General features: G+C 60.4%; 86 protein-coding genes, 1 tRNA gene and 1 rRNA gene (1 of these 88 running past the window's edge). 39 read left to right on the forward strand and 49 right to left on the reverse strand.

All coding sequences use genetic code 11. The features are described 5' to 3' along the window. Positions 1-150: 150 nt before the first annotated feature. Together rrf and IE123_RS00010 are read left to right on the forward strand one after the other, a co-directional pair. Positions 151-266, forward strand: a 5S ribosomal RNA gene (gene rrf / locus IE123_RS00005). A gap of 335 nt (positions 267-601) precedes the next feature. After that, a complete protein-coding gene (locus tag IE123_RS00010; RefSeq protein ID WP_189513768.1) occupies positions 602-853 on the forward strand; it encodes a hypothetical protein in 252 nt (83 codons plus the stop codon). A gap of 89 nt (positions 854-942) precedes the next feature. Here IE123_RS00010 and IE123_RS00015 read toward each other — a convergent pair whose 3' ends face one another. From IE123_RS00015 to IE123_RS00025, 3 genes are all read right to left on the reverse strand, one after another. Then, complete coding sequence (locus tag IE123_RS00015) at positions 943-1,155, reverse strand: YMGG-like glycine zipper-containing protein (RefSeq protein ID WP_229819474.1); 213 nt, start codon at positions 1,153-1,155, stop codon at positions 943-945. A gap of 192 nt (positions 1,156-1,347) precedes the next feature. Beyond that, positions 1,348-2,457, reverse strand: coding sequence for a ribonucleotide-diphosphate reductase subunit beta (locus tag IE123_RS00020; protein ID WP_189513771.1), 1,110 nt, complete (start codon positions 2,455-2,457; stop codon positions 1,348-1,350). 93 nt (positions 2,458-2,550) lie between these two features. Continuing rightward, the gene (locus IE123_RS00025) at positions 2,551-5,451 is read right to left on the reverse strand and encodes a ribonucleoside-diphosphate reductase subunit alpha (RefSeq protein WP_189513774.1); all 2,901 of its coding nucleotides are present in this window, start codon (positions 5,449-5,451) and stop codon (positions 2,551-2,553) included. Positions 5,452-6,020: 569 nt separating this feature from the next. Here IE123_RS00025 and IE123_RS00030 point away from each other — a divergent pair. Next, positions 6,021-6,734 carry a winged helix-turn-helix domain-containing protein gene (locus IE123_RS00030; protein ID WP_308430173.1) on the forward strand — a complete coding sequence of 238 codons (714 nt, stop codon included), beginning with the start codon at positions 6,021-6,023 and terminating at the stop codon, positions 6,732-6,734. A gap of 73 nt (positions 6,735-6,807) precedes the next feature. After that, the gene (locus tag IE123_RS00035) at positions 6,808-8,514 is read left to right on the forward strand and encodes an ATP-binding protein (RefSeq protein WP_189513777.1); all 1,707 of its coding nucleotides are present in this window, start codon (positions 6,808-6,810) and stop codon (positions 8,512-8,514) included. 5 nt (positions 8,515-8,519) lie between these two features. On the opposite strand, the gene IE123_RS00040 is transcribed toward IE123_RS00035, so the two are convergent. Both IE123_RS00040 and IE123_RS00045 read right to left on the reverse strand, forming a co-directional pair. Further along, positions 8,520-9,437: a LysR family transcriptional regulator gene (locus IE123_RS00040; protein WP_189513779.1), complete on the reverse strand. Its 918-nt coding sequence runs from the start codon at positions 9,435-9,437 to the stop codon at positions 8,520-8,522. Positions 9,438-9,501: 64 nt separating this feature from the next. Continuing rightward, complete coding sequence (locus IE123_RS00045) at positions 9,502-10,560, reverse strand: metal-dependent hydrolase (protein WP_189513782.1); 1,059 nt, start codon at positions 10,558-10,560, stop codon at positions 9,502-9,504. A gap of 128 nt (positions 10,561-10,688) precedes the next feature. Between IE123_RS00045 and IE123_RS00050 the strand changes: the two genes are divergently transcribed. Continuing rightward, a complete protein-coding gene (locus IE123_RS00050) occupies positions 10,689-11,381 on the forward strand; it encodes a uracil-DNA glycosylase family protein (RefSeq protein ID WP_189513785.1) in 693 nt (230 codons plus the stop codon). Between the two features lie 18 nt (positions 11,382-11,399). Here the strand turns inward: IE123_RS00050 and IE123_RS00055 are convergent, their stop codons facing one another. Further along, complete coding sequence (locus IE123_RS00055) at positions 11,400-11,801, reverse strand: DoxX family protein (protein ID WP_189513788.1); 402 nt, start codon at positions 11,799-11,801, stop codon at positions 11,400-11,402. A 164-nt stretch (positions 11,802-11,965) separates the two neighbouring features. Here IE123_RS00055 and gloA point away from each other — a divergent pair, with 164 nt between their 5' ends. Continuing rightward, the gene (gene gloA, locus IE123_RS00060; RefSeq protein ID WP_189513791.1) at positions 11,966-12,409 is read left to right on the forward strand and encodes a lactoylglutathione lyase; all 444 of its coding nucleotides are present in this window, start codon (positions 11,966-11,968) and stop codon (positions 12,407-12,409) included. An 80-nt stretch (positions 12,410-12,489) separates the two neighbouring features. Here the strand turns inward: gloA and IE123_RS00065 are convergent, their stop codons facing one another. The 3 genes from IE123_RS00065 to IE123_RS00075 form a co-directional block, all read right to left on the reverse strand. Further along, complete coding sequence (locus tag IE123_RS00065; RefSeq protein WP_189513794.1) at positions 12,490-13,197, reverse strand: phosphatase PAP2 family protein; 708 nt, start codon at positions 13,195-13,197, stop codon at positions 12,490-12,492. Between the two features lie 33 nt (positions 13,198-13,230). Further along, complete coding sequence (locus IE123_RS00070) at positions 13,231-13,959, reverse strand: phosphatase PAP2 family protein (protein WP_189513797.1); 729 nt, start codon at positions 13,957-13,959, stop codon at positions 13,231-13,233. Positions 13,960-14,138: 179 nt separating this feature from the next. Then, on the reverse strand, positions 14,139-16,982 hold the full coding sequence (locus IE123_RS00075; protein WP_189513807.1) for a valine--tRNA ligase: 2,844 nt from the start codon (positions 16,980-16,982) through the stop codon (positions 14,139-14,141). 245 nt (positions 16,983-17,227) lie between these two features. Between IE123_RS00075 and IE123_RS00080 the strand changes: the two genes are divergently transcribed. After that, on the forward strand, positions 17,228-18,886 hold the full coding sequence (locus tag IE123_RS00080) for a methyl-accepting chemotaxis protein (protein ID WP_229819476.1): 1,659 nt from the start codon (positions 17,228-17,230) through the stop codon (positions 18,884-18,886). Positions 18,887-18,982: 96 nt separating this feature from the next. Here the strand turns inward: IE123_RS00080 and IE123_RS00085 are convergent, their stop codons facing one another. The 4 genes from IE123_RS00085 to IE123_RS00100 all read right to left on the reverse strand — a co-directional run bounded on the left by IE123_RS00085 (position 18,983) and on the right by IE123_RS00100 (position 23,053). Beyond that, on the reverse strand, positions 18,983-19,414 hold the full coding sequence (locus IE123_RS00085) for a DNA polymerase III subunit chi (protein WP_189513809.1): 432 nt from the start codon (positions 19,412-19,414) through the stop codon (positions 18,983-18,985). A 2-nt stretch (positions 19,415-19,416) separates the two neighbouring features. Next, on the reverse strand, positions 19,417-20,163 hold the full coding sequence (locus IE123_RS00090; RefSeq protein ID WP_189513812.1) for a glucose 1-dehydrogenase: 747 nt from the start codon (positions 20,161-20,163) through the stop codon (positions 19,417-19,419). Between the two features lie 106 nt (positions 20,164-20,269). Continuing rightward, positions 20,270-21,370, reverse strand: a complete 1,101-nt coding sequence (locus tag IE123_RS00095; protein WP_189513815.1) for a branched-chain amino acid aminotransferase — start codon at positions 21,368-21,370, stop codon at positions 20,270-20,272. Positions 21,371-21,568: 198 nt separating this feature from the next. Continuing rightward, positions 21,569-23,053, reverse strand: a complete 1,485-nt coding sequence (locus tag IE123_RS00100; RefSeq protein WP_189513818.1) for a leucyl aminopeptidase — start codon at positions 23,051-23,053, stop codon at positions 21,569-21,571. Between the two features lie 221 nt (positions 23,054-23,274). Here IE123_RS00100 and lptF point away from each other — a divergent pair, with 221 nt between their 5' ends. The 5 genes from lptF to bfr all read left to right on the forward strand — a co-directional run bounded on the left by lptF (position 23,275) and on the right by bfr (position 28,194). Continuing rightward, positions 23,275-24,354, forward strand: coding sequence for an LPS export ABC transporter permease LptF (gene lptF, locus IE123_RS00105; RefSeq protein WP_189513821.1), 1,080 nt, complete (start codon positions 23,275-23,277; stop codon positions 24,352-24,354). Then, complete coding sequence (gene lptG, locus IE123_RS00110) at positions 24,351-25,409, forward strand: LPS export ABC transporter permease LptG (protein ID WP_229819609.1); 1,059 nt, start codon at positions 24,351-24,353, stop codon at positions 25,407-25,409. The genes lptF and lptG overlap by 4 nt, the downstream gene beginning before the upstream one ends. Positions 25,410-25,602: 193 nt before the next feature. Then, positions 25,603-27,123 (forward strand): acetaldehyde dehydrogenase ExaC, encoded by a 1,521-nt coding sequence (gene exaC / locus IE123_RS00115; protein WP_189513827.1) that lies wholly within the window; start codon positions 25,603-25,605, stop codon positions 27,121-27,123. 153 nt (positions 27,124-27,276) lie between these two features. Beyond that, the gene (locus IE123_RS00120; protein ID WP_189513830.1) at positions 27,277-27,504 is read left to right on the forward strand and encodes a (2Fe-2S)-binding protein; all 228 of its coding nucleotides are present in this window, start codon (positions 27,277-27,279) and stop codon (positions 27,502-27,504) included. A 186-nt stretch (positions 27,505-27,690) separates the two neighbouring features. Then, on the forward strand, positions 27,691-28,194 hold the full coding sequence (gene bfr, locus IE123_RS00125; RefSeq protein ID WP_189513833.1) for a bacterioferritin: 504 nt from the start codon (positions 27,691-27,693) through the stop codon (positions 28,192-28,194). A gap of 90 nt (positions 28,195-28,284) precedes the next feature. On the opposite strand, the gene IE123_RS00130 is transcribed toward bfr, so the two are convergent. From IE123_RS00130 to IE123_RS00140, 3 genes are read right to left on the reverse strand one after another with little or no spacing between them, the layout of a single operon-like run. Continuing rightward, positions 28,285-28,518, reverse strand: coding sequence for a DUF1653 domain-containing protein (locus IE123_RS00130; RefSeq protein ID WP_189513836.1), 234 nt, complete (start codon positions 28,516-28,518; stop codon positions 28,285-28,287). Continuing rightward, entirely contained in the window at positions 28,515-29,393 is an 879-nt protein-coding gene (gene tcdA, locus IE123_RS00135) for a tRNA cyclic N6-threonylcarbamoyladenosine(37) synthase TcdA (RefSeq protein WP_189513839.1), read from the reverse strand. Before tcdA ends, IE123_RS00130 begins: the two co-directional genes overlap by 4 nt. Continuing rightward, positions 29,390-30,172 carry a pseudouridine synthase gene (locus IE123_RS00140; RefSeq protein ID WP_189513841.1) on the reverse strand — a complete coding sequence of 261 codons (783 nt, stop codon included), beginning with the start codon at positions 30,170-30,172 and terminating at the stop codon, positions 29,390-29,392. The genes tcdA and IE123_RS00140 overlap by 4 nt, the downstream gene beginning before the upstream one ends. Before the next feature lie 193 nt (positions 30,173-30,365). Between IE123_RS00140 and IE123_RS00145 the strand changes: the two genes are divergently transcribed. The 4 genes from IE123_RS00145 to IE123_RS00160 all read left to right on the forward strand — a co-directional run bounded on the left by IE123_RS00145 (position 30,366) and on the right by IE123_RS00160 (position 33,170). Beyond that, positions 30,366-31,094 carry an SIR2 family NAD-dependent protein deacylase gene (locus IE123_RS00145; protein WP_189513844.1) on the forward strand — a complete coding sequence of 243 codons (729 nt, stop codon included), beginning with the start codon at positions 30,366-30,368 and terminating at the stop codon, positions 31,092-31,094. A 96-nt stretch (positions 31,095-31,190) separates the two neighbouring features. Next, positions 31,191-32,129 carry a bile acid:sodium symporter family protein gene (locus tag IE123_RS00150; protein WP_189513847.1) on the forward strand — a complete coding sequence of 313 codons (939 nt, stop codon included), beginning with the start codon at positions 31,191-31,193 and terminating at the stop codon, positions 32,127-32,129. Next, positions 32,126-32,839 carry a tRNA-uridine aminocarboxypropyltransferase gene (locus IE123_RS00155; protein ID WP_189513850.1) on the forward strand — a complete coding sequence of 238 codons (714 nt, stop codon included), beginning with the start codon at positions 32,126-32,128 and terminating at the stop codon, positions 32,837-32,839. Before IE123_RS00150 ends, IE123_RS00155 begins: the two co-directional genes overlap by 4 nt. Before the next feature lie 43 nt (positions 32,840-32,882). Further along, on the forward strand, positions 32,883-33,170 hold the full coding sequence (locus tag IE123_RS00160) for a putative quinol monooxygenase (RefSeq protein ID WP_189513852.1): 288 nt from the start codon (positions 32,883-32,885) through the stop codon (positions 33,168-33,170). A gap of 67 nt (positions 33,171-33,237) precedes the next feature. Here the strand turns inward: IE123_RS00160 and IE123_RS00165 are convergent, their stop codons facing one another. Next, the gene (locus tag IE123_RS00165) at positions 33,238-34,452 is read right to left on the reverse strand and encodes a TraB/GumN family protein (protein WP_189513856.1); all 1,215 of its coding nucleotides are present in this window, start codon (positions 34,450-34,452) and stop codon (positions 33,238-33,240) included. 162 nt (positions 34,453-34,614) lie between these two features. On the opposite strand from IE123_RS00165, the gene IE123_RS00170 reads away from it, so the two are divergent. Continuing rightward, positions 34,615-34,983 carry a DUF2784 domain-containing protein gene (locus IE123_RS00170; RefSeq protein WP_189513859.1) on the forward strand — a complete coding sequence of 123 codons (369 nt, stop codon included), beginning with the start codon at positions 34,615-34,617 and terminating at the stop codon, positions 34,981-34,983. A 34-nt stretch (positions 34,984-35,017) separates the two neighbouring features. On the opposite strand, the gene trkA is transcribed toward IE123_RS00170, so the two are convergent. The 6 genes from trkA to def all read right to left on the reverse strand — a co-directional run bounded on the left by trkA (position 35,018) and on the right by def (position 40,463). Continuing rightward, complete coding sequence (gene trkA / locus IE123_RS00175; RefSeq protein ID WP_189513862.1) at positions 35,018-36,391, reverse strand: Trk system potassium transporter TrkA; 1,374 nt, start codon at positions 36,389-36,391, stop codon at positions 35,018-35,020. Positions 36,392-36,529: 138 nt separating this feature from the next. Further along, positions 36,530-36,736, reverse strand: a complete 207-nt coding sequence (locus tag IE123_RS00180) for a dodecin (RefSeq protein ID WP_189513866.1) — start codon at positions 36,734-36,736, stop codon at positions 36,530-36,532. 33 nt (positions 36,737-36,769) lie between these two features. Continuing rightward, on the reverse strand, positions 36,770-37,435 hold the full coding sequence (locus tag IE123_RS00185; RefSeq protein ID WP_189513869.1) for a nicotinamidase: 666 nt from the start codon (positions 37,433-37,435) through the stop codon (positions 36,770-36,772). Between the two features lie 138 nt (positions 37,436-37,573). Next, the gene (rsmB, locus tag IE123_RS00190) at positions 37,574-38,911 is read right to left on the reverse strand and encodes a 16S rRNA (cytosine(967)-C(5))-methyltransferase RsmB (RefSeq protein ID WP_189513871.1); all 1,338 of its coding nucleotides are present in this window, start codon (positions 38,909-38,911) and stop codon (positions 37,574-37,576) included. Further along, on the reverse strand, positions 38,908-39,873 hold the full coding sequence (gene fmt / locus IE123_RS00195) for a methionyl-tRNA formyltransferase (protein WP_189513874.1): 966 nt from the start codon (positions 39,871-39,873) through the stop codon (positions 38,908-38,910). Before fmt ends, rsmB begins: the two co-directional genes overlap by 4 nt. Before the next feature lie 83 nt (positions 39,874-39,956). Beyond that, positions 39,957-40,463 carry a peptide deformylase gene (gene def / locus IE123_RS00200; RefSeq protein ID WP_189513877.1) on the reverse strand — a complete coding sequence of 169 codons (507 nt, stop codon included), beginning with the start codon at positions 40,461-40,463 and terminating at the stop codon, positions 39,957-39,959. Between the two features lie 162 nt (positions 40,464-40,625). Between def and IE123_RS00205 the strand changes: the two genes are divergently transcribed. From IE123_RS00205 to aroE, 5 genes are all read left to right on the forward strand, one after another. Then, complete coding sequence (locus IE123_RS00205) at positions 40,626-41,507, forward strand: hypothetical protein (RefSeq protein ID WP_189513881.1); 882 nt, start codon at positions 40,626-40,628, stop codon at positions 41,505-41,507. Further along, on the forward strand, positions 41,500-42,657 hold the full coding sequence (gene dprA / locus IE123_RS00210; protein ID WP_189513884.1) for a DNA-processing protein DprA: 1,158 nt from the start codon (positions 41,500-41,502) through the stop codon (positions 42,655-42,657). The genes IE123_RS00205 and dprA overlap by 8 nt, the downstream gene beginning before the upstream one ends. Positions 42,658-42,698: 41 nt before the next feature. Then, positions 42,699-43,277 (forward strand): L-threonylcarbamoyladenylate synthase type 1 TsaC, encoded by a 579-nt coding sequence (gene tsaC, locus IE123_RS00215; RefSeq protein WP_189513887.1) that lies wholly within the window; start codon positions 42,699-42,701, stop codon positions 43,275-43,277. A 67-nt stretch (positions 43,278-43,344) separates the two neighbouring features. After that, positions 43,345-44,271, forward strand: coding sequence for an oxygen-dependent coproporphyrinogen oxidase (gene hemF, locus IE123_RS00220; RefSeq protein ID WP_189513890.1), 927 nt, complete (start codon positions 43,345-43,347; stop codon positions 44,269-44,271). Continuing rightward, entirely contained in the window at positions 44,268-45,089 is an 822-nt protein-coding gene (aroE, locus tag IE123_RS00225; RefSeq protein WP_189513893.1) for a shikimate dehydrogenase, read from the forward strand. Before hemF ends, aroE begins: the two co-directional genes overlap by 4 nt. 15 nt (positions 45,090-45,104) lie before the next feature. Here aroE and IE123_RS00230 read toward each other — a convergent pair whose 3' ends face one another. Next, entirely contained in the window at positions 45,105-45,896 is a 792-nt protein-coding gene (locus IE123_RS00230; protein ID WP_189513896.1) for a M48 family metallopeptidase, read from the reverse strand. A 115-nt stretch (positions 45,897-46,011) separates the two neighbouring features. On the opposite strand from IE123_RS00230, the gene IE123_RS00235 reads away from it, so the two are divergent. Then, positions 46,012-46,863 carry an ATP-binding protein gene (locus IE123_RS00235; RefSeq protein WP_189513898.1) on the forward strand — a complete coding sequence of 284 codons (852 nt, stop codon included), beginning with the start codon at positions 46,012-46,014 and terminating at the stop codon, positions 46,861-46,863. A gap of 6 nt (positions 46,864-46,869) precedes the next feature. On the opposite strand, the gene IE123_RS00240 is transcribed toward IE123_RS00235, so the two are convergent. The 14 genes from IE123_RS00240 to IE123_RS00305 form a co-directional block, all read right to left on the reverse strand. Next, entirely contained in the window at positions 46,870-47,577 is a 708-nt protein-coding gene (locus IE123_RS00240; protein ID WP_189513900.1) for a hypothetical protein, read from the reverse strand. A 109-nt stretch (positions 47,578-47,686) separates the two neighbouring features. Beyond that, the gene (gene der, locus IE123_RS00245) at positions 47,687-49,090 is read right to left on the reverse strand and encodes a ribosome biogenesis GTPase Der (protein WP_189513903.1); all 1,404 of its coding nucleotides are present in this window, start codon (positions 49,088-49,090) and stop codon (positions 47,687-47,689) included. Between the two features lie 204 nt (positions 49,091-49,294). Next, positions 49,295-50,512, reverse strand: coding sequence for an outer membrane protein assembly factor BamB (bamB, locus tag IE123_RS00250; RefSeq protein ID WP_229819478.1), 1,218 nt, complete (start codon positions 50,510-50,512; stop codon positions 49,295-49,297). Next, positions 50,509-51,177 (reverse strand): YfgM family protein, encoded by a 669-nt coding sequence (locus IE123_RS00255; RefSeq protein WP_189513906.1) that lies wholly within the window; start codon positions 51,175-51,177, stop codon positions 50,509-50,511. Before IE123_RS00255 ends, bamB begins: the two co-directional genes overlap by 4 nt. A 59-nt stretch (positions 51,178-51,236) precedes the next feature. Then, positions 51,237-52,553 (reverse strand): histidine--tRNA ligase, encoded by a 1,317-nt coding sequence (gene hisS / locus IE123_RS00260; RefSeq protein WP_189513910.1) that lies wholly within the window; start codon positions 52,551-52,553, stop codon positions 51,237-51,239. 41 nt (positions 52,554-52,594) lie between these two features. Then, complete coding sequence (gene ispG / locus IE123_RS00265) at positions 52,595-53,707, reverse strand: flavodoxin-dependent (E)-4-hydroxy-3-methylbut-2-enyl-diphosphate synthase (RefSeq protein ID WP_189513913.1); 1,113 nt, start codon at positions 53,705-53,707, stop codon at positions 52,595-52,597. 6 nt (positions 53,708-53,713) lie between these two features. Continuing rightward, on the reverse strand, positions 53,714-54,688 hold the full coding sequence (locus tag IE123_RS00270) for a RodZ domain-containing protein (protein WP_189513916.1): 975 nt from the start codon (positions 54,686-54,688) through the stop codon (positions 53,714-53,716). Positions 54,689-54,754: 66 nt separating this feature from the next. After that, a complete protein-coding gene (gene pilW, locus IE123_RS00275) occupies positions 54,755-55,411 on the reverse strand; it encodes a type IV pilus biogenesis/stability protein PilW (RefSeq protein WP_189513918.1) in 657 nt (218 codons plus the stop codon). 157 nt (positions 55,412-55,568) lie between these two features. Continuing rightward, positions 55,569-56,702, reverse strand: coding sequence for a dual-specificity RNA methyltransferase RlmN (gene rlmN, locus IE123_RS00280; RefSeq protein WP_189513920.1), 1,134 nt, complete (start codon positions 56,700-56,702; stop codon positions 55,569-55,571). Between the two features lie 82 nt (positions 56,703-56,784). Further along, on the reverse strand, positions 56,785-57,213 hold the full coding sequence (ndk, locus tag IE123_RS00285) for a nucleoside-diphosphate kinase (RefSeq protein WP_189513922.1): 429 nt from the start codon (positions 57,211-57,213) through the stop codon (positions 56,785-56,787). Between the two features lie 156 nt (positions 57,214-57,369). Further along, a complete protein-coding gene (locus tag IE123_RS00290) occupies positions 57,370-57,696 on the reverse strand; it encodes a HesB/IscA family protein (protein WP_189513924.1) in 327 nt (108 codons plus the stop codon). 55 nt (positions 57,697-57,751) lie between these two features. Next, positions 57,752-58,909, reverse strand: coding sequence for an aminotransferase class V-fold PLP-dependent enzyme (locus tag IE123_RS00295; RefSeq protein ID WP_189513927.1), 1,158 nt, complete (start codon positions 58,907-58,909; stop codon positions 57,752-57,754). A gap of 51 nt (positions 58,910-58,960) precedes the next feature. After that, complete coding sequence (gene iscR, locus IE123_RS00300) at positions 58,961-59,437, reverse strand: Fe-S cluster assembly transcriptional regulator IscR (RefSeq protein ID WP_189513930.1); 477 nt, start codon at positions 59,435-59,437, stop codon at positions 58,961-58,963. A 99-nt stretch (positions 59,438-59,536) separates the two neighbouring features. After that, the gene (locus IE123_RS00305) at positions 59,537-60,334 is read right to left on the reverse strand and encodes an RNA methyltransferase (protein ID WP_189513932.1); all 798 of its coding nucleotides are present in this window, start codon (positions 60,332-60,334) and stop codon (positions 59,537-59,539) included. Positions 60,335-60,609: 275 nt separating this feature from the next. Between IE123_RS00305 and IE123_RS00310 the strand changes: the two genes are divergently transcribed. Beyond that, a complete protein-coding gene (locus IE123_RS00310) occupies positions 60,610-61,416 on the forward strand; it encodes an inositol monophosphatase family protein (RefSeq protein WP_189513935.1) in 807 nt (268 codons plus the stop codon). A gap of 99 nt (positions 61,417-61,515) precedes the next feature. Here IE123_RS00310 and secF read toward each other — a convergent pair whose 3' ends face one another. The 5 genes from secF to queA form a co-directional block, all read right to left on the reverse strand. Beyond that, the gene (gene secF / locus IE123_RS00315) at positions 61,516-62,424 is read right to left on the reverse strand and encodes a protein translocase subunit SecF (RefSeq protein ID WP_189513938.1); all 909 of its coding nucleotides are present in this window, start codon (positions 62,422-62,424) and stop codon (positions 61,516-61,518) included. A 12-nt stretch (positions 62,425-62,436) separates the two neighbouring features. Then, complete coding sequence (secD, locus tag IE123_RS00320; RefSeq protein ID WP_189513941.1) at positions 62,437-64,281, reverse strand: protein translocase subunit SecD; 1,845 nt, start codon at positions 64,279-64,281, stop codon at positions 62,437-62,439. A gap of 185 nt (positions 64,282-64,466) precedes the next feature. Next, positions 64,467-64,805: a preprotein translocase subunit YajC gene (yajC, locus tag IE123_RS00325; RefSeq protein ID WP_189513944.1), complete on the reverse strand. Its 339-nt coding sequence runs from the start codon at positions 64,803-64,805 to the stop codon at positions 64,467-64,469. Positions 64,806-64,856: 51 nt separating this feature from the next. Continuing rightward, entirely contained in the window at positions 64,857-65,975 is a 1,119-nt protein-coding gene (gene tgt / locus IE123_RS00330) for a tRNA guanosine(34) transglycosylase Tgt (protein WP_444542880.1), read from the reverse strand. Between the two features lie 75 nt (positions 65,976-66,050). Further along, on the reverse strand, positions 66,051-67,091 hold the full coding sequence (queA, locus tag IE123_RS00335) for a tRNA preQ1(34) S-adenosylmethionine ribosyltransferase-isomerase QueA (protein WP_189513951.1): 1,041 nt from the start codon (positions 67,089-67,091) through the stop codon (positions 66,051-66,053). Positions 67,092-67,200: 109 nt separating this feature from the next. Here queA and IE123_RS00340 point away from each other — a divergent pair. From IE123_RS00340 to IE123_RS16245, 4 genes are all read left to right on the forward strand, one after another. Beyond that, positions 67,201-67,288, forward strand: a tRNA-Leu gene (locus IE123_RS00340). A 143-nt stretch (positions 67,289-67,431) separates the two neighbouring features. Beyond that, positions 67,432-68,145, forward strand: coding sequence for a Crp/Fnr family transcriptional regulator (locus tag IE123_RS00345; RefSeq protein ID WP_189513953.1), 714 nt, complete (start codon positions 67,432-67,434; stop codon positions 68,143-68,145). Positions 68,146-68,489: 344 nt separating this feature from the next. Continuing rightward, positions 68,490-69,500, forward strand: coding sequence for an acyltransferase family protein (locus tag IE123_RS00350; protein ID WP_189513957.1), 1,011 nt, complete (start codon positions 68,490-68,492; stop codon positions 69,498-69,500). 192 nt (positions 69,501-69,692) lie between these two features. Next, positions 69,693-69,827, forward strand: a complete 135-nt coding sequence (locus IE123_RS16245) for a hypothetical protein (RefSeq protein ID WP_268246913.1) — start codon at positions 69,693-69,695, stop codon at positions 69,825-69,827. A 56-nt stretch (positions 69,828-69,883) separates the two neighbouring features. On the opposite strand, the gene IE123_RS00355 is transcribed toward IE123_RS16245, so the two are convergent. Continuing rightward, positions 69,884-70,297 (reverse strand): universal stress protein, encoded by a 414-nt coding sequence (locus IE123_RS00355; protein ID WP_189513959.1) that lies wholly within the window; start codon positions 70,295-70,297, stop codon positions 69,884-69,886. Between the two features lie 190 nt (positions 70,298-70,487). Beyond that, positions 70,488-70,832 carry an ElaB/YgaM/YqjD family protein gene (locus IE123_RS00360; RefSeq protein WP_189513962.1) on the reverse strand — a complete coding sequence of 115 codons (345 nt, stop codon included), beginning with the start codon at positions 70,830-70,832 and terminating at the stop codon, positions 70,488-70,490. A 648-nt stretch (positions 70,833-71,480) separates the two neighbouring features. On the opposite strand from IE123_RS00360, the gene IE123_RS00365 reads away from it, so the two are divergent. Then, positions 71,481-71,987, forward strand: coding sequence for an NUDIX hydrolase (locus IE123_RS00365; RefSeq protein ID WP_189513965.1), 507 nt, complete (start codon positions 71,481-71,483; stop codon positions 71,985-71,987). Positions 71,988-72,013: 26 nt separating this feature from the next. Here the strand turns inward: IE123_RS00365 and dgcA are convergent, their stop codons facing one another. The 3 genes from dgcA to IE123_RS00380 form a co-directional block, all read right to left on the reverse strand. Then, complete coding sequence (gene dgcA, locus IE123_RS00370; protein WP_189513967.1) at positions 72,014-72,991, reverse strand: N-acetyl-D-Glu racemase DgcA; 978 nt, start codon at positions 72,989-72,991, stop codon at positions 72,014-72,016. Then, complete coding sequence (dgcN, locus tag IE123_RS00375; RefSeq protein WP_229819480.1) at positions 72,991-74,025, reverse strand: N-acetyltransferase DgcN; 1,035 nt, start codon at positions 74,023-74,025, stop codon at positions 72,991-72,993. The genes dgcA and dgcN overlap by 1 nt, the downstream gene beginning before the upstream one ends. Before the next feature lie 151 nt (positions 74,026-74,176). Then, positions 74,177-75,061 (reverse strand): LysR family transcriptional regulator, encoded by an 885-nt coding sequence (locus IE123_RS00380; protein ID WP_189513970.1) that lies wholly within the window; start codon positions 75,059-75,061, stop codon positions 74,177-74,179. Positions 75,062-75,256: 195 nt separating this feature from the next. Between IE123_RS00380 and IE123_RS00385 the strand changes: the two genes are divergently transcribed. Beyond that, positions 75,257-77,716, forward strand: coding sequence for a mechanosensitive ion channel domain-containing protein (locus tag IE123_RS00385; protein WP_229819482.1), 2,460 nt, complete (start codon positions 75,257-75,259; stop codon positions 77,714-77,716). An 88-nt stretch (positions 77,717-77,804) separates the two neighbouring features. On the opposite strand, the gene IE123_RS00390 is transcribed toward IE123_RS00385, so the two are convergent. After that, on the reverse strand, positions 77,805-78,194 hold the full coding sequence (locus IE123_RS00390) for a DUF7079 family protein (RefSeq protein ID WP_189515790.1): 390 nt from the start codon (positions 78,192-78,194) through the stop codon (positions 77,805-77,807). 242 nt (positions 78,195-78,436) lie between these two features. Here IE123_RS00390 and fabV point away from each other — a divergent pair, with 242 nt between their 5' ends. The 9 genes from fabV to IE123_RS00435 all read left to right on the forward strand — a co-directional run. After that, on the forward strand, positions 78,437-79,636 hold the full coding sequence (gene fabV, locus IE123_RS00395) for an enoyl-ACP reductase FabV (protein WP_189515792.1): 1,200 nt from the start codon (positions 78,437-78,439) through the stop codon (positions 79,634-79,636). Between the two features lie 8 nt (positions 79,637-79,644). Beyond that, entirely contained in the window at positions 79,645-80,319 is a 675-nt protein-coding gene (locus tag IE123_RS00400; RefSeq protein WP_229819484.1) for a DUF2959 domain-containing protein, read from the forward strand. 274 nt (positions 80,320-80,593) lie between these two features. After that, on the forward strand, positions 80,594-106,198 hold the full coding sequence (locus IE123_RS00405) for an Ig-like domain-containing protein (RefSeq protein ID WP_189513973.1): 25,605 nt from the start codon (positions 80,594-80,596) through the stop codon (positions 106,196-106,198). A 167-nt stretch (positions 106,199-106,365) separates the two neighbouring features. Beyond that, entirely contained in the window at positions 106,366-108,579 is a 2,214-nt protein-coding gene (locus IE123_RS00410; RefSeq protein WP_229819486.1) for a type I secretion system permease/ATPase, read from the forward strand. Next, positions 108,563-109,966 (forward strand): HlyD family type I secretion periplasmic adaptor subunit, encoded by a 1,404-nt coding sequence (locus IE123_RS00415; protein ID WP_229819487.1) that lies wholly within the window; start codon positions 108,563-108,565, stop codon positions 109,964-109,966. Before IE123_RS00410 ends, IE123_RS00415 begins: the two co-directional genes overlap by 17 nt. A 40-nt stretch (positions 109,967-110,006) precedes the next feature. Beyond that, positions 110,007-111,359 (forward strand): TolC family outer membrane protein, encoded by a 1,353-nt coding sequence (locus tag IE123_RS00420; protein ID WP_189513976.1) that lies wholly within the window; start codon positions 110,007-110,009, stop codon positions 111,357-111,359. Beyond that, the gene (locus tag IE123_RS00425; RefSeq protein WP_189513978.1) at positions 111,356-113,281 is read left to right on the forward strand and encodes a bifunctional diguanylate cyclase/phosphodiesterase; all 1,926 of its coding nucleotides are present in this window, start codon (positions 111,356-111,358) and stop codon (positions 113,279-113,281) included. Before IE123_RS00420 ends, IE123_RS00425 begins: the two co-directional genes overlap by 4 nt. A 56-nt stretch (positions 113,282-113,337) precedes the next feature. Next, positions 113,338-114,000 (forward strand): transglutaminase-like cysteine peptidase, encoded by a 663-nt coding sequence (locus IE123_RS00430; RefSeq protein ID WP_229819491.1) that lies wholly within the window; start codon positions 113,338-113,340, stop codon positions 113,998-114,000. Between the two features lie 137 nt (positions 114,001-114,137). Next, positions 114,138-115,343, forward strand: partial view of an aspartate aminotransferase family protein gene (locus tag IE123_RS00435; protein ID WP_189513980.1) — the 5' portion only. 9 nt of this gene lie beyond the right edge of the window; the window shows 1,206 of its 1,215 coding nt (coding positions 1-1,206); the start codon lies at positions 114,138-114,140; the stop codon falls past the right edge of the window.

Genomic DNA, 115,343 nt, shown 5'->3' on the forward strand with positions numbered 1-115,343 from the left:
CATTGAGCTGACGCGTACTAATTGCCCGTGAGGCTTGACCATATAACACCCAAGTGGTTCGCGTCACACGACGCCGGATACGAGAGACGTATCGATCAGCATGATCCCGTTTTTGACCCGCTGCCCACGGGCAGCCGGTCTGCAGAATTGCCTGACGACCATAGCGTACCGGTCCCACCCGATCCCATCCCGAACTCGGCAGTGAAACGGTTCCGCGCCGATGGTAGTGTGGGGTCTCCCCATGCGAGAGTAGGTCATCGTCAGGCACCCCTTCCGAACCCCGGTCCCAAAAGGACCGGGGTTCCTTTATGTGCGCCATCGACAGCGGCGGCGCAGCCCGGCCCGCCCGGCGGTCACTGACGTGACCGCCGGGCAGGGGCCTCAGGCCCGACGCTCATCCCCCATTGCCTGCAGGGCGTCAACCAGCGCCATCATCTCCCGATCGATACCAATCAATTATATTGTGTGGGGAAATCAATCCCTTCCTGAGCAAAGAGATTTGGTATTACGTCTGTTTTTGCACCACAATGGATGGGTAAGCGCTCAAGGTTTTGGGCATATCGTTGATGTACTGAATACAGTAGGCAAGGGAGAGCTGACGATGAAAAAGACACTGGGTATTTTGCTGGCCGCAATGATGACGTTTGCTGTAGCCGGTTGTGACAATGATGATGGTCCTGCAGAAGAGACCGGTGCACAGATTGACAATGCAGCCGACAATGCTGGAGACACTACACGCGATACGGCTGATTCCGTAGGCGATGCTACCAGCGATGCAGCGCATTCTACTGGCGAAGCCATGGAAGACGCAGGTGACTCCATCAGCGACAGCGCTGACGAGCACAGCAACTGATCTATCCCGATAAAGTAGGGTAGGGAAGTGAAAAAGCCTCCTGACTATTGTCAGGAGGCTTTTTTGCTATGGCACTACCGTCCTAGCCGTTACTGGGCGCTGGCTGCGCCTACAGCTGCACCGGCAGCGCCGCCGATCAGGGCGCCTTTACCTGCGCTACCACCCGTAATGGCGCCAGCAGCTGCGCCCGTGGCACCGCCGATACCGGCACCCTGAGCTGCGCTACGCCCTGTAGGACTGCTGCAGGCGGTCAGAAACGCCAGGGCAGCTATGGCCGCCATTGTCATGATGCCCTTGTGCATGTGTGTCTCCTCTCAAGCCTTGAGTGAAAGATAGCGTAGTCGCCTTATTATCGGCCATTCCTGTTGATACTGGACCTTTAGTAAGGGCCGTTTTAAGGATGGACATAAAAAAGCCCTGCAAAGAGCAGGGCCGTTCAGCTTGCATATCGTTTTCGGCCCCTTTTGCAAGTCAGGGCCTGAATGGCTTTTGACTCAATCCCAGGTCAGCGCGCCGCCTGTCTGATACTCGGTGACACGTGTTTCGAAGAAATTCTTCTCCTTGGGCAGGTCGATCAGTTCCGACATCCAGGGGAAGGGGTTTTCCACATCATCAAACAGCAGACCCAGGCCAATCTGTTCACTACGACGATTGGCAATGAAGCGCATGTACTGCTCGGTTAGCTCGGCATTGAGACCCAGAATCCCGCGGGGCATGGTCTCACGGCCATAGGCGACTTCAAGCTCGTAGGCTTCCATCAGCATGCCGCGAACTTCCTGCTGGAATGCCTCGTCCCAGAGATGAGGATTTTCGATCTTGATCTGATTGATGCAGTCGATACCGAAATTCAGATGGATTGATTCGTCACGCAGGATGTACTGATACTGCTCGGCAATACCGACCATCTTGTTGCGACGACCCAGCGACAGGATCTGGGCAAAACCGGTATAGAACCACATGCCTTCAAAGACGACGTAGAAGGCGACCAGCGCACGCAGGAATGCCTTGTCACGCTCAATGGTGCCGGTAGTGAAGCTCGGGTCTTCAAGCGCCTGTGTGTACTTGAGCGCCCAGGCGTCCTTGTCCGTGATTGAGGGGATTTCACGGTACATGTTGAAAAGCTCACCCTCATCCAGCCCCAGTGACGTACAGATATACTGGAAGGTATGAGTATGAATGGCTTCTTCAAAGGCCTGACGCAACAGATACTGACGGCATTCCGGATTGGTGATGTTGCGATAGACCGCTAAAACGATGTTGTTGGCGACCAGCGACTCGGCGGTGGCAAAGAAGCCGAGGTTGCGCTTGAGCATCAGAACTTCGTCTTCGGTCAATCCTTCGGGGCTATTGACCGGAGCGCGCCATGTGGCGATATCACCCTGCATGGAGACTTCGGTCGGCATCCAGTGGTTGTTGCAGCCTGCCAGATACTTTTCCCACGCCCAGCTGTACTTCAGCGGCAGCAGCTGGTTGACATCGGATTGTGCATTAATCATCGCCTTCTGGCTGGCATCAATACGCTGAGCACCTACCTGAATCTCGCCCAGACCGGTGTTATCGACCTGATCTTCCTCATTGCCGGAAAACAGTGTTGTGTCTTGCATGTGTCTCTCCCTTGCCGTCCCTGTGCCTTCAAACGGCGAGGATGGCCTTGAAAATGGAACACCGGCGCCCGTCACGAGCGCCGGAAAAACGTTTTACTGGCAGGCTTCGCAGTCCGGATCGTCCAGTGAGCAGGCCAGCGGCGGTGCCGAACCCAGCGGCTGCTCAGGCGTCTGTGAGGCCTGCGGTGCCGGTGCCGCGCTCGGCTGTGGCGCCGGTGCGTTGGGCTTGACCCCGGTCAGCTTGCCATCGGTGCCCTTGAGTGTTGATTTCTCAAGGCGCGTGGATGCCTGGGCACGGAGGTAGTAGGTGGTCTTCAGACCCAGCTGCCATGCCATGCGATAGGTGGTATCCAGCTTGCGACCGGAAACACCGCTGATATAAAGGTTCAGCGACTGCGCCTGATCGATCCACTTCTGACGACGTGAAGCAGCTTCGACGATCCAGCGCGGTTCAATTTCAAATGCCGTGGCATAGCGCTGCTTGAGATCTTCCGGAATACGGTCGATTGGTTGCAGTGAGCCGTCGTAGTACTTGAGGTCATTGATCATCACCTCGTCCCAGAGCCCACGCTCCTTGAGCGCATGCACCATGTGCGAGTTGACCACGGTGAACTCGCCCGACAGGTTCGACTTCACATACAGGTTCTGGTACGTCGGCTCGATCGACTGCGTGACGCCACAGATATTGGAAATGGTGGCTGTCGGTGCAATCGCCATGACGTTGGAGTTACGCATGCCCTGGCTGCGGACCTTGTTGCGAATGCGGTCCCAGTCCTGCGTGGTGGAAGTATCCATCTGCAGGTACTGTTCGCCACGCTCACGCTGCAGGTCACGAATGGAGTCGATGGGCAGTACACCCTGGCTCCAGAGTGAACCCTCATAGGATTCATAGTGGCCGCGCTCCGCCGCCAGATCGCTGGAGGCTTCAATGGCGTGATAGCTGATCAGCTCCATGGAGTGATCGGCAAAGGTCACGGCCGCATCGGAAGCGTAGGCAATGCCATGCTTGTAAAGCGCGTCCTGAAAGCCCATCAGGCCCAGACCGACCGGACGATGACGGAAGTTCGAGCGTTTGGCCTGCGGTACGGCGTAGTAGTTGATGTCGATGACGTTATCGAGCATGCGTACGGCAGTCCTGACCGAACGCTTGAGCTTTTCATTGTCCAACTGGCCGTTGATCACGTGAGCAGCCAGGTTGATCGAGCCCAGATTGCACACGGCAATTTCGTCAACGCTGGTATTGAGTGTGATCTCGGTGCACAGGTTGGAGGAGTGCACGACACCGGCATGACGCTGTGGGCTGCGCAGGTTGCAAGGATCCTTGAAGGTGATCCAGGGGTGGCCTGTTTCAAACAGCATCGACAGCATCTTGCGCCACAGATCCTTGGCCTGTACACGCTTGAACAGCGTGATTTCACCGGTCTGCGTCATGGCTTCGTATTCTTCATAACGCTTCTCGAATGCCGCGCCATAAAGATCGTGCAGGTCAGGGCAGGTGGCCGGCGAGAAGAGTGTCCACTCCTTTTCTTCGCTGACACGCTTCATGAACAGATCCGGTACCCAGTTGGCCGTGTTCATGTCATGCGTACGGCGGCGGTCGTCACCGGTGTTCTTGCGAAGCTCGAGGAACTCCTCGACATCCATGTGCCAGGTTTCCAGGTACGAGCAGACAGCACCCTTGCGCTTGCCGCCCTGGTTGACCGCCACAGCCGTGTCGTTAACGACTTTCAAAAAGGGCACAACACCCTGCGACTTGCCGTTGGTCCCCTTGATATAGGAGCCCAGCGCGCGTACCGGTGTCCAGTCATTGCCCAGACCGCCGGCCCACTTGGAGAGCATGGCGTTGTCGCGGATGGCGCCATAGATGCCTTCCAGGTTATCCGGCACGGTGGTCAGATAGCAGGAGGACAGCTGGCTGCGGATGGTACCGGCATTGAACAGTGTCGGCGTCGATGTCATGTAATCGAAGCTCGACAGTAGTTCGTAGAATTCGATGGCGCGTGCCTCACGATCCTGCTCATTGAGCGACAGACCCATGGCCACGCGCATGAACATGACCTGCGGCAGTTCGTAGCGAACACCGTTGCGGTGCAGGAAGTAACGGTCGTAGAGCGTCTGCAGGCCCAGATAAGTGAACTGGTTGTCACGCTCATGGTTTAGGGCATCGCCCAGACGCTCTAGGTCAAAGTCGGCCAGGGTTGGATCAAGCTGTTCGAACTCGATGCCGCGGGCAATGTAGTTCTTGAACGCTGGCTTGTAGAGCGATGCCATGTCGCTGAAGGTCGCTTCCTCGGTCACCTCAAGGAAGGACAGGGCTTCACGACGCAGGTTGTCCTGCAAAAGGCGTGCAGTGACGAAGGTGTAGTTGGGTTCCTTCTCGACCAGCATGCGCGCGGTCATCATCAGTGCCGTAGCGACACCTTCAGGCGTTACCCCGTCATAGAGATTGCGCAGTGATTCATCAACGATGCGACGGGCCTCAACGTTTTCAAGGCCGGCACACGCCTCATTAACCAGTGTCTCGATGCGTGCCAGATCAAGCGGGCGTCGGCTGCCGTCGGGCTGGGTCACATTAATGGTGGGGTGGGGCTTTTCAATACCCTGGTGCTGAGCGGCGCGGGCACGTGCATGTTCTTCGCGGTACAGCACATAGGCGCGTGCCACCTTGTGCTCGCCCGAGCGCATCAGGGCCAGCTCTACCTGATCCTGAATATCTTCGATATGCAGGGTGCCACCTTCGGGCATGCGGCGGGTAAAGGTGTCCATGATGGACTGTGTCAGCTGTTCTACCTGCTCGCGAATGCGAGAAGAGCCAGCAGCATTGTCACCTTCCACGGCAAGAAAGGCCTTGCTCATGGCTACGGAGACCTTGCTTGCATCAAAGGTGGCGGTATCACCGGTACGCTTGATGACGCGCAGCTGCTGATCGGTCGAGCGTGTATGAGCATCATCAAATGCTGATGAAGTATCACGCTCGGTATGCGAGGTTTCCATAACGTTACCTTCCTGCCGTAAGGTCAAAACCATGCCGTGCCTGTCATTTACGAAAGTAAAAGCAGGCAGCAACAGGGCCAAAAAATTGGATCGAAGGGTATTGACAGTCACCAGGCGCTTTTGCTTCAAAACACTACATGGTGTGCCTTCTCAAAAAGTAGGCACAATATAGTGTGTCTGGGAAAACGTCTCAACACGAAAAGGTTGCCTATTCTGTGGACAAGTTGTGTTTATTTCTCTGAAGGCCCTGTAATGACTGGGGTATTTGTAGTTACATGAAAAAATCTGCGAAGCCCGTGGTATTTTGTCGCGAATATTTCAGTTCGAGGGAGGGTAGGCCAAATCAGATTCATGCCGATCAGATCCTGACGATGAGAATCGTATGCAAATACGTTCTGCTATATGGGCACGTTCGTGTAACAGTGGCACAATGGCCCCAAAGTTGAACGACCGTTACATTTGAAGGTCACATTCTTATTGCTGTCTGCCTGCCGCATGCCCGGGCGCTGCTCGCGCAGTCACCGGCAACGGCACGAAAGCTTCTTTATCAATGATCGGACGGACAAGCCTTGGATAACATTACAACCGCCAACGAACACATTCTTATCATCGAAGATGATGAACGACTGGCCGCGTTGACGCGTGAGTATCTTGAAGGCAACGGTTTCAGGGTCAGTGTTGAACATGATGGTGCCAACGGCGTTGAGCGTATCCTGTCCCTGCGCCCGGATCTGGTCATTCTTGACCTGATGCTGCCGGGAGAAGACGGCCTGTCAATCTGTCGCCGCGTACGCCACCAGTATCCCGGGCCCATTTTGATGCTGACAGCCCGTACTGATGACATGGATCAGGTACTGGGGCTTGAAATGGGTGCTGATGATTACGTGCCCAAGCCGGTACCACCGCGCGTACTGCTGGCGCGCATGCGTGCACTGCTGCGCCGCGCTGACGGTTCGGAAAACACCGAACAGGAAGAAACCCGCCTTGAATTCCGCGATCTGGTGGTGGATTCATCGACCAGGGAAGCATGGCTCAACGGTGAGCGTATTGATCTGACCAGTGCCGAGTTCGATCTGCTCTGGCTGCTGGCCTCACATGCCGGTCGAGTACTGACGCGTGAAGAGATATTCTCGGCGCTGCGCGGTATTCGTTACGATGGTCAGGACCGCTCGATCGATGTGCGTGTTTCACGCATCCGACCCAAGATCGGCGATGATCCGCATCAGCCGCAGCGTATCAAGACCGTACGCAGCAAGGGATATCTGTTCGTTCGAGAGGTCTGATTCAGCGGTAACTGACCTCGTTGCATGAAGGCGGCCTCGTCTATCGTGAAGAAACATGTATAAAGGATAGACGATGCCGTCAAGATTCCCTTCTCTGACCTCATGGCACACCCGCTCAAACGGAGCGGATGGCCTGTCCCCGCCGCCTCACCGCCCGCTGTCCGCTCACGGTGGTTTTCGCCGTCTTTATCTGACCCTGTTCTTCTCGCTTCTGGCCATTTTCTGGACGGGGCTTGTCGCGTCATGGCTGATCGATGACTGGCGTGAAGATCACTATCGTCAGCGTCTGGCCAGTGGACCGATGGCACTGCTGACCTCACTGGTCGCCAGCCAGCCGGAAGGCTCCCGCGATGCCTGGCTGAGTGCCTATGAGGACGAGCTGGGCATTCGCCTGGCGCTGTCGGATTCCGAAACGCTGATGCTCGGCTTCATGGACCGCCGTCGTCTGTCGCGGGGCGACGTGCTTGCTCGTCAGGCCCAGGGCGAAATCGGCTGGCAACTCTATCAGCGCCTGCCCGGAGAAGATGATTCCATTCTGGTGGCACACTTCACCGGACTTTCCGAACAGCAGCCCCTGCAGCTGGTTTCCCTGCTGCGCCAGTGGCTGGAGCTCTCACCGGATGAGGAGCGTGAGACACGCTTTCAGGAGCTGCGCAGCCGTATCTCACTGCCCATGGGCATGGGCAGTGGTACCCCCCCGGGGCTGTCCAATAGTCAGCTGACCCAGCTCAATGCCGGTCATGTCGTGATCAATGTGGTCGCCGAACGTTCAAGCCTTGGTTTCTACGCTCAGTTCTCGGGCGGCCGCTGGATCATGGTCGGTCCGCTGTCACCCTTCGAGTCGCTGCCCATCCTGACCATTGCCATGGTCATGGCCCTGATGCTGACCATGCTGGGCACGGCCATCTATTTCATCATGCGCAGCGTGGAGAAGCGCCTGACCCGGCTTGAGCAGACCACGGCAAGCTTTACGGCCGGTGACTACAACGCGCGTGTCACCATTCAGGAAGGAGAGTACCTCACGCAACTGGGACTGGCCTTCAACACCATGGCCGACCAGGTACAGGCGGTGCTCTCTTCACAGCAGGATCTGATGCGCGCGGTATCGCATGAGTTTCGAACGCCCGTGGCGCGAGTGCGCTTTGCACTGCAGATGGTCGATGACATGAGCGAATCGCCAGGTATCAGGCGATTGCTGAAAGGCGTGGATGACGACATCGAGTCCATTGATCGGCTTATTGACGAAATCCTGACCTACGCACGTCTGGACAGCGCCACCGATGGCCTTTTGCCGCTGGAGCCGGTCAGTCTTGAAGTTCGCGAGATTGCCGACCGCGTCGTCGAAACGCTGACGCCGTTGCACCCGCAGCTGACGCTCGAGGTTACCGGTGGTCAGGACCTTAACGTGCATGCCGATGCACGCTATCTGCAGCGTGCGCTGCAGAATCTGGTGTCCAACGCCTGTACCCATGCCAGTAGCCGGGTCCATGTTCGCCTGCTGGGTGATGAGCGGCTGGTGTATCTCAGTGTCGAGGATGATGGCGCAGGCGTTCCTCCCGAGGATCGTGAACGTATCTTCAAGCCCTTTGCCCGCCTCGACGACAGCCGTACCCGGCATCAGCCCGGTATAGGGGGTTACGGACTGGGGCTGGCGATCGTGGCACGTATCGTTCAGTGGCACCACGGACGCATTACGGTGGATACCGCCCCCGAGCTTGGCGGGGCCCAGTTCATTCTCTCCCTGCCGCGTCATTACGAAGTGGTTGAAGAGTACGTCTGAGCGCTTCAGCCGGCCGGGCGAATACCATTGAGTACGGAAAATGACGTCTCGCGTGCCGTACGCAAAAAATCGCTCATCCAGACCTGATTCATCTGATCCAGTCTGACGGCGGCATAGAGCGTTCCCCACACGCCTTCACTGCCCAGTGAACAGGCTCTTACATAGTCTCTTTCCAGATATTCGGTCAGCGCCCAGTTGGGCAGCGCGCACACCCCACGCTCACTCGCCACCAGCTGCATCATCATCATGGTCAGCTCGGCCGTGCGGGTCTCGCGTGGATGCACGCCGGCAGGTTCCAGAAACCGGCTAAAGATATCCAGCTTGGAATGTTCGACCGGATAGGTAATCAGGATCTGATCCACCAGATCATTCGGCGTCACATAACGCTTGTCGGCCAACGCGTGCTGTCGCGCCACGGCCAGCAGACTTTCGTAGCGAAAAAGCGGCTCATAGTGAATGCGCGGCAAGGGCTGCGGATCCGCCGTGATGACCAGATCCAGCTGTTCGCGCGCCAGCGCCGGCAGCGGGTCAAAATGCTGGCCGGCCGGGATATCCACTTCCACCTCGGGCCAGTGATCACGAAAGTGATCGATGGTGGGCATGAGCCACTGAAAGCAGCTGTGACATTCGATGGCCATGTGCAGGCGGCCCTGTTCACCGCCCGCCATGCGCGCGATATCGCGCTCGGCGTTGCGAATCTGCGGCAGTACCTGTTCGGCCAGTCCCAGAAGGCGCTGACCGGCGCGCGTGAACTGCACCGGCCGCGTCTTGCGCAAAAAAAGCGGGCAACCCAGGCGCTCTTCCAGATCCTTGAGCTGGTGGGACAGCGCCGACTGGGTCAGATGCACGCGCTCGGCGGCCTCGACCAGCGACCCGGTATCGCGCAGCGCCAACAGGGTGCGCAGGTGCCGGAACTCGATCATTAAAGCGTCTCTCTCATGGCTTGTCTGAATAATGAATCATCTAAGGATGGGGGCTGCAGGTTTGTCACCCCCGTGAACGACATTCGGATTCCGGCAGGAGCCGGTCGTGATCGCCAAAGTCCGAGGGACACAGTGCATCAGGTTGCGTAATGCGTTTAAACAATGCCGGCAACAGACTGGTATCAGGCCGGGCCGTGTCGGCTGCCCGAGGCGTCACGGGATGCCACTGGCCGTCATCATCGCGCTCACCGGTGACAAAGGCAAAGGAATAGACGCCGGGTTGCCCCATGCGCAGATCGGTCACCACCAGGGTGCCATCGCGCGTCTCACTGCGCCAGAAAGGCGCTGCAAACCAGCCCAGACGCTGGCCTGCCCAGCTATCGACAAGCATGTCATGGGCGTCCATGGGGCGACTGAAACTATCAAGGGCAAGCTTGTCGCGGTCATCGAACAGACTGACCAGCGCTTCCAGCTGACGGTTATCATCCATCACGGTGACACGCCAGACCAGTGTGTTCAGCGGCGTGGGCTGTACCATGACCGGACGATCATCGAGTCCGCGCTGGACAAGCACCGGATGGACCTGTGCCAGCACCATGGCCTTGGCGGCAACGGAAAAACCCAGATACACCGTCGAGATGGTCAGACCGATACCCGCGGCCCGTCCATGTGCCCCCCTGATCAGCGCTACGACAATGGCCAGCAGCATGGGGAGAGTATAGAGCGGGTCGATGATGAAGATGGTTTTCCAGGCCACCGGCGGTGAGGCGATGGGCCAGAGCAGCTGGGTGCCGTAGGCGGTGAAGGCGTCCAGAATCGGGTGCGTGACCAGACATAGCCACCAGAACCAGAACCATAAAGGGGTGGGTATCGCTCTGGTTGTTGGCAGACGTGTGCAGGCAAGGGTCAGTAGCCCCGCCAGCGCCGACAGGACAAACACCGAATGCGTCACACTGCGATGGTAGGTGTAGTCGGCCACCGCGTTGCCATAATCGATGAAACTGTCCAGATCCGGCAGCGTGGCAGCCGCGGCCCCCAGCAGAATCGACTTGCGGCCCAGTCGTCGGCCCAGTACGGCACCGCCCAGCACCCCGCCGAGACAGGCCTGTGTCAGTGAGTCCATCGCTGTCGTGTCACTCCTGTCTCTTGAGAGATATCGCATCGGGTCATGGCAGCTATGCTTGTTCAGAGCCGATACCGGTACGGCCGGCACGGGGCCGGATGATCAAAGAGTAACAAGGAGTCGTGAACATGTCCCTGACCCAGCGGCAGCAGGAAGCCTTCAGAGCGCTGGCGGCCGAGACCGACGGCATCGATGTCGAAGTCTACAAGCGTTTTGAGCGTGATCCGCTCGACCCCATTATTGGGCTGGGGCGGCGTAATCTACGGATTGGTTTTTTCGGCCGCGATCCCGGCCGTGATGAGGTCAGACACGGCGAACCCTTTATCGGTGCCGGCGGACAGCTGGTCAGAAAGGCGCTGCATGAGCATCTCTATGGCGAGAAGATGCCGGATTTCGAGGCCTCGCGTGCTGTGGGCGAGCATTTTTTCTGGATCAACACGGTGCCTTACAAGCCGGTAGGCAACAAGGCATGGTCGATGAAGGTCAAGCGCCACTTTCATGGCCTGATGAATGAGCTTTTGATCTCGCGCTGGGAGGGGCGCTCACTGATTACCCTGGGGCGTGAAGCCTTTTTATGGTTTGGCATTGATCGGCCAAAGGCAGAGCGTGATCGTCTCGAAGCGTTCTGGAAGCAGGAGGATCGTTTTGAAAGCAGCATTGATGTGACGCTGGAGGATGACCAGGGTCAGTCGCAGACGTTCACGCTCTATCCGCTGCCTCACCCATCGCCGCTGAATCAGACCTGGTATGGCCGATTCCCCGGGCTGCTGGCGCAGCGTCTTGAACAGCTTGATGTCCGCCCTGACAACCTGATGCTTTAACCATCAAGTGTCTGCGGGCTAGTCGGGGCGAATGGCCATGCGCCCGCTGCCACAAAATACCAGGGCCAGTGCAGCACCCAGCATCAGGATTTCGGTCTCGATGCGCCAGCCCCCGGTATCGCTCAGCGCCCAGACCGCCCCCAGGCGCATCAGGACAATGGCAAACAGCATGTTGATGGCGGCGAGCGCGCCACCGATGCGACAACGCCAGCCGGCAAGAATCATCAGCGGCGCGAGCAGCTCGCCGGCAAAGACACCAAAGGCCAGCGGCGAGGGCAGGCTCCAGCTGCTCAGACGTTCTGCAATGGCATCCAGCACGCCGGTTTCGCCAATCTTGGCAATGCCATGCAGCAGCAGGGGAACGCCCAGCGCCAGTCGAAGGATCAGCTTGCCCAGATGTTCATTGCTAAAAAACGACATGATGTTTCCCGTATGTCAGAGCTGACTTGAAAAACCCCTTGTTAGCCAGCATTACAGTGCCATTGTTTTTAAGTGTTCACCAGATTGCGCACGTTCGTCGGTTGTGCAGTCAATGTTTCATGCGCGCCCAACAGCGCACGCCATGCGATCCCAAGGAGTCTATCGTGCAATACTTACATACCATGGTCCGTATCACGGACATCGATCAGTCCCTGCATTTTTACTGTGATCTGCTGGGCATGAAGGAAGTGCGCCGCAAGGAAAGTGAAAAGGGACGTTTTACCCTGATCTTTCTGGCAGCCAATGACGATGAGACGTCCTCCAGCGAGCAGCAGGCGCCGGAGCTGGAACTGACCTGGAACTGGGATCCGGAAGAGCTGACCACCGGTGCCCGTAACTTCGGTCATCTGGCCTATCGTGTCGATGACATCTACGCCACCTGCCAGCACCTGATGGACAATGGTGTGACCATCAACCGCCCGCCGCGCGATGGGCACATGGCGTTCGTCAAGTCGCCCGACGGCATCTCCATCGAACTGCTGCAAAAGGGTGACCCGAAATCCGAACAGGAACCCTGGGCGTCGATGGAAAATACCGGCAGCTGGTAAGGATTGTCAGTATCCGGACATGACAGGGGGCACCCAATCGGGTGCCCCCTGTTGCGTTGGAACGCTGTGCTGGTCGTCGCTTAGCGCGTACTGCGAGCGCCGGGCAGATGAAAGCGCTCGGCCATGCGTTCCATGCCCTCCACACAGCGCGGTGCAATGGGTGTGCAGAGCACCCAGGGCAGCACCACCAGTGCAATGGCGAGTGACCCCATATAGACATCCTGCAGCCAATGCGCGCCGACCATGACACGTGGCGCGCTGAGCACTGCAATCATGATGGCACTTGCAATGGCCGGGCGACGGTCACCAAAGCGCAGCATGAAGGCCGTAAAGACCATCAGCATCAATCCGTGATCACCGGGAAAGCTGTTCTTGTCGGCATCCTTGGTATCAAATGACACCACATCGGTCAGAAAATTGACGTTGTCAAAGCTGAGCGTGGGGCTTGGATGGCCATAGGACATCTTGTTGGTCGCCAGAGCCAGCAGCCCGGCCACGACCAGCATCGTCAGACCCACGCCCAGCCAGCGCCAGAAGCGGCCCGGACGGTTATCCAGCGAGATGGCCCAGCCAAAGATGGCCAGCAGTACGAAAAAGGATGCCGCATCGAAATAGCGGGTGTTAACCACAGCCAGAAAATTGATCCATACAGGATGTTCGCTGGTAATGAACTGATTGAAAAACCAGAAGATATTGTCATCAAGCAGTGACCAGACGGAAAGCCACAGCCAGCTTCCGAACAGGGCAAGCCCCGCCAGATTGCAGTAGATGATACGTTTTAGATGCATGACACCCCTTCCTGAAATAACCCGACCCTCTGGTTAATCGTGATGAATTTCCCGGCGATGACGGCCCGGGCGTATGGCAAGCTTTTTTAAAAGACGCATGACGCCATGAACGGCACCCGAGACCAGTGGCGTACACAGCACCCAGGGCAGGGCGATCAGGGCAATGGACAATGCACCGACAGATACATCGCTGACCCAGTGGGCACCCACCATGATGCGAGGCGCACAGACGATCACCACCAGTGCCGTGGCAAGCCCTGCCATCAGACGATCGGCAAAGCGCCACATGAAGGCGGCAAAGATCATGGCCATCAGCCCGTGGTCACTGGGAAAACTGCTGGAGGCACTGTCCTTGGCCGGCAGCGTGGTCAGCGCGGACAGTCGATTGACGTCATCCAGCATCGCGGTCGGGCTGGCGTGCTTGTAGGTCATGACGTTATGGATGATGTCCTGAAGGATCAGGGCCGTGATGGTCATTACGACCCCGATAGCGCCCCACTTGAGCCAGCTGCCCTGGGGGTCGCGCTTCATGGCGATATAGAGCATGACCACCAGCAGCACGAACATTGCCTTGTCAAAGGCACGTGTATTCAACGCCGCCAGGATCTCGGTCCAGGTCGGATAGTCGGCCGTGATGAACTGGTTGAAAAACCAGAAGATGGCGTCATCCACGGACGACCAGACCAGAAACTGGGGCAGCCACCAGGTGGTGACCAGCGCCACGCCCAGCAGGTTATAAAAAAGAATTCGGTGAAGGTTCATGACAGGCACGGTCAGGTTATAAAACAGTGTTCATTGTAATTTAATGTTCTTTTAATAAAAAGCCGTGGGACGTAATCGCGTTGCAAGCTCGAGGCTATTGCTTCGAGGAGGGGCAGGCAGACACAAAAACAGCAGACCCGAAGGCCTGCTGTAAAAGAACAGCGTCTGTAAAAGTGGTGTTACAGGGTTTCGATGGTACGGCGCTGCGCCATGAGCGTATCGCGATTGGCGCGGGCCTCTTCGAGCTTGCCGCGCTCCTTGTCGACTACGGCTGCCGGCGCCTTGTCCATGAAGCTTTCATTGGCGAGCTTTTTCTCGACGCCATTGATCAGCTTGTCCTGCTTTTCGATATCGCGATCGATGCGGGCAAGCTCGGCATCGCGGTCGATATGACCAGCCATGGGAACGCGTACTTCCAGCGTGCCGACACGCTGAACGCTGGAGACCGGCACCTCGTCAGGGGTCACAAAACGTACGCTTTCCAGCCGTGCCAGCTTGCTCAAAAACAGGGCATTGTCTTCAAGGCGCTGGCGGTCGGCGTCCTCACCGTGGGTCAGCAGGACTTCCAGCGGCTTGCCCGGGGCGATGTTGAGCTCGGCGCGGATGTTGCGAATGGCGATGATTACGGCCTTGACCCACTCGATATCGGCAATGGCAGCCTCATCGATGCGCGTCTCATCCGCCTGCGGCCAGGGCTGGACCATGATGGAACTGCCCTGTTGCTCGATATCCACACCGGCCAGCAGTGACACCTTCTGCCAGATTTCCTCGGTGATGAACGGCATCATCGGATGGGCCAGCCGCAGAATCACTTCAAGCACGCGGACCAGCGTACGGCGTGTGCCACGGCGCGCTTCAGGCGTAGCCTCGCTGTCCCACAGTACCGGCTTGGACAGTTCCAGATACCAGTCGCAGTACTCGTTCCAGACAAAGTCATAAAGCGCCTGGGAGGCGTGGTCGAACCGGTATTCATCCAGTGCCCTGGTGACCTGGGTCTCGACCTGCTGAAGGCGCGAAACGATCCAGCGATCCGCCAGTGACAGTACGACCTGACCGTCAGGTCCACAGTCCTCGCCTTCGGTGTTCATCAGCACGTAACGCGCGGCGTTCCAGAGCTTGTTGCAGAAGTTGCGATAGCCTTCCAGACGTCCGGAATCGAACTTGACGTCCCGTCCGGTGCTGGCCAGCGACAGGAAGGTATAGCGCAGCGCGTCGGTGCCGTTGGACTCGATGCCCTCGGGAAATTCCGCCCGCGTGGCCTTGGCAATCGCCTTCGCCTTCTGCGGCTGCATCATGGCGCCGGTGCGCTTTTCCAGCAGCGTGTCCAAGTCGATGCCGTCGATCAGATCGATCGGGTCGAGCACGTTGCCCTTGGACTTGGACATCTTCTGGCCCTGGCTATCGCGCACCAGCCCGTGGACATAGACCGTCCTGAAGGGCACCTGACCGGTGAACTTCAGCGTCATCATGATCATCCGGGCGACCCAGAAGAAGATGATGTCGAAACCGGTGACCAGCGTATTGGTCGGGTGGAAGGTCTCGAGTTCCGGCGTCTTTTCGGGCCAGCCCAGCGTGCCGAAGGTCCAGAGCCCGGAGCTGAACCAGGTGTCCAGCACATCATCGTCCTGGGTCAGGATCGTATCGGGAGAAAGCGCGTACTTTTCACGCGCCTCTTCCTCGCTGCGCGCCACATAGAACTTTCCGTTCTCGTCATACCAGGCCGGAATGCGATGGCCCCACCAGAGCTGGCGGGAAATGCACCAGTCCTGCAGATCGCGCATCCACGAGAAGTACATGTTCTCGTAGCTTTTGGGCACGAAGCGGATATCGCCATTTTCCACTGCCTTGATGGCAGGCTTTGCCAGCGTTTCCACCGCCACGAACCACTGATCCGTCAACAGCGGCTCGATGACATCACCAGAGCGGTCGCCATAGGGCAGGGTGTTGGTGATGGTTTCGACCTTCTCCAGAAGTCCCTGCGCGTCCATATCGGCCACGATACGCTCGCGTGCTTCGAAGCGGGGCAGCCCCTGATAGGCCTTTGGCAGGGCAGTGTCGATATCATCGCGCGGGCTGCCGTCCATATTGAAGACTTCGGCCGCATCCCGAATGAAGGCTTGCTGGGTGAAAACGTTGATCAGGGCGCTGTCATGACGCCGGCCGACGCCATAGTCATTGAAGTCATGCGCCGGGGTGATCTTCACACAGCCCGAGCCCTTGTCCATATCGGCGTGCTCATCGGCAATCACCGGAATACGTCGGCCCACCAGCGGCAGCGTAATGTATTTGCCGATCAGAGAGGCATAGCGCTCATCAGCGGGGTTGACCGCCACGCAGGTGTCGCCCAGCAGTGTCTCGGGGCGCGTGGTGGCTACCACCAGGTGATCGAGACCTTCATCGGTGGTCACACCATCGGCCAGCGGATAGCGAAAATGCCAGAACTGCCCCTGTTGATCACGGTTTTCCACTTCCAGATCCGAGATCGCGGTGCCCAGCGTCGGATCCCAGTTGACCAGCCGCTTGCCACGATAGATCAGGCCCTCGTCATGCAGACGCACAAAGGCTTCGCGCACGGCATTGGAGAAACCGTCATCCATGGTGAAACGCTCTCGGCTCCAGTCAACGCTGGTGCCCATACGCCGCAGCTGGCGGGTGATGTGACCGCCGGACTCGTTTTTCCACTCCCACACCTTGTCGATGAACGCTTCGCGGCCCAGGTCGTGGCGCGACTGGCCGGTCTCGTGCTGCAGCTTGCGCTCGACCAGCATCTGGGTGGCAATGCCGGCGTGGTCGGTACCGATCTGCCACAGCGTGTTGTGACCCTGCATGCGCCGATAGCGGACCAGGGTATCCATCAGCGTGTCCTGGAAGGCGTGACCCATGTGAAGGCTGCCGGTCACATTGGGCGGTGGGATCATGATGGCGTAGGGCGTGCCCTGACCGGAGGGCGCAAAATAGCCTTTGGATTCCCAGTGCTGATACCAGGCGCGTTCAATCGATTCAGGCTGATAGGTTTTTTCCATGGACCGGCTCGGTTTGAAGCTATGAAGTACTCGCGCTGATCCAGCGTACGCGCGAGTCTGCGAAAAATGGCGCCAATTATAGCGCTGCCGGGGGGCTGCCGTCATGGCATGGCTCGGCTAAAGAATTGTGGGTCGACGCCGATAGAGTGCGACCGGTTAATACTAAAGTCTAAAAAGCATGGAATGCTGGATGGGACCGGTGAGATCGCTTCTTTTTTGGCAGGTATTCAAATGAGTATGCAGACATGCAGGTAACAGGAACGCCACGCTCAAACCTTTTCTCGGGATTTCGAAAACATGCCGGTGCTTCAGGGGCTGGTCACACGCTGACAGAAGAAACAGGCCAGCAGCAGGGTATGACCCTGCGCCGTCAGATGGTGGCCGGCATCGCCATCATGTGGCTGATTCTGGTAGGCATGCTCATGATCAATGCCTGGCAAAGCCGTGGCGTCATGTACGAAGAGCGTGAGGCGCGACTCACCAGTGCGGTGGACATGGCACAAAGCCTGGTACAGCACTACCAGAGTCGGGTCGAGCGCGGCGAGCTGACAGAAGGCGCGGCCCGGCAGCAGGCGTTCGACGAGATTCGTGACCTGCGCTTTGATGGGGGCGACAACTATGTCTACGTCGTCAACGGCAATCTGCAGATCATGGCCCATCCCAAAAGACCCTATGGACAGGACGTCTCTCAGGTCACCGACCCGGCAGGGCGGCTGCTGTTTCAGGATCTGATCAATGAGGGCCGGGCCCACGGGCAGGGCTTTACCGAATACCGGTCCAACTTTGCCCGCGGCTCGGAGGCGCAGCCTCGCGTCAAGGCATTTGTCTCCCAATACCAGCCCTGGGATATCTATCTGGCCAGCGGTGTGTTCATGGGCGACGTCAATGCCACTGTGCTGGAAAACCTGATGGAATCTGCCCTGGTGGTACTGGTCGCCGGTGCACTGCTCACTGCCATGTTCTGGTGGGGCATGCAGCGTGTCCTGCGTCGTCTGGGCGGTGAGCCTGCCTACGCCGCAGGTGTGGTCCGACAGATTGCCGACGGTGATCTGACCGCCCCCGTGGTACTGCGTGAGGGAGACCGCACCAGCCTGCTGGCGAACATTCGCAGCATGCGTGATGCGCTGGCAGATTCGGTTCGTGCCATTCAGACCACGACCCTGTCGGTGGATCAGGGCGCCGGTGAAATCGCCTCGGGCAATCAGGAGCTTTCCTCGCGCACCGAACAGCAGGCCGCCGCGCTTGAAGAAACCTCATCAAGCATGGAGCAGATGACGGCCAGCGTACGCCAGAGTGCCGAAAGCGCCGATCAGGCACGTCAGTTGGCCCAGCAGGCACGCGATACCTCGCGTGAAGGCCAGCAGGCCATCGATGAGGCCGTCCAGTCAATGGCCGCCATTACCGAAGGCTCGACGAAGATTGCCGATATCGTTTCGCTGATCGACAGCATCGCCTTTCAGACCAATCTGCTGGCGCTTAACGCTTCGGTTGAGGCCGCCCGCGCCGGTGAGGAAGGGCGCGGTTTTGCCGTGGTCGCCGGTGAAGTCCGCCAGCTGGCCAATCGCTCTGCCACGGCGGCGCAGGATATCAAGGCATTGATCGACAGATCCGGACAGCAGGTAGGCGAGGGCGCCCAGCGGGTGCAGTCGGCCAGTGAGCGCATGGGAGATGTGGATGCGCGTATTCAGCGCATGAATGATCTGCTGGGTGAAATCGCGGCCGGCGCTCGTGAGCAGAGCAGTGGTATCGAACAGATCAATCAGGCGGTGAGCCAGATGGATCAGTCCACCCAGCACAATGCTGCCCTGGTAGAGCAGACTGCCGCCGCGGCCGGTGAGCTTGAAGGGCGCGCGCAGGAGCTGCGTGAATTTACCCGCCGCTTCAAGGTGGAACAACAGCACTGAAGCACTGCCAGAAAAGGCATCTGGAAAAGGCAAATAAAAGGGGGCCGGCACCGGCATCTGCCAGCCCCCTTTTTCGTGCGGTGGCATGTCTCACGATCAGCTGTTGATGTGGTGTGCCTTGACCTCATAGCCGCGGCTTTTATAGGTCTGCCAGCATTCGCGCTTGGCGCTGAGCACCTCCTGATGCTGATTGATGATCTCGGCGACGCGTTCAAAGCGGGAAAACCAGGCTGGAATGGCAGCGTTAAGGTTCAAAAGCGCCTCGATGCCCGGTTCGGGCGGCGCTTCCCAGCCCAGCGTGACCGGCGCTGGCGGCAAGCGCTGATCATTCATCAGCACATGCGGCACGAAGGCGTCCTGGCGAAAGACCCATAGACGCTCGTCAAATTCGTGCGCCATGGCCTCATCTTCCAGATGCACATGCAGCCGGTAACCCTTGCGATAGATGGTCTCGGCCAGCCGGCAGGCGAAGTCGAACCGGGCCTCAAGGGTCGTGGCCGTGAGCACGTAGAAATCGATACGGGTCATGCTCAGACGCCGCCGTCGATGTCCAGGCGCGCCCCGGTGGTAAACGATGCCTCGTCACTGGCCAGCCACAGGATGCCGTTGGCAATCTCGTCAGCATTGCCGGCACGTCCCATGGGAATGCTCTTGCTGGATTTCTCCGGCTTGTCCGGGTTGCCGCCGCTGGCATGAATCTCGGTGTTGACCACGCCCGGGCGCACACCGTTGACCCGAATGCCTTCCCCGGCGAGCTCCTTGGCAAGACCTTCGGTAAAGGTATCAATTGCGCCCTTGGAGGCGGCATAGTCCACGTATTCACCCGAGCCGCCGCGATGGGCCGCCGCTGAGGAGATATTGATGATGGCGCCGCCCTTGCCGCCGTGACGGGTCGACATGCGCTTAATGGCCTCGCGCGCGCACATGAAGGGGCCGGTGACGTTGATGCGCATCATGCGATCCACACGCTCAAAGCTCATGTCCTCCACGCGCGAAATCTGATCGATCACACCGGCATTGTTGACCAGCACGTCCACCGGGCCCAGCTCGCGATCGACCGTTTCGAAAAGGGCGACGATATCGGCTTCCACGGCCATGTCGGCCTGCACGGCCAGTGCGCGGCCACCGCTGGCCGTAATGTCGTTGACGACCTGGTCGGCGGCCTCACGATTGCTGACGTAGTTGACGGCGACCTGATAGCCGCGGGCGGCGGCCAGGCGGGCCGTGGCGGCACCGATACCGCGGCTGCCGCCGGTTACGATCATGACGTTGCTCATCGAATCTCTCCTTTGCCCGTCGAAGGTCTGCTTCGAGAGCAGGTGGGTTCAAAAGTGGGTCGGACGTTAACATGACAACGCCGCCCGAGGGCGGCGTTCAGAGGGCTCAGGCCAGACGCGTCAGCCAGCCATGACGATCCTCGGCGCGACCGTACTGGATATCCAGCAGCTGCTTGCGAATCGACTTGCCGACTTCGCCGCCGCTGCCATCGCTGCAGGTCAGACGATCGCTGTCGCTGACCAGCTCGCCGATGGGGGTGATGACCGCGGCGGTGCCGCAGGCGAACACTTCGGTGATCTCGCCGGAGCGTACGCCTTCGCGCCATTCTTCAATGCTGATGGCACGCTCTTCGGGCTTGAGCCCGGCGTCGGCGGCCAGCTGCAGGACCGAATCACGTGTGACGCCCTCAAGAATCGTACCGGTCAGGGCCGGCGTGACGATGCGCCCGTCCTTGAACACGAAAAACAGGTTCATGCCGCCCAGCTCTTCGACCCACTTGTTCTCGACTGCGTCCAGAAAGGCCACCTGGTCACAACCGTGGGCCTCGGCTTCCTTTTGCGCGGCAAGCGATGCCGCGTAATTGCCGCCGCACTTGGCAAAGCCCGTGCCGCCGGGCGCCGCGCGGTTATAGTTCGAGGAGAGCCAGATCGATACCGGCTTGACGCCACCCTTGAAGTAGGCCGCCGCCGGGGAAGCGATCACGTAGTAGTCCACTTCCTTCGAGGGCCGCACGCCGAGAAACTTCTCGCTGGCGATCATGAACGGGCGAAGATAGAGGCTTGATTCCTCGGCCTCGCTGGCGGGCGTAGGCACCCAGTCAACGTCCTGGCTGACCAGCGCCTTGAGTGAGGCGATAAAGGTATCGGCGTCCAGCTCCGGCAGGGCCAGACGGCGGGCCGAGGCCTGAAAGCGCGCGGCATTTTTTTCCGGGCGGAAGGTCCAGACCGAGCCGTCCGCGTGACGGTAGGCCTTGACCCCTTCAAAGATCTCCTGGGCGTAATGCAGTACCGAGGCGGCCGGGTCCAGCGACAGCGGCCCGTAGGGGCGCACTTCACTGCCGCTCCAGCCGTCGGCATGGGTCCAGCGCACATGCGCCATGTGATCGGTGAAATAGCGGCCAAAACCCGGATTCTTGAGGATCTCGTCACGCTGACCGGCGTCGGTAGGCGTGGCAGTGGGGCGCAGCTCAAAGCCTTGAGAAGACACGATTCGGATTCTCCGTTCGTACGGTGGCCAGGCGAGAAGTACACATCGCTGTCGATCATCGGCAACGGCGTATCCGATAACGCTGGTCCGACAGTTGTTTAAGGGAAACGTCAGAAACAGGGGATCAAGAATGACACAGGCGCCCTGTGCCAATAAAGCCCGCCGCGCGGCGGCGGGCTCAGGACAACTCGAGCGTGATCAGTGAGATTCTTGGGAAAGCAGGTATTCACTGAGAAGGCCGACCGGTCGGCCGGTGCCGCCCTTCTTGCCGTCCCAGGCCGTCCCGGCGACATCCAGATGCGCCCAGGGATAGCTATCGGCAAAGCGCGAGAGAAAGCAGGCCGCCGTGATCGTGCCGGCCGGCCGACCACCGATGTTGGCCATGTCGGCATATTCGGAATCGAGCTGACTCTGATACTCGTCCCACAGCGGCAGCTGCCAGGCACGATCCCAGGCGGTGGTGCCCGCTTTCAGGAGCTGCTGTGCCAGGGCGTCATCATTGGCCAGCAGCGCCGAGGTCTGATGGCCCAGCGCGATAATGCAGGCACCGGTCAACGTCGCGATATCCACGACCGAGGCAGGCTTGTAGCGCTCGGCATAGGTCAGGGCATCGCACAGTACCAGTCGTCCTTCGGCGTCGGTGTTGAGAATCTCGACGGTCAGGCCCTTGAGCGTGGTGATGATATCGCCGGGCTTGAAGGCTTTGGCGTCCGGCATGTTTTCGGCCGAGGCAATGATGGCGACCACGTTGATCTTCGGCTTCAGTGCCACCATCGCCTTCATGGTGCCCATGACACTGGCGGCGCCGCCCATGTCAAACTTCATCTCGTCCATGCCGGCACCGCCCTTGATCGAGATGCCGCCGCTGTCAAAGGTGATGCCCTTGCCGACCAGCACATGGGGTGCTTCCTCGGGGTCCTCGGCCCCGTGATATTCCATGACGATCAGACGCGATGGCTCGGCGCTGCCCTGACCGACGGCCAGAATCGCGCCGGCGCCCATGGCTTCCAGGGCCTTCTCGTCATGAATGGTGACCTTGAGATCACCCTGGGCGCCCAGCTTTTCGGCTTCATCGGCCAGATAGCGCGGCGTACAGACATTGCCCGGCAGATTACCCAGCTCCCGGGCCAGATTGATACCGGCGCCAACGCCGGCACCGATACGGGCACCGGCCTCGGCGCTGGCGGCATCGCTGGTATCACTGACCATCAGCGACAGCCGGGCAAGAGTGATCGGCGGGCGCTTTTTCGATTTGAAGGTGTCAAAGCGATAGGTGGCGCGCAGAGTGGCCTCGGCAATCATGCGCGCCTTCCAGGTGACGTCATGCGGCCCGTTTTCCCTGTCCAGCATGGCAATGGCGGCATTTTCGACCGGCAGGGCCAGCAGGGCCGTCAGGGCAGCATCAAGCGCCCGGCGGAAGGCGGCTTCATTGAAGTCCTTCGTCTCACCGCAGCCCACCAGCAGCAGGCGGGCGGTATTGAGGCCGGGAGCAAAGGGCACCAGCTGTACACTGGCAGTGGTGGGGTCGAAGTCTCCCCGTTCCACGAGCTGCGTAATCAAACGCTCGCTGGCGTCATCCAGACGCTCGCTGGCCGGGGGCAAATCACCGTCCTTGAACACCGGCACGATAATACAGTCGGTTTCGGATCGGGCCGGGTTGGCGGTGAGCACGGGAAATTCCATGGTGTCTCCCCAAGACAATGCGGTGGGTATTGGCGATAATGCCTGTTTTGAACAAGACATGTTGTCGAGTACGGTAAACGGATATTCGGGGCGTTGAACAGGCGGGTCCGAACAGGCCTTCAGTGTACGCAAACCCCTGCGCCATTGCATGGTCAGGGGTCATCTCCCGATGTATGCATCGGAAACGATCGCTTGATATTGATGTATGAGGGAGTCTGCGCTTGATCGTTTTTCGCTATTTGATTCGTGAAATCCTGACCACGATGAGTGCCGTGACCGGCATCCTGTTGCTGGTCATCATGGGCAATCGCTTCATCCGCTACTTCAGCGATGTGGCTGAAGGCGACTTTCCGGCCAGCCTGCTGGGCAGCCTGATGCTGTTTCACATGCCCAGCTTTCTCCAGCTGATCCTGCCGCTTGCCTTCTTTCTGGGTATTTTGCTGGCCTACGGACAGCTCTATCTCAACAGCGAAATGACCGTGCTGGCGGCCTGTGGCGTCAGCCCTGCCCGCATTCTGGGCGCATCCTGCTGGCCGGCACTGCTGATGGCCTGCGTGGTCGGGGCCTGTAGCCTGTGGCTGACCCCGGCCGGGCTGACCAAAAACGAACAGATACTGACCGAGCAGCAGGAGCGGGCTGATTTCAGCGCGCTTACGCCCGGGCGCTTTCAAAAGCTGGGGGATCGCACCATCTATGCCGAGCGCGTCGAGCAGGGCAGCAGCCGGATGGAAAACGTCTTTATTGCCGAGCAGACCCGCAATGATCAGGGGCAGCGGGTCGATGTCCTGACCCAGGGCGCGAGCGGTTACCAGACCACTGACCCGGAAAGCGAAAGCCGCTTTCTGGTGCTGTCCGACGGCACCCGAGAGAGTGTCAGGCCCGGGAGTCGGGTTGCCGAGCGCCTGGAATTTGATACCTATGCTGCCCGGCTTGAAAACGGTACGGCCCAGATGGATGTAGACGATGTCGAGCTTCAGCCGACCTGGCGTCTTCTTGGGGATGAGAGCAACAAGGCGCGCGCTGCCCTTCAGTGGCGGATCTCGCTGGCATTGATGGTGCCGATACTGACGCTGATTGCCCTGCCGCTGTCGCGGGCCAATCCCCGCCAGGGGCGGTTTGCCAAGATGATGCCGGCCATCATCCTGTATGTGGCCTATATGAGTCTTTTGCTGGCCGCCCAGGACGCAGTGGGTAGCGGCGCTCTTCCGGCCGCAATCGGCCTCTGGCCCGTTCACGCTGTCTTTGCGCTGATCGGGGGCTGGCTGTTGTACCGAAGCAGTCAACATGGAGGCGCGCGCTGATGTTCAACCGGCTCGATCGCTACATTGCGCGCAATGTCCTCATGGGCATGCTCATCGTGCATCTCATTATTCTCGGTCTTGATTTCACCATCAGCTTCATCAATGACCTGGGCGATACCGAAGGCAATTACGGCACGCTCCAGGTGTTGATGTACGGCGTGATTCGCCTGCCATGGCGCTTTTATCAATACGCGCCGGTCAGCGTGCTGATCGGCTCGCTTGTCGGGTTGGGTGCCATGGCCTCCAGCAACGAGCTGACCGTCATGCGCTCGGCGGGGTTTTCCCTGTGGCGCATTCTGATCGGGGTCATGAAGCCGCTGCTGGTCGTGGTGCTGGTGGTCATGGCGATTGGTGAGTTCGCAGCGCCACGCACCGAGATGTTTGGTCAGGCATGGCGTACCGAGCTACAGGAAGGCAACGCCATTTCCCGTCGCGGCGGCTGGCAGCGCGAGGGCGACAGCTTCTACCGTTTTGGCTCCATTCGCTCGGACAATACACTTTTGGACGTCAATCGCTTTCGCTATGACGAGGGGCGGCTGGTGGAGGCCACCCACGCCACACGGGCAGTACTTGAAGATGATGAGTGGACGCTGGAAAACGTGGATCGCACCCTGATCAGCGAGGATGCCACGCAGTCGGAGCATCTTGACCGGCTTGCGTGGGATACGTCGCTTGATCCGGAGCTGTTGCGCCTGATCATCACTGATCGCAACAGTCAGTCGATCGAGGATCTCTGGCGCTACGGCAGCTATCTCAATGCGCAGGGGATCAGTGCCACCGATACCTGGCTCTATTTCTGGCAGAAGGTGCTGTTGCCGCTGACGTTGATCTCGCTGGTGATCATTGCGGCGTCGTTCATCTTTGGCCCCTTGAGAAGCGTCGCGGCCGGCACTCGGGTGTTCTACGGCACGGTGGTGGGGCTGATCTTCAAGTATGTGCAGGATCTGCTCGGGCCCGCGGCGACCATTTTCGGCTTTTCGCCCATCTGGGCCATTGTGGTGCCAATGAGTGTCTGTTTTGCCCTCGGTTTCTGGCTGTTGCGTCGCGCCGGCTGATCTATCCACGATACCTGCCATCGCCTGTACGCCCTGAAGTGAACGCTTCAGGGCGTCTTGCGTTTTACACCCTTTTTAGCCCCGAGCGTGTTGGACCAATATCCGTTTGTGGCGGCGTTGTGGCGATGCCAGAGTAGGCAGGGGCCGAGAGCTTCTCTCATCGATCGCTACCCTGATTCTCTGGAGGTGGACAATGCAGTACGCCAGACCCGGCAGTTCGGATGCACTCGTACGCTTTCGCGACCGCTACGACAACTTCATCGGCGGGGAGTGGTGCGCGCCACACGATGGCCGCTACATGGATAACATCACGCCGGTCACCGGTGAGGTGTTCTGTCAGGTGGCACGCTCCGGACGCGAGGATGTTGATCGCGCCGTGAAGGCCGCGCAACAGGCAGCGCCCGGCTGGGCGGCCACGGCGCCGGCCGAGCGCGCCGGCATCATGTTGAAAATTGCCGATCGCATCGAGGAGAACCTCGAGATGCTGGCCGTGGCCGAGACCTGGGACAACGGCAAGCCGATCCGGGAATGTCTGGCCGCCGATATTCCGCTGCTGGCCGATCACTTTCGCTACTTTGCCGGCTGTATCCGCGCGCAGGAGGGCGGCATCAGCGAAATCGACAGCCAGACGGTGGCCTATCACTACCATGAACCCTATGGCGTGGTCGGGCAGATCATCCCCTGGAACTTTCCGCTGCTGATGGCCGGCTGGAAGCTGGCGCCGGCGCTGGTGGCCGGTAACTGCAGCGTGCTCAAGCCTGCCGAACAGACCCCGGCGTCCATCTGCGTACTGCTGGAACTGATCCAGGATCTGTTGCCGCCGGGCGTGCTCAACGTGGTACAGGGCATTGGAGAAGAGGCCGGCGAGGCCCTGGCCACCCATCCGGGCATCCAGAAGATTGCCTTTACCGGCTCCACCCCGGTGGGCAGTCACATCATGTCCCGGGCGGCGGAGCGCATTATCCCGGCCACGCTGGAACTGGGCGGCAAGTCGCCCAACATCTATTTCGAGGACGTGCTGGATCACGGCGATGCCTACATCGACAAGTGCGTCGAAGGGCTGATGATGACTTTCCTCAATCAGGGTGAGGTCTGCACCTGTCCGTCACGTGCGCTGATTCATGAGTCAGTCTATGACACGCTGATATCGCGTGCCGTGGCACGGGCCAAGCGGCTTAAATCCGGCAATCCGCTGGATACCGACACCGAGATGGGCGCTCAGGTCTCGAAAGAACAGTTCGACAAGATCCTCTCCTATATGGAGATCGGCCGTGACGAGGGTGCCGAGCTGTTGCTGGGTGGCGAGCGGGCGCAGGTCGATCACGACCATGAAAACGGCTTCTATGTGCAGCCCACGATCTTCAAGGGCCGCAACGACATGCGCATCTTCCAGGAGGAAATCTTCGGGCCCACGCTGTCCGTGACGACCTTCAAAACCGAGGAGGAGGCGCTGGCGATCGCCAACGATACCGAGTTCGGCCTGGGGGCCGGAGTCTGGACGCGTGACATGAACCGCGCCTATCGCATGGGCCGGGCCATTCAGGCAGGTCGTGTCTGGACCAACTGCTATCACCAGTATCCGGCGCACGCCGCCTTCGGCGGTTACAAGAAATCCGGTATCGGCCGCGAAACCCATCTGGCCATGCTGGGCAACTACCAGCAGCTCAAGTGCCAGCTGATCTCCTACAGCGATAGCCCGGTCGGGCTCTACTAAATACGATCCCCGGGTATCAGAGAGCGACTTCGGTCGCTCTTTTTTGTGCCTTTCACGCTGCAGAGATTGACGCGAATGAAAATGTTTCGCATATTGCGCCAATGCAATCTCTTATGAGAATCATTTGTATTCTCTTTGCGGGTGGGGGTCACCATGTTTGTATGCATGTGCAAGAAGGTCACGGACGGGCAGTTAAAGCAGGCAGTGGCGCTGGGCGCCTCGAGCTGGGAAGACGTGTCCCGGATGACCCGGTGTGCCACCCAGTGCGGCAAGTGCACCTGTCTTGCGCAGGAGATCGTCGATGAAGCGCTTTTGAAACGCCACATGGCGCAGCATATCCCGACGCGGCATTATGAAGAGCTTGCCTACGCCGTGCGCTGAGCAGGGCGCTTGCGCAAAGGAATCGGTATTAACTGCTAACTGTTTGAATTATCTTCTGATAATGGCTCGCATCGAGCCTTTTTTTATGCCCGTGTGGTCGAAATCCCCGTGCGTTTGATGGATACTGCCTCCACAGGCGGACGCAGGTTTCGGCGACTGCCATGACCACTGATGGCGGAGAAACACATGAAAGGCGATCCTCAGGTTATCGAGCACCTCAACAAAATCCTTGGCAATGAGCTTATTGCCATCAATCAGTATTTCCTGCATGCCCGCATGTATCGCAACTGGGGCCTGCATGGTCTGGGCGACTGGGAATATCAGGAATCGATCGAAGAGATGCAGCATGCCGATATCCTGATCGAGCGCATTCTGTTTCTTGACGGTCTGCCCAACCTGCAGGATCTGGGCAAGCTGCACATCGGCGAACACGTCAAGGAAATGCTGGAGTGCGATCTGCGTATCGAGCACGACGGGCGTAACGATCTGATCGCGGCCATCCGCTACTGCGAATCCGTGGCCGACTACCCCAGCAGCGAAATGCTCAAGAAGATCCTGGCCCAGGAAGAAGAGCACATCGATATCATCGAAACCGAACTGCACCTGCTTGAACAGGTCGGGCTGGAAAACTACAAGCAGCGCCAGATGCGCGCTGCCAGCGAGCGTGAAGAAGGTGAAACCACGACCTGATCCGGTCACCTTCTCACGCATGTCAGCGGGCCGCCCCAGGGGGCGGCCCGCTGTCGTTCGGGGGGGCGGCAGTGTCGAAGTTCGGCCGGATTAGAAGTGCCGAATCAATGAAAAACGCGCCACCGGCTCACCATCGATCTCGACGTTTTCCCGGAACATGGCCAGCGGCCGGACCCAGAGGCCAAATTCGCCATAAAGAGCGCGATAGACCACCAGCGGTTCTTCCGTCTCGCTGTGATGCGCAACGCCCAGCACCTCATAGTCACTGCCCTTGTAATGCCGATAGATACCGGGCGTCACGGCGTGTTCATTTTCTCGTTTCATGCAGGCTCCATTGTGGCGGATTCGGCATCACTGTCCGTGTTGTCAGCGGCGATGCCGGTACGAATCAGGCGTTCGATAGCGTGGCCGACGGCGGCAAAGCCAAAGGCGCCGGTGACGAAAGTGGCAGAACCATAGCCAGCGCTGCAACCGAGTTTCAGGGTCTCGCCATCGCCTGGTCGTGTATTGCACACCTCACCGGCACCGTCGGGATAGCGGCGCTGTTCGGGCGAGTAGACGCAGGTGACCGAAAACCGGCGTTTTGGGTTGCGGCTGAAACCATGGTCGCGCCGCAGCCGGCTGCGCACCTTTGACAGTAGCGGGTCATGCTCGGTGCGTGTGAGATCCGCGGTCATGATGCGGGTCGGATCGGTCAGGCCACCGGCGCCACCGGTCACGGTCAACCCGATTTTATGACGCCTGCAATAATCGATGAGCGCACACTTGGCGCCCACGTGGTCGATGGCATCAATGACGTGGTCGGTATCGCTTGGCAGCATGCGGGCAATATTATCCGGGGTGATAAAGCCCGAGATGGCCTCGACCTGAATCCACGGGTTGATCAGACGGCAGCGCTCGGCCATGACCTCGACCTTCGGGCGGCCGATGGTGCCATCAAGGGCATGGAGCTGACGGTTGATGTTGGTGGTGCAGACATCATCAAGGTCGATCAGGCTGATGCGCTCAAACCCCGAACGCGCCAGTGCCTCGACGCTCCAGCTGCCCACGCCGCCGATCCCGATGACCACCACGTGGGCGCTGCGAAGACGCTCGACGCCCGTATGACCATAAAGACGGCGCATGCCGTCAAAACGCGCGGCGAAGTCGGCCTCGTGACGGGCCGTGTCCAGATGCTCGGCGCTGGAGAAATCGCTCATGATGTGGGTTCTCTCCTGTAAGAGCTGTCGGTGGTGTCATGCCACTGCACCTGATTGACCGGGCAGTGGCCGCCCCAGCCAAATCGAAGCATCAGCGCTGCCATGTCCTCTTCAACGGCGGCGCTCACCCTGAGTCTTTGCTCGCAGGCAGGGTGATAAAACTCAAGCGTCACGGCCGCCAGCAGCAGGCGACCGGCATCGAAGTGATCCCGAAAGAAGCGGTTGTGGATGCCCTTGCCATGTTTGGCATCACCAATGATCGGATAGCCCCCGCGGCTCAGGTGACGACGAATCTGATGACGCCGTCCGGTCATGGGGGTGACCGACATCAGGGAATAGCGGCTGGTCGGGTAACGATCGATGGCAAGTGGCAGCTCCACGCTATCGAGTCTTCTGACATGGGTCTCGGCATCCATGGCCGGCATCTCCGCCTTGGGACGCTTGCCATCCTCTTCGCGCAGGGGCCAATCGTAGGTCGCTGCTTCCGGGCCGGTGCCCCGCACAATGGCAAGATAGCGCTTTTGTACCTGCTGGTGCTGGAACTGCTGACCCAGCGCGGTGGCCATTTCGGGTGTCAGGGCAAAGAGCAGGGCGCCCGAGGTGGGGCGGTCCAGCCGGTGAGCCGGATAGACACGCATTCCCAGCTGATCGCGCAGGGCCTGCAGCATGATCACTGGGGCGTGCCGGTCCAGCGCGCTGCGGTGCACCAGGGCACCGGAAGGCTTGTGAACCACCACCAGGTGATCATCGCGGTAAATAACGGGTATGGGCGTGGTCATGGCAACATCATGGCTGGGCATCAGGGGCTATTGTCGGCAATTGCATGGTCGGATGTACAGGGTCAGGATGGCGTGATGATCGGACTCTGTTAAAATCCCTGCGCCATCGGTAGCCCCCTGCCTGCGATGTCATGTCATCGCCTGCTGTCGTGTCGATGGGTCGCCTGGATCACATCTTCATGAGGACACATGCATGGCTCACCTGGTTGTACTCACTGGTGCCGGCATCAGCGCTGAAAGCGGTATCAAAACCTTTCGTGATGGTGATGGCCTCTGGGAAAATCATCATGTCGAGGATGTGGCGACGCCCGAGGCCTGGACGCGTGATCCCCACACCGTGCTGCGCTTTTACAATGAGCGTCGTGCCCAGGTGCGGGCCGCCCGTCCCAATGCCGCCCATCTGGCGCTGGCCGAACTCGAAAGGCATTTCCGGGTCAGCATCATTACCCAGAACATTGACGACCTGCATGAGCGCGCCGGCTCGCGCGATGTTCTGCACCTGCACGGCGAGATCCTGAAGGCGCGCTCCAGTCGCGATGCCCGCCTGGTGTATCGACTCGGCGAAGACGAGACCATCGAGATGGGCGACTGCTGTGACGACGGCGCTCAGCTGCGCCCGCACGTGGTCTGGTTTGGTGAAAACGTGCCGCTTTATGCCACTGCCTGCGATATTGTCGCAGAAGCTGATCTGCTGCTGATCGTGGGCACCTCGCTGGCCGTTACCCCGGCCTCGATGCTGATGGACGAGGCACCCATAAACGCCCCGCGTGTACTGGTGGATCCCGGTGCACGCGAGCTTGCCATCCAGGGCGTTGTGCCGCTTGCCACGAGCGCCACCGAAGGGGTCAGCCGCCTGCGCGACTTCTGGTCACAACATGGCCGCCTGCTCAAGCCCGACCCTGACATACTGCTGGATAGCTGAGGCTCTGATCGAGCCCCGTGCCCCCGCGGTTTATCACGAGCGCCGCCCATTTGCGGGCAGCGCGCATCCTGTCATCGCTATCAGATAGATACCTTCATGTTTGAGCAGATCAATCGATTCTTTCCGCTGTGGGCGCTGGGCGCGGCACTGCTGGCGGCCCTTTTCCCCGAATCCCTTGTATCGTTGAAGGGCTGGGTGCCGGTACTGCTGGCGCTAATCATGTTCACGATGGGGCTGACGCTGTCGCGTCACGACTTTGCCCGTGTGGCCCGCTCACCGCGGGCCGTGGTGATCGGGATCGGCCTTCAATACCTGTTGATGCCCGCAGCCGCCTTTGCCATTTCGCATCTTTTGGGGCTCGCACCGGAGCTTGCCGTGGGCATGATGCTGGTCGGGGCCACCTCGGGCGGGACGGCCTCCAACGTTATCACCTGGCTTGCCGGCGGCAATGTGGCGCTGTCGATCAGCATGACGCTGGTGTCGACGCTGTTGTCGATTGTCATGACGCCGCTGCTGGTCTGGCTCTGGATGGGTGCCAGCATCGATGTTCCGGTAGGCGGCATGCTCTGGAGCATTGCAAAGCTTGTGATCGTGCCGATCGCGCTGGGCAGTCTGATCAATCACTTTCTGGCCAGCACCATTGCCCGTATCGAGCCGGCGCTGGCAACAATTGCCATGGCCGCCATCGTGATGATCATCGCCATTGTGGTAGCGCTTAACGCCGGGCGTCTGGCGAGTCTGGGCCCCGTGATTGCGCTGGCCGTCATACTGCATAATGCCTGCGGGCTGGTGGGCGGTTTCTGGCTGTCACGGCTGGCAGGGCTCAATGCCCGGGACTGCCGCGCCGTGGCCATCGAGGTCGGCATGCAGAACTCCGGGCTTGCCGTATCGCTTGCCACCAACTTCTTTCCGGCGGCTGCGGCGTTGCCCGGCGCGCTCTTTTCGGTATGGCACAACATCTCCGGCTCGCTGTTGGCCGGCTACTGGAAAAGACGGCCTGCCACGTTGTCAGACGAGAAGCAGGGCACACCATGAGCGAGGGTCATGATCCGCTGGCGCCGCGCAAGCCGTTCAATGCACGCGGCAGCCTGGTCAAGCGCTGTGAGCAGTGCCGAATGCCGGGGCTGCACTGCATCTGTGCCTATCGCCTGCAGGTGGCCACGCGTGCGCATTTCTGGCTGATCACCCATCGCATCGAGCACTACAAGCCGACCAACACCGGTCGGCTGATTGGTGACTGCATTGCCGATACCCGGGTTTTCGAGTGGTCGCGGACCGAGCCGGACCCGGCACTGCTGGCCGCACTCGAGGATTCGCGTTTTGCCCCCTGTCTGGTCTTTCCCGATGATCAGGAAGACTATCGCCACCGGGTGGTAAACGTGGAAAAGGCCTGTGATACGTCGCGCATTCCGGTCTTTATCCTGCTTGATGGTACCTGGCGTCAGGCGCGGCGGATGTTTCGCAAAAGTGACTATCTCGCCACGCTGCCCATCGTGGCCCTGCGCACCGACCGTCTCACCCGCTATCGGCTGAGAAAACCGGCCAGCCCCGAGCACCTGTGCACGGCGGAAGTCGCCGCCGAACTGCTGCGACTCGCCGGCGACGAGGAGGGCGCTCAGGTACTCGATGACTACTTCATGGTGTTCAACGAGCAGTACGCCGCCGCCAGGCGCGATGCCGGTACACCCCATGAATCCGACGCTGCGCAGCGTCTGCTGACCAGACGCTGCGCGCACAACGCCTGAGCCGGCTATCCTTTGAACGCATGTTCATGACAGGAGAAATGATATGACACTGGGTATTCTGGCGACCATCGATGCCAAATCGGGTGAGGAAGGACGCGTTGAGGCCGAGCTGACCAGGGTTGTGGCGCCGTCCAGAGCCGATGACGGGTGCCTGCTTTATACCCTGACGCGGGACAGCGAGCAGCCATCGCGCTTTATCATGGTGGAACAGTGGCGTGATCGCGCCGCACTCGATGCCCATATTGCCACCGAGCACTACAAGCAGATGGCGCAGACCCTTGAAAACGCCATTGAGCACATGGAAGTCCGCGAGTACGACGTATTGACCTGATCATGCGTCGCCGGGTAACAAAGCGCCGTGACATCGTCACGGCGTTTTTTTGCCTGGCCTTTCAAGTCTAGCCAAAGAGCTGCCCGGCAATGCGCAGCCCGGCAATCCAGGTGGCTGCCGCCGAGCCTAGGGTGGAGAGCAGAAAGACCAGCAGCGTGCGGGCCACCCGGTTGCGCCACCAGCCGCGCCAGTGGCTGACGTCACGTCGCAGGGTAGAAAAGTCACCCACCGTGGGTTTTCGCATGTAGAGCTCGACGCCGGCCGTGACAAAGCCCACGCCGATGGTCGGATTCAGCGATGTCAGCGGTGCTGCCACCAGCGCAGCCAGTATGGTCAGCGGGTGACCCAGCGCGATCAGCGCGCCCAGGGCGGAAAGCGTCGAGTTGATCAGGACCCATTCGCCGACCAGCGACCAGCCCAGCCCGGTGTCGCGGCTAAAGCCCAGCGCGAAGCCGGCCACCACCAGTGCCACCACCAGCCAGGGCAGCAGCTTCCATATACGACCCGAGGGGGCCAGGGCCTCAAGCGTCTGACGCTCTTCGGTCACGGCCGGCGCTTTGGGAGGCTCGGCGTCCAGCGTGCGCAGGTGCGCGCTCATGCCCTTGAGGTGGCCGGCGCCAATGACCACCAAAACGCGCCGCGTCTCGCCTTCGGGCAGTGCTTCGACCACCTTGAGCGCCATATAGCGGTCGCGCTCCTCGACCAGCGGCGTATAAAGATGGCTGGATTGCTGTGCGAATTCGGCAAAGGTGGCCTCCAGCACGTCACCTTCCTTGAGGCGTTCGATCTCCTGACTCGAGACCTTGTCACGTGACAGTACGCTGCCGATCAGGCCTGAAATGAGCGTCATGCGCCGATACCATGGCACGTTGCGATAGACCCGTTTAAGGGTCACGCCGATCTCGCGATCGATCAGATACAGTGGCAGGTCGGCGCGTTGTGTTTCCTCGACGGCGGCCTTCATGTCAGCACCCGGCTCGATGCCGGACTGTTCCGCCACGCGCTGCTGGAAGGCGCCCAGCGCCAGACTGGCGGCCACCATGCCGGCCTTGCCCTGGCGCAGTACCTGGAAAAGATCGAGCCGGGCGATGGCATCGGGGTCCACCAGGCTCTGATGACGCGAGGCGCACAGCTCGATGGCTACGGCGTCAAATTCACCGGAGCGAATCAGGTCGCGTACCTCTTCGGCACTTTCACGGGACACATGGGCGGTGCCCACAAGGGTCAGATGATGATGACCGACATCAAGGGTTTCGCGCGGACCCTGTCCTTGGTTGGGCATGGTGACTCACAGGCTGGCGTCAATGAAGCTCGGCGTCGGATAGCGCCGATGCGGGAGGCGACATTATCGCTGAAGCGTCCACAATGAACAAAAGCTGACGCTGAACGGCCGGCGTCATCGGGCCCGGCTTTCGTAGCGAAGGCTTCTCGAGGGAGGGATGTCATGGCGTATCGACTGGCCGCCGATGGCGTGCTGATCGTGCATCTGGCCTTTATCATCTGGGTCGTGCTCGGTGCGCTGGCCGTCCTGTGGCGTCCGCATCTGGCATGGCTGCATCTGCCGGCACTGGCCTGGGCCGTGGCGCTGGAGCTCAATGGCTGGCGTTGCCCGCTCACCCCGCTTGAAAACATGCTGCGCCTGCAGGCAGGTCAGGCGGGGCTCGAGGGCGGTTTCATCGAGCACTATCTATTGAGGGTGATTTATCCGGCCGGCCTGACGCCGACCATACAGCTCTGGCTGGGGCTTGGGGCGCTTTTGATCAACCTGCCGCCTTACGTCTGGCTGATACGCAGGCGGTGGCGGCAGCGATAAGACCGGGCAGTGCTGGCAAGGGTGCGTTTGCCTGCTAGAAAAAGCTCAGGCCCACCTGGAAGAGGCGTTCGACTTCCTTGAGCTTGCGCTTGTCGACCACAAAAAGAATGATGTGATCATCGGTCTGAATGGTGATGTCACGGTGAGCGATCATGACATCACGTCCGCGCACGATGGCGCCGATGCTGACTCCCTCGGGCAGCTTGACCTCACCGACGGTACGCCCGACCACCCGCGAAGAGCGCGAATCCCCATGGGCAATCGCCTCGATCGCCTCGGCGGCACCGCGGCGCAGGGAGTGCACGTTGACGATGTCCCCACGGCGCACGTGGGTCAAAAGCCCGCCGATGGTGGCCTGCTGGGGGGAAATGGCGATATCGATCTCGCCGCCCTGCACCAGATCCACATAGGCCGGGTTGTTGATCAGGGTCAGCACCTTCTTGGCGCCCAGGCGCTTGGCCAGCATCGAGGACATGACGTTGACCTCGTCATCATTGGTCAGCGCACAGAAGATGTCGCACTCCTCGATGTTTTCCTCCACCAGCAGCCGCTTGCTGGTGGCACTGCCGTGCAGTACCACGGTGCGCTTTAGATTCTCCGACAGATGATTACAGCGCTCCAGATTCTGCTCCAGGATCTTGACCTGATAATCCTGCTCCAGCGTCTCGGCCAGACGCTCACCGATGTTGCCGCCGCCGCCGATCATCACCCGGCGAAAGCCCCGATCCACCCGCCTGAGTTCTCCCATGACGGTGCGGATGTCCTTGCGCGCGGCAATGAAAAATACCTCGTCATCGGCCTCGATGACGGTATTGCCACGGGGCATGATCGGGCGGTTGCGGCGATAGATGGCCGCCACCCGGGTATCGACATTGGGCATGTGGCGGCGCAGAAAGCCCAGCTCCTGACCCACCAGCGGCCCGCCGTAATAGGCCTTGACCGCCACCAGCTGCGCCAGGCCATTGGCAAAGTCCAGCACCTGCAGGGCACCGGGGTATTCGATCAGGCGGCGGATATGGTTGGTCACGACCTGCTCGGGGCTGATCAGCACATCGATCGGGATGGCGTCCTGGGAAAAGAGGCCCTTGCTGGTGAGATACTGGGTGGCCCGCACGCGGGCAATCTTGGTCGGCGTGCTGAACAGCGTATGGGCCACCTGACAGGCCATCATGTTGACCTCGTCGGAATTGGTCACGGCGATCAGCATGTCGGCGTCTTCGGCCCCGGCCTCTTTCAGGGTGATCGGGTAGGAGCACACTCCCTGCACGGTTCTCAGATCAAGGCGTGTACTTAAATCACGCAGGCGAACGCCATCGACATCCACCACGGTAATGTCGTTGTCTTCATGCGCCAGATGCTCGGCCAGCGTACCGCCTACCTGGCCTGCGCCCAGAATGATGATTTTCATGACGTTGGTCCGAAAGGTGATGGGGCAAAATCATTGGCGAGGATGTTGGCACCAAACGGCGACAAGGGAAAGGGCAGGGGGGATGGGTTATATGCAAAAGCAGGGTGCGGCAGCCAGGAGCTGGCTGCCGCAGGCGTATCACTCGAGAGTGAAGCCTACCTTGATGCTGACCTGCCAGTGGCCGACACGGTCATTTTCGATATGGCCACGGGTTTCGGTGACCTGAAACCAGTTCATGTTCTTGACCGTCTCGCTGGCCTTGGTCAGGGCATTTTGTACGGCATCCTCGATGCTGGTCTCCGAAGAGCCGGTCAGTTCGATGGACTTGTAGACATGATCGCTCATGGTGTCTTTCCTTTAACGTGGCCCCTGTTGGCTTCAGGCATCAGGGGGGTCCATGGAAGCGGTATCGACGATCGCGATACCGCCGTGTTCCAGCCGTTGATGCGTCGCGGTGTCGGATGCAAAGGACACCGGACGCGTCAGCGGCCAGAGAAATCGGGTGGTAAATCCTGCTCTGGCAGCATCCTCGGCCGTCCAGAGCACACAGACCTCGCGCGCCAGACCACAGACAGAGACCTCGGTCACTCCTCGCTCATGCAGCCAGCCGGCAAGCCCGGTGGATGGCCGCGTGCCGTCAGGGCCCAGGTTGTCACGAAAGCCGCTGTAGCTGTCCACGCGCGGGTCGCTGCCCTTGCGAATGATGACGTCCGCCAGTGACCAGTCCAGACGCGTATCCAGCACGGCACCGCTGGTCGCGCGTACGCAGTGATCCGGCCAGAGTGTTTGTGTCTCGCCATAAAGCGCGATCGTATCAAAGGGCTGATGATGGCCATGGCTGCTGGCAAAGGAGATATGGCCGGGCGGGTGCCAGTCCTGGGTCGCCACGATATGGCCATATTCACCGCTGGACAGGGCTGCCTGAATACCCTCAACGATTTCATTGCCGCGGGCACAGGGCAGTGCGCCTCCCGGCATGAAATCTACCTGCATGTCCACCACGATCAGTGCGCGCTGATCGATCGGTGGCCGAGTTTCGGGCATGTCAGTATCACGATGTGAGTGGGCCATGCGTGGTCAGATGTCCGGCAGCCAGGATGGCCTTCAGTATCGAAGGCCCCTGGCTATCTGACAAGCGTCGGCGTGTGAAAGGTTGTTGCCGGCGATGGTCAGCCTGTTTTTTCAGTTGGCTGCCTTCTCTAAAAGTGCATAGAAGAAGCCGTCATGGCCATCCGGTGTTGGCATCAGCTGGCGGCCCTCGCCGGAAGGCTTGCCCCAGTCGGCCGTGATCGGCAGTGCGCGCGCCTCAGGCGTGCGGGCCAGAAAGGCCGTGATCTGCTCGGCGTTTTCTGCCGGCAGTACCGAGCAGGTGGCATAAAGCAGCCGACCGCCTGGTGCCAGACGCTGCCATTGGGCATCCAGCAGGCGTGCCTGCAGCGCGGCCAGCTCGGCAATATCCTTTTCCCGGCGCAGGGCCTTGATGTCCGGGTGACGACGAATGACGCCGGTGCCCGAGCAGGGCGCGTCCAGCAAAATACCGTCGAAGGGCACGCCGTCCCACCAGTCATCCGTAGTGGCATCGGCCGCCACCAGCGTTGCCGAGAGATTCAGGCGTGCCAGCGTCTCGCGCACGCGCTCAAGGCGTGTGGCATCGCTGTCCAGTGCCGTCAGCGTACTGTCCGGAGCGCATTCCAGTAGATGCGCGCTCTTGCCGCCCGGGGCGCTGCAGGCGTCGAGCAGGCGAAGCGATGCGGGATGGGGCTTGAGACCTTCAAGCAGCAGTGATGCAGCCAGCTGGGCGGCTTCGTCCTGTACGCTGACATCGCCGTCCTGAAAGCCCGGCAGCTGCTCGACATCGCAGGGTGTCTCCAGCGTCAGGCCATCCGGGCTGAAGGGGCAGGGGCGGGCAGCCAGACCTGCGCCTTCCAGCCGCTCAAGCCATTGCGTGCGGGACTGATGGCGGCGGTTGACGCGCAATGTCATGGGGCCGGGCGTGTTGTTGGCGGTGACAATATCGCGCCACTGCTCGGGCCAGGACTGCTGCAACAGGGTGAGCAGCCACTGCGGGTGCCAGTGTGCGGCAGCAGGCGTCTTTTCAACGTCTGCCAGCAGCGTGTCACGTTCACGATCGGCGCGCCGCAGGCAGCCGTTGATGACCCGGGTCGCCCACTCCTTGTTGAGTTCGCGCGCGCCACCCGCTGTTTCACCGACGGCGGCGTGCGCCGGAATGCGCATGTGATAAAGCTGATACAGCCCGATCAACAGCAGGGCGTGAATGTCCTGATCGCGTTGCTTGAACGCGGATTTCAAAAGTCTTTCGGCCAGAGCTTCAAGCTGTGGCAGGGCGCGACAGACGCCAAAGCACAGCGCCCGATAAAGCCCCTGATCCCGCGGAGCAACCCCTTCAGGAACATCACCTGACAGCGCACCGCGCTGATTGAGCACGGGGGCCAGTGCCAGGGCGGCATGGGCACGCACGCCCATGGTGCGTTTGGGCTTTTGAGGGCGTTGACGTGTCATTGGTCTGCTCCCAGCAGTGTGCCGGCGGCAAGGTATTCGCGCCGGCTATTGAGCAATTCGTGGGCCGATAGCGCCTTGCCGCCCGGTAGCTGGGCATGGGTGATGCGCAGGACGCCATCACCGCAGGCCACGCACAGGGCATCCGGCTGGGCTTCGAGCAGCTGGCCCGGCAAGGCCTTCGTCTCATTGCCCTGGGCCGCGCGCGCTTCGGCATGCCAGATCCGCAGTGTGTCACCGCCCAGCGTGGTCCAGGCGACCGGGAAAGGGTTGAACGCCCGCACGCGCTGCGAAAGCGTGGTAGCACTCTGGCTGAAGTCGAGCCGGGCTTCGGCCTTGCTCAGCTTGGCAGCATACGTCACGCCTTCCTCGGGCTGTGGTGTGGCCGGCAGCTGGTTGTCACTCATGCGATCGAGTGCTTCGATCAGGGCAGCGGTGCCGATACTGGCCAGCTGATCATGCAGCGTGGCGGCCGTGGTCGTGTCATCAATGGGGGCGCGGGCCGTCAGCAGCATGTCGCCGGTATCGAGCCCTTCATCCATCGCCATGATGGTCACGCCGCTTTCACGATCGCCGGCCTCGATGGCGCGCTGGATCGGCGCCGCGCCGCGCCAGCGCGGCAGCAGGGAGGCGTGAACGTTAATGGCCCCCAGCCGCGGGATGTCCAGCACGGCCTTGGGCAGAATCAGTCCGTAGGCGACCACCACCAGCAGATCAATGTCGGCCTCGATCAGCGGGGCATGGGTATCGGGGGTTTTCAGTTTCTCGGGCTGATGCACGGCAAGGCCATGTTCCAGCGCCAGCGCCTTGACCGGGGAGGGGGTCAGGCGACGTCCGCGCCCGGCCGGGCGGTCGGGCTGGGTGTAGACACAGATGACCTCATGGCGGCTGGCGAGCAGGGCGCGAAGATGTTCGGCGGCGAAGTCCGGCGTGCCGGCAAAGGCAATGCGAAGGGGGCTGGGCATGGCGTGGTCCTGAAAGACGTCAGCGCCCCTGCAGGGGGCGCCGATGAAGGTGATGGGCAATCAGTGATGGCAGGGCAACAGGATCAGGAAGCCGTCTTTTGCCGCTTGAGCATCTTCTTTTTGACACGATCACGCTTGAGCGGGGAGAGATAATCGATAAACAGCACCCCCTCCAGGTGGTCCAGCTCGTGCTGAATGCAGTGTGCCAGCAGGCCATCGGCTTCCAGCTCATAGGGCTTGCCGTTGCGATCCTGTGCCTTTAAATGTACCCGCAGGGCACGGGGCACCTCGGCGTAGTATTCCGGAATCGACAGGCAGCCTTCCTGCAGGGGCTCACGCGCCTCGCCCAGCAGCGTGACTTCCGGATTGACCAGCGCCAGCGGCTGGTTCTTTTCTTCGCTGACATCCATCACGATCACGCGGCGATGCACGTCGACCTGTGTGGCGGCAAGGCCGATCCCCGGGGCGTCATACATGGTTTCAAACATGTCATCGATCAGGCGACGCACGTCGTCATCCACCTGGGTGACAGGCTCGGCACGGGTGCGCAGGCGTTCATCGGGGTATTCGAGAATAGTCAGTAGAGCCATGTTCGTATCTGTTGTGGGGTCGTCACTCGTGCGTCCCGAGGATTACTGCGGGTCAAGAAAGCCGGGATGACGGCCGTAAATGCATGAATGGATTCACTCCGTATGGCGCCCATTGTAGTGCGCAGGCGTTGGCAACGGAACCGACAGCAGGGCGAAGATGACATGAGAAGGCAAAAGATGGATGCCAGGGGTACCCGCGTCAGCCAGGCCACAAGGTATATGGCACTGGTGGCGATCATGGTGACCGCCGTTGTGCCCTGGGCCGGTGCAGTGAAGGCAGCCCCCGCAGACGCGCAGGACAGTGTCGTGACCCTGGCGCCCAGACTGCGCTTTCTCCCGCTGGAGCAGCAGCAATCACCCGTGGACATTTCCGCCCGGGCGCAGTCACTGATGAACTATCGCATCATCGAGACCGGCGCGGAGGCGCCGAGCGCCTATGTGGTCAGCGGCAGTGAGGGCCGATTGATCAGCGGTGCCGGCGATCAGGTGCTGGCGCGCCATGTTGAGGGGCGCTCGGGTCAGCGTTTTGGCATCTATACCCCGGGCACCCTGCTGAAGGATGCACAGGGCAATGCGCTGGGGCAGGTCATGATACGCCAGGGGGTGGCACGCCTGAAGCGTCCGGGCATGCCACTGTCGACGCTTACGATCGAAAAGAGCCCGCGTGAAGTGAGCGCCGGGGCACAGCTCATGGCGCTTGATGACTGGACGCCCCCGGCGCAGCTGATGCCACAGGCCACGCCGGAGGGTACGCAGGGCCGAATTATCGACCGGCCGGGCGACGGCCATATGGTAGGGCTTCGCGATATCGTGGTGATCGATCTGGGACGTCATCAGGTAGCACCCGGCATGCGCCTGCGGGTGCTGGGTGAGGCCGAGGGCGTGACCGACCCGGTGACCGGTGAATCGCTGACCCTGGAGGGTGGCGTACTGGGCACGCTGATGATCGTGCGCACCTTTGAGCAGGCCAGCCTTGCGCTGGTGACCCGCGCCGGACTGCCCATGGCCACGGGAGATCGGGTGGAGGCGGCTTCTGATGACTGACATCACGCAACCTCAGACGCCTCATGAGTGGCTGGCGCTGTCGATGCTGCCCCGCGTGGGCGCGCGCCGTTTGATGGCGCTCAGGCAGGCGGCCCCTGTCTGGCCCGACGGCTGGCTGGCCCGCCTGCCCGAGGAGGCCGCACAGATGATGCGGTATTACCTTCAGATGCCGGGCCAGGGGTCACTGCATGCGCGGGTCGAAACAGCCATGGCGTGGCTTGAAAGGAGTGAGCAGCACCACCTGCTGACGCCGGATCATCCGGCCTGGCCGGCCATGCTCGATGAGCTGCCGGACCCGCCGCCGGTACTGTGGGGCTGGGGCGCGCTTGAGGCGCTGTCGCTGCCGGCGCTGGCGGTCGTGGGCACTCGTCGGCCCACCCGAGAGGGGCAGGACAATGCCTGGCGGTTGGCGCGTGACATGGCCGGGGCCGGTTATGGCGTCGTCAGCGGCCTGGCCCTGGGCGTGGATGGGTGCGCCCATCACGGCGCGCTGGAAGCCGGTGGCGCGACCGTGGCAGTGCTGGGCTGCGGCGTTGATGTGCTCTATCCGCGTACCCATGCCCGTCTGCGTCAGCAGCTGCTGGACCGGGGAGGTCTGCTGCTGTCGGAGCATCCGCCCGGCACGCGGGCGCATCCTCAGCACTTCCCTCGGCGCAATCGCATCATTACCGGACTGTCGCTGGGCGTGCTGGTGGTCGAGGCAGCCATGGCCAGCGGCTCGCTGGTGAGTGCACGACTTGCCATGGAACAGAATCGGGAAGTGTTTGCCCTGCCTGGGTCATTGCACAACCCTCAGGCGCGCGGTTGCCTGTGGTTGATTCGCGAAGGCGCCCGGTTGGTGACCTGTCTGGAGGATATCCTGCAGGAGCTGCCCGAGCGTCAGTGGTGCGCTGCAGCGTCCGGCACGGCGGGTGTGATCGCTGCGCCTGACGCGCATGGGATCCCAGATGCGGCCTCGCCCGGCGCAGCACCGGTCGATGGTCCCGAGGACCCGCTGTGGCAATGGCTGTCAGATGCACCCTTGCCAGTCGATGCGCTGGTCGAGCGTACCGGTGACTCGATCGGCGCGCTGCAGTCGCGTCTTCTCATGCTGGAACTGGAAGGCTGGGCCGCGCAGGTGGCAGGTGGCTGGGTCCGCAGGCTGGCATGAGATACACTGCCCCCTGACTGGGGCAACGGTATTCACGCAGCATGTCTTCACGTTTTGACACTTCTTCTGTTCAGCATCAGCAGCTCAAGGACGCCGTCGTGTATCTGCACGACGGCGGCGTTGTGGCCTACCCGACGGAAGCCGTCTGGGGGTTGGGCTGCGATCCCGACAATACCGAGGCGCTGGAGCGCCTTGTGACCCTCAAGGCGCGCGACCCGGCCAAGGGACTGATCCTGATCGCCTCTCGCATCGAGCAGTTCGCGCCATGGCTTGCCGGGCTTGACGACACGCATCTGGCACGCCTTGAGGCCAGTTGGCCCGGCCCCGTGAGCTGGCTGGTACCGGATAACGGTCGTGCGCATCCGCTGGTGCGTGGCGAACATGAAAGCGTGGCCCTGCGGGTCAGCGACCATCCGCTGGTCGGCGCGCTGTGTGACGCCTTTGGCGGCCCGCTGGTGTCGAGTTCGGCCAACCGGGCCAATGAGGCGCCATGCCTTGATGCTGAAGAGATCCGGGATGTCTTTGGTACCCACGTCCTTGTTGTGGATGGACCGCTGGGTGGGCGCACGCGCCCCAGCGAGATCCGCGATCTGCTCACCAATGATGTGCTGCGCGACTAGACGTATCCCCGCAATACAATGCCCGTCATGGCCGGGTTGATGGCCATGGCCCTGCTGGAGAGCAACAGTGTCACACGCGTATCTCGAACGGGTTCGAACCTATCTGCTGGACTTTCAGGACAGGCTTTGTCAGACGCTGGCACAGGCTGATGGCCAGGCCGGCTTCGTGGAAGATGCCTGGACGCGTGAGGATGGCGGCGGTGGCCGCTCCCGCGTGATCACCGACGGCGCCGTGTTTGAAAAGGGCGGTGTCAACTTCTCGCATGTCTTTGGCGAAAACCTGCCACCGTCGGCCTCGGCGGCGCGCCCCGAACTTGCCGGCCGCAGCTTTCATGCCGTCGGCGTCTCCTGGGTCTTGCATCCCCGCAATCCGCATGTACCGACTACCCATGGCAATGTCCGCTTCTTTATTGCCGAAAAGGAAGGCGAAACCCCCGTCTGGTGGTTTGGTGGCGGGATCGATCTGACGCCGTACTATCCGGTACTGGAAGACGTCGTTCACTGGCATCGCACTGCCCTTGAGGCCTGCGCGCCCTTCGGTGATGACGTCTACCCTCGCTACAAGCGCTGGTGCGATGAGTATTTCTATCTCAAGCATCGCAATGAAACCCGCGGTGTAGGCGGTCTGTTCTTTGATGACGTCAACGAGGAAGGTTTCGAGCAGAGCTTTGCCTTTCAGCAGGCGGTCGCCGAAGCCTTTGCACCAGCCTATCTGCCCATCATTGAAAAACGCCGTGAGACCTCTTATGGCGAGCGCGAGCGCCATTTCCAGAACTATCGTCGCGGGCGCTATGTCGAGTTCAACCTGGTGTATGACCGCGGGACGCTGTTCGGTCTGCAAAGCGGTGGACGCACCGAGTCGATTCTGATGTCGATGCCGCCGGTAGCCCACTGGGCCTATCAGTATCAGCCCGAGGAGGGCTCTCCCGAAGCCGAGCTGTACGCGCACTACCTGCACCCGCGTGAATGGCTCGAGGAGGCCGATCAGGCATGAGCAGGTCACCGCTTTACGCCGTATTCGGTAATCCCGTGGCGCACTCGAAATCACCGCAGATTCATGCCGGTTTCGCCGCGCAGCTGAGTGACCCGGTGCGCTATGAGCCACGCCTGGCACCGGTCGATGATTTCCCGGGCCACTGGCGTGCCTTCATGGCCGAGGGTGGGCGTGGCGCCAACGTCACCGTTCCCTTCAAGCAGGAGGCAGCAGCGCTGGCGGATCGACTGAGTGATCGAGCGCAGCAGGCGGGCGCCGTTAATACGCTGATCCTGGACAGGAATGGTGAAGTGGTGGGTGACAACACCGACGGCGCCGGGCTATTGCTGGATCTCAAGCGCCTTGAGGCACCGCTTGAGGGCGCGCGTATTCTGGTGCTGGGCGCAGGCGGCGCAGTACGCGGGGTGTTGCAGCCTTTGCTTGAGGCCCAGCCGTCAGCGCTGGTCATTGCCAATCGAACGATCGACAAGGCCACGGCGCTGGCGGAACGCTTTGACATCCAGGGCAGGGTGCGCGGCTGTGGCTTTGAAGAGATCAAGGGGCGGTTTGATCTTGTGATCAATGCCACCAGCGCCAGTCTTGCCGGGGAACTGCCGCCGCTGCCCGACACGCTTTTCGATGAAGGGGCGTTGGCCTACGACATGATGTATGGCGCGGCCCCTACGGTCTTTCTGCAGTGGGCGCAAACGTTTGGGGTGCGCTGTGTGGACGGGCTGGGCATGCTGGTCGGCCAGGCGGCCGAGTCCTGGTATCAGTGGCGCGGGACACGTCCCGACACCACACCGATTCTGGCAGCACTGCGGGCCGATCTGCGCTGATCGGCCCGGCAGGGGTCAGGATTTGATGTTGCCACAGTTGGGGGTATGGCCTGCAGCGCGTGCCTCCTCCGACAGCTTTAGCGCGCTTTGCATGCGCCCCTTGAGGGCTTCGCTGCGCTCGCCGCTGTTGGGGTGGGTCGAGGCCCATTCCGGGGGCTGGCCGCCGCCGGCGCTGGCCATGTTCTGCCACAGCGCAATACTGGCCTGTGGGTCAAAGCCTGCCCGTGCCATCAGATCCAGCCCCAGCAGGTCAGCTTCACTCTCCTGACGGCGTGAGTAGGGCAGCAGTACGCCATACTGGGCGCCGGCACCGAGCAGCTGGGCCAGCGCATTGTTGCCTGTCACTGACTGCACCACACCCAGCCCGGTGCTGGTCAGCGACTGGGTCGAGGTACGTTCGTTGGCATGGTTGGCCAGCACGTGGGCCATCTCGTGACCCACCACCGTGGCGATCTGATCCTGATTCTTTGCCACCTTCATCAGACCGGTATTGATCACGACGTAGCCACCCGGCAGGGCAAAGGCGTTGGGTTCCTCATCCTGATAAACGCCAACGGTCCATTTTGATGGGCCCTGACCTTCAGGTAGCGTCTTGATAATGGCATCGGCAATACAGGTGACATACTGGCCGTCACGGCCGGTGGCCTGCTTGTGGCTCTTGCGGTATTCATCAAAGGCTTTCTGGCCCTGCTGGTCAATTTCACTGCTGTCAAACAGCGACAGCTGGGATCTTCCCAGAGGCGAGGTCGTGCAGGCACTCAGGCCAAGGCTCAGGGCCAGTGCGCCCAGCATGGTCTTGCGCATCATGAACGGCAAAACTCCTGTAATGGTTGGATAAGCCCGACTGGACGCGCACCAGGCGAGCGCGGCAGGATAGCGGGATCATTGTCACATGACAGCATAACCCGATGCGGAGCAATACATGAATGCGCAGTTGAGCACACGTCTTTTGAACCTGCTGGACAGGCTGGAGCCTCTGCTGCCGCCCGAACGGGCGCCCATCGACTGGTCACGTGATATTGCCGCGCTCTGGCAGCGTCACGCGCTGGGTGGACGACTCACACCGGTACAGCCGCGCGATAGCGTGCGCGTGGCAGAGCTGATCGGTATCGACAGCCAGAAAAACGCGCTGGTGGAGAACACGCGAACCTTCCTGCGCGGCCGGCCGGCCAATCATGCGCTGCTCTGGGGTGCGCGCGGCACCGGCAAGTCATCGCTGATTCGCGCACTGATCAACGACCTGGCAGGCGAAGGGCTGCGGCTGATTCAGGTCGACCGTCATGATCTGGTCGGGCTGCCCACGCTGGTGCAAACGCTCAGAGACAGCGACTATCGCTTTGTCGTCTATTGCGACGACCTCTCCTTTGAAGGCAGCGATGATGCCTACAAGGCGCTCAAGAGCGTGCTGGATGGCACCCTGACCGGCCCGCCGGACAATGTATTGCTGTATGCCACCTCCAACCGGCGTCATCTGCTGCCGGAAAGCATGACTGACAACAATGATACGCAGGTCGTGGGTGGCGAGATCCATCATGGTGACGCCGTCGAGGAGAAGATCTCGCTGTCGGACCGTTTCGGGCTGTGGCTGTCGTTTTATCCCTTTGATCAGGATACCTATCTCCAGACCTGTGCTCACTGGGTGGCGCATCTGGGCGGACAGTTTGATGACGCCGCCGAGGCAGAGGCGCGCCGTTTTGCGCTGTCGCGAGGCGTGCGCAGCGGCCGTGCGGCATGGCAGTTCGCCATTGCCTGGACGGGGCGTCATGATGCCTGATGGCCATCAGGCGCCGGGCGCAGTGCCTGAAGAAGATTCAGTGTCGACGCCTGCAGCGTTGTTACTGCTGACCGGCACGGCTGGGATGGCATTTTCCGGCAGGCCCGATGCGCTGCGCTGCTCGGCAGAGCCTGCGATATCCAGCGTAATGGTGGGCGCCGGTATCAGGCGGGCCATCTCGCTGTCCAGTCGCGGCGTCAGCGACAGGGTACTGCCTGCCGGCAGCTGCTGGTGATTCGCCAGACGCTGGGCCAGTGCCAGCAGCGCTTGATTGTAGCTGGCGCCTTCACGCTCTGGCGCCTCGGGGAAAAGCTCAACGGGCAGACGCAAATTGGCAGGTTCACCGCCGCGCAGGGTGACGGGCTCATCCACGTCACCGCTGACCGGTTCGGCGCCGGGCACCACGAGCTGCCAGGCATAGCCCGCCAGCGTGACATCGGGGGCCGCGTCCGGTGGCGTCAGGGAAAGGGGCAGATCCAGACTGACCGGCATACCGGCCATATCAAGGCCGGCCCGGGCCAGCGCCGTGGGTTCAAGCGTCAGGGCATCCACGGGTACGGCCCAGCGGCCGATACGCACGTTTTCCACCCCCATTGACTGCAATGCCAGCCGGCCCAGCATGAAGCTGGCCTGTGGCAGGGCCAGACAGCCGGCCAGTGACAGTGTCATGGCCAGCAGCAGCGACTGGCGATATCGATATACTTTTGATGTCATGCCGGGCTCCGATCAGTAGTACGTTTTTGATAAACGCATACTGATGAAAGCCTGGTCGAGATTGGAAGGAAAGTCATACCGGGCCTTCAGATGTGAAGGCCCTGTGGGATCAGCGGCGGTTCTTGCGCGCTTCCTTCGTGCGTGCCAGCTGACGGGCCTTGGCCTTTTCTCGATCGCTGTCGCCACTGTTCTTGTCGTAGGGGTTGTCGCCGGAGCGAAACTCGAAGCGGATCGGCGTGCCCTTGACCTTGAGTACCTTGCGAAAGGTATTGATCAAAAAGCGCTTGTAGGCTTCCGGCAGGGCATTGGTCTGATTGCCGTGCACCACGATCAGCGGCGGATTGGCACCCCCCTGGTGCGCCATGCGCAGCTTGATGCGACGACCGTTGACCAGTGGCGGCTGGTGCTCGCTGACCGCGTCCTGCAATAGCGTGGTCAGGCGGTTGGTGGACCAGCGTGCCGTGGCCGAGGCGAAGGCGCGATCGATGGACGGGTAGAGATCTCCCACGGCCGTACCGTGCAGCGCCGAAATGAAATGCAGGTCGGCGTAATCGGCAAACCCCAGACGCCTTTTGATATCGGCACGCATCTTCTCGCGGGCTTCCTGCTCCAGCCCATCCCACTTGTTGACGGCCAGCACCAGGGCGCGCCCGGTGGTCAGCACATAATCCAGCAGGTGCAGATCCTGCTCGACCAGCCCGGTCCGGGCATCAAGCACCACGATGGCAACGTTGCACTCCTTGATGGCGTCCAGCGTCTTGATGATCGAAAACTTTTCGGCCGCAAGGCTTATATTCTTGCGTCGACGGATACCCGCCGTATCGATCAATACGTAGGGCTTGCCGCGGCGCTCAAACGGAATCTCGATGGCATCACGGGTGGTGCCGGCCTCGTCAAAGACCACGACGCGCTCTTCGCCCAGCAGCCGGTTGACCAGTGTGGACTTGCCCACATTGGGCCGACCGACCACGCCGATGCGAATGCCGTTGGCGATCAGGTCCGGGTGGGTCTGCTCGGCAACCTCGGGGAAGGGCTCGAGCACATGCTCGATCAGGGCAGTAACATTGCGCCCATGAGCAGCGGCAATGGCATGCGGGTCGCCCAGCCCCAGCGCCCAGAAATCAGCAGTGGCAATCTCTTCCTGCAGGCCGTCGCTTTTATTGACTACAAGCCAGGTCTTTTTCTGATTGACGCGCAGATGATTGGCGATCGCCTCATCGGCCGGCATGACGCCGGCGCGCGCATCCACCATGAAAAAGACAATATCGGCTTCATCGATGGCCAGCAGCGACTGTTCGGCCATGGCCGCATCGATACCCATCTCATCGCCGCTGATACCCCCGGTATCAATGACGGTGTAGGGCTTGTCACCCAGCTGACCGTTGCCATAGTGGCGGTCGCGGGTCAGGCCGGGAAAGTCAGCGACGATGGCATCGCGCGAGCGGGTCAGGCGATTGAATAGCGTGGATTTGCCGACATTGGGTCGGCCGACAAGTGCGATAACGGGATTCATGAGGGTCCTGCAAGATAAGAGGGAGCGGGCTGTCGGCTTGATAGAGGACAGCGCTGATACCGTCCGTCCTGATGGGGGCATTCTAACCCGAAAGGCGCCGGTATTCGAAACAGGTGATGTGCTCGACAAGGCAGACATGATAAACGAGCGGGCCTTCCGGGCAGATACCGGAAGACCCGCAGCGAGGAGGCCATCAGAACAGGTTTACTGTTGGTTCATGGCCTTGAGGGAGTAGGCGATCAGCTCACCGCTGTTGGTCAGCACGAAGACATGCTCACCATCGGTCAACGGCGTGATGCTGATACCGTCACCCCCCGGACGTGTGCGGCCTTCGAGCTCGCCATTCTGGGCATCAATGATGTGCAGATAGCCCTGATAATCGCCAACCACCAGTTTGTTATCCACAAAGACCGGCGCGCTCAGCGAGCGGCCTTCGAGTTCGTCCTGGTTCCAGATGACACGGCCGTTGTTGGCATCAATTGCCATGATGTGGCTATCCGCCGTGACCGTGAAGAGATAGTCGCCCACCAGCACCGGGGTGTGATAGCTGGACTGTTCCCGATCCCACAGGGGCTGGCCATTGCGTGCATCAAGGGCCATGACGCGGCCGTTGTAGCTGGTCACGAACAGGCGGCCGTCCTGGGTCAGGACCGGCTGACCGTCAAGGTCCACCAGCTGTTCGACTTCGGTGCGCCCCTGGGGCACGGCGACCCGCAGGTCCCACAGTTGCTGGCCGCTGCGGTTGTCAAAGGCGGCCAGACGACCGTTGGCAAAGCCTGCAAAGGAGACCGGATCAATGGTGCGTGGGGCACCGGTGCCGCGCAGTGTCAGTGCCGGCTGGGAGGAGGCGTACAGCCACTGCTGATCGCCGGTAAAGCGATCCAGCGCGGTGAGTGTGCCATCCACGCTCTGCACCACGACCTGGCCACTGTTGAGCTGCGGCGGGGCAATGACTTCGCTGGAGACGCGCGAGCGCCAGACGATGTCACCGTTGTCTTCATTGAAGACGATCACCTCGCCGTTGCGCGTGCCGGCAAACAGCTGGCCGCTATCCGCCGTCAGGCCGCTGGAAATGGGCGTGTTCAAACGCTTTTCCCATTCGATCCGGCCGTTTTCACGGTTGATGGCCTTGACGTTGCCTTCGGCATCACTGGCATAGAGGGTGTTGCCTGAAATGGCCGGCGAGATCGGATAGCGGGCGCGCGTCAGCGAGCCGATGCCACGTGACCAGATGCCATCAACCCTGACGCTTTGATCAATATTGGTCAGCTCACGGGGCTGGGTGCCGGTCTGAACATTGCCCGAGCAGCCAGCCAGTGCCAGAAGCGAGGTGGCGCACAACAGTGCGCCCAGCGGTTTTGCCATCAGCGCGAGTCGCTTGATGCCCGGGTATGAAGAAGAGCCGTTTTCAAGCGTGCTCATGAAGCCTCCTGAGGCGCCAGATCATCGAGTTTGAGTTGTATGCCGGAGAGCTCCTGATTGTGCTCACGCGCCAGATTGACGGCGTCCTGCCAGGCACTGCGTGCCTCGGCGGTATTCCCCAGCGCCCGCTGAATATCGCCACGGATATCCGCCCCGCGCGCGCTCATGGCATCGGGCAGCTGCAGGCCGTCAAGCGCTTCAAGCGCCTTGTCGGCGTTATCCTGGCCCAGCTGTACACGTGCCAGCTCAAGGCCTGCCAGCGCACGGATCTCGTCACGATCACTGCTCTGGCGTACATCGTTCAGCGCCCGCTCGGCTGCTGACAGATCATTGCCATCCACCGCCATACGTGCCTGAATCATGCCGGCCAGGTCAGCGTACAGGGTGCCACCGTGCTGATCACGAATGGCATCGATGATGCTTTGTGCCGCCTGGCGACCGTTGTCATCGAGGCTGTCCTGGGAGGTCAGCTGGATCAGCTGCTGGTACTGGAGCGAGGCAGCCTCGGACTGCGCCTGCTGATGATCCTGCCACCAGTGCCAGGCAAAAAGCGCTGCCGCGGCAATGATAATGCCGCCCAGAATCGGTTTAGCGTAGTCATGCCAGAGCCGTTTGGCAGCTGCCAGCTGATCGTCTTCTTCGTGAATATTCAACTGATCCGCCACGTGCGGCACTCCTGTAGGTTCGATCTCATGACGGTCTCTGCCCGGGTCATCGAAAAGCGCTAAACGCGGTTCGAGTGGCCGCTGTCTGTCGGGCGCTCGTCGATCCAGCGCGCAAGACGCTCGACCAGCGAGTGGGTATCCAGCTGCTGCTGGGGTTCTTCGCCGCGCAGATCCTTGATGGTGGCCACACCGGCCGCCAGCTCGTCTTCACCCAGCATGACCACAAAGCGGGCGCGACTCTTGTCGGCCTTTTTAAGCTGACTCTTGAAGCTGCCACCGCCGCAGTGTACCTGCACACGCAGACCAGGCAAGCGACTGCGCAGGGTTTCCCCCAGCACCAGCAGCTGCGTGTCGACGCCTTCGCCCTGGCCCATCAGGTAGACATCCAGAATGTCTTCAGCGGCCGCCGGGACCAGCGCCAGCGTTTCCAGCAGCAAAATCAGACGCTCGACGCCCATGGCAAATCCCACGGCTGGCGTGGGCTTGCCGCCCAGCTGCTCGACCAGACCGTCATAGCGCCCACCGGCACAGACGGTGCCCTGACTGCCCAGCGCCGTGGTGGTCCACTCAAAGACCGTGCGGCTGTAGTAATCCAGTCCGCGTACCAGACGCGTATTGATCACGTACTGAATGCCCAGCGCGTCAAGGCGCTGCTTGAGGCCTTCAAAGTGCGCCACGGAGGCTTCATCAAGATGATCGATGAGCTTCGGTGCTGCCTCGATCAGCGCCTGCATGTCGGGGTTCTTGCTGTCGAGAATGCGCAGTGGATTGCTGTCGAGACGACGGCGTGCATCCTCATCAAGCTGATCCAGATGCGCGTTGAAATACTCGACCAGCGTGGCGCGATAGGCGTGACGCGCTTCGAGCGAACCCAGCGAGTTGATCTCGAGCTGCACGTGATCGATCAGGCCCAGCGCCTGCCAAAGGCGAGCGGAAAGGGCGATGACCTCGGCATCGATATCCGGGCCTTCAAGCCCGAAGGTCTCAACGCCGACCTGATGAAACTGGCGGTAGCGGCCCTTTTGAGGGCGCTCATGGCGAAACATGGGACCGGCATACCAGAGCCTGTGGGTCTGGTTATGCAGCAGCCCGTTTTCGATGGCGGCACGCACGACCGAGGCCGTACCTTCCGGACGCAGGGAAAGGCTGTCACCGTTGCGATCGTCAAAGGTATACATCTCCTTTTCGACGATGTCGGTCACCTCGCCAATGGAGCGCTTGAAAAGCGCCGTCTGCTCGAGCACCGGTGTGCGCATTTCCAGGTAGCCGTACTGTGCCATGAGCTGGCGTACATGCTGCTCGAAGTACTGCCAGAGCGGGGAGCGCTCGGGCAGCAGGTCATTCATGCCTCGGATGGCCTGTAATTTACTGGACATTGATCGCTTATCGCTGCATTTCAAAAAAGGGCGCCCGGAACTCAGACGCGGGTGATGACATCTTTTTCTTCGGCTTCCTTGCGCGCAACACGGTCTCGAATCAGTTTTTCAAGATCGTCAACGAGATGATCGTTGCGCAGCTTCTGCGCAGGCTTGCCATCGATATAGACAAGATTGGCCGGACTGCCGCCGGTCAGGCCGACATCGGTTTCCTTTGCCTCGCCTGGGCCATTGACCACGCAGCCGATCACCGACACGTTCAGCGGTGTCATGATGTCTTCAAGACGCTCTTCGAGAGCATTCATGGTGCCGATGACATCGAAGTTCTGGCGTGAACAGCTCGGGCAGGCAATGAAATTGATGCCGCGCGAGCGCAGCTTCAGACTTTTAAGGATGTCATAGCCTACCTTGATCTCTTCGACCGGATCCGCGGCCAGCGAAATACGCAGGGTATCGCCGATGCCATCCATCAACAGCGCGCCCAGGCCAATCGAGGACTTGACCGTGCCGCCGCGCAGGCCGCCGGCTTCGGTAATCCCCAGATGCAGGGGCTGATCGATCTGGCTGGCGATCTGGCGATAGGCGTCAACGGCCATGAAGACGTCGCTGGCCTTGAGCGAAATCTTGTACTCCTGGAAATCCAGACGGTCGAGATAGTCAATGTGGCGCATGGCTGATTCGACCAGGGCTGCCGGCGTCGGCTCGCCGTACTTTTTCTGCAGGTCCTTTTCCAGCGAGCCTGCATTGACGCCGATGCGAATCGGAATGCCATTGTCACGGGCTGCCTGCACCACGGCATGCACACGGTCTTCCCGGCCAATGTTGCCCGGATTGATACGCAGGCAGTCGGCACCCAGTTCGGCCACGCGCAGGGCAATGCGGTAATCGAAATGGATATCGGTGACCAGCGGCACCGAGGTGCGCTGCTTGATTTTGCCGAAGGCCTCGGCACAGTCCATATCCGGCACTGACACGCGAACGATGTCACCGCCGGCGGCGGCAATACGCTCGATCTGTTCGACGGTGGCATCGACGTCCAGCGTATTGGTGTTGGTCATGCTCTGTACGGAAATGGGTGCATCGCCGCCCACCGGCACATTGCCGACGTGGATCTGACGCGACTTGCGCCGTACGATCGGGGACTGGCTAATCATGATAAATCACTCCCCCAGGGTAAAACGGGCAACGTTGCTGCTGCCGGCGTGTTGGGACATGTCTACGCGTTCGCCTCTGTAATCAATGGTGACCTGATTGGCATTGCCTACCGTCAGGCGAAAGGGCGGCACGCCTTCGATCGTGGCGGTGGTGCCACTTTGCTGCAGGCCGCGCAATACGGTGGTGCCGTTGGCATCACGAACATCCACCCACGACTCACTGCCAAAACTCATCTGCACATTGCGACCACTGGCGGCCGGATCGGCCGCGCTGTCTTCATCACTGCTGGTGTCTACCAGACCACCGGTCGCGCCGTTGCGCCCTTCAGGCGTATCTACCTGGAGGGTGCCGGGACGGGGGATGTCGCTGGTGGTTTCACCACCGGCCACCTGAGTGGCAATACTGCTGTTGACCGGGGTGCTGCCAGCCATGTTACCCGAGCCATCCGTCGCCGTGGGAGTCGTGCCGGGTTGTGCTTCAGGTGCCGGCGGCAGATCGCGATCGGCTGCGGCCTCCTGCTGTACGACATTCTGCTCGGGCATGGCGCTGTCATCGCCGTAGCCTGGCGCACTTTCACGGCCTTCCCACCATAGCAGGGTCATGACCGCCAGAATGACCACGACAGCAACCGAGGCGACGCGAAAGGCGATGGCGCCCATGCGCGAGGGCGGCTTGATGCTGCTGATGGGCGCTACGCGACGCTCATCAAGGTCGCTGCGGCCGTGAACACGGTCATAGGCTGCCACAATGGCCCGGTCATCAATGCCCAGCAGGCGGGCATAAGCGCGCAGATAGCCTCGACGATAGGTCGGAATCGGGATCTGCTCGTAGTTGTCACGTTCCATGTCAGCGACCAGAGACGGGCGCAGGTTCAGCTGCTCGGCGGCATCTTCCAGCGGCAGACGCTGACGTTCGCGCTCTTCACGCAGCATTTCACCGGCGCCCGGCTCCACGGCGGAGGAGGCATGCTGTTCGCTCATGCAGAATGTTCCTTGTTCGGTCGTGGCACGAAAGGTTCCTTTTCCGGCGTTTGACGTAAGGCCGCCTTACCCGTCATGGGATGATCCGGCGCGAAGCTTTTGAGAAAGCTGCGTGCTCTCGTCATCGTGACCGGCAAGCTGAATATAGTGTTCCAGCGACGCTCGGGCAGCATCGGGCTGTTGCTGGCGATATTGTACTTCGGCCAGACCCAGCCATGCGCGAGGCAGTCGTTCGTCAAGCTGCAGGGCGCGCTGGTAGGCCAGCAGTGCGGCGCTATTCTCGCTCTGACGCTGCCGACACTGCCCCAGGTTGGTAAAAAGCTGGGCGCGGCGTTCATAGCGCAGATCCGTACTGGCCTGCTCAAGCTGTTCACAGGCCTGCGGGATACGATTCTGGCTGAAAAGAAACGCTGCGTAATTATTGCGCGCCTGGGTAAACGAGGGGCGTGCGCTCAGGGCACGCTGAAAATATTGATCGGCGCTGGTGGTTTCACCCTGGCGTTGATAGATCAGGGCAAGCCCCTGCAGGGCATCGGGATCATTGGCAGAAAGGTCAATGGCTCGACCGAAGGCCTGCTGGGCACGCTCCAGATCGTCGCGCTGCAGGTAGGCCATGCCCAGCTGGGTATAGGCGGTGGCCGGTGACTCCTGCGATGACGTCACGTTGCTGCCATGGCTGGCGCATCCTGCAAGTGCCAGAGTGGCCAGCAGCAGGGCGCTCATGACCAGTGATGTCCTGAGAGTGCAGCAAAAATGAATCATCGACTTCCCGACGTGATGAACATGCCCGAATCCATTGAACAGGAATAATAGCGTCGACCATCAAAGCGCCGGTGCCCCGTCAAGTCAAGCCGGCGACGGACAGGGCATCGCGCACAGGTCATGACGCGTCGAGCTGAACGGCATTGATATAGCGCTCTGCACGCCGGGTGCGATCCTTGACACGTCCGACCAGTTGTCCACAGGCCGCATCGATGTCGTCACCACGCGTCATGCGTACCGGCGCATTATGGCCAAGCTCGTAAAGCCATGCCTGAAAACGCATTACCTGATTGCGCGAGGGCTTTTCATAACCGGCGTGCGGGAAGGGGTTAAAGGGAATCAGGTTGATCTTGCAGGGCAGATCACCCAGCACTTCGGCCAGCTGTTCGGCGTGTTCACGCTGATCGTTGACGTCCTTGATCAGGGTGTATTCGATCGTGATATGACGGGTGCCATCGCTTTTGGACAGATAGCGCCGGCAGGCATCCAGAAGCGTTGCAATGTTGTACTTGCGATTGAGCGGCACCAGGGTGTTGCGAAGCGCATCATTGGCGGCGTGCAGCGAAATGGCCAGGGCGACATCAATTTCATCGCCCAGGCGGTCGATCATGGGCACCACACCCGAGGTGGACAGGGTGACACGGCGCTTGGAAAGGCCATAGCCATTGTCGTCGAGCATCAGATGCATTGCCGGCACGACATTGTCGTAGTTCAGAAGCGGCTCGCCCATGCCCATCATGACCACGTTGGTCACGGCCCGGCGCCCGTCATCATGGCCCATGCGCCCACCGGCGCTGGCCTGGGCGACCCAGACCTGGCCAATGATTTCAGCCGCCGTCAGATTGCGCTGAAATCCCTGCTTGCCGGTCGAACAGAAGCTGCAGTCCAGCGAGCAGCCGACCTGGGAGGAGACACACAGCGTGCGCCGGTTACCGTTCTCGGAAGGAATCAGGACGGTTTCCACAAAGCTGCCGTCTTCCACTTCCAGTACCCATTTGCGGGTGCCATCGCTGGACTGTCCTTCGTAGACCACCTTCGGTCCACGAATTTCGGCCACGCGTGAGAGCTTGTCACGCAGGGCCTTTGAAATATTGGTCATCTGCGAGAAATCATCGACACCCTCATGATGGATCCACTTCATGATCTGGGCGGCACGAAACTTTTTCTCGCCCTGCTCGATGAAGAACTGTTCCATCTGGCTGCGTGAAAGACCCAGAAGATTGACGGGTGTCGTCGTGGCAGTCTGTGTCATGGCAGTGAGCTCGCTGGTGTCATAGTAGAAAGAAGGCCGCCCTCTGCCTTCAAGGCAGAGGGCGGCCGAACGCGGCAGTCAATCAGCCGCGCGGGCAGATTTCTTCGTCAGAGAAGAAGTAGGCCACTTCACGCTGGGCAGATTCCGGCGCATCGGAGCCGTGAACGGCGTTGGCATCGATGGAAGTAGCGAAATCGGCGCGGATGGTGCCGGCTTCGGCTTTCTTCGGGTCGGTGGCACCCATCAGTTCACGGTTTTTGGCGATGGCGTTGTCGCCTTCGAGTACCTGAACAACGACCGGGCCGGAAGTCATGAAGGAGACCAGGTCATTGAAGAAGGGACGCTCGCTGTGCTCGGCGTAAAAGCCCTCGGCCTTGTCCTTTGACAGGTTGACCATCTTGCAGGCCACAACCTGCAGACCGGCCTTCTCGAAACGAGAAATGATGTCGCCAACGGCATTCTTGGCAACGGCGTCCGGCTTGATGATGGAGAGAGTACGTTCCTGGGCCATGTTAAAGGACTCCTGACATGGTGATGGGTTCAAGGGTATTCGTGATTCAGGATAGCGCAGAGCCGGCAGCTGCTTTAACAGCTGCCGGCTCCGGCGAAAATCGCGCCATTATAGCCATACCCGACGCAACATGCATCCGGCATGGTGAGGGTGGTATCAGACGCTGAAGCTTTCGCCACAGCCGCATTCATCGCGCACGTTGGGATTATTGAAGCGAAAGAAGCGGTTAAGCCCTTCGCTGACATAATCCACCTCCGTGCCGTCAAGCACGGACAGGGCCTCATTATCGACAATGACCCTGACGCCATGATCCTCAAACACCTGATCATCGGCATCAATGCGGTCGGCAAAATCGAGCACATAGCTGTAGCCCGAGCAGCCGCTGGGCTTGACCGCCACACGCAGTCCCTCGCCACTGCCGCGCTCTTCAAGCACGTGGCGAATCTGGTGGGCGGCGGCTTCGGAAATCGAGATCCGGGCCATGGCTTTTCCTCCCCGGTGATGCGCGCCTGTCGCGCGCGAAAATGATAAATTAACGTCAGGCACTCTGACGTGTGCGCAGCTGGCTCAATGCGTTTGAAAGCGATTCAATCGCCTGATCAATGTCGGATGTCTGACTGAAGCGACCAAAACTGAAGCGAATCGAGGCCAGCGCGCGCTCACGCGGCACACCAATACCGGTCAGGACATAAGAGGGATCAACGCTGGCCGAGTTGCAGGCCGACCCGGTAGACACCGCAAGCCCGCGCAGCGCCATGATCAACGCTTCGCCATCCACGCCTTCAAAGCCGACGTTGATGATGTTGGGCACGTGCGCGCCGCCCTCGGCGTTGATCCAGGTGCCTTCAAGACCGCGAAGTCCCTGACGAAATCGCTGGCCGAGCTGTTCAAGATGAGCGTTATCGCTGGCCTGTTCCTCCTGGGCCAGCGCAAAGGCCCGGCCCATACCGGCAATCTGATGGGTCGGCAGGGTCCCGGAGCGCATGCCGCGCTCATGGCCGCCGCCGTGAATCAGGGCCTCGATGCGGGTGCCGCGACGCACGTAAAGCGCACCGATACCCTTTGGCCCGTAGACCTTGTGTGCCGACAGCGACAGCATGTCGATGGGCAGGGCGCTCATGTCGAGTGTGATTCGACCGGCCGCCTGAGCGGCATCCACATGAAAGGCGGCGCCATGTTCGGCGGCGATGGTGCCCAGCGCCTGCAGATCATTGATGCTGCCCAGTTCGTTATTGACCGCCATCAGGGAGACCAGAATGGTATCCGGGCGCAGCGCGGCCTTCAGGTCAGCAGGGGAGACCGTGCCGTCAGCCTGTGGCGCCAGCAGGGTAACCTCAAAGCCTTCACGCTCAAGCGCTGCGACACTATCGAGCACGGCCTTGTGTTCGATGCTGGAGGTGATCAGATGGCGCCCACGGTCACGATGAGCGCGCATGTAGCCAATGAGCGCCAGGTTATCGGCCTCGGTCGCCCCCGATGTCCAGACAATCTCGCGCGGATCGGCACCGATCAGATCACTGACCTGGCGTCGCCCGGTCTCGACGGCCTGTTCGGCCAGCCAGCCCGACATGTGGCTGCGTGAGGCGGGGTTGGCAAAGGTGCCTTCCAGTGTCAGATGACGTGCCATGACCTCGGCAACACGCGGGTCGACCGGGGTCGTGGCCGCGTAATCAAGGTAAAGGGGCATGGTGCTCATGATGTTTTCCTTTCTCCAACGTCATGACCCTCTGCACGACGCACAATGACATTATGACGTATGAGCAATCGGCAGCACGGCAATCTGATTGGTGCTGTCGTGTTGCCGATCGGCAATACGCTGCACATCGTGACGATGAATCAGTTCCTCAAGCGTAATACGGTCGAGGAAATCGTGTATGGCGTCGGACAGATCGCTCCAGAGATGGTGCGTCAGGCAGGTCGTACCCTGCTGACAATCGCCCGTACCCTGACAGCGCGTGGCATCAATGGACTCGTTGACAGCGTTGATGATGCTGGCCACGGAGATATCGCCGGGCGCCCTTGCCAGCAGGTAACCGCCACCCGGCCCTCGAACGCTGGTGACCAGGCCCTGACGACGTAGCTTGGCAAAGAGCTGCTCGAGATAGGAAAGCGAAATGTCCTGACGCGTAGAGATATCGGCCAGACTGATGGGCGAGCCGTTACCGTGCAACGCCAGATCAAGAATGGCAGTGACGGCGTAGCGGCCCTTGGTCGTCAGACGCATGATCCAGATTCCGCAGCATGACAGTAGCCACCAATTATGATAATCCCGAGAGTTTTGGTCAACAATTGCAGGCGGCGGTCCAGCGTACGGGTGTCATTGCTATGATGTTTCGGTCTGGTCCGGGGGAGTACCGGGGCGGTTCTGCAACCGATCCACCCGCGTTAGAATGCCGCGCAGCATGTTGAGTTCCATCACATCCAGCCGGCTTCTCATGTAAAGACGCCGCAGGCGCGCCATCAGCTGGCGGGGATTGGCCGGGTCATGAAAGCCGATATCGGTCAGGGTACGCTCAAGATGCTCAAAAAAGCGTTCGGTGTCGGCGTGACTGGCCAGCGGATTATCCCATTCGACCCCAAAGGGATAGGCCGAGCCGGGCAGGGTATCCACTGAAGCTGTCTGTGTGGCAAGAAACGCCTGGCGACATTCATAGGCCAGTACCTGTACGGCGGCGGCCAGATTGAGCGAGCTGTAATCGGCCGAGGTCGGAATATGCACATGCGTATGGCAGCGCTGGAGTTCTTCATTGGTCAGCCCCTTGTCCTCGCGACCAAAGACCAGTGCAACCGTGCCTTCGTGACCCTGCATTTCGCCCGGCAGACGGGCGGAGAATTCGCGCGGTGAGCACAGCGGCCAGGGCAGATGACGTGAACGTGCACTGGCGCCCACCACCCACCGGCAGTCCGTCAATGCCGGCTCCAGCGTGTCATGCAGGGTGGCGCGAGTGAGAATGTCATCGGCGCCCGAGGCTCGAGCAATGGCTTCGGGCGTGATCCCTTCGCAGCGCGGCGCGACCAGCGCGAGCTGCTCAAGCCCCATGGTTTTCATGGCGCGCGCGGCGGCGCCGATATTACCGGGATGACTGGTGCCAATCAGAACAATACGAATGCGCTCTAGCATGAAAATCGCCGTGATACAGAAAACGTGGGCCGTGGGGCATTGGAAGGGGCGAGTCTAGCATGGAGTGACGATGCCTTGCCCTGATGAAGTACTGGCGAGCCTGCGGCGTCTCTGCTAGCATCGTCGGCCACTTTTCCAGACAGTCCGCTTTTCAGACACCCATTCTATCGCGTCGCCAGCGTGACCGCCCGAGGGCATGTCACGCTGGCGGCGTCTGAATCTGTCAGCAAATGACTTGCCCCGCTCTTTAACAGCACTCGGTTCGAGGATTGATCATGCATCCAATGGTCCAGTTTGCCCTGCGCGCGCTGCGTGGCGCCCAGGAACAGTTCGTTCGCGTTCGCGATCGACTTGATATTGCCCGTGAAGACAACACGCTTGATACGCTGCTCAGCGATACCGCCCAGCGCGCTGAAACCCTGATTGCCTCCCAGTTTGGCAAGGGGTACCCGGAACACGGCATGTCGGGGCGCTATATCGGCTGGAACGAAGGCCGTGGTGAAGGACGTGATTACCACTGGAAGATCGAAATCTTTCATGGCTATGCCAATCTGGCCTCTGGTACCTCGGGCTGTGCGCTGTCGATGGTATGTCTCTACAAGGGACGTCCCGAACATGCCGTCATTGTCTCGCCCTTTACCGATGAAGAATATCTGGTCAGCCGCGGCCGCGGTGCCCACTACAACGGCCGGCGCATGCGTGTACCCACGCGCACCAGCATTGACGGCAGCCGCATCGCTCTGGGACTTCCCGAGAGCTGGATGCGCGAGCGCTACTTCTCGACCTGGCAGATCCTGACGACCCAGCTGGGTGCGCGCGTGGACATGCTGCGGGCCTCCGGCTGCCCGCTGCTGGACATGCTGGCGCTGTGTGCCGGTCATGTGGATGCCGGCTTTATTCTGGGGCTGGATGAGCAGGACATGCACATCATCAGTCTGGTGCTCAAGGAGTGCGGTGCGCTGTCCGGTACGCCGCAGGGCAATCCGCAGATCAAGGTGGAAGGGGCGCTCATGGCGGCCTCGCCCCGTCTTTTCAAGCAGCTGGTGCAGGCCATGGGCAGCGCGAACCTGCCGGATCTTTGAGTTATCAGGCGCACACATTGCGCTGAACAAAAAAAGGCCCGCCTCATGGAGGCGGGCCTTTTTGATGGTGCGATCCCGGGTGCCGGATGCGCTAACGGCTCAGGGCATGCCATCGTCGGCGGCGTTTTCGCGCTTGGCGGGAATCAGATCCTCACGTTCCAGCTTGACCAGCAGCAGCATGGCCGCCGCTACATAGATGGAGGAGAAGGTGCCCAGCACCACGCCCACAATCAATGCCAGCGAGAAGTTGTGGATCATGTCGCCGCCCAGGAAAAACAATGCCAGCAGCACCAGAAGGGTCGTGCCCGAGGTCGACAGGGTGCGCGACAGGGTCTGGTTGATGGCGTCGTTGAAGATCCTGATCAGATCACTGGACTGGGAGCGTCGTATGTTCTCGCGGATACGGTCGTAGACAATGATGGTGTCATTGAGTGAGTAACCGATCACGGCCAGCACCGCGGCCAGTACCGTCAGGTCGAAGTCGAGGCCGAACAGGGCAAAAAAGCCCAGCAGGATGACCACGTCATGGCCCAGCGAGATCAGCGCGCCAAGGGCAAACTTGTACTGGAAGCGAAAGGCCACATAGAGGGCGACCACGCCAAGTGCAATCAGCATCCCCAGGCCGCTCTGATCACGAAGCTGATCGCCGACCTGAGCCCCGACATATTCGGCGCGTACCAGACGGACCTGCTCGCCCTGAGCACGCAGGGCACCGAGCACCTGCTCACCGATGCCTTCATCAAAGGTCTGCTGAAGGCGGACCAGTACATCGGTATCGGCACCAAAGGTCTGCACGGAGTAATTGCCGAACCCGGCCTCGCCCAGCTCGTCACGCACCTCATCAAGTGAAGGTGCCTGTGCGTAGCTCACCTCGACCTGGGTGCCCCCGGTGAAATCGAGCCCGAGACTCAGGCCCTTGACGGCCAGTGCCCCGAGGGCAATGACCGTCAACAGGATGGAGATGATGTAGGCAGCCTTGCGCTTGCCCATGAAGTCAATTTGCGTCATTTGCCGGCCTCCTCAGATCCACAGCTTCTTGAGCGACTTGCCGCCTACGGCAAGGTTGGTAAGGGCACGGCTCACCATGACGCCGGTAAAGACCGAGGTCAGAATGCCCAGCGAGAGCGTGACAGCAAAGCCCTTCACGGGACCGGTACCAATCGAGAACAGAATGACCGCCACCAGCAGGGTCGTGATATTGGCATCCAGAATGGCGGTAAAGGCGCGTTCGTAGCCGGTATGGATGGCCTGCTGTATCGACCTTCCTCGCATCTCTTCGCGGATGCGCTCAAATACCAGCACGTTGGCGTCGACCGCCATGCCCAGTGTCAACACGATACCGGCAATGCCTGGCAGGGTCAGCGTGGCGCCCAGGATCGACATGGCCGCGATCAGGAGTGTCAGGTTAACGGTCAGTGCCAGGTTGGCGATCAGGCCAAAGCCCTTGTAGCGCACGATCATGAAGGCCAGCACCATTATCAGGCCGACGATAACCGACATGACGCCGCGGTCGATGTTCTGCTGACCCAGGCTTGGCCCGATGGTGCGCTCCTGGGCGAAGTAGATGGGCGCGGCCAGCGAGCCCGAACGCAGCAGCAGCGACAGCTCGCGCGCCTCGGTGGGCGAATCCAGACCGGTAATGCGGAACTGATTGCCCAGCGCGCTCTGGATGGTGGCCAGGCTGATGATGCCGCGTTCGGTGTAGGGCACACGCTCTTCGACCTGTTCGCCGTCGCGCGTGACGGTACGCGTGCGGGTCTTGTGCTCGATGAAGAGCACCGCCATGTTGCGTCCGATGTTGGCACGTGTGGCGCGATTCATCTGGCTGCCGCCCGGGCCATCAAGATTGATGTTGACCTGGGGGCGGCCACTGTCATCAAACGAGGTGCTGGCGCTGGAAACACGATCACCGGTGATGATGACGTCGCGTTCAAGCGCTGCCCTGCGACCACTGTCGTTGCGGAAGTCGAACGCCTGCTGCTGATCGGCGCTGGTGCTGTCGGATGCCTCAAGACGGAATTCGAGGTTGGCCGTCGCCCCCACGATTCGCTTGGCTTCGGCCGTGTCCTGAACACCCGGCAGCTCGACCACGATGCGGTTGGGGCCCTGACGCTGCACGATCGGCTCGGAGACGCCCAGCTCGTTGACGCGGTTGCGCAGGGTAGTGAGGTTCTGATTGACCGCGTAGTCCTGGATGTCGGTGACAGCCTGATCGGTCAGCATCATTACAAGCGTCGGTCCGGCCTCATCATCGTTGGCAAGGGAGAATTCGTTGTACTGCCGGTTGAGGAGCTGGCGGGCCTGGCTGCGGTCCTCTGCATTGGCAAAGGTAAAGCGAATGGCGTTATCCCCGGTGGTGTTATTGCGATAACGAATGCCTTCGCTTCGCAGGGCCTCGCGCATGGCGCTGGCATTGACATCCAGGCGCTGATCGATGGCGGCGTCCATGTCGACTTCCAGCAGGAAGTGCACACCACCACGCAGATCAAGCCCCAGGTTCATGGGCTTGGCGCCGATGCCCTGCAGCCATTGGGGAGTTGAGTCGGCCAGGTTCAGTGCCACGGTATAGCCCTGTCCCAGCGCCTTGCTGACCACATCGCGGGCGGCAGACTGCTGTGAGCCGTTTTCCAGCCGTATCAGCGCGGTGCCATCGGTGGATTCCTGTGACTTGACGGCAATGCCCGCCTGCTCAAGTGTCTGGTTGATGCGTGCCAGCTCGCTTTCGCCAACGCTGGTACTGCTATTGGCCGCGCTGATCTGGATGGCCGGATCCTTGGGGTACAGATTGGGCAGTGCATAGAGTACGCCCACAATAAACACGAGGAGTATCAGCAGATACTTCCAGAGGGGATAACGATTGAGCATCGTGGCCCTGTCCTGATTGGCTGGTGGCTCAAGAGAGCTTTTGGGGTCGTATCAATGACCACAGGGCTCGCCCAATGGTTCAATTACCACTGGACGAGCCCCGGGCGAAAGGCGACATGAAGCATGTCGCGAGCAGGCCATGACCGCACCGATACGCAGGCAGCGGTTGCCGGCTTTCAATCGGTTCAGATGGATTTCAGTGTGCCCTTGGGCAGTACGCTGATAACCGAGCTTTTCTGAACGTTGACTTCAGTACCTTCGGCGATTTCCAGGGTGATGAACTCGTCACCGACCTTGGTCAAACGTCCCATCAGGCCGCCGCTAATGGTGACTTCGTCGCCCTTTGAGAGCTCCGCCATCAGCTGCTTGTGTGCCTTGGCGCGCTTGGACTGCGGACGCCACAGCAGGAAATAGAAGATCAGTACAAAGCCGACCAGCATGACGATCTGACCAATGGCACCCGCGCCACCGGCACTGCCGGCGCTCCCTTCTGCCATGGCTGCCGGAATCAGGTACTCAAGCATGAGGTTTCCTCTAGGAATGATCTTGTTCAGTGGTGCTCTGTTATAAGCCGTTTACGCCTCAAGTGGCGGGGCCTCAAGGCCCCGGCGCGCATAGAACGCTGCCACGAAGTCCGCCAATGTACCCGCTTCGATAGCCCCGCGCAAACCACTCATCAGCTGCTGATAATGTCGCAGATTGTGGATGGTATTGAGCTGTGCACCCAGCATTTCGCCGCAGCGGTCCAGGTGATGGAGATAGCTGCGTGAAAAGTTCTGACAGGTGTAGCAGTCGCAGCCTTCTTCCAGCGGACGCGTATCGTGGCGATGGGTGGCGTTGCGGATGCGGATGACCCCATCAAAGGTAAAGAGGTGACCGTTGCGGGCATTACGGGTGGGCATCACGCAGTCGAACATGTCGACACCGCGGCGCACACCCTCGACCAGATCTTCCGGTCGGCCCACGCCCATCAGATAGCGCGGCTTGTCGTCCGGCATCAGTCCCGGCAGGTAATCAAGCACCTTGATCATCTCTTCCTTGGGCTCACCGACCGATAGACCGCCAATGGCCAGACCGTCAAAGCCGATCTGCTCGAGTCCTTCGAGCGAGCGCTCGCGCAGCTCCCGATACATGCCGCCCTGAATGATGCCAAAGAGCGCGGAAGGGGATTCGCCATGGGCATCCAGTGAACGCTGCGCCCAGCGAAGCGAGAGCTCCATCGAGGTTTTGGCTTCGTCAAAGGTGGCCGGATAGGGCGTGCACTCATCGAAGATCATGACAATGTCGGAACCCAGCGAGCGCTGTACGGCCATCGACTCTTCCGGGCCCATGAAGACCTTTGCGCCATCCACCGGCGAGCGAAAGTGGACGCCCTGTTCGGTGATCTTTCGCATGTCGCCCAGCGAGAAGACCTGAAAGCCGCCGGAGTCGGTCAGAATCGGCTTGTGCCACTGGGCAAAGTCGTGCAGATCACCGTGTGCTTCGATGACCTCGGTACCAGGCCGCAGCCAGAGATGAAAGGTGTTGCCCAGGATGATCTCGGCGCCAATGGCCTCGACATCCTTTGGGGTCATGCCCTTGACGGTGCCATAGGTGCCTACCGGCATGAAGGCCGGCGTCTCGATGGTGCCGCGGGGGAAAGTGAGGCGGCCTCGGCGGGCGCGTCCATCGGTTGCCATGCGCTCAAAGCGCATGAAACAGTCCTGTCTCATGAAAAGTCCTGTCAGTACTTGAAAGTCATCAATGCAAGTTTACGGCGCAGGGCGTGCTCAGCCGCGCTGTCGCGTGAGATACATGGCGTCGCCATAGCTGAAAAAGGCGTAACGCTCATCCACTGCCGCCTGGTAGGCCTGCATGACATGGTCATGGCCTGCAAAGGAGGCCACCAGCATCAAAAGCGTTGATTCGGGCAGGTGGAAGTTGGTGATCAGGGCATCCACGCACTGCCATTGATAGCCCGGGTAGATGAAAATGTCCGTATCACCGCTGAAGGCTTCAATATGGTCAGTGCTGCTGTGGCGGCAGGCGCTTTCCAGACAGCGCACGCTGGTGGTGCCAACGGCAATGACTCGATTGCCACGTGCCTGCGCTGCGCGCACCTGCTGTGCGGTGCCCTCGCTGACCTCGATCCATTCGCTGTGCATGTGGTGCTCAAGGATGTTGTCCACACGAACGGGCTGAAAGGTGCCCGCACCTACGTGCAGGGTCACGAAAGCCTTCTCGATGCCGCGTTTCTCCATCTCCTCGAGCATGGCATCGTCGAAATGCAGGCCGGCTGTCGGAGCGGCGACCGCACCGTCACGACGGGCGTAAACGGTCTGATAGCGCTCGCGGTCGGTATGCTCATCCTCGCGCTCGATATAAGGGGGCAGCGGCATGTGGCCATGTGCTTCCAGCAGGGCAACCAATGGTGTGTCGCCTTCAAAGCGCAGCTCGAAAAGTGCGTCGCGTCGGCCTTCCACCACGGCATGAATATCGCCTTCAAACACGATGCGGGTGCCCACCTTTGGCGCCTTGCTGGCGCGCAGGTGGGCCAGACCGCGGTGCGTATCCAGCGGGCGCTCCAGCAGCATCTCGACACGTCCGCCACTTTCCTTGTGACCGAAAAGGCGAGCGGGAATGACGCGGGTATCGTTGAACACCACCAGATCGCCTGGATCGAGATATTCCAGAAGCGCTGGAAAGCGGGTGTGCTCAAGACTGCCGCTGTCGCCATTGACACACAGCAGGCGGCAGTCGCTGCGCTGGTCGCTGGGATAGCGGGCAATCAGTTCGTTGGGCAGGTCAAAGTGAAAGTCGGCGCGCTGCATCGGTTACCAGGGGTCGGTTCCGTGAAAAGGCAGGCATGATAGCGGATGCTACAGGTCTTCGTCATTGACGTGTTGGCCACGGCTCGTATAATACGCCTCGCGCAACACTGCCGGTGTGGCGAAATTGGTAGACGCAGCGGATTCAAAATCCGCCGGACTAATCCTCCGTGTCGGTTCGAGTCCGACCACCGGCACCATTGATCCCCGCTACTGTTTGCGTTGTCAATTCCTGCTTTTTTTCCTTCCCGTGTAGCCTGCGCCTGCAAGGCGTGTATCCTTGTCTGGCATGTCTGTTTTAAACGCTCATTGGAGGGGGATTCGAGTGTCTCATCAAAGCTGCATGGTTCGTCATTTTCAGTACTTTACGGACCTTTCCGAGTCGGAAATCGAACTGCTGAGTACGCTTGAAAAATCTCCCGAGCAGCTGGAAAGCGGTGAATTTCTGTGGCGTGAAGGCGAGCGTGCTGAAGAAATGGGCGTGCTGAGCAAGGGCTGGGCCTATAGCAGCTACGTGCTTGAAGATGGCAGCAGAATGATTCTGGACATTTTCATGCCCGGGGATGTCATAGGGCTTCGCGAGTTTGCCGCCGACACCCACCAATCCACCGTGGAAGCCATCACCGACTGCACGTTTTGCCGTTTTCCACACGGCCATCTGGATAATGTTTTTGAGCAATCCAGCCGGCTGACCAATACCTTCTTTTCCATTTCGGCAACCCAGCAGTCCATGCTGGTAGAGCGCATGGTCAATCTGGGGCGCCGGGATGCACCGAGCAAGCTGGCGCATTTTCTTTGCGAGATGCGAAGCCGTCTTTCCAAGACCAACGCCGGTGGGCTCAATGAGTTCAGGCTGCCGCTGTCACAGCAGATGCTGGCGGATCTGATGGGATTGACATCGGTTCATGTCAGCCGGGTGTTCTCCTTGTTGCGTGAACAGTCGCTGGTCTATCGCGACCGTCATCAGATCACCATTCCTGATATTGACAGGCTGATGGAATTTGCCGATTTCAGGGATGGTTATCTGCGAATGCAGACAAGGAAGTCCGATGCATGAAATATCGATGATATAAATGATGCAAAAGGGCAGGAATCAAGTAAAAGTGCTTTTGCAGGCAAGAAAAGTATTAAGGATTTAATTCATGGTGGGGTTTTTGGACCTGGTTTGTATCAGGATATCGAAGGCTTGAATTAAAGACTGTCAGTACTTAAAGGTAGTCTTGGTTGTCACTATTGTTTTATTTTTAATGCTCAAGCGTTAATGCCGTTTCAAACTGGCGAATCAGCATAATTTATTTCCTCCCATTACATTAGATTCCTCTGCCAGCAAGTCAGTCAGAGGGTCCGGTAATGGCCAGCGAAAATGTTTCAGTCGCCCCGGCAAGGGGTCGTATACGGTGGATGGATGCCCTTAGAGGGCTTGCCATTACCATGGTGGTTTATTTACACAGTGCCGACTCTATGGCGCTCAAGTTTGATGACCTTGATCCCATCTTTACCCAGATCAACGGCTATTTTTCACCCTTCAGAATGCCGGCGCTGATGCTGCTTTCGGGGCTTCTGGTGGCAGGGTCCATGCGGAAGGGAGCAGGACGCTACTTCAAGGGAAAACTGTCAGGCATCCTTTATCCCTATGTCATCTGGTCTGTGGTTTCCTACGGCCTTTTTATATATAGAGCGCATTTTAACGGCAAGCCTGTGGTCGAATTCTGGCATTCGCTGTTTTTTGAGCCCATGGCCTATCTGTGGTTTATTTATTACATTTTCTTTTATTACGTCATTGCCTTTTTTGTCTTGAGGCTGCACTGGAGCGTGTCCCTTCTGGGGTCATTGGCCCTTTATTTGATATTGAAGGATACCGAGCTTGATCGGTTCATGTTCCATCTGCCGTTTTTCATTCTGGGCGGCGTGCTGGGCTATCATCTGGAGGCATTCAGGCACTTTGTCGAGCGTACCAGCTGGCTGGCGGCGCTGGCACTGGCAGGCCTGGTCACCTGGTATGTCATGGCCTATCACGGGATGGTGGCGACGGGTGGTGCCTATCAGCCCATCTCGATGGTGCTGGCGCTGGCGATGACACTGGTACTACTGCGTATCGTGACCTTCAAGTGGGCCGGCACGGTATTGCGTCCTTTTGAGTGGTTTGGGCGTAACTCTCTGGTGCTTTTCCTTGTACATTTTCCGGTCACCTGGGTGGCACCCGTGATTCTGACGCGTGTGGTGCATGGCAATCCGGATATGGTCTTTCTGCTCTATTTCCTGGCAGTTCTGGCCGTCAGCTCGCTGGCTGCCGTAATGAACAATCGCAGCAAGCTGGTATCACTACTGTTTACTGCCAATGCACTGATGGGGCGTAAGGCGCCTGCAAGATCCGAAGTGCGGATCGGCAACGGTAGCGTCGCCTCGAAGTAAACAAATGCCTTTAACATGACGTATTAATACGCATGACCGGTGCCTGAGCCGGGCATGCGTTTTTAATGTCCGGGAGAAAGAGCTGTGCTGGCGGGCAAGTGCAACGCATCATGAAAGTCCCTAGAATGGCGGCATTCATGTGGCTAGGGCCCGTCCCCGGTCATGTCTTGTCGGGCCTGAACGGGAGCACTCATGAGCGAGGGCGTACTGCACTTTTTCTTTATTACGACAGGCACCATCCTGACACTTCTTTTTTTCCCGCTACTGGTCATGGTGCTCTGGAAGATATTTCGGCGCTGGCGAGAGGAAAAACGCTCGCGTCACTAATGCTGTTGTTGCAGGTCACATCTGTCCAGCATGCAGCAGCATGCTGGACATGACCGTTATCTGACCGTGATGACGCGACAGTCAGCGCGCTGGTTGATCGCTCTGGAAACGCTGCCACCTGTTCTGGCTGATGCCTTTCCAAATCCCTGATACCCCATGACAATGGCATCGGCATCCAGCCGGTGTGCTTCACGTTCGATGACTTCGGCAGGTGTTCCCTCGCGAACGATGATGTCGGTGTCGATATCCGAGGTATCGATGGCCTCAAGCGCTATCTGAACGAGCTGCATGGCAGCGTCTTCGCGCGAGGCGTTGGTTGATGAGCTAAATGTGCTGTTTTCCTCATCCATGGCCGGAACGTGCAGCAGATAGAGCCTGCCCGCATTGGCGCGTGCCAGATGCGCTGCTATATCCAGTGCCTTGTTGGCATTTCCGGATCCGTCCAGCGGTACGAGGATTTTGTGATACATGAGAGGCCTCCTTTTGCTTGTGTCATGACACTTTAATGACGTGCGTCACAAGTATAAGACTGAAGCCATGGCTGCCAAGGTGGATTTGTCGCCGTGTCCGTTGCCGGCTAAAGGTGAGGAACCAGGCATAAAAGGTAGATACTAAAACGCCCGCACTGAAAGGGTGCGGGCGTACAGCGGGCGTGGCAGATCAGAAACGCCGGCCCAGCAAAAGACCTGCGACCAGGCCGATGGCGGCGCCGGCGCCAATATAGCTCCAGGCGTTTTCATGCACATGACGGTCAAGATCACGTGCGCCTTCTTCAGTCAGTTCCCAGGCACGATGACCTTCATCTTCTACTCGATCGCGCGCCTGATGCCAGCGCTGACCAAGCTGATCACCCGCACCCTTGAGACGCGTACGAACCTTGTCACCCGCTGAGTCCAGCTCATCTTCATAACGCGCCAGTGCGCGTGCGCCGCGCTTGTTCAATTCTTTCTCGTAATCCTTGAGTCGACGATGTGTTCGGCTTTCGCTGGATGAAAAGATGCCCATCTGATGTCCTCCGGTGACGTGGTCAGGCCTGTTTTCAGATAAATACTGATCAGGGTTAAGTGAGTATATGTTGCTGGAAGCGGTTGTGCCTGTCTGATTCATGCAACGCCATTCAGGGGTTTACATAACCTGCGCTACCTGATTGGACACTGTATCCAAGCGTAGTTCAGATCAAAACCCTTAACCTGGCCTTCATGTTAATGAAACATGACTGTCATGCTCTGTACAATTCCTGCAAAGGAAAATGGTTTTTTTCCAGCCTTAAAGGGTTTTAAAAATAAAAAAAGCATTTTTATCTGAAAAATATGGACAACAGTTCTACTAGTGTTACCATGATTTCACTGCAAGGATGCAGACAGAAGGCAGGAAGCTTTCGTTCAGTCAGATGGCAGGATTTTCCAGGAAGGAAAAGTGGTTCAAGTCGCCATGGACGGCGCCTGACGCTGCGGCAACGCCTGTAAATGATGTCATGTCTGCATCCTTTTTATTTTCCTTGTCGTGATATCACCTTCAGGTGACGACTTCTGGCTGGCTTCGTTTATCGAAGCCTTTTTTTATGCGTGCGCTTTACCGGGGCAGGGCTTGCAGGACTTCGAATATGCCTTAAGCAGGCGTAAGATTGCCGCTTTATGTTCGGAGAATGCCGCTGTGGGATCGTCACGTGTACGCGTCCAGATCGTGGATGCCCGTAACCGGCCTGTGGGGAGTGCGCGCCGATGCGATATGCGCCGTCTGCAGATGTGGCATCGCGCCGTCTACATCTTTGTGCTTGACCAGCACGACAGGCTTTGTGTCCAGCAGCGTACGCCCTGGAAGGACATCTTTCCGGATTATCGTGATCTCTGTGCTGGCGGTGTGGTGGATGCCGGAGAAACCATGGCATGTGCTGCGCGTCGTGAGCTGCAGGAAGAGCTGGGCCTGTCTCTGGCATTAACACCCTGCCTGACGCTGCATTTCGAAGATGGCATGAACGCTTTTGGCAGCGTTTTTCTGGCGCGTTATCGGGGGGAGCCCATGACGCTTCAGGCCAGTGAAGTGTCAAGCGTTGAGTGGCTGACGCTGGATGAAGCGTTGGCGCTTGAAGATGCCACGCCTGACTCATACCAGGCGCTCAAGACCCTGGCGGACAAGAATCTCATGCCGCGGCCTGTTTGATGACAGGCCGCGCGGATCTCGTGAGCTCAGGGGCTACGTGTTTCTCTTACCCAGCCGTTGCGATAGTCCAGGGCTGGCGTATCGTCATCCGATAACCAGATGGGACCGTCCAGATCCACGATGGAGGCCCGGGCTGCTACCGGTAGTGCTGCGCGCATGGCCATGGAGGTACCCAGCATACAGCCCACCATGATGGCCATGCCATGCTCGTGAGCCGCCTCTACCATCGCCAGTGCCTCGGTCAGCCCGCCACTTTTATCGAGCTTTATATTGATCATTTCGTAGCGTCCCTTGAGGTGTGCCACATCTGCCCGGGTATGACAGCTTTCGTCGGCACACAGGGAAACCGGATGCGAAAAGTCGGCGAGCATGGCGTCATCTCCTGCCGGTAGCGGCTGCTCGATCATCTCCACATTCAGACTCGCCAGCGCGTAACAGTACTGCTCGACATGTTCGGGTGCCCATGCCTCATTGGCATCAATAATGAGACGCACATCGGGTGCTGCCTCACGAACGGCGTGCACCCGCTCGACGACCTGCTCATCGTTGAGCTTGATCTTCAAAAGACGTGCACCCTGTGCCAGCTCCTTGCGGGCCGCTTCAGCCATGTCTTCGGGAGAGGCGATGGAAATGGTATGGGCGGTCACGATCTCCTGGCCGATGGGTGGCCCCAGCCGTGCTGTCGGCGTGACGCCCTCCAGCGCGCATTCCAGTGACCACAGGGCGCAGTCCAGCGCATTGCGGGCAGGGCCGGCCGGCAGTCGCTCAAGCAGCGCTTGGCGGTCGATGCCCTGCTCGATGGCCAGTGATACTTCATCAATGTCTTCCAGTACCGACTCCACACTGTGCCCATAGCGCGGCGTGGGTTTGCTTTCTCCTGTCCCTACATGCCCATCCTGATGGATTTCAACCCGGATAACGTCAATCGATGTGCTGGCGCCTCGCGCAATGACGAAGGGCCGGTCCAGCGGCCAGGTCTGGGTATAGCGCTTGAGCGTACGCATTATTGTTTTGCTCCTGTCAGCCCTGCTACCAGCGGGGCGATGCCAAAACGTACGGGGTCGGTCGCCGGCACGCCAAAGCGCTGGCTCAGTGCCTCAAGCTCACGTCGGGCGGTGGCTTCATCGACCTGGGAAGTATTAATGGAGAAACCGGCCAGCTGCACCGCCGGGTTGGTAACACGCGCTGCCGCCAGATTGGCTTCGATACAGGCAGCCATCTCCGGCATCGGTCGGTTGGGCAGATGGCGCATGTGGGGCCGCCCCAGTTCATGACACATCACGAGATAGTCAGGTTGTGCGCCATGCAACAGTCCCAGGCTGACGCCGGCGTAGGCGGGGTGAAAGAGCGAGCCCTGTCCCTCGATGATATCCCACTGTTGATCGTCACAGGCCGGACTCAGCCATTCCACCGCACCCGAAATGAAATCGGCAATCACGGCATCGATGGCCACGCCTTCACCGGCGATGAGTACACCGCACTGCCCGGTGGCGCGAAAGTGCGCGTTGAGCCCTGCCTGTTCAAGCCCGCGCTGCAGGGCGAGCGAGCTGAACATCTTGCCCAGCGAGCAGTCGGTACCTACTGTCAGTACGCGTGTGCCACTGCGGGGTTCACCAGTGCCGACTTCCAGGGGGGGATGATTGTGACGAATGTCATGCAGCGTTACACCATGTTCCCGGGCCAGCTCGGGAACCCCTTCAATGGCCGTCAGGCGCTGATGCATGCCGCTGGCAATGTCCATGCCGTGAGAAATCGCCTGGCAGATCACATCACGCCAGTGGGCCGGCAGTTTGCCGCCGGAGTTGGCCACGCCGATGACCAGCGTTCGCGCGCCTCGCGCGACGGCGTCTTCAATGCTGACATCCTCGATGCCCACGCTGACGGTGCGCTCGGTCATGCGCAGCTGTCCTACGGCCTTTTCAGGGCGCCAGATCACTACCGCACGGGCCATCTTGGCAGAGACGCTGTCCTCGATATCCCCGAGAAACAGCAGGTAGGGTGAAACAATGTCAGCGGGACGATAGGACATGGCAGTCATCAGGGGCTCCGTGGCTGTACTGGCAGTTGTACTAACAGAATGGCTGTATGGGTATATTGTCAGTGTCGCTGAAAAGCGCCATGCCTTCGAATGCTGTTATATGGTCAGGGTATAACCATTCTGTATACTTGTGATGCAGGCAAGGGGCTGCCTAGTCTGACGTTACGCCGTTCAACTGCTCGATAATTAGCGTGCGAAGGCGGTGCGCCGAGTGGGGGAGCGGAACATGGGATGCGCTCAATAGCGCCACATCCATGTTGAGGGCCGGTGCCAATGGCAGCACCTGTAGCCGGTCGCGGTAGCGTTCGGCCGTAAAGGGATCGACGATGCCCGTACCGCCGCCGGCCATCACCATTTCGGCGATCACACTATAGGTCTTGATCCGCAGGCGTGTTGCAGGGATCAGACGGGCCTCGCTGAGAGCATTGTCGAGCAGGGTGCCCAGCGGGTCGTCACCGGGCATAAGTATCAGACCATGGGCATTGAGCCATTCAAGCGTGACCGGACAGGGGGCGACCATGCCCGAGGGCAGCAATGCCTTCATCGGTGCCTGCATCAGGTGTTCGCACTGGATGCCTTCAGGCGCCGGCTGTGCAAAGGTCAGCGCCAGATCCAGATGGTGGGCCAGCAGCTCTTCACACAGTGTCGAAAAGTGCGACGTCACCAGTTCAATCTCAAGCGCCGGCAGCGTCTTTTGCAACGTGATCAGTGCCTTTGGCATGATCAGATGTCCCAGCGCATGAGAGGCTCCCAGTCGCAGCGTCTGGTCAATGCCGTGGCGTAGCTGGCGGCCCAGCTGCTCCACGACATTAAGCTGTCTCACGGCAGTCTCGATGGCCGGCCAGAGCCTGAGGGCTTCAGGCGTGGGGGTAAGGCCGCGGGGATGTCGCTTGAACAGACTGACGCCCAGCACTGATTCCGCATGCGCCAGCGTTCGCGTCACACTGGGCTGAGAAACGTTGAGATGGCGTGCAGCGGCGCTGACGCTGCCACAGCTGATCAGGGCGTGAAAGATTTCGATGTGACGCAGTTTCATGACGCACCATCATGTCGGCAGACAGGTTCATGATGCCTGCTTGTGACCATGATGGCATCATGCGCCAGGGCGTCATTGCCGCGGCAGCGGTTTTGAAAGCACTGGCCTTTTGTACCAGGTTATGAAAGCTTACGCGCCGCGTGAGGGGTTTTTGGGCCCGACGGTAAACATCTGAACTGACCATGGAGAAGACATGTGGCTTTGAAGAGGCTGTTTTATTGGCTTCGCCTGCCCCTTTTGGTGCTTTTGCTGAGCACTGTATCGGTAGCAGCGATAGCCGAACCCCAGGCTGGCGAAGCGTCTTCGCCATCTTCCGAGCAAACCTCTTATGCGGCGCTGGCGGATCTGCTTGAGAACGAACAGACGCGTAACGAAATGATTTCACAGCTGCGCCATATTGCGCAGGGTGAAGCACCCTCTCCCGAAACCTCCGAGACAGCCGCCGGCGTGCCGGTTCAGGAGCAGTCTCTGGGCGGACGTATTGCGGACATGACGCAAAACTTTGCTCAGGGGATCGCCGAGGATGTGACCAACGCCATCGCTTCTTTCCGTAGTGCCGGTGATGGCGAAGGCGCCGGACTTCCCTGGTCACTCTGGGGCGGCATCCTGCTGGCCTTTGGCATCGCGGTAGTGTCCACGGTTGTTGCCTTTTTTGTGCTGCGGGCACTGGTAGCACGCATTTATCGTCGTATCGATCAATGGGTCGCCAGCCAGCCTGTTCCTGCTGCCGCACAGCCGGTGGAAGCCGGTAACGAGGAGGAGCAGGAGATCCTCAGCGAAAAGGAACAAAAGCAGGCAGCAGGGGCGCTTCTCAGACGCTGGAGTGCCGTGCTCGGGGCCTTGCTGATCGATGTCATCGTGATCGTGCTGGCCGGTGCCGCAGGCTACCTTGTCAGTCTGTTTGGTGCGGGTGAAACCGGAGAGATCGGTCGCACTGAATCACTTTTCATTAACGCCTTTGTCATCGTCGAGATCGTCAAGGCATTGATCAGGATGGTGTTTTCCACGCGCTATGACTCGCTGCGCCTTTTTGCGATGTCGAGTGACACCGCGTCGTACTGGAACCGCTGGCTGGCACGCGTGGTCGGTATTACCGGCTACGGCCTGATGGTGGCAGTGCCCATGATCAATGCCATGTTGTCTCCGGCAGCCGGGCAGATGGTCAGCCTGCTCATCATGATCGGGGTCTACATCTATGCCGTGCGCGTGGTGCTTAAAAACCGCATCACACTGCGTGATAACCTCAATAAGCGCGCCGACGAGAGCAATTTTGCCTTTTTCAGCACGCTGCTGCGCATCCTCGGGCGTACCTGGCATCTATTTGCGCTGGCCTATTTCACCGTGCTGCTGGTAGTCAGCCAGGTGCAGCCAGCACAGGCGCTGCCGTTCATGGCGCATGCCACCGTGCAGACGCTGCTGGCGGTCGGGATTGGTATTCTGATTTCCTCGGTGCTTACCATTGCGCTGGCACGTCGCATTCATCTTTCCGAAAATCTGCGCGAGCGTCTTCCCATGCTGGAAGAGCGCGTCAACTCCTATGTGCCCAAGGCATTGAGAGGCCTGCGCATTCTGTTGGGCATCTTCGTAATCCTGACAGTACTGGATGCCTGGCATGCCTTTGACCTGCCGGGTTGGCTGTCATCGGAAAGTGGTGCCGAGACCATCGGCATGATCGTGCACGTGGCGATTATTCTCTTCATCTCCACGCTGATCTGGACCGTGGTGGCCAGCTTTATCGAGCATCGCCTGAGCGCGGCTTCTGCGCCCAGTGCCCGCGAAAAAACGCTGCTGTCACTGTTTCGCAATGCGATTCTGATTTTGATCGTGACCATGACGGTGCTGATCGTGCTGTCGCAGATCGGCATCAATATCGGCCCGCTGATTGCCGGTGCCGGTGTGGTCGGTCTGGCCATCGGCTTTGGCGCCCAGAAGCTGGTGCAGGACATCATTACCGGGGTATTCATTCAGCTGGAAAATGCCATGAATACCGGCGATGTGGTGGGTGTGGCCGGGCTGACCGGTACTGCCGAAAAAATCACCATTCGTTCGGTAGGACTGCGGACGCTGGATGGCACTTTCCATGTCATTCCCTTCTCCTCGGTTGATACCGTTTCCAACTACATGCGCGACTTTGCCTACCATGTCGGCGAATACGGCATTGCCTATCGCGAGAACGTGGATAACGCCATCCTCCACCTGCGCGAGGCCTTTGCCGAGCTGATGAGCAATCCGGATCAGGCTGTCAATGTCATTGATGACATGGCAGTGCCTGGCGTGGTGTCGCTGGCGGACAGCTCGGTCAATATCCGCATCATGATCAAGACCAAGCCCGGCACGCAGTGGGGGGTAGGGCGAGAGTTCAACCGTCTGGTCAAAAAGCATTTCGATGCGGCTGGTATCGAGATTCCATATCCGCATACCACGCTCTATTTCGGGCAGGACAAGAACGGTGGCGCGCCGCCGGCCAATGTTCACGTGCTCGACGAATATGTGGTGGAAGAAGGTCAGGCCGGTGCGGCGGGTCAGACACCCTCACGCAAGGGGGCGAAAGCCGTCTCGACCGGACAGGCAGAGCACAGCCGCCTGCAGGAGAAGGAAAAGCTGCCTGATGAAGATAATGATGAGGGGGATGATGGCAACGACGTGGATCGTTAAATCGACGTCATCGCCATGAATGAAAGGGGCATCCACTGGATGCCCCTTTTTCATGCGCCGATGATTTTTCATGAATTGATGGCAATCCTCAGGTGCCTGCCTGGCGCCGTGTGATCACGACCTCCATGAGCATGTTGTAGCGGTGGCGCGTCATCATGGTGGTCAATCCGGAAAAGAGCAGCCAGAAACCGCGTCGCCAGCGAGTCAGCTTCCAGACATGAAAGGTCAATTGGCGAAGCAGGCGGTCTTCATCAAACGCGCGCCACTCTCCGGCCAGCGACACCTGATGACGCACCAGTACCGGTGACATCTCGACACGATAGATGCGCTCAAGCTCATCGGTGGTGAAGTCATATTGTTCGATGACATCGGCCATGTGGGCGTAGTCGCGCTCGCCGGGTTCACGGTCCAGCCATAGCGGGGCCAGTGCCATCCACAGATCGCGACGATGATCGAGCAGACGCTGTGGGTCATTCATGTTGTCATGAGGAGATGACACCGTTTTTCATCCTGCAATAGGGAAGCGGTTCAGGGACATTGCCCCAGGCTTGTGCGGACACCTGCGCCCGTACCCGGTAAAATACGCGTCAGGTCGCCATGACTCAATTTTGAGTGGCGCAGGGCACCCGACAGCGCAGCCGTCATGGGTGCAGCCTTCTTTGGAGGGTATTTCATCGGTTGAAATGCCGTCTGTTTACATTACTGGCAAGAGAGGTGAGTGTGGTTATCCATCCCAAGGTTCGTGGTTTTATCTGTACGACAACCCATCCGGTAGGCTGCGAGCAGAACGTGCGCGAGCAGATTGAGATCACGCGCTCGCGCGGTGCCATCGAAGGTGGACCCAAAAAGGTATTGGTGATTGGGGCATCCACCGGTTATGGCCTGTCGGCGCGGATCACCGCCGCCTTTGGATGTGGCGCCGACACGCTGGGCGTGTTCTTTGAAAAGCCGGGCACCGAAACCCGTCCGGGTTCGGCCGGCTGGTACAACTCGGCGGCCTTTGATCGACTGGCCAGCGAAGAAGGGCTTTACAGCCGTTCGATCAACGGCGACGCCTTCGCGCATGAAACGCGCGATCAGGCCATCGAGATGATTAAAAACGAGATGGGCGGTCAGATTGATCTGGTGGTCTATTCGCTGGCCTCACCGGTGCGCAAGCTGCCCGACAGCGGCGAAGTGGTTAAATCGGCTCTCAAGCCGATCGGTGATACCTACCGAGCCACGGCACTGGATACCAACAGGGATCAGATCATCGAAGCCTCGGTCGAGCCCGCCTCGCAGGAAGAAATCGACAATACCATTCGCGTCATGGGTGGCGAAGACTGGGAACTCTGGATCGACGCCCTTGATCAGGCCGGTGTGCTAGCCGAAGGCGCCAGTACGGTCGCCTTCAGCTACATCGGTACCGAAATCACCTGGCCGATCTACTGGCACGGCTCACTGGGCAAGGCCAAGGAAGATCTGGACCGCGCCGCCCAGGCACTTGATGCGCGTCTGAGCGAGAAGGGCGGACATGCCAACGTTGCCGTGCTCAAGTCCGTGGTCACCCAGGCCAGTGCCGCCATTCCGGTCATGCCGCTGTATATCTCGATGGTTTATCGCATCATGAAGGAAAAGAACCTGCATGAAGGCACCATCGATCAGCTCAACCGCCTGTTTCATGAGCATCTGACCGCAGATCAGTTGCCGGCACTGGATGATGCCGGACGCATGCGTCTGGACGATCGTGAGCTGCGTGATGACGTGCAGGATGCGTGCAAGGCATTGTGGCCGCAGGTGACCAGCGACAACGTGTTTGAACTGACCGATTATGCCGGTTACAAGCATGAGTTTCTCAAGCTGTTCGGCTTTGATCGCGATGACGTTGATTATGATGCCGACGTCAATCCGAAGGTCGATTTCGACGTGGTACAGCTCTAAGGATCATCATGGCGCTATCACAACGCGCACGTTTTGCGACATGGGTACCCGGCACGATGCTAGTGGCATCACTGATGCTCTCGGGCTGTCAGAGTGCCTACTACGACGTCATGGAGCAGGCCGGGGTCCATAAGCGCGATATCCTGTCGGATCGCGTCATTGCCGCTCGTGATGCACAGCAGGATGCCGATGAGCAGTTTTCCTCGGCGCTTGAGCGCTATCAAAGTGTGGTGACGGTACCTGAAAGCGAGCTGTCTCGCGCTCATGCGGCGCTCGAGTCCGACTACGCACGCAGTCAGGCGGCCGCCGATCGTGTCAGCCAGCGCATCGATGCCATCGAAAGTGTGGCACAAGCACTTTTCAAAGAGTGGGAAGGTGAGCTGGATCAATATCAGAACGAGACGTACCGGCGCCAGAGCGAGCGCGAGCTTGAACAGACCCGCCAGCGCTATGGCGAGATGCTCGATGCCATGCATCGTGCTGAAGACACCATGCCACCGGTGCTGACGGCTATGCATGACAACGTCCTGTTTCTCAAGCACAACCTGAATGCACGCGCCATTGGTGCACTGAAGGGAGAGGTCAGCCAGCTTGAAACACAGGTAGCAGCACTCAGGCGTGAGATGCAGGCCTCGATCGAACGCTCCAATCGCTTTATTGACGGTATGGAATCGACGGACTGATTATCCGCTTTCCCTCCTTCAAGGCAGCCTTCGGGCTGCCTTTTTTGTGCTGGATAATCCTTGTTATCGACATGCTAAAGGATTAGTAGTCAATTTAGATAAACTTTATAAATGTAATTATTTTTTTGCTACTTTTGCTTCCGTGGTTTTACTTAATTGAAGGAAATGCTGCTCAGACTGACTGCTGTTTAATGATTAGAAGAGCGTGGCAGTCACTGTATATTCGCCAATCGTGAAGTATTTCAGTAATACAGCGGGATAGGGGACGAACGTTATGGCTGCTTATACTGTTGCGCGTGTTGACGGCGTAGTGCTTCTGCTTGATCCGCGTAAACTGGTCGCCCAGGGGATGGTGTTGCCGGAAAATGCAGTATTGATGGCAGCCGATGGCGGCCGTGTTATTCTGGCTGATGGTACCGTGCTGAGCCTGAGTGCCGGTCAGGCCGCAACATTGATCGGTACGGAGGGTGTGCCGGAGCTTGTCGTTGTACAGCAGCCGACAGACGTTGACCCTGATATTGCCGCGCTACAGGCAGCCATTGCTGCCGGACAGGATCCGACCGAAATACAGCAAGCGCCGGCCGCTGGTGCCTCTCAGGACGGCGGTGGTGGCAGTCTTTCAGATGGGGGTGGTTTCTCTCAGGCCTTTGACGTTGATCGTAGCGGCCGAGAGCAGCAAACCGAATATCGTTATAGCGCCAATTTTAACGATCCCGGTACAACACGAACACCTTCCACATCCTCGGGATTTGCCGATAATCCTGATGCGGATAATACCGCTCCGCCGACTTCCCCGGCCACCGGTGGCAGTACGACTACGCCGACCGACCCCAATACCGGTGGCGGCACGACCACGCCGACTGATCCCAATACCGGTGGTGGTACGACTACACCGACCGATCCCAATACCGGCGGCGGTAAGACCACACCGACCGATCCCAATACCGGTGGTGGTACGACTACACCGACCGATCCCAATACCGGCGGCGGTACAGCTACGCCAACCGATCCGAATATCGGCGGAGGTACGGCTACACCAGCGGTCACTATTGCTCTAAATACGGTCGCAGACGATGACATCATCAATGCCGACGAGGCGCGTAGCAGTTTAACCATCAGTGGCACGGTGGGTGGTAACGCAATTGCAGGAGATACAGTGACCATTACCATCGGCGATCATGCTTATATGACGCTTGTGGATGAGTCTTTCTCCTTCAGTATTGCTGTGCCGGGGGACATTCTGGCCAGTAGCGATACTGTCATTGCGACCATCAGCCATGCCTATGGCAGTGGGGTCAGTACGGCAACGACCACTCATGCCTATACAACAAGTCTCAACGCACCAGTGGTGTCGATTTCGCTGGATGCCATCGCCGGCGATGATGTCCTCAACGCTAGCGAGTCCGGACAGAACATCACCCTTACAGGCGTGGCCGGAGGTGACGCGGTAGCGGGTGATCCTGTGACAATTTCAATCGGGTCGCAGAATTACACCACTGTCGTGGGTACGGATGGCGTTTTCTCGATCTCCGTTCCCGGCTCGGTGCTGGCGCAGGCGGACGCGGTAACCGCGGGTATATCCCATCGCGACGCTGCAGGTAACATCGGTTCAGCCACTACCTCCCGTGACTACGCGGTCAACGCTACGCCGCCGGAACTTGCCATCCAGCTCGATACCATCGCCGGCGACAACATCGTCAATGCCGAGGAAGCGGGACGTGATATTCCGGTCACCGGGTCGGTCTCTGGCGAATATGCTGCCGGTGACATCGTCACCCTGGCGGTTGGCAATCAGACCTACACCGGTGAGGTGAACGCCGACGGCACGTTCTCGATTAACGTGCTTGGCGCGCAACTTGCAGCCGATAACGTCTTGCAGGCGGACGTCAGCCACACCGATGCCGCAGGCAACTTGGGCTCGGCCAACACCGCTACCAGCTACGCGGTTGATACCTCGATTCCGGTTGTCACGATCTCTCTGGATACGATCGCCGGCGATGACGTGATCAATGCTGCCGAGGCCGAACGCGATATCAACATCACCGGCCGCGCCGGCGGCGACGCCGTGCCTAGTGATACGGTCACCGTCTCGATTGGCGGGCAGAACTACTCAACAGTTGTTGGGCAGAACGGTGCGTTCAGCGTGGCGGTACCCGGCAGCGTGCTGGCTGCCGCTGGCGCCAACAATGTCTCGGCCTCCGTCTCGCATACCGATGCTGCCGGCAACGTTGGCAGTGCCACAACCAGCCGCGACTATGCGGTAGATACTACACCTCCGGCGCTGTCGATCACGCTGGACACCATCGCCGGCGACAATATTGTCAACGCCGAGGAAGCGGGGCGTGATATCCCCGTCACCGGTTCGGTTTCTGGTGAGTTTGTGACTGGTGACATCGTCACCCTGACGGTCGGTGACCAGACGTACACCGGTGCGGTGAACGCCGACGGCACGTTCAGCATCAACGTGCCTGGAAGTCAGCTGGCACAACATGATGCGATCCGTGCCGAGGTCAGCCACACCGACGCGGCGGGCAATACTGGCAGTGCCAACACCGCAACCAGCTATTCGGTCGATACAATCCTTCCGGTTGTCACCATCAGCCTCGACACGATCGCTGGCGATGATGTCATCAACGCCGCGGAAGCGACGCAGGATGTCACCATTATTGGTCGCGCCGGTGGTGATGCTGTGCCCGGAGATACCATCACGGTCAGCGTGGGCAATCAGAGTTATACGGCCACTGTTGGCCAGAACGGCGCGTTCACCGTGGCCGTGCCCGGTAGCGTGCTGGCTGCCGCTGGCGCCAACAGTGTCGCGGCCTCCGTAAGTCACACCGATGCCGCCGGTAACACCGGCAGCGCCGAGACCGCGCGCAACTACGCGGTGGATACCACGCCGCCGGCGCTGACCATCCAGCTCGATACCATCGCCGGCGACAACATCGTCAATGCCGAGGAGGCCGGCAGAGATATTCCGGTCACCGGGTCGGTAACTGGCGAATATGCCGCCGGTGACATCGTCACCCTGACGGTTGACAACCAGACGTACACCGGCGCGGTCAATGCCGACGGCACCTTCTCGATCAATGTGCCCGGCAGTCAGCTGGCACAGAATAACGCGATCCGCGCTGACGCTAGCCATACCGATGCGGCGGGCAATATTGGCAGTGCCAATACGGCAGCCAGCTACGGCGTCGACACGATCATTCCGGTTGTCACGATCTCGCTGGATACCATTGCGGACGATGACGTCATCAACGCCGCAGAAGCGGCACGTGACGTGGCCATCACCGGCCGTGCCGGTGGTGATGCAGTGGCTGGTGATACGGTCACCGTCTCGGTCGGTGGGCAGAACTACACCACGGTGATAGGCCAGAACGGCGCGTTCAGTGTCGCGGTACCGGGGGCGGTGTTGGCGAATGCCGGCGCCGACAGGGTCAGTGCGTCCGTCTCGCATACCGATGCTGCTGGCAACGTTGGCAGCACCACGATCAGCCGTGACTACGCGGTCGACACCACACCGCCGGTACTTTCGATCACCCTCGATACCATCGCCGGTGACAATATTGTCAACGCCGAGGAAGCAGGCCGCGATATTCCGGTCACCGGCTCGGTCTCTGGTGAATATGCCGCCGGCGATATCGTTACCCTGACCGTGGGCAATCAGACGTACACCGGTGCGGTCAACGCCGATGGCACGTTCTCGATCAATGTGCCGGGCAGTCAGCTGGCACAAAACGATGCGGTCCGCGCTGATGTCAGCCATACCGATGCGGCGGGCAATATTGGCAGTGCCAACACCGCAGCCAGCTACGGCGTCGACACGACCATTCCGGTTGTCACGATCTCGCTGGACACGATTGCCGAAGATGATGTCATCAACGCGGCGGAAGCCGAGCAGGATGTGGCCATCACCGGCCGCGCCGGTGGCGATGCGGCGCTTGGCGATACGGTCACCGTCTCGGTCGGCGGACAAAACTACTCAACGGTGGTGGGTCAGAACGGCGCGTTCAGCGTCGCGGTACCCGGCAGCGTACTGGCTGCCGCTGGCGCCAGCAGTGTGTCGGCCTCCGTCTCGCATACCGATGCGGCTGGCAACATCGGCAGCACCGAGACCATCCGCGATTACGCGGTGGACACCACACCACCAGCGCTGACCATCCAGCTCGACACCATCGCCGGCGACAACATCGTCAACGCTGAGGAGGCCGGTCGCGATATTCCGGTAACCGGTTCGGTTTCTGGTGAGTTTGCTACAGGCGATATCGTCACCCTGACGGTGGGTCAGCAGACCTATACCGGTGCGGTCAATGCCGATGGCACCTTCTCGATCAATGTCCCCGGCAGTCAGCTGGCACAACATGATGCGGTTCGCGCCGAGGTCAGTCACACCGACGCGGCGGGCAATATTGGCAGTGCCAACACCGCAACCAGCTACGGCGTCGACACGACCGTTCCGGTGGTGACGATCTTGCTGGACACGATTGCCGGCGATGACATCATCAACGCTGCAGAAGCGGTGCAGGACGTGGTCATCACCGGCCGCGCCGGCGGCGATGCCGTGGCCGGTGATACCGTCACCGTCTCGGTCGGTGGTCAGAATTACACCACGGTCGTCGGTCAGAACGGTGCGTTCAGTGTCTTGGTGCCGGGCTCGGTACTGGCGAATGCCGGCGTCGATAGGGTTAGTGCGTCTGTCTCGCATACTGATGCGGCCGGTAACACGGGTTCAGCGACTACGGCACGCGATTACGCGGTGGACACCACACCACCGGCGCTGACCATCCAGCTCGACACCATTGCCGGCGATAACATCGTCAACGCAGATGAGGCCAACCAGACCATTCCGGTCACCGGTTCGGTAACTGGTGAATATGTCGCGGGTGACATCGTTACCCTGACGGTCGGCAATCAGACGTACACCGGCGCGGTGAGCGTTGACGGCAGCTTCTCGATCAACGTGCAGGGCAGTCAGCTGGCCCAGAACGAGGCGATCCGCGCTGACGTCAGCCACACTGATGCCGCAGGCAACTTGGGCTCGGCCAACACCGCAACCAGCTACGGCGTCGACACGACCATTCCGGTGGTGACGATTTCGCTGGAGTCGATCGCGGGCGACGACGTCATCAACGCTGCGGAAGCGGCGCAGAATGTCACCATTACCGGCCGCGCCGGTGGTGATGCTGCACTTGGTGACATCGTCACGGTCAGCGTGGGCAACCAGAGCTATACGGCCATCGTCGGTCAAAACGGCGCGTTCAGTGTCGCGGTGCCGGGCTCTATATTGGCTACGACCGGCGCGAATAGTGTTTCGGCATCGGTCAGCCATGCCGATGCGGCTGGCAACGTCGGCAGCGCTGAAACCAGCCGCGACTATGCGGTAGATACTACACCGCCGGCGCTTGCCATCCAGCTGGACACCATCGCTGGCGATAACATCGTCAACGCTGATGAATCGAACCAGACCATTCCGGTCACCGGCTCGGTTTCTGGTGAGTTTGTGACTGGTGACATCGTCACCCTGACGGTCGGTGACCAGACGTACACCGGTGCGGTGAACGCCGACGGCACGTTCAGCATCAACGTGCCGGGCAGTCAGCTGGCCCAGAACGAGGCGATCCGCGCTGACGTCAGCCACACCGACGCGGCAGGCAATATCGGCTCGGCCAACACCGCAGCCAGCTACGGCGTCGACACGACCATTCCGGTTGTCACGATTTCGCTGGACACGATTGCCGGCGATGACGTCATCAACGCCGCGGAAGCAGCGCAGGATGTGACCATCACCGGCTGGGCCGGTGGTGACGCCGTACCCGGCGATACGGTCACTGTTTCGATCGGCGGGCAGAACTATTCAACGGTTGTTGGGCAGAACGGCGCATTTAGCGTGGCTGTTCCCGGCTCGGTACTGGCTGCCGCTGGCGCCAATAGTGTCTCGGCCTCTGTCTCGCATACCGATGCTGCGGGCAACGTTGGCAGCGCCACGACCATCCGCGATTACGCGGTGGATACCACGCCGCCGGCGCTGACCATCCAGCTCGATACCATCGCCGGCGACAACATTGTCAATGCCGAGGAAGCGGGTCGCGATATTCCGGTGACCGGTTCGGTCATGGGCGAGTACGCCGCCGGTGACATCGTCACCCTGACGGTGGGTCGGCAGACCTACACCGGCGCGGTGAATGCTGACGGCACGTTCAGCATCAACGTACCGGGCAGCCAGCTGGCACAACATGATGCGATCCGCGCTGACGTCAGCCATACCAACGCGGCGGGTAATATTGGCAGCGCCAATACCGCTGTCAGCTACGGCGTCGACACGACCATTCCGGTTGTCACCATCAGCCTCGATACTATTGCCGGCGATGATGTCATCAACGCCGCGGAAGCAGCGCAGGATGTGGCCATCACCGGCCGCGCCGGTGGTGACGCCGTACCCGGCGATACGGTGACCATCTCGGTCAGTGGCCAGAACTACACCACGGTCGTCGGCCAGAACGGCGCGTTCACTGTGGCCGTACCCGGCAGCGTGCTGGCTGCCGCTGGCGCCAGCAGTGTGTCGGCCTCCGTAAGTCACACTGACGTGGCAGGAAATACCGGCAGTGCCGAGACCGCGCGCAACTATGCCGTCGATACCACGCCGCCGGAACTTGTCATCCAGCTGGATACCATCGCCGGTGACAACATCGTCAATGCCGAGGAAGCAGGGCGCGATATTCCGGTCACCGGTTCGGTAACTGGCGAATATGCCGCCGGTGACATTGTCACCCTGACGGTCGGCAACCAGACGTACACCGGCGCGGTCAACGCCGATGGCACCTTCTCGATCAACGTGCCCGGCAACCAGCTGGCACAAAACGATGCGATTCGTGCTGACGTCAGTCACACCGATGCCGCAGGCAATACTGGCTCGGCCAATACGGCAGCCAGCTACGGCGTCGACACAACCATTCCGGTTGTCACGATCTCGCTGGATACCATTGCCGGCGATGACGTCATCAACGCTGCAGAAGCGGAACGTGACATTAACATCACCGGCCGTGCTGGTGGTGACGCCGTACCCGGCGATACGGTCACCGTGTCGATCGGTGGTCAGAACTATTCAACGGTTGTTGGCCAGAACGGCGCGTTCACCGTGGCCGTGCCCGGCAGCGTACTGGCTGCCGCTGGCACCAGCAGTGTGTCGGCCTCTGTTTCGCATACTGATGCTGCCGGCAACGTCGGCAGTGCCACAACCAGCCGCGACTATGCGGTAGATACTACACCGCCGGCGCTGACCATCCAGCTGGACACCATCGCTGGCGATAACATCGTCAACGCTGACGGATCGAACCAGACCATTCCGGTCACCGGCTCGGTTTCTGGTGAGTTTGTGACTGGTGACATCGTCACCCTGACGGTCGGTCAGCAGACGTACACCGGTGCGGTGAACGCCGACGGCACGTTCAGCATCAACGTGCCGGGCAGCCAGCTGGCCCAGTTTGATGCGATCCGTGCTGACGTCAGTCATACCGATGCTGCAGGCAATATTGGCAGCGCCAATACGGCTGCCAGCTACGGCGTCGATACGAACATTCCGGTTGTCACCATCAGCCTCGACACGATTGCCGGCGATGACGTGATCAATGCTGCCGAGGCCGAGCAGGATGTGGCTATCACCGGCCGTGCCGGTGGCGACGCGGTGGCTGGTGATACGGTCACCGTCTCGGTCGGTGGACAGAACTACTCAACGGTTGTTGGGCAGAACGGTGCTTTCAGCGTCGCGGTGCCCGGAAGCGTGTTGGCTCAGGCCGGCGCCAATAGTGTCTCGGCATCGGTCAGTCATGCCGATGCGGCTGGCAACGTCGGCAGCGCTGAAACTATCCGCGACTATGCGGTTGATACCACGCCACCGGCGCTGACCATCCAGCTTGACACCATTGCCGGCGATAACATTGTCAACGCTGATGAGTCGAATCAGACCATTCCGGTCATCGGGGCGGTCAGCGGTGAATACGCTGCCGGTGACATCGTCACTCTGACTGTGGGGCAGCAGACCTACACCGGTGCGGTCAACGCCGATGGCACCTTCTCGGTCAACGTGCCGGGCAGTCAGCTGGCCCAGAACGATGCGATCCGTGCCGAGGTCAGCCACACCGACGCGGCGGGTAATATTGGCAGCGCCAATACCGCCGTCAGCTACGGCGTCGACACGACCATTCCGGTTGTCACGATCTCGCTGGATACCATTGCCGGCGATGACATCATCAACGCCGCGGAAGCAGCGCAGGACGTGGCCATCACCGGCCGTGCCGGTGGTGATGCAGTGGCTGGTGATACGGTCACCGTCTCGGTCGGTGGGCAGAACTACACCACGGTGATAGGCCAGAACGGCGCGTTCAGCGTCGCGGTGCCGGGCTCGGTGCTGGCTGCGACTGGTGCCAACAGTGTCTCGGCCTCCGTCTCGCATACCGATGCTGCCGGCAACGTCGGCAGCGCCGAGACCATCCGCGATTACGCGGTCGACACCACACCACCGGTACTTTCGATCACCCTCGATACCATCGCCGGTGACAATATTGTCAACGCAGAGGAAGCAGGCCGCGATATTCCGGTGACCGGTTCGGTCAACGGCGAGTTTGCTGCAGGCGATATCGTCACCTTGACGGTGGGTCAGCAGACATACATCGGCGCGGTGAATGCTGACGGCAGCTTCTCGATCAACGTGCCGGGCAGTCAGCTGGCACAAAACGATGCGATCCGTGCTGACGTCAGCCACACCGACGCGGCGGGTAATATTGGCAGTACCAACACGGCAGCCAGCTACGGTGTCGACACGACCATCCCCGTGGTGACGATCTCGCTGGATACCATCGCCGGCGATGACGTCATCAACGCTGCAGAAACGGAACGTGATATCAACATCACAGGCCGCGCCGGCGGTGATGCGGTGCCCGGCGATACCGTCACCGTCTCGGTTGGTGGGCAGAACTACTCAACGGTTGTTGGGCAGAACGGCGCGTTCAGCGTCGCGGTGCCGGGCTCGGTGCTGGCTACGTCTGGTGCCAACAGTGTCGCGGCCTCCGTCTCGCATACCGATGCCGCCGGCAACGTCGGCAGTGCCACAACCAGCCGCGACTACGCGGTAGATACCACGCCGCCGGCGCTGACCATCCAGCTGGACACCATCGCCGGCGACAACATCGTCAATGCCGAGGAAGCAGGGCGTGATATTCCGGTCACCGGTTCGGTCAGCGGTGAATACGCCGCGGGTGACATCGTTACCCTGACGGTGGGTCAGCAGACATACACCGGCGTGGTGAATGCTGACGGCACGTTCAGCATCAACGTGCCGGGCAGTCAGCTTGCACAGAATGACGCGGTTCGTGCCGAAGTCAGCCATACCGACGCGGCGGGTAATATTGGCAGTGCCAATACCGCCGTCAGCTACGGCGTTGACACGACCGTTCCAGTGGTGACGATCTCGCTGGATACCATCGCCGGCGATGACATCATCAACGCCGCAGAAGCGGCACGTGACGTGGCCATCACCGGCCGTGCCGGTGGCGACGCGGTGGCTGGTGATACGGTCACCGTCTCGATTGGTGGTCAGAACTACACCACGGTCGTCGGTCAGAACGGTGTGTTCAGTGTCGCGGTGCCCGGCTCTGTACTGGCTGCGATCGGTGCGAATAATGTTGCAGCATCGGTGAGCCACACTGATGCCGCCGGCAACGTCGGCAGTGCCACAACCAGCCGCGACTATGCGGTCGATACCACGCCGCCGACGCTGGCCATCCAGCTCGACACCATCGCCGGCGACAACATCGTCAACGCTGAGGATGCCGGTAGAGATATTCCGGTAACCGGTTCGGTTTCTGGTGAGTTTGCAGCTGGTGACATCGTCACCCTGACGGTGGGTCAGCAGACATACACCGGCGCGGTGAACGCCGACGGCACCTTCTCGATCAATGTGCCCGGCAGCCAGCTGGCAAAATATGACGCGATCCGCGCTGACGTCAGTCATACCGATGCTGCAGGCAATACTGGCTCGGCCAATACGGCTGCCAGCTACGGCGTCGACACGACCATTCCGGTTGTCACGATTACACTGGATACCATTGCCGGTGATGACGTGATCAACGCTGTCGAGGCCGAGCAGGATGTGACCATCACCGGCCGCGCCGGCGGTGACGCGGTGGCTGGTGATACGGTCACCGTCTCGATCGACGGGCAGAACTACACCACGGTGGTGGGCCAGAACGGCGCGTTCAGTATCGCAGTGCCCGGCTCTGTACTGACTGCCGCTGGCGCCAACAGTGTTTCAGCCTCGGTAAGCCACACTGACGCTGCAGGGAATACCGGCAGCGCCGAGACCGCGCGCAACTACGCGGTTGACACTACGCCCCCGGCACTTTCAATCACGCTGGACACCATCGCCGGTGACAACATCGTCAATGCCGAGGAAGCAGGGCGCGATATTCCGGTGACCGGTTCGGTCAACGGCGAGTTTGCTGCAGGCGATATCGTCACCCTGACGGTCGGCAATCAGACCTACACCGGCGCCGTGAATGCTGACGGCACGTTCAGCATCGATGTCCCCGGCAGTCAGCTGGCCTCGAGCGATGCAATCCGCGCTGAGGTTAGCCATACCGACGCGGCAGGTAATACCGGCTCGGCCAATATTGCGGCCAGCTACGCGGTTGATACTTCGATTCCGGTTGTCACGATCTCGCTGGATACCATTGCCGGCGATGACGTGATCAATGCTGCCGAGGCCGAGAGCGATATCAACATTACCGGCCGCGCTGGTGGTGACGCCGTACCCGGCGATACGGTCACCGTCTTGGTCAGTGGACAGAACTACATCACAGTGGTGGGCCAGAACGGCGCGTTCAGTGTCGCAGTGCCGGGCTCTGTACTGGCTACCGCTGGCGCCAACAGTGTGTCGGCCTCTGTCTCGCATACCGATGCGGCTGGCAACACGGGTTCAGCGACTACGGCTCGCGACTATGCGGTCGATACCACGCCGCCAGCGCTGGCCATCCAGCTCGACACCATCGCCGGCGACAACATCGTCAATGCCGAGGAAGCAGGGCGCGATATCCCGGTCACCGGTTCGGTCAGCGGTGAATACGCCGCGGGTGACATCGTTACCCTGACAGTGGGTCAGCAGACGTATACCGGCGCCGTGAACGCCGACGGTACCTTCTCGATCAATGTGCCCGGCAGCCAGCTGGCACAGTATGACGCGATCCGCGCCGACGTCAGCCACACCGATGCGGCGGGTAATATCGGCAGCGCCAACACGGCAGCCAGCTACGGCGTCGATACGACCGTTCCAGTTGTCACCATCAGCCTCGATACCATCGCCGGCGATGACGTCATCAATGCTGCCGAGGCCGAGCAGGATGTGGCCATCACCGGCCGTGCCGGTGGTGATGCGGTGGCTGGTGATACCGTCACGGTCAGCGTGGGCAACCAGAACTATACGGCCACTGTCGGCCAGAACGGCGCGTTCACCGTGGCCGTACCCGGCAGCGTACTGGCTGCCGCTGGCGCCAGCAGTGTGTCGGCTTCTGTTTCGCATACTGATGCTGCCGGCAACGTCGGCAGTGCCGAGACCGCGCGCACCTACGCAATCGACACCACGCCGCCGGTACTTTCGATCACGCTCGATACCATCGCTGGCGACAACATCGTCAACGCCGAGGAAGCAGGTCGCGATATTCCGGTCACCGGTTCGGTAACTGGCGAATATGCCGCCGGTGACATCGTTACCCTGACGGTGGGTCAGCAGACCTACACCGGCGCCGTGAATGCTGATGGCACCTTCTCGATCAACGTGCCGGGCAGTCAGCTGGCTCAGAATGACGCGATCCGCGCCGACGTCAGTCATACCGACGCGGCGGGTAATATCGGCAGCGCCAATACGGCAGCCAGCTACGGTGTCGACACGACCATCCCCGTGGTGACGATCTCGCTGGATACCATCGCCGGCGATGACGTCATCAACGCCGCGGAAGCCGAGCAGGATGTGACCATCACCGGCCGTGCCGGCGGTGATGCTGTGCCCGGCGATACCGTCACCGTCTCTATCAGTGGGCAAAACTACACCACAGTCGTAGGGCAGAACGGCGCATTTAGCGTGGCTGTACCAGGGGCAGTGCTGGTGAATGCCGGCATCGATAGGGTCAGTGCCTCTGTCTCGCATACCGATGCGGCTGGCAACATCGGCAGCGCCGAGACCATCCGCGACTACGCGGTGGACATCACACCACCGGCGCTGACCATTCAGCTCGACACCATTGCCGGCGATAACATCGTCAACGCAGATGAGGCCAACCAGACCATTCCGGTCACCGGTTCGGTCAGCGGCGAGTTTGCGGCCGGCGATATCGTCACCCTGGCGGTCGGCAACCAGACGTACACCGGCGCGGTCAACGCCGACGGCACGTTCTCGATCAATGTGCCGGGCAGCCAGCTGGCACAACATGATGCGATCCGCGCTGACGTCAGCCACACCGACGCAGCAGGAAATATCGGCTCGGCCAACACCGCAACCAGCTATGCGGTCGATACGACCATTCCCGTGGTCACGATCTCGCTGGATACCATCGCCGGCGATGACATCATCAACGCCGCAGAAGCGGCACGTGACGTGGCCATCACCGGCCGCGCCGGTGGCGATGCCGTACCCGGCGATACCGTCACTGTCTCGATCGGCGGGCAGAACTACTCAACGGTTGTTGGGCAGAACGGCGCATTTAGCGTCGCCGTGCCCGGAAGCGTGTTGGCTCAGATCGGCGTCAACAGTGTGTCGGCCTCCGTCTCGCATACCGATGCTGCCGGCAACGTTGGCAGTGCCACAACCAGCCGCGATTACGCGGTGGACACCACACCACCGGCGCTGACCATCCAGCTGGATACCATCGCCGGCGATAACATCCTCAACGTTGATGAAGCCAATCAGTCTATTCCGATTACAGGGTCGGTCAGCGGCGAGTTTGCTGCAGGCGATATCGTCACCCTGACAGTCGGCAACCGGGTCTATACCGGAGCGCTTGATGCCGACGGCACCTTCGCGATAAATGTCCCCGGCAGCCAGCTGGCACAAAACGATACGATTCGTGCTGGCGTTCGTCATACCGATGCGGCGGGCAACACAGGTTCAGCCAACACATCAGCCAGCTATGGCGTGGCGGAAGATGTTCCAGTCGTCACGATTACACTGGATACCATCGCCGGCGATGACGTGATCAATGCCGCGGAAGCCGAGCAGGATGTCACCATCACCGGTCGCGCCGGTGGTGATGCTGTGCCCGGAGATACCATCACGGTCAGCGTGGGCAATCAGAGTTATACGGCCACTGTTGGCCAGAACGGCGCGTTCACCGTGGCCGTGCCCGGTAGCGTGCTGGCTGCCGCTGGTGCCAAAAGTGTATCGGCATTGGTAAGCCACACTGACGCTGCAGGGAATACCGGCAGCGCCGAGACCATCCGAGACTACGCGGTAGATACCACGCCGCCGGCACTTTCAATCACCCTGGGCACTGTCGCTGGCGACAACATCGTCAACGCCGAGGAAGCGGGGCGCGATATTCCGGTGACCGGTACGGTCAGCGGTGAATACGCCGCCGGTGACATCGTCACCCTGACGGTCGGCAACCAGACGTATACTGGCGCGGTGAACGCCGATGGCACCTTCTCGATCAACGTGCCCGGCAGTCAGCTGGCACAACATGATGCGGTTCGCGCCGAGGTCAGTCACACCGACGCGGCGGGCAATATTGGCAGTGCCAACACCGCAACCAGCTACGGCGTCGACACGACCGTTCCGGTGGTGACGATCTTGCTGGACACGATTGCCGGCGATGACGTCATCAACGCGGCGGAAGCGGCGCAGGATGTGGCCATCACCGGCCGTGCCGGTGGCGATGCGGTGGCTGGTGACACCGTCACAGTCAATGTGGGCAACCAGAGCTATACGGCCACCGTCGGTCAGAATGGCGCGTTCAGCGTTGCGGTGCCGGGCTCGGTGCTGGCTCAGGCTGGCGCGAATAGTATCTCGGCCTCTGTCTTGCATACCGATGCTGCGGGCAACGTTGGCAGCGCCACGACCATCCGCGATTACGCGGTGGATACCACGCCACCGGCGCTGACCATCCAGCTCGACACCATTGCCGGCGATAACATCGTCAACGCAGATGAGTCGAACCAGCCCATTCCGGTCACCGGCTCGGTTTCTGGTGAGTTTGTGACTGGTGACATCGTCACCCTGACGGTCGGCGACCAGATGTACACCGGCGCGGTGAATGCCGATGGCACGTTCTCGATCAACGTGCCCGGCAGTCAGCTGGCACAACATGATGCAATCCGTGCCGAGGTTAGCCATACCGACGCGGCAGGCAATACCGGCTCGGCCAATATTGCGGCCAGCTACGCGGTTGATACTTCGATTCCGGTTGTCACCATCAGCCTCGATACGATCGCTGGCGATGACGTCATCAACGCCGCGGAAGCGGCGCAGGATGTGACCATCACTGGTCGCGCCGGTGGTGACGCCGTACCCGGCGATACGGTCACCGTCTCGGTCGATGGACAGAACTACACCACGGTGGTGGGCCAGAACGGCGCGTTCAGCGTTGCGGTGCCCGGTAGCGTGCTGGCTGCGACTGGCACCAGTAGTGTGTCGGCCTCTGTTTCGCATACTGATGCTGCCGGCAACGTCGGCAGTGCCACAACCAGCCGCGACTACGCGGTAGATACCACGCCGCCGGAACTTGCCATCCAGCTGGACACCATCGCCGGCGACAACATCGTCAATGCCGAGGAAGCAGGGCGCGATATTCCGGTCACTGGCTCGGTCAGCGGTGAATATGCTGCCGGTGACATCGTCACTCTGACGGTCGGCAACCAGACATACACCGGCGCGGTGAACGCCGACGGCACCTTCTCGATCAATGTCCCCGGCAGCCAGCTGGCCCAGAACGATGCGATCCGTGCTGACGTCAGCCATACCGACGCGGCAGGCAATATCGGCTCGGCCAACACCGCAGCCAGCTATGGCGTCGACACGACCATTCCGGTTGTCACCATCAGCCTCGACACCATTGCCGGCGATGACGTCATCAATGCGGCGGAAGCGGCGCAGGACGTGACCATCACCGGTCGCGCCGGCGGTGATGCGGCGCCCGGTGATACGGTCACCGTGTCAATCGGTGGGCAGAACTACATCACGGTCGTCGGTCAGAATGGCGCGTTCAGCGTCGCGGTGCCGGGCTCGGTACTGGTTGCGGCTGGTGCCAACAGTGTCGCGGCCTCCGTAAGTCACACCGATGCCGCCGGTAACACCGGCAGCGCCGAGACCGCGCGCATCTACGCGGTTGACACCACGCCGCCGGTACTTTCGATCACGCTCGATACCATCGCCGGCGACAATATTGTCAACGCCGAGGAAGCGGGGCGTGATATCCCCGTCACCGGTTCGGTCTCTGGTGAATATGCCGCTGGCGATATCATTACCCTGACCGTCGGCAATCAGACGTATATCGGCGTGGTGAACGCCGATGGCACCTTCTCGATCAATGTCCCCGGCAGTCAGCTGGCTCAGAACGAGGCGATCCGTGCTGACGTCAGTCATACCGATGCTGCAGGCAATACTGGCTCGGCCAACACGGCAGCCAGCTACGGCGTTGACACGACCGTTCCGGTGGTGACGATCTCGCTGGATACCATCGCCGGCGATGACATCATCAACGCTGCAGAAGCGGCACGTGACGTGGCCATCACTGGTCGCGCCGGTGGCGATGCCGTACCCGGTGATACGGTCACCGTGTCAATCGGTGGGCAGAACTACTCAACGGTTGTTGGGCAGAACGGTGCTTTCAGCGTCGCGGTGCCTGGAAGCGTGTTGGCTCAGGCCGGCGCCAATAGTGTCTCGGCATCGGTCAGTCATGCCGATGCGGCTGGCAACGTCGGCAGCGCTGAAACTATCCGCGACTATGCGGTTGATACCACGCCACCGGCGCTGACCATCCAGCTTGACACCATTGCCGGCGATAACATTGTCAACGCTGATGAGTCGAACCAGAGCATTCCGGTCACCGGGTCGGTCAGCGGTGAATACGCCGCGGGTGACATCGTTACCCTGACAGTGGGTCAGCAGACGTATACCGGTGCCGTGAATACCGATGGCACGTTCAGCATCAATGTGCCTGGCAGTCAGCTGGCTCAGAACGAGGCGATCCGTGCCGAGGTCAGCCACACCGATGCGGCAGGCAATACTGGCTCGGCCAACACGGCAGCCAGCTACGGCGTCGACACGACCATTCCCGTGGTGACGATCTCGCTGGATACCATCGCCGGCGATGACGTCATCAACGCCGCGGAAGCCGAGCAGGATGTGACCATCACCGGCCGTGCCGGCGGCGACGCCGTGTTAAATGATACGGTGACCGTCTCGATCGGCGGGCAGAACTACTCAACGGTTGTTGGGCAGAACGGTGCGTTCAGCGTGGCTGTTCCCGGTTCGGTACTGGCTGCCGCTGGCGCCAATAGTGTCTCGGCCTCTGTCTCGCATACCGATGCCGCCGGCAACGTCAGCAGTGCCACAACCAGCCGCGACTACGCGGTAGATACCACGCCGCCGGAACTTGCCATCCAGTTGGATACCATCGCCGGTGACAACATCGTCAATGCCGAGGAAGCAGGGCGCGATATTCCAGTTACCGGTTCGCTATCTGGTGAATACGCTGCCGGTGACATCGTCACCCTGACGGTCGGCAACCAGACGTACACCGGCGCGGTGAACGCCGATGGCACGTTCTCGATTAACGTGCCTGGCGCGCAACTTGCAGCCAATGACGTCTTGCAGGCGGACGTCAGTCACAACGACGCCGCGGGCAATACTGGCTCGGCCAACACCGCTACCAGCTACGCGGTTGATACCTCGATTCCGGTTGTCACGATCTCTCTGGAGTCGATCGCCGGCGATGATGTCATCAATGCCGCGGAAGCGGCGCAGGATGTGACCATCACCGGCCGCGCCGGTGGTGATGCCGTACCCGGCGATACGGTCACCGTCTCGGTCGGCGGACAAAACTACACCACAGTCGTAGGGCAGAACGGCGCATTTAGCATAGCTGTTCCCGGCTCTTTACTGGCTGCCGCTGGCGCCAGCAGTGTGTCGGCCTCCGTCTCGCATACCGATGCTGCCGGCAACGTCGGCAGCGCCGAGACCATCCGCGATTACGCGGTCGACACCACACCACCGGCGCTTTCAATCACGTTGGACACCATCGCTGGTGACAACATCGTCAATGCCGAGGAAGCAGGGCGCGATATTCCGGTGACCGGTTCGGTCAACGGCGAGTTTGCAGCTGGTGACATCGTCACCCTGACGGTTGGTAACCAGACCTACACCGGCACGGTGAGCGCTGACGGCAGCTTCTCGATCAACGTGCCGGGTAGTCAGCTGGCTCAGAATGACGCGATCCGCGCTGACGTCAGTCATACCGATGCTGCAGGCAATACTGGCTCGGCCAATACGGCTGCCAGCTACGGCGTCGACATGACCATTCCGGTTGTCACGATCTCGCTGGACACGATTGCCGGCGATGACGTGATCAATGCTGCCGAGGCCGAACGCGATATCAACATCACCGGCCGCGCCGGTGGTGACACCGTACCCGGCGATACGGTCACCATCTCGGTCGGTGGACAGAACTACTCAACGGTCGTGGGCCAGAGCGGCACCTTCAGTGTGGCCGTGCCGGGCTCGGTGCTGGCGAATGCCAGCGTCGACAGGGTCAGTGCGTCCGTCTCGCATGCTGATGCCGCGGGTAATGTCGGCAATGCCACAACGTCGCGTGATTATCGTGTCGATGTTCTGCCCCCGGAAGCACAGGCCGATACGGGAAGTACACAAGAGGATGTCACGCTAAGCGTTGATGCGGCCAATGGTGTGCTTGCCAACGATACGGATCGTGATAGCGACGATACGATGCTTCGTGTGGTGGCCGTCAACGGGGAAACCGGCGGCGTTGGTCATGCGGTCGCGGGCTCCAACGGCGGCCAGTTCGTGCTGGCAGCGAATGGCAGTTACCAGTTCCAGCCGGGGGACGCCTTTGACCATCTGCCGGCCGGGCAAACGGCGACCACGCAGGTCAGCTACACGGTCAGCGATGATCAGGGCAACGCCAGCACCACCACCCTGACGGTGACCGTTACCGGCACCAATGATCTGCCGGTCATTACCGGGACAACGACCGGTAGTGTGACAGAAGCCACGATCACCCTGGCGCAGGACGCCGAGCGGACCACCCATCAGGACCTGCATACGGTGACCGGTTCGCTGGCCGGCACGCTGACAGGACTGCTGAATCTAGGTGTTTTGCCCAACACGGTCGTGCCCGGCATCGGCACGCTGGGGCTTTTGAAGCTCAATACCGATGGCAGCTTCAGCTATCAGATCGATCGCACGAGCCTGGGCACGCTGATCGAGGGACAGACCAGGGTGGATCTGTTCCAGTTCACCGATACCCTGGGCAATACCCATTCGGTCAGCGTGACGCTGGTAGGGACGGCGCAGGGTGCGGTGGCCGGTCAGCCCATCATTGATGGGCTGGTGGGCAACACGCTGCAGCTGGCCGGCGAACTGCCGCTCGTGGCAGGCGTGACGCTCAACCCCGGTGCAGCCATTCCAGCGCTGGGCGCGCTGGGTACCCTGACGATCGGTGTCGACGGCCGCTTTGTCTATAGCCTGCTCAGTGGCGGTGCGCCGGTACTGGCGAAGGGTGAGGTTCGTGCCGAAGTCTTCAATTACGTGGATGCCTCCGGCAACACGCACAGTGTGACGATCAATCTGGTCGGTACCGGCGGCGTGCCGGTGATTGCCGGTCCCGGCGATCTGGTGGGAAGCGGTGGTAATGGTACCGGTACGGGCGACTCGACCGCCCAGCAGCTGCTGACGACCTCGGGCGTGCTGCACGTTACCGATGTCGATACCGGAGAGAGTGCCTTTGTACCGGAAAGAACCCAGGCGGCGCCCGGTACGCTGGGGACGCTTTCCATCACGCCCGATGGCCAGTGGCACTATCAGGTCAACAACGAGCAGGTGCGCTATCTCAAGGCGGGAGAGACCCGCGAAGAGAACTTCACGGTTTATACCGTTGATGGCACCGCCCAGAACATTACGGTCACGATCAACGGCATCAATAATCCGGCCGTGATCGGCGGTCAGGATACCGGTGTTGTCACGGAAGTGGTGCCTGCAGGTGACACCTCGGTGCTGACCAGCACCGTGGCCTCGATCGGTGGGCTTCTCGGCGGCGTGCTCGGCAGTGTGTCACTGCTGTCCACGGCCATCCTGCCGGTGCTGGGCACACTGGGACATCTGTCGATTGATGTCTCCGGCAACATCGGCTATCGCATCGACAACGGCCTGCTGCCGACACTGGCCGCCGGTCAGGTCAAGGTGGAAACCTTCAATGTAACGGATACCAGCGGCCACTCGCATCAGGTCACGGTCAATCTCGTAGGCACTCCCGAGGGGACCCGGATAGGTCTGCCCATCGTGGATGGCCTGCTGGCTCAGGGCGGGCAGCTCAATACCGGACTCAACCTCTCGCTGGATCCGACCAGCCTGGTATCAGGCAGTGGCAATCTGGGCAGCCTGAGTATCAATGCGGCCGGTCAATGGACCTATCACGTTAACAACAGTGCGACGCTATCGCTGGGCGCAGGCGTGGTGAAGCCCGAGACCTTCATGGTGAAGGATCTGCTGGGCAATGTGCATACCATCGTGGTCAATCTGACCGGTGCCCCCGGCGGTGCATTGGTCAGTCTGCCGGGCACGGGCAGCGACAGTACGGACCCGATGCTGGTCACCAGTGGTGTGCTGACCATTCGTGATGCCGATGCCGGGGAAGCGCTCTTCAATCCGGCAAGCGTGACGGCGCCTGCCGGAACACTCGGGCATCTGACGCTCGCGTCCGACGGACAGTGGGTCTACAGCGTGCCCAACAGCGCCATCGCTTACCTGAGTGCCGGCCAGACAAAAGTGGAAACCTTTACCGTCACCACGCTGGATGGCACGGCGCACACCATTACGGTCACCGTGATCGGCAAAAACAGCCCGGTCAGCGCTACGGCAGATACCGGCACCATCGATGAAGATCACTCGCTGGTTGTGGATGCCGCCCACGGTGTGCTGAGCAATGACCGCGACCCGGACGCCACTGCGCATCTGAGCGTCAGCGCCGTGAACGGTTCATCCAGTGGTGTAGGTCAGACGATAGCCGGCAGCCACGGCGGCAGCTTTATTCTCAATGCCGACGGCAGTTACACCTTCAATCCCGGTACAGCATTCCAGAAACTGGCCGAGGGCAGTCAGCAGACCACCTCGATTACCTATACCGTCAGCGACGGGCAGGGCAGTACGGCGTCGACCACACTGACTGTCACCGTGACCGGCAATGTGGATGCACCGACCATTCAGGTCGTGGATCAGAGTATTGGCAGCGGCGGCATTCTGGGGGGCTCGCTGGGCCTGGTAGCCGACGTCTATCACGGCGCGGCCGCCTCCCTGACGCAAACGCTGGGCGGGGTGATCAGTGGTCTTGGTGGAGTCGTTGGCGGCGTCGGAACGCTGCTGACCGATACCAGTACGTTGCTCGGGGGCAGTGGTTCGCTGCTCGGTGGCCTCGTCGGTGGTGTGGGCGGGACACTGTCCGGTACCGGTTCCACGGTCAGCAATGTGGGCGTGGGCGTCGGCGAGCTCGATCTGCTGGGTGCGCTTGTCCCCAACACAACGACAACGGCCTCGACCGGACTGAACACCTCCATTGCCGCCGGCAACGCCTATGCAAGCCAGGGCATGATCTATCTGGAGGGCGGGCATACCTACACCTTCAGCGGCAGTACGCATGGAGCAGCACTGCTGTCCGTCGGCGGACAGGCGCTGCTGGCCGCTACATCACTGGGGGGCACCTACAACTCGGTGGCCTTTACGCCCACGGCCAGCGGCTACTATCCGGTCGAGCTGTATGCGGCCAATACCTCAACGAGTGCGCAGAATTTCTCGATCGGGCTGAGCATGGATGGCGGTTCGGTGCTGCCGCTCTCGGCACTCAACTTCGGTCTTTTCGGCAGCTCCGGTGCGCTGGTCGGCGCTCAGCTGGCCTTCTCACCGCTCACCGTCAATGCCGGCATCAGCTATTACCCGGTGCATGAAAACCAGGGGATGACCGGCACCCGCATCGAGCTGGGTACGCCGAAGGCAGCGCTGACCGATACGGTCGGCAGCGAGACGCTGTCAATCTCGGCCAGCAAACTGCCGGTGGGCTCGGTGCTCAGCGATGGCGCCGGCCACAGCGTTACGATCACTTCAAACAACCAGTCGGTGTCGCTCGATGGCTGGTCACTGCCCAATCTGAAGCTTTTGCCACCGGCAGGCTTTGTCGGGGTCATCCCGATGGTCTTTACGGCCACGGCGACCGGCGTTCACGGTGGGCAGGCGTCGAGCTCGGTGACGCAGAACGTCGCCGTTTTTGCTGCCAACCCTGATCGCGGCAGTGTCACGGAAGATCAGGCGCCCGATACGCTGACCACGACCAACACGCTGTTGCTGGTGGATGGCCAGAATCAGCAGATCGTCATTGATCCCGCCAGCGTGACGCCGGCACAGGGCAACCTGGGCAGCCTCACCATCAATCCCCAGGGGCAGTGGACCTATAGTGTCTCCAATGTCGCGACCCAGTCACTGGGCATGGGCCAGACGAAGATCGACAGCTTTACCGTCAGGGCGGCCGACGGCTCGACACAGACCATTCGTGTCACGGTCAATGGCGTCAACGACGCGCCGGTAGCGGTGGCCGATACGGGCACGACCGGTGAAAGGACGACGCTGGTGGTCAACGCCGCCAACGGTGTGCTGGCCAACGATCGTGATGTCGACAGCGGTGACACGCTGCGCGTTACCCAGGTGAACGGTACTGCAGCGGGGCTGGGCAGCACGGTGACAGGCAGCCATGGTGGCGTCTTTGTGCTCAATGGCGATGGCAGTTACAGCTTCAATCCGGGGTCGGACTTCAACCGTCTGGCAGTCGGTCAGACGGCGACCAGTACGGTCAGCTATACCGTCAGCGACAACCACGGCGCCAGTACGACCACGACGCTGACGGTCACCATCACGGGTACCAATGACGCGCCGATCGCGCGTCCCGATACCGGCACCACCAACGAGGATACCCGTCTCACCGTCAATGCCACCAACGGTGTGCTGGCCAACGATACCGATATCGATGCTGGCACTGTGCTGAGCGTGGCGGCCGTCAACGGGGCGGGCGCCGGCGTGGGTGCTGCCGTGGCCGGCAACGGTGGCGGTACCTTCGTGATCAATGGCGATGGCAGCTACACCTTCGATCCGGGCCAGGCCTTCCAGAACCTGACCGAGGGGGCCAGCAAGACCTCATCGGTGCAGTACACCGTCAGCGACGGCCAGGGGGGCACGGCTGTCAGCACCCTCACGGTGACCATCACCGGTGCCGTGGACAGGCCGGTCATCAGCGTGGTCGAGCATTCGCTTACCGCAGTCGAGACCGGAGCGCTGGCCAACAGTCTGGGGCTGGAGGTCACCTACTATCAGCAGGTGGCCAACACCACGGCGTGGAATACGGCCGCAAGCCTGCCCACGCTCATGGCGGACAGAACCCCGACCACGCAGGGCACCGTCAGTGGCGGCATCAACTACACCGTCAATGCCGGTGATGCCTACAGCGTCAAGGGCGTGATGTATCTGGAAGCCGGGCACAGCTACCGCTTTACCGGCAACTCCGACGATACGCTGCTGTTCACGGTGGGTGATCAGACGCTGCTGGGCAAGAACTTCAACTCGTGGGGCACCTACAACACCGCCACCCTCACGCCCACGGTCAGCGGCTACTACCCGGTCGGGGTCTACATGACCAACTATACCGGGGCCGGCAACCTGGCCATGACGGTTGCGGTGGACGGCGGGCTGCCTCAGATACTCAACAATACCAATTTCGCGCTTTATCCCGGTATTGGTGCGGTTTCAAATGCCGCGTTGCCCTTTACGCCGCAGCAGACCGACGCCAGCGGCTATCGCTACTATGCCGTGAAGGAAGATCAGGGCGTCACCGGTACCCGTATTGAGCTGGGGACACCTGCGGCAGCCCTGACGGACACGATCGGGCCGGCAGAAACGCTGAAGCTGAGCATTGCCAATCTGCCGGCAGGCTCCGTGCTCAGTGACGCCGCCGGTAATAGCGTTGCGATTACCAGTACGACGCAGCAGGTGTCATTGACCGGCTGGTCGCTGGATACCCTGCGCCTGATGCCGCCGGCCGGCTATACCGGCACCATCGCGACGCTCTATACCGCAACGGCTGTAGGCGTGAATGGTGGTACGGCAAGCACCACCGTAACCCAGAACGTGCTGGTCTTCCCGGCATCGAATTCAACCGGTGCGGTGACGGAAGACACCAACAGCACGCTGACCAGCAGCAATACCCTTGTGGTGCTGGATAGCGCCAATCAGCCGGTCGCCTTCCAGGCCGGCACCGGTGCACCGGTAGGCAATACGCTGGGCTCGCTTTCCATCGATGCCAGCGGCAGATGGACCTATAGCGTGGACAACGCAAAGGTGCAGTCGCTCGGCGCCGGGGCCACAAAGGTGGAAAGTTTCACCGTGACAGCCGCTGACGGTTCAAGACAGACGATTTCGGTCACCATCAAGGGCGTCAATGATGCGCCGGTGGCGATGGCCGATCACGCCTGGGTCAGCGGACAGGGCCAGCAGAAGGTCGTCTATCTCTCGACCAGTACCGGCACGCTGGAAGCCTGGAACCTGACCACCGGCAGTCAGACCAGCCTCACCATGAAAACTTCCACCGGGGCGGCCCTGCCTACCCTTGGAGACATTGCCACCAGCAACACGCCCGGGCGGCTATATGGGGTGAGCTACTCGACCACATCAGGTGGCACCGTGCTTTACAGCATCAACGCTGCCACGGGCGTTGCGACATCGGTGGGGACGCTTGCCGGCACGCTGGGACTTGCGGCCCTGACCCTGATGCCCAGCGGCCAGCTGCTGGCGGCCAGCTATAGCAACAACGGCATCTACCAGATCAATCCGTTGACGCTTCAGGTCACAAAGGTCGCCAACAGTTCCTTCCTGTCAGGCGGCGATCTGCAGTACGTCGGTGGCCATCTTTACGGCTCGGATCAAAGCGGTCGGGTCTATGAGCTTGCCATCAACAGTGACGGCACGATCAGGACCACCAGCGGTAACGCCACGGCCACGCTGGTGGCGACCATGCCGGCGCAGGTGTATGGGCTGGGCGAGGATGCCAGTGGTCGTCTGTTGATCATCACCACGGACAACCGTGCCACACCCATGGACGTGAATACCGGGGCGCTGGGGGCACCGACGGCGCTGACGGCACTGGGCAGCGGCATGCTGTATGGCACGGCCGGCAATGTCGGGTTGAGTACCGAAGGAACGCCCACGGCAACCGGCAATGTGCTGGCCAATGACAGTGATATCGATGCGGGAGACCGGCTGGTCGTTACCGGCGTCAGCAACGCTGCGGCCGGCAGCACGGCTGCCGTAACGGCCGGCAGCAACGTGATCATCCATGGGGTCTACGGCACGCTGACGCTGTCTGCCGATGGCAGCTACAGCTATACCCTGGATGCCAGCCGGCCGACCAGCCGTGCGCTGCTGGGGGGCAAGGCGGCCGATGACACCTTCAGCTACACCATCAGTGACGGCAAGGGCGGCACGGCCACGGCCACGCTTGCCGTGCATGTCACCGGCAGTACGCACAATTATGCGCCCACCGCGTCGAACTTCACGGTCATGCTGACGACCACCAGTATCAGCAATGACGTGGTGTACATCGACTTCCCGGGCCTTGGCAAATTCAATGATGCGGAAAGCGGTGCAAGACTGGGCGTGGTGATTACCTCCATCCCCGTCAACGGCGTGCTCTATTCCGGCACGACCGCAGTCACGGAAAATGATGTGCTCTCCGGCAAGGTGTTTGACCCCACCACGCTGACCTATAACCCGGCGGATCGGACAACGTCTCTGCTGGGGCTGTTACCAAGTGATGCCGGCCCGAGTGCGGACAAGTTTACCTTTGCCACGGTCGATGGCAGCGGCCAGCACAGCGACGACCATACCGTCACGCTCAGCACCAATACCCTGCTGGGACTGGGCGCGGGCACCTCCATCAATGTGACCTCCGGCAGCAGCGGTACGGCCGGGGCAGACATGATGGTCGGCACGACCGGCGGCGATATCCTCACCGGCGGTGACGGCGACGATCTTCTGTTCGGCTATGGCGGTAACGATACCCTGCGCGGCGGGGCCGGCAACGATCGTCTCTACGGCGGGTCAGGCAATGACCTGCTGGACGGCGGTACCGGCAATGATCTGCTGGTGGGTGGCTCCGGCAACGACATCCTGACCGGCGGCGAAGGCAGCGATACCTTTGCCTGGATGCGTGGCGATCAGGGCACCAGCGCCAGCCCGGCCGTGGATCGAATCACCGACTTCACCCGCGGCAGCGGCGGCGATGTGCTCGATCTGTCGGATCTGCTCGATATCGGTGGCAGTGGCAGCAACGCTCAGGATGCAAGTCTTGCCTCCCAGTACCTGCACTTCGTCAAGGGTGAGGCCAGCGGAGCACCGGGAACAGCAAGCAGCAACGGCTCGACGCTCGAGATCAAGACCGACGGGCCCGGAGGCGCCGTGACCCAGAAGATCGTGTTCAGCGGCGTGGATTTCACCACCCTGGGCAATTCCGATACAGAGATCATCAAGGCGCTGCTGGATAACGGCAATCTCAAGACCAATCTGGATGGCTAGAAAAGGAGCAAGGGCGCTGTCGGCGGGAAATAGGCCCATAAAGCAGCGCTATTCATTTCAGGAGCTGATGCCGGACACCGTCACAATGGTGTCCGGCATGACATGACAACGTCATGCCAGCGGCCAGGACCGGTCAGCACGATGAACCGAACAAGGGGACAGTACGCTTGGCAGATGAACCCATACCACTTCGTCCGGAACCCATCGGCGAGAAGGAAAGCGATCCACTGCTGCAGTCGCTGGTCTTTCTCTCTCGTTACCACGGTGCGCCGCGTTCAGGCGAGGTCATCAGTGACGGCCTGCCACTGGATGAGGGACGGCTGACGCTGGCGCTTCTGCCACGCGCGGCCCATCGTGCAGGGCTGTCTGCCAAACTGGTCAGTCAGCGCCCTGATCGGGTTGCCGATATCCTCCTGCCCTGCATCGTGATCCTGAAAGGGCGCCGCGCTGCGATCATGCTCTCGCGTGACAGCGATCGACAGCACGCCACCATTTACCTGCCCGAGGCCGATGGTACGCAGGAGATCCTCATGGATAGCCTGTGCGAGGAGGCCACCGGTCAGGTCGTTTATATCCGGCGTGAGCATCGCTTTGATGAGCGTGCGCCGGAAACCATGAAGCTGGCGGAAGGGCACTGGTTCTGGTCAACCCTCAAGCTATCCACACCGATCTATCGTGATGTCCTGATTGCCTCGCTTCTGATCAACCTGTTTGCGCTGGCCGCGCCCCTTTTCACCATGAATGTCTATGACAAGGTCGTACCCAACATGGCGTTCAATACGCTCTGGGTGCTGGCCAGCGGCATGGGCATCATTGTGGCCTTTGACCTGCTGGTGCGACAGGTGCGTGCCTGGTTTCTGGATACGGCCGGTCGCAAGTCCGAAGTGCTGCTCTCCTCGAAGATATTTGCCAAGGTCATGAACCTGCGCATGGAGGCACGCCCCGTCTCGGTGGGCGCTTTCGTCAAGAATTTGCAGGAATTCGACTCGGTTCGCGACTTTTTCACCTCCATGACCATGACCACCCTGGTCGACATGCCCTTTGCGGTGTTTTTTCTGGTGGTGGTGTGGATCGTCGGCGGCCCGCTGGTCTGGATCCCCATCATTGCGCTGTTGATTCTGCTGGGGTACAGCATCCTGATTCAGTGGCCGATGAAGCGCTCCATCGAACTGGGGTCGCGGCTGGCCACCGAAAAGCATGCGCGTCTGGTCGAGAGCGTGGCCGGCCTTGAAAGCCTGAAGCTTGCCAACGCTCAGGGCGACACCCAGCGCCGCTATGAGCGGGCCGTGGGTGAAATCTCCAAATGGGGCGTCAAGAGCCGCAATCTGTCCACTTCCGTGTCGTCGCTCACCATGAGCGTGAACCAGCTGGCGACCGTGGCGCTGGTCATTTATGGCGTCTACCTGATCGGGGATGCCCAGCTTTCCATGGGCGCGCTGATCGCGGCCGTCATGCTGACCGGACGTGCGCTGCAGCCGCTGGCCCAGATGGCGCTGTTGATTACCCGTTTCAGTCAGACCCGCAGCGCCATGGCTGCCATCGATCAGATCATGCAGATGCCCGAGGAAGTGGAAGAGGGCAAGAACTATGTGCACCGTGATCGGCTCAACATGCGCATTGAATTCGATCATGTCGGCTTTCAGTACACGCCCGAGTCGCCCGAGATCCTGCATGACATTTCGTTGACCATCGAACCTGGCGAGCGGGTCGGTATTATCGGGCGCATGGGCGCCGGCAAGAGCACCCTGCAGCGCATGATGACCGGACTTTATCGCGCTACCAGCGGCAGCCTGCGCATTGATGGTCTGGATATCAATCAGATCCACCCGGCCGATGTGCGGCGTCATATCGGCCATGCCGGTCAGGACAGCGCGCTTTTTTTTGGTTCCATTCGCGAAAACATCATTCTTGGCCATCCCCATGCCAGCGATGACGCCGTGGCACGTGCGGCGGACGTGGCCGGGGTCAGCGACTTTACCCGCCATGACCCGGACGGTCTGGACCGTCAGGTCGGTGAAGGCGGCAGGCTGCTCTCCAGTGGCCAGCGTCAGTCAGTGCTGATGGCGCGGGCGCTTTTGACCAACGCACCGCTGTTGCTGCTCGATGAGCCGGGCGCGCATCTGGACAACCGCGCCGAGGCGCGTCTTCGTCGCATGCTGATGGATATGCCGCGCAGCCAGAGTGTGGTGCTGGTCACCCACAAGAGTTCGATGCTGGAAGTCGTTGATCGTCTGATCGTGCTCGACAATGGTCGCATCATTGCCGACGGACCCAAGGCCAGCGTGCTCAAGGCGCTCAATGAAGGCCGGGTACAGGCGCCATCGCCTGCGCCGGGTACGAATGCAACGGGTTCGGAGGTGCGTCATGGCACTACTGGCTAAGGCAGGGCGCTGGCCGCGGCCCAAAAGTCATGAGCTTGAGCTTGCCGACGATGCCAGTGCTGCCATGCTGCTGGCCACGCCCTGGCGCTCGCGTATTCTTCTGTGGGTATTGCTGGCAGTACTGGGCGCCTTCATTGCCTGGGCAGCCCTGGCCCATGTCGAGATCGTTACCCGAGGCAACGGCCAGGTGGTTCCTTCCACCCGGCTGCAGACCATTCAGAACCTCGAAGGCGGGATCGTGCGCGAGCTCTACGTGCGTCAGGGCGATATTGTCGAGCCCGGCCAGCCGCTGGCGCGCATCGATCCGACCCGCGCCAGCTCCGATCTTGCCGAACGGGTATCAACGCTTGCCGGGCTTCAATCCATCATCGCCCAGTATCAGGCCGAGCTGTCGTCGGTGACCATTAACGCCGACGCCGGCAACTGGCAGGATCAGGTCGTGATCACCTCGCAGCCGCCTGAATTTGATGAGGCGTTTCGCTCAAACAATCCGTCGCTGGCGGCGACTGCAGCTGAAGGCTATCGCGAGCGCATCGGCGGGCTGCGGACCCAGCTGGATCAGGCTCGTGACCAGATATCCCAGCGCAATCAGGAACTCAGCGAGCTGCGCGCTCGGGTATCGAGTCTTTCACGCAGCTATCAGCTGGCGAGTCAGCAGCTGGCCATTACCCAGCCGCTGGTGCAGGAGGGCGTGGTGTCCCGGGTAGATCTGCTCGAGCAGCAGCGCCAGGTCAACGACCTGCGCGGTGAGCTTGAGTCTGCGCGACTGTCCATTCCCTCCAAGCAGTCCGAACTGCAGGAAGCCATCAGCCGCCGTCGCGACGTGGCGGCCCAGTTTCGCGTACGCAGTGCCGATGCGCTGAGTGAGGCCCGCGGGCGGCTGGACAGTCAGCAGCAGGGCCGCGCCAGCCTGCAGGACCGGCTGGATCGGACGCTGGTGACCTCACCGGTGCATGGCAGCGTGCGCACCATCAATGTCAATACCATCGGCGGCGTCATCGATCCCGGCGCCAGCCTGATGGAAATTGTCCCCATCGAGGATCAACTGCAGATCGATGTGCGCATTTCACCCCGGGACATCGGCTTCATTCATCCGGGCCAGCCGGCCACGGTCAAGCTCTCGGCCTACGACTTCACCATCTATGGTGGGCTTCGAGGCCTGGTGCAGCGTATCAGTCCCGATACGGTGCAGGATGAAAAGGGCAACAGCTTTTATGAAGTCACCGTTGTGACCGATCAGAACCATCTGGGCAGTGAGCGCAATCCGATGACCATCATTCCTGGCATGCAGGCCAGCGTGGATGTCATTACCGGCGATCAGACCATCTTGCAGTATCTGCTCAAGCCGATACTGAGAGCGCAACAGGGCGCCCTGCGCGAGCGTTGATCACTGGCATGTCAAAAATGAAAAAAGGGATCAGGGGGTCATGATGAAAAAGTGGTGGGCAGGCATGGCTGTGCTCTCACTGACGGGGGGAGTGCAGGCACAGTCGCTTGATGAGGCCGTGACGCAGGCCATCATGGAAAATCCCATAACGCGCACTGAAATTGCCCGTTATGAACAGTTCAGGGAAGACGCCCGGGCACAGCGGGGGGCCTGGCTGCCGTCCGTGGATCTGGACGCACGCGTGGGGCGGGGGCGTAACGAGAGCGAGGTCAACGGCCTCGATCGCTCCAGCGACGCGCACAGCTACCGTCGTGGCACGATTACGCTGACCCAGCTGATCTGGGACAACAATCGCACGCTTGAACGGGTGCGTAACGCCGACAGCCAGATCGACTATCAGCGCTGGGAAGTGGCGGCGGCTGCCAATCGGGTGGGGCTTGCCACGGTCGAAACCTATCTGGACGTTTTACAGGCCCAGCGGCTGGTGGAGCTTGCCGAGCGCAATGTGGATACCCATCAGCGCATTGCTGCCGACATTCGTCGCCGCGGGGAGCTGGGGGCCGGTACGACCACCGATACCAGTCAGGTGGACGGACGCCTGGCCCAGGCCCAGGCCAGTCTGGTGGCGGCCTATAACAACCGTGAGGATGCCATTTCCTCCTTCCTGCGTCTGGTGGGTGCTCCACCCCGTGATCTCACACCACCGGACGAGGTCGATCTCTCGCCGGTGCCCAGCGATCTCGAGCAGGCGCTGGCCATGGCCACGGAACAAAACCCCATCCTGATGGCGGCGCGCTATTCAGTCACGGCAGCCGGTCATGAGATCGGCGCCGAGCGCAGTGACTTTCTGCCCAGCCTCAGTTTTCAGGCCAGCCGGCTGGCCAGTCGTGACTACGATTTTGAAGGCAGTCGTGCCAACGACTGGAATGCCGATCTGGTGATGTCGTGGAACCTTTATCGCGGTGGCATTGATGCTGCTGAAATGCGTGCCCGCCAGCACTCGCTGGAAGCCGTGCAATACGACAGCGACCGCGCCCTGCGCGAGGTACGTGATGAACTGCGCCTGGCCTGGAATGCTCGTGATTATGTGAGCAGTCAGCTGCCTTATCTGGAGCGTCATGTCAGTGCCAGCGAGCAGACCCGTGTTAATTACCGCAAGCAGTTTGATATCGGACGTCGCACCCTGCTGGACATGCTTGATAGCGAAACCGAGCTTTATGGTGCCCAGCAGGACCAGGTGCAGGCGCGCTTTGCCCTGACCCGCGCCCATTATCGCCTGCTGGCGGCAACCGGCCATTTGCTGGATACCCTTCAGATTAGCGTGGACCGTGGGGATGTTGACGGTGATCAGCTGCTCGGCGTGGGCAGCGCTGGGCAGGGGGGCGGCTCATGAGTCTCTTTTTACGTCTTGTCACTGGTGTGGCGGGTCTGCTGCTGCTCTTTTCGATCGGCATCTTCGCCATCAATGTGCATCAGACGCGACAGTCATTGCTGGACAGTCAGCGCATGGAAACGGCCAACCTGACCCAAGGGTTGAGTCTGGCACTGGTGCCCTTCGTTGAAACGCAAGACTGGACCAGCGCGCGTACGCTTTTACAGGCTACCTCGGATGGCAGCTTTGTCAGCATGCTCAAACTCGAGGCAATGGGCCTGGAAGCGCCGCTGGTCGTGCAGAATCCGGGCGTTACCCGGGCCCCGGGCTGGTTTCAATCACTGGTTTCGCTGCCACAGCTGTCCACCCAGCGTGAAATTTCCGGCGGCTGGTCACCGCTGGGGACCATTACGCTTGAGGCCGATAACACGCTGCCCTACAACCAGCTCTGGTCGCTGGGCCTGCGTCTGCTGCTGTGGCTGGTGATCGGCATGGCGCTGACACTGGCGCTGTGTGCGCTGGGATTTCGACGGCTTTTGACGCCGCTGCATCGGCTTTCGGACTATATCAAAACGCTGCAGATCGAAGGCTATGCCGGACCCATCGAGTCCACTCGGATTCGCGAGCTCAAGGGTATTACCCAGGCAGTGAACCAGCTCAGTGCGCGGCTCAATGATCAGTTCGTGGCGCAGACAGCCCAGGTGATTCGTCTACAGCGCATGGCTGAGCAGGACGCCGTATCCCAGCTGGGCAATCGTGCCTATCTGACCCGCATTCTGGATGAATGGCTGGCAGCGCCCGAAGGTGGGGCGCTGATGATATTGCGCATCGACCATCTCAGCGAGATCTATCGTCGCGATGGTTTCGAGGTGCGCGACAACACCATTCGCGCCATCGGGGACTATCTCTCCGGCATATCGGTATATGAAACACCCATTCAGGCAGCCCGCCTGTCGGCCGAAGAGTTTGCCCTGATCCTGCCCGATGACAGCGATGCCGGTCGTGATGAGCTGCTGCTGACAATGCTCGATCGCATTGACGACATTGTGGACGCCAATCCGCTCAATGATGAGCGCCCCCATCACGCCCGGGCCGGTATGGTACTGCGCGAGCCCGGCCTTCAGCGCGTGGCCATGCTCTCCAAGGCGGACAACGCCCTGCGCGAGGCGGTCGAAAACGATCTTCGCTGGTACATCGCGCCGCGTGAATCGCGACATGGTGAGCGCAGCCGCGGCGACTGGCGCATGGTCATCGACAACGCCCTGAGTCGGCATGAGGCATTTTTCGTGGCCCAGCCCGTGCTGCTCAACGATGGCCAGGAGCTGCATCAGGAGCTTTTCATGCGCCTCAGGGAAGGGGAGGAAGTACATCTGGCTTCCTCCTTTTTGCCGATCGCCCGTCACTTCGGCATCGGCGCGCAGCTGGATCACCATGTGCTGGACTGGCTTGACCGTCACGCAGAGCACCTGAGCATGCGTCTGGCGCTGAATTTGACGTTTGATCTTCTGGCCAGTCATGAGGAGGTCGATGCGTTGATCGCATGGTTGGGCGAGCGTCCGGCGCTGGCCGCTCGGCTTGATATGGAGGTCACCGAGGAGAGCATGCTGCGCCATGGAGACAACGTACAGCGACTTTTCAGAAAGGTATGGGCGCTGGGTGGCCGTGGGGGGATTGATCGCTTTGCCCGCGATCTGAACTCCCTGCCCGTGCTGGGCAAGCTGCGCCCGGACTACGTCAAGATCGATCAGACCTTTTTTGTGCGCGATGACGTCGACAACGAGTTTTTACACAGCCTGTGCATGGCCGCCCATCAGATTGAAGCGCTGGTCATCGTGACGCGCGTCGAGTCCGAGGCGCAGCGTCAGCGGGTCACTGCGATCGGTGCTGATGGCTATCAGGGGTATCTGGCACCGGCTGTGGCATTGAACCCCGGGGTTCATTGATTCAGACGTTGGCCGATAAGAAAGGGATATGACTTTCTGACAGGGAATGTCCACTGATGCTGTGGCGAATACTGCGATGGGGACTGACAGCACTGCTGGCGATCGCCATACCGGCCACGGCCGGTATGCTGTCGACCTCCTCCATTCCTGTCTCCTCTACCATCACGGCCCAGTACGGGTCTGCCGGGCTTGCCCGGATACAGCGCTGGCAAACGTTGATGCAGGAGCTTCGGGGCCGCCCGGTGCAGGTGCAGCTGGCAAGGGTCAACGATTTTTTCAATCAGCTGGATTTCGTCGACGATAGCGTGGTCTGGCACCGGGAGGACTACTGGGCCACCCCCATCGAGTTTCTGGGCGTCGGGCGTGGCGACTGTGAGGAATTTGCCCTGGCCAAGTATCTGACCCTGCGCGAGCTGGGCGTACCCGATGAGCAGATGCGCCTTCACTACGTCAAGTACGTGCCCTATGACCAGTACCATATGGTGGTGTCCTGGACATCTGACCCACGTCAGATGCCGGTGATTCTGGACAACATCGACCGGACCATCGTGCCGGCCGCTTCCCGCCGGGACCTGATCCCCATCTACAGCTTCAACGCCAGCAGCCTCTGGACCAGTACGGCAACCGGGCGTGAGGCGCCGGTGGGCGATGCCAGTCGTCTGAGTCGCTGGGAAGACTGGCAGATACGCGTACGCAACGGCGTCATGCGCACGCCCTGACTCCTCGACCAAAGCGAACGTTCGATCCGGTCATTGATCACCTCTGCCCCCTGCCTTTTGCCGGTCTCCTCTGCGTATACTGATACGTCTGTCAGCGACGTCCTGTCGCCTGATGTATCTGTCAATGGAGACCTGTCATGAGCTGGACCCCCACCCGCGAAGCCTTTGATCAGTATATGCTGCCCAACTATTCACCCCAGAAGGTGATACCGGTGCGCGGCGAGGGTAGCCGCCTGTGGGACCAGGAGGGTCGCGAGTACATCGATTTTGCCGGCGGTATCGCCGTTAACGGTCTGGGACACTGCCATCCGGCGCTGATGGAGGCTCTGAAGGCGCAGAGCGAAAAGGTCTGGCATCTCTCCAACGTCTATACCAACGAGCCCGCCTTGAGACTGGCTCGCACGCTGGTCGAGAAGACCTTCGCCGACAAGGTGTTTTTGTGCTCCTCGGGCGCCGAGGCCAACGAGGCAGCGCTGAAGCTGGCGCGGCGCTACGCCCATGACACCGCAGGCGAGCAGAAAAATCGCATCGTCTCCTTTCGTCAGTCCTTTCACGGACGCACCTTCTTCACCGTCAGCGTCGGCGGCCAGCCCAAGTACTCTCAGGGGTTCGGTCCGGTGCCTGGTGGGATCAAACACGGCACCTACAACGATCTCGACAGCGCCCGCGAGCTGATCAATGACGATACCTGTGCGGTCATTGTCGAGCCGATGCAGGGCGAGGGCGGCGTCACCCCGGCGACACCCGAGTTTCTTGAAGGTCTGCGCAAGCTCTGTGATGACCACAAGGCACTGCTGATCTTTGATGAAGTTCAGTGTGGCGTCGGGCGCAGCGGCCATCTGTACGCCTATATGCATTACAACGTCACCCCCGACATTCTGACCTCGGCCAAGGCGCTGGGCGGCGGTTTCCCGATGGGCGCGATGATGACCACTGACGAGATTGCGCGCGTGTTCGTGGTCGGCACCCACGGCTCGACCTACGGCGGCAATCCGCTGGGCTCGGCGGTGGCGCTGGCGGCGGTGGAAACCATCAGCTCGCCTGAGGTGCTCAAGGGTGTGGAGGCACGCTCGCAGCGCTTTCGTGAGCATCTGCAAAGGCTCAACGAGAAGTACGACTGCTTCAGCGACATTCGCGGCCTGGGCCTGCTGCTGGGCGCCGAGTTCAAGCCCTCCTTTGGCGAGCGCGGCCGTGAGGTGCTGGCAGCGGCCACCGAAGAGGGCCTGATGATGCTGGTGGCCGGCCCCAACGTGCTGCGCTTTGCACCGTCACTGGTCATCGAACCGGAAGTGATCGATGCAGGCATGGCGTGTCTGGACCGCGCGCTGGCAAGGGTGGTCGCC

The sequence above is a fragment of the Kushneria pakistanensis genome (assembly GCF_014652795.1).
GTDB classification, from domain to species: Bacteria; Pseudomonadota; Gammaproteobacteria; order Pseudomonadales; family Halomonadaceae; genus Kushneria; species Kushneria pakistanensis.

What these genes read in the sequence shown, in the direction of transcription:
- der (WP_189513903.1), bottom strand. Translation starts at nt 49,090, where the DNA reads ATGAATCCCGTTATCGCACTTGTCGGCCGACCCAATGTCGGCAAATCC.
- tsaC (WP_189513887.1), top strand. Translation starts at nt 42,699, where the DNA reads ATGTCTTCACGTTTTGACACTTCTTCTGTTCAGCATCAGCAGCTCAAG.
- IE123_RS00100 (WP_189513818.1), bottom strand. Translation starts at nt 23,053, where the DNA reads ATGGAATTTCCCGTGCTCACCGCCAACCCGGCCCGATCCGAAACCGAC.
- IE123_RS00160 (WP_189513852.1), top strand. Translation starts at nt 32,883, where the DNA reads ATGACACTGGGTATTCTGGCGACCATCGATGCCAAATCGGGTGAGGAA.
- IE123_RS00405 (WP_189513973.1), top strand. Translation starts at nt 80,594, where the DNA reads ATGGCTGCTTATACTGTTGCGCGTGTTGACGGCGTAGTGCTTCTGCTT.
- exaC (WP_189513827.1), top strand. Translation starts at nt 25,603, where the DNA reads ATGCAGTACGCCAGACCCGGCAGTTCGGATGCACTCGTACGCTTTCGC.
- dgcN (WP_229819480.1), bottom strand. Translation starts at nt 74,025, where the DNA reads ATGACTGCCATGTCCTATCGTCCCGCTGACATTGTTTCACCCTACCTG.
- IE123_RS00270 (WP_189513916.1), bottom strand. Translation starts at nt 54,688, where the DNA reads ATGAGCGAACAGCATGCCTCCTCCGCCGTGGAGCCGGGCGCCGGTGAA.
- IE123_RS00045 (WP_189513782.1), bottom strand. Translation starts at nt 10,560, where the DNA reads ATGGACTCACTGACACAGGCCTGTCTCGGCGGGGTGCTGGGCGGTGCC.
- IE123_RS00290 (WP_189513924.1), bottom strand. Translation starts at nt 57,696, where the DNA reads ATGGCCCGGATCTCGATTTCCGAAGCCGCCGCCCACCAGATTCGCCAC.
- IE123_RS00050 (WP_189513785.1), top strand. Translation starts at nt 10,689, where the DNA reads ATGTCCCTGACCCAGCGGCAGCAGGAAGCCTTCAGAGCGCTGGCGGCC.
- IE123_RS00120 (WP_189513830.1), top strand. Translation starts at nt 27,277, where the DNA reads ATGTTTGTATGCATGTGCAAGAAGGTCACGGACGGGCAGTTAAAGCAG.
- ispG (WP_189513913.1), bottom strand. Translation starts at nt 53,707, where the DNA reads ATGATTAGCCAGTCCCCGATCGTACGGCGCAAGTCGCGTCAGATCCAC.
- IE123_RS00235 (WP_189513898.1), top strand. Translation starts at nt 46,012, where the DNA reads ATGAATGCGCAGTTGAGCACACGTCTTTTGAACCTGCTGGACAGGCTG.
- IE123_RS00185 (WP_189513869.1), bottom strand. Translation starts at nt 37,435, where the DNA reads ATGCCCGAAACTCGGCCACCGATCGATCAGCGCGCACTGATCGTGGTG.
- IE123_RS00180 (WP_189513866.1), bottom strand. Translation starts at nt 36,736, where the DNA reads ATGAGCGATCATGTCTACAAGTCCATCGAACTGACCGGCTCTTCGGAG.
- IE123_RS00415 (WP_229819487.1), top strand. Translation starts at nt 108,563, where the DNA reads ATGGCACTACTGGCTAAGGCAGGGCGCTGGCCGCGGCCCAAAAGTCAT.
- pilW (WP_189513918.1), bottom strand. Translation starts at nt 55,411, where the DNA reads ATGAGCGCCCTGCTGCTGGCCACTCTGGCACTTGCAGGATGCGCCAGC.
- tcdA (WP_189513839.1), bottom strand. Translation starts at nt 29,393, where the DNA reads ATGAGCGATTTCTCCAGCGCCGAGCATCTGGACACGGCCCGTCACGAG.
- queA (WP_189513951.1), bottom strand. Translation starts at nt 67,091, where the DNA reads ATGCAGCGCGCCGACTTTCACTTTGACCTGCCCAACGAACTGATTGCC.
- IE123_RS00350 (WP_189513957.1), top strand. Translation starts at nt 68,490, where the DNA reads ATGGATGCCCTTAGAGGGCTTGCCATTACCATGGTGGTTTATTTACAC.
- IE123_RS00150 (WP_189513847.1), top strand. Translation starts at nt 31,191, where the DNA reads ATGTTTGAGCAGATCAATCGATTCTTTCCGCTGTGGGCGCTGGGCGCG.
- IE123_RS00155 (WP_189513850.1), top strand. Translation starts at nt 32,126, where the DNA reads ATGAGCGAGGGTCATGATCCGCTGGCGCCGCGCAAGCCGTTCAATGCA.
- IE123_RS00065 (WP_189513794.1), bottom strand. Translation starts at nt 13,197, where the DNA reads ATGCATCTAAAACGTATCATCTACTGCAATCTGGCGGGGCTTGCCCTG.
- hisS (WP_189513910.1), bottom strand. Translation starts at nt 52,553, where the DNA reads ATGTCCAGTAAATTACAGGCCATCCGAGGCATGAATGACCTGCTGCCC.
- fmt (WP_189513874.1), bottom strand. Translation starts at nt 39,873, where the DNA reads ATGCCCAGCCCCCTTCGCATTGCCTTTGCCGGCACGCCGGACTTCGCC.
- IE123_RS00205 (WP_189513881.1), top strand. Translation starts at nt 40,626, where the DNA reads ATGAGAAGGCAAAAGATGGATGCCAGGGGTACCCGCGTCAGCCAGGCC.
- IE123_RS00345 (WP_189513953.1), top strand. Translation starts at nt 67,432, where the DNA reads ATGGTTCGTCATTTTCAGTACTTTACGGACCTTTCCGAGTCGGAAATC.
- yajC (WP_189513944.1), bottom strand. Translation starts at nt 64,805, where the DNA reads ATGCTTGAGTACCTGATTCCGGCAGCCATGGCAGAAGGGAGCGCCGGC.
- IE123_RS00085 (WP_189513809.1), bottom strand. Translation starts at nt 19,414, where the DNA reads ATGACCCGTATCGATTTCTACGTGCTCACGGCCACGACCCTTGAGGCC.
- secD (WP_189513941.1), bottom strand. Translation starts at nt 64,281, where the DNA reads ATGCTCAATCGTTATCCCCTCTGGAAGTATCTGCTGATACTCCTCGTG.
- IE123_RS00390 (WP_189515790.1), bottom strand. Translation starts at nt 78,194, where the DNA reads ATGAATGACCCACAGCGTCTGCTCGATCATCGTCGCGATCTGTGGATG.
- IE123_RS00015 (WP_229819474.1), bottom strand. Translation starts at nt 1,155, where the DNA reads ATGCACAAGGGCATCATGACAATGGCGGCCATAGCTGCCCTGGCGTTT.
- IE123_RS00170 (WP_189513859.1), top strand. Translation starts at nt 34,615, where the DNA reads ATGGCGTATCGACTGGCCGCCGATGGCGTGCTGATCGTGCATCTGGCC.
- IE123_RS00070 (WP_189513797.1), bottom strand. Translation starts at nt 13,959, where the DNA reads ATGAACCTTCACCGAATTCTTTTTTATAACCTGCTGGGCGTGGCGCTG.
- IE123_RS00010 (WP_189513768.1), top strand. Translation starts at nt 602, where the DNA reads ATGAAAAAGACACTGGGTATTTTGCTGGCCGCAATGATGACGTTTGCT.
- IE123_RS00420 (WP_189513976.1), top strand. Translation starts at nt 110,007, where the DNA reads ATGATGAAAAAGTGGTGGGCAGGCATGGCTGTGCTCTCACTGACGGGG.
- iscR (WP_189513930.1), bottom strand. Translation starts at nt 59,437, where the DNA reads ATGCGTCTGACGACCAAGGGCCGCTACGCCGTCACTGCCATTCTTGAT.
- IE123_RS00020 (WP_189513771.1), bottom strand. Translation starts at nt 2,457, where the DNA reads ATGCAAGACACAACACTGTTTTCCGGCAATGAGGAAGATCAGGTCGAT.
- secF (WP_189513938.1), bottom strand. Translation starts at nt 62,424, where the DNA reads ATGACGCAAATTGACTTCATGGGCAAGCGCAAGGCTGCCTACATCATC.
- aroE (WP_189513893.1), top strand. Translation starts at nt 44,268, where the DNA reads ATGAGCAGGTCACCGCTTTACGCCGTATTCGGTAATCCCGTGGCGCAC.
- dgcA (WP_189513967.1), bottom strand. Translation starts at nt 72,991, where the DNA reads ATGCGTACGCTCAAGCGCTATACCCAGACCTGGCCGCTGGACCGGCCC.
- IE123_RS00075 (WP_189513807.1), bottom strand. Translation starts at nt 16,982, where the DNA reads ATGGAAAAAACCTATCAGCCTGAATCGATTGAACGCGCCTGGTATCAG.
- IE123_RS00240 (WP_189513900.1), bottom strand. Translation starts at nt 47,577, where the DNA reads ATGACATCAAAAGTATATCGATATCGCCAGTCGCTGCTGCTGGCCATG.
- IE123_RS00140 (WP_189513841.1), bottom strand. Translation starts at nt 30,172, where the DNA reads ATGACCACGCCCATACCCGTTATTTACCGCGATGATCACCTGGTGGTG.
- IE123_RS00295 (WP_189513927.1), bottom strand. Translation starts at nt 58,909, where the DNA reads ATGAGCACCATGCCCCTTTACCTTGATTACGCGGCCACGACCCCGGTC.
- IE123_RS00430 (WP_229819491.1), top strand. Translation starts at nt 113,338, where the DNA reads ATGCTGTGGCGAATACTGCGATGGGGACTGACAGCACTGCTGGCGATC.
- IE123_RS00055 (WP_189513788.1), bottom strand. Translation starts at nt 11,801, where the DNA reads ATGTCGTTTTTTAGCAATGAACATCTGGGCAAGCTGATCCTTCGACTG.
- IE123_RS00035 (WP_189513777.1), top strand. Translation starts at nt 6,808, where the DNA reads ATGCCGTCAAGATTCCCTTCTCTGACCTCATGGCACACCCGCTCAAAC.
- IE123_RS00090 (WP_189513812.1), bottom strand. Translation starts at nt 20,163, where the DNA reads ATGAGCAACGTCATGATCGTAACCGGCGGCAGCCGCGGTATCGGTGCC.
- IE123_RS00025 (WP_189513774.1), bottom strand. Translation starts at nt 5,451, where the DNA reads ATGGAAACCTCGCATACCGAGCGTGATACTTCATCAGCATTTGATGAT.
- tgt (WP_444542880.1), bottom strand. Translation starts at nt 65,975, where the DNA reads ATGCGCTTTGAGCGCATGGCAACCGATGGACGCGCCCGCCGAGGCCGC.
- dprA (WP_189513884.1), top strand. Translation starts at nt 41,500, where the DNA reads ATGACTGACATCACGCAACCTCAGACGCCTCATGAGTGGCTGGCGCTG.
- IE123_RS00130 (WP_189513836.1), bottom strand. Translation starts at nt 28,518, where the DNA reads ATGAAACGAGAAAATGAACACGCCGTGACGCCCGGTATCTATCGGCAT.
- IE123_RS16245 (WP_268246913.1), top strand. Translation starts at nt 69,693, where the DNA reads ATGAGCGAGGGCGTACTGCACTTTTTCTTTATTACGACAGGCACCATC.
- IE123_RS00425 (WP_189513978.1), top strand. Translation starts at nt 111,356, where the DNA reads ATGAGTCTCTTTTTACGTCTTGTCACTGGTGTGGCGGGTCTGCTGCTG.
- ndk (WP_189513922.1), bottom strand. Translation starts at nt 57,213, where the DNA reads ATGGCCCAGGAACGTACTCTCTCCATCATCAAGCCGGACGCCGTTGCC.
- IE123_RS00145 (WP_189513844.1), top strand. Translation starts at nt 30,366, where the DNA reads ATGGCTCACCTGGTTGTACTCACTGGTGCCGGCATCAGCGCTGAAAGC.
- IE123_RS00360 (WP_189513962.1), bottom strand. Translation starts at nt 70,832, where the DNA reads ATGGGCATCTTTTCATCCAGCGAAAGCCGAACACATCGTCGACTCAAG.
- IE123_RS00165 (WP_189513856.1), bottom strand. Translation starts at nt 34,452, where the DNA reads ATGCCCAACCAAGGACAGGGTCCGCGCGAAACCCTTGATGTCGGTCAT.
- bfr (WP_189513833.1), top strand. Translation starts at nt 27,691, where the DNA reads ATGAAAGGCGATCCTCAGGTTATCGAGCACCTCAACAAAATCCTTGGC.
- IE123_RS00310 (WP_189513935.1), top strand. Translation starts at nt 60,610, where the DNA reads ATGCATCCAATGGTCCAGTTTGCCCTGCGCGCGCTGCGTGGCGCCCAG.
- rlmN (WP_189513920.1), bottom strand. Translation starts at nt 56,702, where the DNA reads ATGACACAGACTGCCACGACGACACCCGTCAATCTTCTGGGTCTTTCA.
- IE123_RS00305 (WP_189513932.1), bottom strand. Translation starts at nt 60,334, where the DNA reads ATGCTAGAGCGCATTCGTATTGTTCTGATTGGCACCAGTCATCCCGGT.
- IE123_RS00380 (WP_189513970.1), bottom strand. Translation starts at nt 75,061, where the DNA reads ATGAAACTGCGTCACATCGAAATCTTTCACGCCCTGATCAGCTGTGGC.
- def (WP_189513877.1), bottom strand. Translation starts at nt 40,463, where the DNA reads ATGGCTCTACTGACTATTCTCGAATACCCCGATGAACGCCTGCGCACC.
- rsmB (WP_189513871.1), bottom strand. Translation starts at nt 38,911, where the DNA reads ATGACACGTCAACGCCCTCAAAAGCCCAAACGCACCATGGGCGTGCGT.
- IE123_RS00230 (WP_189513896.1), bottom strand. Translation starts at nt 45,896, where the DNA reads ATGATGCGCAAGACCATGCTGGGCGCACTGGCCCTGAGCCTTGGCCTG.
- bamB (WP_229819478.1), bottom strand. Translation starts at nt 50,512, where the DNA reads ATGAGCACGCTTGAAAACGGCTCTTCTTCATACCCGGGCATCAAGCGA.
- IE123_RS00400 (WP_229819484.1), top strand. Translation starts at nt 79,645, where the DNA reads ATGGCGCTATCACAACGCGCACGTTTTGCGACATGGGTACCCGGCACG.
- trkA (WP_189513862.1), bottom strand. Translation starts at nt 36,391, where the DNA reads ATGAAAATCATCATTCTGGGCGCAGGCCAGGTAGGCGGTACGCTGGCC.
- IE123_RS00080 (WP_229819476.1), top strand. Translation starts at nt 17,228, where the DNA reads ATGCAGGTAACAGGAACGCCACGCTCAAACCTTTTCTCGGGATTTCGA.
- IE123_RS00355 (WP_189513959.1), bottom strand. Translation starts at nt 70,297, where the DNA reads ATGTATCACAAAATCCTCGTACCGCTGGACGGATCCGGAAATGCCAAC.
- IE123_RS00040 (WP_189513779.1), bottom strand. Translation starts at nt 9,437, where the DNA reads ATGATCGAGTTCCGGCACCTGCGCACCCTGTTGGCGCTGCGCGATACC.